Genomic DNA, 115,343 nt, shown 5'->3' on the forward strand with positions numbered 1-115,343 from the left:
CAAGCCAGCTCCCACAGTTGCTGCAACGCGCCATGGCCTGCAGGATCGGCGTTGTCAGCCTTGGCTGTTCGGCAACAAATCTCTGTCAGGCAGCGCAGATACCCGCCAAATCCCCTCCCATAACCTACCCTTCAGGTTCACCCCCTCACCCGCGCGCCCATGCTCATCGTCCAGAACCTGCACAAAGCCTTCACCACCGCCCAAGGCACCCTGCCGGTGCTGCGCGGGGTCGACCTGCACCTGCCCAACGCCAGCAGCCTGGCACTGATGGGCGAGTCCGGCAGCGGCAAGAGCACCCTGCTGCACCTGATCGCCGGCCTGGAACGCGCCGACAGCGGGCACATTCTGGTCGACGGCCAGGCGCTGCACGCCCGTAACGAGGCCGGGCTGGCACAATGGCGACGCCAGGGTATCGGCCTGGTGTTCCAGCAATACAACCTCATCAGCAGCCTCGACACCGCCGCCAATCTGGCGTTCCAGGCACGCCTGGCCGGGCGCCACGACCCGGCCTGGGTCGACTACCTGGCCCAGCGCCTGGGCCTCACACCCCTGCTGCAGCGCTACCCCGAACAGCTTTCGGGCGGGCAGCAACAACGCCTGGCCATCGGCCGCGCACTGGCCTCGCGCCCGGCCCTGGTACTGGCCGACGAACCCACCGGCAGCCTCGACGAAGCCAGCAGCGAGACAGTGCTGCAGTTGCTGCTGGAACTGGTCGAGGAATGCGCCAGCAGCCTGCTCATGGTCACCCACAGTGCGCAGTTGGCCGCCCGCCTGGAGCACCACCTGACCCTGCACCTGGGGCGCGTGCGCGGATGATCGGCCTGTGCCTGCACGCCCTGCTCAGCCATTGGCGACGCCACCCGCTGCAATGCATCAGCATCCTCACCGGCCTGTGGCTGGCCACCGCGCTGTGGACCGGCGTACAGGCGCTCAATGACCAGGCGCGCGCCGACTACGCACGGGCCAATGCACTGCTGGCCGGCGCCGCGCAGGCGCAACTGGTGCCCCGCCAGGGCGATCACCTTGACCAGCAGGCCTATGTCCAGCTACGCCGCGCAGGCTGGCCGGTGTCCCCGGTACTCGAAGGGCGGCTGCGCTTTGACGCAGCCGAACCGGTGAGTGTACGGGTGCTGGGCATCGAACCCTTGAGCCTGCCGGCGGGCACCGCGATCGCCGGGCAAGCCGATGCCGCCCCTGACCCTGCGGCGTTCATCGGCCCACCCGGCCAGGCCTGGATCGCGCCGATACCCTGCAACGCCTCGGCCTCACAGCAGGTGCCAGCCCCGCCACCGCCGATGGCCAGCGCCTGCCGCCCCTGCAGGTGCGCGAACAGCTGGCGCCCGGCGTTATCGTGGTCGACATCGGCCAGGCACAACGCCTGCTGCAAGCGCCCAACCAGCTCTCGCGCCTGCTGCTGCCGGCAGACTTCACCCCGGCGCCGCTGCCCGCGCCGCTGGCCGACAGGCTGATGCTGCAGGCAAGCAGCGGCGATGACGACCTGCAACGGCTCACCGCCAGCTTCCACCTCAACCTCAGCGCGTTGGGCCTGCTGGCCTTTCTGGTCGGCCTGTTCATCGTGCACGCGGCCATCGGCCTGGCGCTGGAGCAGCGTCGCAGCCTGCTGCGCACATTGCGTGCCTGTGGCGTCAGCGTGCGCCTGCTGATCGGCGCACTGGCGCTGGAGCTGGGGCTGCTCGCCTTGCTGGCCGGGGTGGCCGGGGTGGTCAGCGGCTATCTGCTGGCGAGCCTGTTGCTGGGCGATGTGGCCGCCAGCCTGCGCGGCCTGTACGGTGCCCAGGTGGCCGGGCACCTGAACCTGCCAGCACAGTGGTGGCTGGCGGGGCTGGCGATCAGCCTGAGTGGCGCCTTGCTGGCCGGCGCCGGCAGCCTGCTGCGGGCCGCGCGCCTGCCCTTGCTGGCACTGGCGCAACCGCAAGCCTGGCGCCTGGCGCAGGTGCGCGGGTTACGGCGCCAGGCGTTCGTCGCGCTGCTGCTGGCAGTGCTGGCCCTGAGCTGCTGGCAATGGGGCGACAGCCTGCCCAGCGCCTTCACCCTACTGGCCGCCCTGCTGCTGGGCGCTGCATTGCTGCTGCCCATGCTGCTCGAGCGTGTGCTGGCGCTGCTGCAGCGCGTGTGCCACACGCCACTGAGTGAGTGGTTCGTGGCCGACAGCCGCCAGCAACTGCCGGCGCTGGCCCTGGCCTTGATGGCGCTGCTGCTGGCGCTGGCCGCCAGTGTCGGCGTAGGCAGCATGACCGCCGGCTTTCGCCAGACCTTTCTGGGCTGGCTCGACCAGCGCCTGGCGGCCGAACTGTACGTGATGCCCCACGACAACAGGCAAGGCCTGGAAATCGCTGCCTGGCTGGCTGCCCAGACCGGCGTGACCGCGGTATTGCCGCAATGGCGCACCGAGGTGCGGGTGCACGGCGCGCCCGTGCAGGTGCAGGGTGTTGTCGATCACTCCAGCTACGCCCGGCACTGGCCGTTGCTCGAGCACCGCACCGATGCCTGGACACAGTTGGCCAGCGGGCACGCCGCCATGCTCAGCGAGCAACTGGCCCGACGCCTGAAGCTCGGCCTGGGCGAGCGCCTGGTGCTGCCCGATGGCGCGCCCCTGCAGGTGGTGGCCGTGTATGCCGACTACGGCAACCCGCGTGGCCAGGTGCTGGTGAATGCCGACTGGCTGCGGCGCACCTGGCCCGGCGCCACGCTGGCTACCCTCAATGTACGCATGGCGGCCGATCAGGTGCCGGCGTTGACGACTGCCTTGCAGCAACGCTACGGCCTGGACGCCACCCGCCTGGTCGACCAGAGCACGCTCAAGCGCTGGTCGGTGGAGGTGTTCGAACGCACCTTCGCCGCCACTGCCGCACTCAACAGTCTGACCCTGGGCGTGGCCGGCGTGGCCCTGTTCATCAGCCTGCTGACACTTGGCCAGCGCCGCCTCGGGCAATTGGCGCCGCTGTGGGCGCTGGGGGTTCGGCGCCAGCACCTGGCCTGGCTGTCGCTTGGCCAGACGCTGCTGCTGGCCAGCCTGACCGTGCTGCTGGCCATGCCTTTGGGCCTGCTGCTGGCCTGGTGCCTGGTGGCGGTGGTGAATGTGCAGGCATTCGGCTGGCGCCTGCCGCTGCATGTGTTTCCCGGCCAGTTGCTGCAACTGGGGCTGCTGGGTGTGCTGACCGCGCTGCTCGCTGCTGCCTGGCCGCTGTGGCAACTGGCGCGGCGTCAGCCAGCCGAGTTGTTGAGGCAATTTGCCGATGAAACCTGAACGTACCCTGCCTGTGCTGCTGGCACTGCTGCTCGGCGGCTGCGACCCGGCGCCCCCCGCGCCTGCCGGCTATGCCGGGCTGGGCCAGGACAACGCGGGCTTCCTGCCGGTGCAGACAGGCAGGCGATTGCAGTTCCCGGCCGACCATGGCGCGCATGACGGCTACCGTGTCGAATGGTGGTATGTGACGGCCAACCTTGCCGACAGCGAGGGGCGCGACTGGGGCGTGCAGTGGACGCTGTTTCGCTCGGCGCTGCGCGCGGGCAGCGAGCAGCCGGGTTGGGGCAGCCCCAACCTGTGGATGGGGCATGCGGCGCTGAGCGGGCCGTACGGCCATCAGTTCAGTGAAACCCTGGCCCGTGGCGGCATCGGCCAGGCGGGTGTCACGGCGCAACCGTTCTCGGCGTGGATCGATGACTGGTCACTGCAGGCCAGTGGCGGTGCCAGCATCGAGCGCCTGCGGATGCGTGCCGGCGGCAAGGCCTTCTCCTACGACCTGCAGTTGCGCAGCGATCGGCCGCTGGTGCTGCACGGCAAACAGGGCTACAGCGAAAAGTCCGGCAAGGGCCAGGCCTCGTACTACTACAGCCAGCCGTTCTACCAGGTCACCGGTGATGTGGTGCAGGCGGGCCAGCGCTACACGGTCAGCGGCCAGGCCTGGCTGGACCGCGAATGGAGCAGCCAGCCACTGGCGGCCGACCAGCATGGCTGGGACTGGTTTTCCCTGCACCTGGACGATGGCGCGCGGGTGATGCTGTTCCAGGTGCGTCAGGCCCAAGGGCAGCCGTACCGGGCGGGTACGTGGATCGAGGCAGATGGCAGCAGCGTGGCGCTGGACGGCGCAGAGGTGCTGCTGACGCCGCTCGCGAACACTCGCCTGCACGACGACCGCCAGGTGCCGACGCGCTGGCGGGTGCAGGTGCCGAGCCGCCAGCTGGATATCGAGGTGGACGCCCTGGTACCGCAGGCCTGGATGGGAACGCGTTTTGCGTACTGGGAGGGGCCGGTGAAGGTGCACGGCAGCAGCAGCGGGCGTGGGTACCTGGAAATGACCGGTTATACCCGCTGACTTCGCGCTGCGCTCTTGCCGGCGAACGAGCGCGCAGCGCTCGCAGCATCGTCCTAGAGCTTGAACTTGGCCCAGCGGCCGCACGATGCTGCGGGTGAGCAACAGTGCCAGCCCGGCAGTCAGCAGCTCAGTGTGCAGGCAAGGCCGGTTGCAGGAAGGCAGTGTTCTTTATGAGTGCTTGCTCCACCCCGGCGAGGTCACCTCGCGGGAGTGAAGCAATGATATCGCAGTGATATTACCTTGGTCTGACCGCTGAACAGGTCCTCACGACTTGAAGCGCCCCACCAGCCCGTTGAGCTCTTGCGACAGTTGCGACAGCCGACCCGAATCACTCTGCGCCGAACTGGCCAGGCTCTCGACCAGTTGCGCCTCGTCGTAGATCTGCTGGATATGCCGGTTGATCTCCTCGGCGACGCTGTGCTGCTCTTCCGCCGCAGCGGAGATCTGCAGGTTCTGGTCGCGGATTTCATTCACCGACAGTTGGATGCCCTCGAAGCTGTCCCGCGCGTTTTCGATCGACGACACACTGGCACGTGACAGGTCCAGGCAGCTTTCCATCTTCTGCGAGACCTCCTGGGTCTTGCTGCCCAGGGCATTGAGCAACTGGTCGATTTCGCCGGTGGAGTCGGAGGTGCGCTTGGCCAGCGCCCGGACCTCATCGGCCACCACGGCAAAACCTCGGCCCTGGTCCCCTGCCCTGGCGGCTTCGATGGCCGCGTTCAATGCCAGCAGGTTGGTCTGTTCGGCGATGGCGCGGATGGTGCCCAGGATCTGGTTGATGCTGCGGCTGCCCTCCTCCAGCTCGACCATCGCCTGGGACGATTCGGTCAGGCGGCTGCCCAGGCGATTGACGTTCTCGGTGGTCAACTCGATCTGCTGCTTGCCTTCGGCCACGCGGCGGTGGCCACTCTCCGCGGAGTCGGCGGCATTGCTGCACGAGCGGGCCACTTCGTTGGCGGTCGCGACCATCTCGTTGAATGCCGTCGACACCAGTTCCACCGCCTCGCGCTGACGCCCGGCGGCCTCGTTCATGTTGTTGGCCACTTCGCTGTTGACCCGCGAGGCGTCCTGCAGGTTGGTCGATGCTGCGCCGATGCGCTGGATCAACTGACGGATCGCCGCGAGGAACTTGTTGAACCAGCCGGCCAGCTCGGCGGTTTCATCCTTGCCCTGCACGTCGAGATCGTGGCGCAGGTCGCCTTCGCCCTGGGCAATCGACTGCAGGCCGGTGCTGACCTGGCCGATGGGCTTGACGATCAGCCCGGCGAAGGCCGCGCCGATCAGCGCGAAGAACACCGCCAGCACAACCACGATGATGCCGGCCAGGTAGGTCATGCGGGTGGCCGCGCCCATCACTTCGTCATACTGGATCAGGCCGACGAAACGCCAGCCCAGGCCCGGCGAGGTCCAGATATTGGCCATGTAGCGCACACCGTCGATGACCACTTCGGTGGAGCCCTGCGGGGTGGCCGCGAGTTTGGCATAGGGTTCGCCCAGCTCCTTGAGCGGCTTGAAGCTGTGCCCGGCATCCCGCGGGTCGACCAGCACCACACCGTCTTCGACCAGCATCACGTAGCCGCTTTCGCCCAGCTTGATGCTCTTGACCAGTTCGGTGAGGTTCTTGAGCGAGACGCTGACGACGAACACGCCCTTGGCCTTGCCGGCGTCGTCGAGCATGGTCCGGGCCGTGCCGACCAGTGCGACATCATCCTTGTCGTAGTAGTACGCCGGGGTGCGCACGGTCTTGCCCGGGCTGGCCATGGCAGCCTTGTACCAGGGGCGCTGGCGCGGGTCGTAATTGGCCAGTTGCGGGTCATCCGGCCATTTGGCGTAGGTACCGTCCTCCAGGCCGATCGACAGGATCGCCGCCGCCGGGTGCGTGCCGCCAAAGCGGGCGAAGGCATCGATCACCTGCTGCGCGGCCGGTGGCAGCGGCCGTGCAGCAGCGTCTGCGCCCTTGTAATCCTTGAGGCTGCTGGCGGAGGTGTATACAGGATCGGTTGCCATTTGATCGACGTTCTGCTGCATGCCGTCGAAGAACTGGCGCATGTTGCCATCGATCTGGCGTATTTCACGGGTGCTGCCGTCGATGAACTGTTCGACCGCCTGGGTCCGAAAGTTCAGCACCGAGATCACCGCGACCAGGCTTACCGGGATGAAAGCCACCAACACAAAGGCGAGTACCAGCTTGTTTTTTATTTTCATCGTGACGTACATCATCCGTGGGAATGAGGGCCCAGCCACCTGCGATACGGCGCAGCACGGCTATTTGCTATCACCCCTGTTTCGGCCGCGACGGGTAAAACCTTAAACACTTTTCGTGTACAAGAAAAAGCGTGATTGTCTCGATCGACGTCACGGTGCGGCGCTAGGCGCTGCGTAGCCTGCGCATCTGCACCAGCGCCACGCGGCGCTGGTCCGGGGCCTGGCGTTCGGCGATGGCGAACGGCACGAAGCCCAGTTGCGGGTACAGCAGCAGGCCTGCGGTATTGTCGTTGAAACACGACACCTGTACCTCCAGCGCGCTGTGCCTGTCGAAGGCCAGCGCCGTAAGCGCCTGTACCAGATAACGGGCCACCCCCAGACCCCGCGCAGCGGGGGCGACCACCACGTTGCCGAGCGCACACACCCCCTGGTGCTCGCAGCGATAGAAGTTGGCAAAGCCCACCACCCTGCCCTGGTACTCGACCACCGTGGAGTCGCTGCGCTGTTCGATCGCCGCATGAAGTTGCTCGGGGGTCAGTGGAAACTGCGCCTTGGGGAACATGTAGAACAGCTCCTGGGCGGTTTGGGCAAAGGTGCAGATCAGTGCGATGTCGTCGCTGCGTACGGGACGATGGGTCAGCTCGCTCACGGGCACTCCGGGCAGTGATGGGCAAGGTGCGTAGCTTATGCATTGCCGGCGGTCATGAACAGGCGCTGTGCACAGGCGCGGCGCCTGCGTTCGAGGCGGCCTCAAGATCGAGCGCCGCCCGGGGACTCCCCCTACACCTCTTCCAGCAGATACGTCCGCAAATCACGCGACACATCCTCGGCCAACAACCCGACAATCACCTCCACCCCCGCCTGGCGCAACATCCGAACACCTGCACCGGCATTGCGCGGGTCCGGGTCGAGCATGCCGACGAACACCCGTGTCACCCCACGCTCGACCAGCGCCTGCGCGCACGACGGGGTGCGCCCATGGAACGAACACGGCTCAAGGGTCACATACGCGGTCACGCCTTCGGCGCTCCCGCTCAACCCCGCCAACGCCATGGCCTCGGCATGCGGCTGACCCGGCGGCTGGGTATGCCCCAGGCTGATCACCTCGTGGCCTCTGACCAGTACACAGCCTACTGGCGGGTTGGGCCGGCACGCGGGCAACGCCCGGCGGCCCTCGGTCAAGGCGCGTTGCATGAAGTCGCTGTTGGAAGGAAGTATCGGCATAAGGTCCTTGCCCAGTGGGTTCCAGAGTGAGCGCAGCCGACAGACTACTCCTCCAGCACGGCGACTTCACGATTTCTCCTACACTGCCCAAACGCTGGGTGGGTGGCGTGCGCCTGCAGGCCGGGCTGGCGCAGTGGGCCCTGGATGGCGCCCTGCAACCGCTGTGGCGTGAATGACAGGCGTTGGAGGCCCGTGCCCACTACCAAGGTAGTGGCTGACTTCGCCTATCGACCAACGGCGCCACGACGCAAGAAAAACTAGCTTCACTGTTCATTTTGTCGCAACGCATAAAGGTGAAGACGATGAGCATGATGGACTGGGATGCCTACCGCAATCAGCTGATGGCCGGCATCGGCGATCTCAAGCAACTGTCGCCCGACACCGTCAACGGCTACATGACCGCCAGCGGTGCCGGGGCCAAGACCCAGCACCTGGACGCCAAGACCCGCGAACTGATCTCGCTGGCCGTGGCGGTCACCACCCGCTGTGACGGCTGCATCGCCGTGCACTCGGCACAGGCGGTCAAGCACGGGGCCACCCGCGAGGAAATCGCCGAGGCACTCGGCGTGGCGGTGGCCATGAATGCCGGTGCCGCCCTGGTGTATTCGGCACGGGTGCTGGACGCCGTGGGCAAGGCCGGGCAGTAGACCCTCTCGGCGGCCTGCGCCAGCGCACAGGCCGCTGCATCCATTCAGGTGACTGGACTCCATCTCGTTGAACAGCGGCGATTCGTCGTAGGCCATGCCCATGGCCGGCGTGCTGTGCAGCAGGTGACTCTGCTTGAAGTGCCAGTGGTCGATGATCGCGTAGGCCGCGCGGCGTTCAGTTGCATCGCGCGGGCCGCTATCACATAGAATGGCGCGCATGCCCGCACCCTTTACCCGCCAAGGATTCCCATGCTGCACATTCGCCCGATGACCCCTGCCGACTTCGACCGCTTCTGGCCCACCTTCCAGGCCGTGGTCACTGCACGGGAAACCTACGCCTATGACCCGGCCCTGAACCTTGAGCAGGCGCGCCAGCTGTGGCTGGAGCTGCCGCTGCAGACCTGGGTGGTCGAAGACGCCGGCGAACTGCTCGGCTCGTATTACCTCAAGGCCAACGCCGCCGGCCCCGGCAGCCATGTGAGCAACTGCGGCTACATGGTCAGCCCGGCCGCACGCGGGCGCGGCGTGGCACGCATGATGTGCGAGCACTCCCAGCGCGTGGCACGCAACGAAGGCTTTCTGGCCATGCAGTTCAATTCGGTGGTGTCGAGCAACGAGGTGGCCGTGGCGCTGTGGCAAAAGCTGGGGTTCGAAACCGTCGGGCGCTTGCCCGGGGCCTACCGCCATGCACAGCTGGGGCTGGTGGACTGCCTGGTGATGTACAAATGGCTGGGTGAAACGGCAGCGCCCGAACAGCCCAGGCTGATCGGGCGCAAGAACATCGAAGCGGTGGTGTCGCGCAAACGCGGGCGCTAGGGGTTGCCCAGGCCTTAGAACGCGATACCGACCTTGACGCCAAACTCGTCACGCTTGAGCTTGATGTTGTCGGCCACGTCCGAGTCTTCATCCAGCTTGTATTCGGTGCGCGTGTAGTACAGGCCGGCCAGGATCGGCATCGCGCCCTTCTGGTTCATCAGCAGGCTGACTTCGGCGTACGGGTTGGTGCGGTCCTTGAGGTCGACGGTGTCGTTGCCCACGTCGTCCACGTGCAACTTGGCCTTGCCATCCAGGGCCTGACGCGCACCGGCCTCGACACGCAGGGTCATGTCGTCGAACTGGTGGTTATAGCCCAGCGCGGCCTTGGCGAACGGGGTTTTGCCCGTCAGTTCCATGTCATAGCCGTTGGACTCCAGCGCGTAGCGCGACCAGCTGTAGCCACCGCCCACGATCAGGTCTACCGAGCTGCGCGCATCGAGCGCGGCGCGCCAGCCCAGGTCCAGGTCTACCTGGCCTTCCTTGAGCTTGGTGTCGCTATGGTCGCCGTACCTGGCTTGCACGCCCGCCTGGTAGATCAAGCCGGACTCGGCGGTGAGCTTGTTGCCGAAGTCGAAGAACAGCCCGCCTTCACCCATGCGACCGGTGTCGGACTCGCTGCCCCCTTCAAGCTTGAACTTGCTGTAGCTGCCCAATGCACCGAAGGTGGCGATCGGGTCGGTGGACGGGGCGGCCAGCGCGCTCAGGGGGGTGGCCAGTACGGCCAGCGCCGAGGTCTTGAGCAGCAGGTTGCCGAATCGCTTGCACATCACTTTCAGTCTCCATGTTTGTGAAAGGCACTCAGGGTCGAATGCGACCGTTCGAACCCCACAGGGGGCAGAAAGTTCAGGCGAGGGCGCTGGTATGAGGGGTGTGTCACAAAACCTGTGGGGCTTGCCAGCGCAGGGAGCGTCGCCGCCATCACGCCGATTGAATGTTTGCCGCCACGCGCAGTCCGACCCTTCAAGCCCCAGCCATCAGGAGTACCCCATGACTGCTCGCAAACTGTTCACTACCCTCGCCCTGCTCGGCAGCGTCGCGCTGGTTCAGCTACCGGCCCAGGCCGACGAGCCCAGCGTTACCGCACCCGAGTCGCCGACCCGCGAGCTGAACGTGCATGACAAGGCCCCCGATATCTACAAGCGCGATGAAATGGCCTTGCGCGGCTGGAAGGAAAAGGGCCTGAGCCAACCGGACGCCGAAAGCCACTGGGTCAAGATCCAGGACAAGTACGTGCTGATCGAAACCACCAATGGCACCGTCAAGCAGATCGTCCCGGCCAACCCCTAATCCGCACCCGGCAAACTGTAGCGCTCGGCAAAGTACTGGCGCAGGAACTCCACCGCCACGCGAACCTTTGCCGAGCTTGCCAGCGGTGAGGTGTACACCGCCCAGATATCCGCCGCCTGGTGATAGTCCTCCAGCACCTGCACCAGGCGGCCATCGGCCAGGCTGTCGTGCACGTCCCAGTACGAACGCAGCAAGATCCCGCGCCCGTCCAGGCACCACTGGTGCGCCACCTCGCCGTGGTTGGTCGAAAGCCCCCCGGTGACGCGCACGCTCTGCTCACCCTGCGGCCCCTGCAGTTGCCACACGCCGAACGGGTGGTCGCGCTCCTTGATCACCAGGCAATCGTGGCTGCCCAGCTCGGCCAACTGGCGCGGCGTGCCACGCCGGCGCAGGTACTCGGGCGCCGCGCACAGCACCCGGCGGTTGCGCGCCAGCGGCTTGGCGATCAGGTGGGCGGCAATCGCATTGCCCACGCGCACGTCCAGGTCGACGCCCTCCTCGATCAGGTCCACCAACCGATCATGCACGTCCAGGCGGATGTCCAGCTGCGGGTAGCGCTCGGCCAGCTCCGACAACGCCGGCGCCACGAAGCGTCGCCCAAGGCCCAGGCTGCTGGCGACGCGAAGCTGGCCCACCGGCTCGCGGTGCTGGGCGCTGATGTCGTCACCCATGCGCTGCACGGTGTCGAAGATCTGCTGGGCCCACTGGTACACCCGCTCGCCCTCTTCGCTCAGTGACACGCGCCGCGTGGTGCGGTGCAACAGGCGCACGCCCATCTGCTGCTCGAGCAGGCGAACGCGCTTGCTGATGAACGCCGCCGACATGCCCAGTTGCTCCGCCACGGCGGCAAAGCTGGCGCGCTTGGCCACCTGGACAAATATATTGAGGTCTTCAAGGTTAGGTAGACTATTCACAGTATGTGCACAAAGAATTCATGGTTGACTGGATTATCTCTGACTTGATGCCTTATAGCATGCGTTCACCTGTTCCCCAAACAACGAGTGAGCGTCATGACCAAGACCTTCAGAATTGCGGCGATCCCCGGTGACGGTATCGGTAACGAAGTGCTCCCCGAAGGCATTCGCGTGGTCGAAGCCGCTGCGCGCAAGCATGGCCTGGCGATCGAATTCGAATTCTTCGAATGGGCCAGTTGCGACTACTACCTGGCCCACGGCAAGATGATGCCCGACGACTGGTTCGAGCAGTTGAAGGGCTTCGATGCCCTGTTCTTCGGGGCGGTAGGCTGGCCCGACAAGGTGCCGGACCATATCTCGCTGTGGGGCTCGCTGCTCAAGTTTCGCCGCGACTTCGACCAGTACGTGAACATCCGCCCGGTGCGCCTGTTCCCAGGGGTGCCGTGCCCATTGGCCGGGCGCAAGCCGGGTGACATCGACTTCGTGGTGATCCGCGAGAACACCGAGGGCGAATATTCCTCGCTGGGCGGTCGCATGTTCGAAGGCACCGAAAACGAGTTCGTGCTGCAGGAATCGGTGTTCACCCGTCGTGGTGTGGACCGCATCCTCAAGTACGCCTTCGAAGTGGCGCAGACCCGCGAGCGCAAGCACGTCACCTCGGCGACCAAATCCAACGGCATGGCTGTAAGCATGCCGTACTGGGACGAACGCACCGCTGCGATGGCGGCCAACTACCCAGAGATCAGTTGGGACAAGCAGCACATCGACATCCTATGTGCGCGCTTCGTGCTGCAGCCGGACCGCTTCGATGTGGTGGTGGCCTCCAACCTGTTCGGCGACATCCTCTCCGACCTGGGCCCGGCCTGTGCTGGCACCATCGGTATCGCGCCGTCGGCCAACCTCAACCCGGAGCGCCGATTCCCTTCGTTGTTCGAACCGGTACACGGCTCGGCGCCGGATATCTTCGGGCAGAACATCGCCAACCCGATCGCGATGATCTGGTCGGGCGCGTTGATGCTGGAGTTCCTGGGCAACGAGGGCAGCGACCCGCGTTATCGGGCGGCGCATGATGACATTCTGGGGGCGATCGAGCAGGTGATTGCGGCGGGCGACACCACCCGCGACATGGGCGGCACGCAGTCGACACAGCAGGTAGGCCAGGCGATTACGGCGTTGATCGAGGCGTGATGGTCAGGGTCTGAAAAGCTTCGCTGGCAAGCCAGCTCTCACAAGGTTGTGCAATGTTCACACAACCTGTGGGAGCTGGCTTGCCAGCGAATGGCCTGCAACGCAGGCCCAGGGGCCTCAGGCCGGGCGCAGTATCAGCAGCGCCAACGGCGGCAGGTTCACCGCCAACGACACCGGCTGCCCATGGCTGGGCAGCGCCTCGCTGGCCACCCTGCCCAGGTTCCCGTAGTTGGACCCGGCATACGCCTCGGCATCGCTGTTGAGCACCTCCACCCAATGTTCGCCAAACGGCACACCAATCCGGTACCCCTCGCGCGGCACCGGGGTGAAGTTGGCCACCACCAGCAACGGCTCGCCCTCGGCGCTCCAGCGCAGCCAGGCATACACGCTGTTGCGCGCATCATCACCGATCAGCCACTGGAACCCCTGCGGCACGCAATCCTGCTCGTGCAGCGCCTTTTCGTCGCGGTACAGACGGTTCAGGTCGCTGACCAGCCGCTGCACCCCAAGGTGCTCCTTGTACTGCAGCAGGTACCAGTCCAGTTCGCTGTCATGGTTCCACTCGCGCCACTGGCCGAACTCGCAGCCCATGAACAGCAGTTTCTTGCCGGGGTGGCTCCACATGAACGCAAGGTAGGCACGCAGGTTGGCAAACTTCTGCCAGCGGTCCCCCGGCATCTTGTCGATCAGCGAATGCTTGCCATGCACCACCTCATCGTGGGAGATCGGCAGGATGAAATGCTCGGAGTAGGCATAGATCAGCCCGAAGCTCATCTCGTTGTGATGATGGGTACGGTGGATCGGGTCGTTCTGGATGTAGTGCAGCGTGTCGTGCATCCAGCCCATGTTCCACTTGTAGTCGAAGCCCAGGCCGCCCTGCTGGGTGGGCTGGCTGACGCCTGGCCAGGCGGTCGACTCTTCGGCGATCACCAGCGCCCCCGGCGCCTCGAGCGCCACCACATCGTTGAGGTGACGCAAGAAGTCGATGGCTTCGAGGTTCTCGCGTCCGCCATGGCGATTGGGCACCCATTCGCCAGCCTTGCGCGAGTAGTCGCGGTACAGCATCGAGGCCACCGCATCCACGCGCAGGCCGTCGATATGGAAGTGCTTGAGCCAGTGCAGCGCCGAGGCCAGCATGAAGCCGTGCACTTCATTGCGCCCCAGGTTGTAGATCAGCGTGTCCCAATCCTGGTGGAAGCCCTCCAGGGGGTTTGCGTACTCGTACAGCGCGGTGCCGTCGAACTGCGCCAACCCGTGCTCGTCGGTGGGGAAATGCGCCGGTACCCAGTCCAGGATCACGCCGATATGGGCCTGGTGGCAGGCGTCGATGAACGCGGCAAAATCCTCCGCCGAGCCATAGCGCGCCGTCGGGGCGAACATCGACAGCGGCTGGTAGCCCCACGAGCCGCCAAACGGGTGCTCCATGATCGGCATCAGCTCGATATGGGTGAACCCCAGGCTCTGGATATACGGCACCAGGCGTTCGGCCAGTTCGCGCCAGTTGAAGTAGCGCGCCACTTCGCCGCTCTCGTCCAGCTCGCATTGCCAGGAACCGGCATGCAGCTCGTAGATCGACAACGGTGCATTGCTGGCCTGATGTGCGCCGCGCACACGCATCCAGCCCTGGTCCTGCCAGACATGCCCCAACGGGGCTGCGACCCGGGAGGCCGTGCTCGGCGGCAGCTCGGTGGCCAGCGCCAGCGGGTCGGCCTTGAGCGGCAGGATGCCGCCCTGCCCCAGCACTTCATACTTGTAGGTTTCGCCCGCCTGCAGGCGCGGGATGAACAGCTCCCACACACCGCTGGGCACGCGCTTGCGCATGGGGTGGCGGCGGCCGTCCCAGTTGTTGAAGTGCCCCACCACCGACACCCGCCGTGCGTTCGGCGCCCACACCGCAAAGCGCACCCCGTCGATGCCATCCACCTGCACGGGCTGGGCGCCGAACACCTTGGCCAGGTCGCGGTGGTTGCCTTCGGCGAACAGGTACAGGTCCATTTCGCCCAGCAGCAGGTCGCCAAAACTGTACGGGTCTTCGGTGATCTGCTCGCCGCCGGCCCAGTTGATGTGCAGGCGGTACGCCTGCGCTTGCTGCAGTTGCCCGCTGAACAGGCCCGGCACACTGCCCTGCTGCAATTCCAGCAACGTCTCGCCGCTGTCGCGGGCCACCGCCCGTGCACTCAGGGCATCGGGCAGGTACGCCCGGATCCATTGCCCACCCGCACCATCGGAGTGCGGACCGAGGACAGCGAACGGGTCCCCGTGCCTGGCATTGACCAGGTCATCGATATCACTTCTGCCCAGCCCCGCCTGTTCTCGCTTGTGCGCGCTCATCTACTGCTCTCCCCACGTACTGACAAGCCCATGGAGGCCATGCAAGGGCACGGCCAACCAGCTCGGGCGATTCTCGGCTTCATATAAAATCTCGTAGGCCGCCTTTTCCAGGCTGAACAACGCCAGGGCCGCGCGTTCACCTTCGGCGTGTTCCCAGGCATGCGGCAGGCTTGCGGTGGCCAGGCCATAGGCCTCGACGAACGCATGCCGGGCCTGGTGCAGGTACTGGCGGGCCACGCGCTGGCGGGCCTGGCGGGCAAGCGCCGACACATCCACCCCCGATGCGCTGCGCAATACCATCGCAGCAGCATAGTCGAAGGAGCGCAACACGCCGCTGACATCCTTGTACGGGCTGTGCTTGCCGCGTCGCTCCTGCAACGGGCGAGCCGGCTCCCCTTCGAAATCGATCAGGTAGGCATCGCCCTGCACCACCAGCACCTGCCCCAGGTGCAGATCGCCATGCACGCGGATCAGCAGGCCGCCGACAGCCTGGCGGGCCAGCTCCGTGACCTGCCTGAGCAGGCCCTTGCGCTGCTTGCCCAGGTCGTCGACCAGTGCCTGGCTTTCCACGTCCAGTTCGCCCTGGTGCTGTTCGAGCAGATCGAAGGCGTGGTTCAACTGCGCACTCACCTGCTTGCCCCAGGCCTGTGCATCGCGGGCGTTGCTCACGCGCGGCTGGAAGGCCGGGGCGGGGGTCGGCGCGGCCAGCACCTGGTGCATCTCGCCCAGGCGCTGCCCCAGCAGCGCGGCGAACGCCGCGAGCTCCTGCAGCGCATCGGCGTGTGGCTCGGGCGCTTTCTGGCGCGGCTCCATCTCGTCGCGAATCGCCCGTTCCAGGGTGTTCTGGGTCCAGTCCCAGGCATCGCCCTGATTGCTCAGGTAGCCCTGGGCAATCATCAGCAGGTGCGGCTCACCGGCGTGGTCCACGCGGCTCAGCCAGCCCAGCAGCGGCGAGATGTTCGGGTAGTTGGCCGAAGTGAGGTACGCGCTCATCTCAAGCTCGGGATGAATACCGCCATTGACCCGGCGGATCAGCTTGAGCACCAGGCTGTTACCGACCACCACCGAGCTGTTCGACTGCTCGGCCGACAGGTAGCGCACTTCGGCCTCTTCGCCCAGGTTGAGCGCGGCCAGTTGTCCGGTGGACTCGAACTGCAACTCGCCTTCGCTGCAGGCCAGGCGTGTACCGTCGGTAAAACCGGCCAGCACCGCGCGAATGAAGCTCTCCAGCACGAAGCCATCGGTGATCAGCCCCACCTGGCGCCCGCGCCGCACACGGGCCAGCGCCAGTTGCTGAGGCAGTGCGCTGGTCATCTGGTCTTCGCCGATCAGGCCGAATGGCAACTGATAGCGGTGGGTCTGGCCAGCGCTATCCACTTCGATCTCGCTGAGCAGCACCGGGCTGGTGGCGGCCCCAAAGCGCACGCCATAGGCGATGCGCACCTTGTCTACGCCGGCTTCCTTGCCGGCGAACCAGCGCCGCTTGGGCAGGTACTGCGTCAGGATGGCGTCTTGCAGGATGTCGCGCGACGGCGACTCGAGCAGCTCTTCCATGCGTTTTTTCAGCACCACGGTGGTGAACTCCGGTAGCGGTTGCGCCGGCTGCACGTGCCAGCTGGGCATCTGGTCCCTGGCCGCCAGCAGGAACCAGTAGAACCCGTACGGTGGCAAGGTCAGCAGGAACGGCAACTGGCCAATCGGCGGGAACGCGCTGCCGCCGAGCATCTCCACCGGCACCTGGTCAACATACGGCGACAGGTCCAGCTCGGCCGCCTGGGCGGCGCGCGACACGTTGGCCACGCACAGGATGGTTTCGCTCTTGCCATCGGCGCCGGTGAATTCGCGCAGGTAAGCAAGGATGCGCCGGTTGCTGGGCGACAGCATCTTCAGCGTACCGCGCCCGAAAGCCTTCTGCTGCTTGCGCACCGCCAGCAGGCGACGGTTGAAATTGAGCAACGAATGCGCGTCGCTGGCCTGGGTCTCGACGTTGACCGACTGGTAGCCGTAGAGCGGGTCCATGATCGGCGGCAGCACCAGGCGCGCCGGGTCGGCGCGGGAGAAGCCGCCGTTGCGGTCGATCGACCATTGCATCGGCGTGCGTACGCCGTCGCGGTCGCCCAGGTAGATGTTGTCGCCCATGCCGATTTCATCGCCGTAGTACAACGTCGGCGTACCGGGCATCGACAGCAGCAGGCTGGTCAGCAGCTCCACCCGCCGACGGTCGCGCTGCAGCAGCGGCGCCAGGCGCCGGCGAATGCCCAGGTTGATGCGTGCCCGGCGGTCTTGCGCATAGTAGTTCCACAGGTAGTCGCGCTCGCGGTCGGTGACCATTTCCAGGGTCAGCTCATCGTGGTTGCGCAGGAAGATCGCCCATTGGCAATTGGCCGGGATCTCCGGCGTCTGGCGCAGGATGTCGGTGACGGGGAAGCGGTCTTCCTGGGCCAGGGCCATGTACATGCGCGGCATCAGCGGGAAGTGAAAGGCCATGTGGCACTCGTCGCCCTGCCCCTGGCCAAAGTACAGCTGGGTGTCTTCGGGCCACTGGTTGGCCTCGGCCAGCAACATGCGGTCGGGGTAGTTGGCATCGATCTCGGCGCGGATCTGCTTGAGCACCTGGTGCGTCTCGGGCAGGTTCTCGTTATGGGTCCCATCGCGCTCGATCAGGTAGGGGATGGCGTCCAGGCGCAGCCCATCCACGCCCAGGTCGAGCCAGTAGCGCATCACCCCGATCACCGCCTTGAGTACCTGCGGGTTGTCGAAATTGAGGTCGGGCTGGTGGGAATAGAAACGGTGCCAGAAGTACTGGCCGGCCACCGGGTCCCAGGTCCAGTTGGAGTGCTCGGTGTCGAGAAAGATGATACGCGTGCCGTCGTACCGGGTGTCGGTGTCGGACCACACGTAGAAGTCCCGCGCCCTGGAGCCGGGCTTGGCGCGGCGGGCCTTCTGGAACCACGGGTGCTGGTCGGAGGTGTGGTTGATCACCAGCTCCGTGATCACCCGCAGGTTGCGCTTGTGCGCCTCGGCGATGAAGCGCTTGACGTCGGCCAGGGTGCCGTAGTCGGCGTGTACCGCCTTGTAGGCGGCGATATCGTAGCCGTCGTCGCGCCGCGGCGAGGGGTAGAACGGCAGCAGCCACAGGGTGTTGACGCCAAGCTCGGCAATGTAGTCGAGCTTGGCGATCAGCCCGGGAAAATCACCGATGCCGTCGCCGTTGGAATCGAAGAAGGATTTGACGTGCACCTGGTAGATGATCGCGTCCTTGTACCACAGCGGGTCGTCAATGAACGCAGCTGGGCGGGCTTTCTTCGCCATGCTCGACTCCTTTGCAATGGGCTAGTGGGCTGCTTCGATACGCCAGATACCGAACGGCTGCTGCCAGGGCTCGATGCGCATCCATTGGGTCTTGCCGTACCAGCGCCAGCGGTGGCCGGTCATCAGGTCTTCACCGAAGGTCTGGGCATCATCGCCCAGCCCCAGCGCCCACAGCGGCAGCTCGAAATGCGCCTCCTGGGCGTTGTGCGGGTCAAGGCTGACTGCCACCAGGATCAGGCTGCCGCTGGCCGGGTCGCCCTTGGCGAAGTACAGGATGTTGTCGTTCCAGGCGTTGTGGAAGCGGATGCCCAGGTGAGTCTGCAAGGCCGGGTGCTGGCGGCGGATACGGTTGAGCTGGGCGATCTCGGCAATGATGTTGCCCGGCTGGGTGAAGTCGCGGGGGCGGATTTCATACTTCTCCGAGTCCAGGTATTCCTCCTTGCCCGGGATCGGCGCCGCCTCGCACAGTTCGAACCCTGAATACATGCCCCACAGCCCTGAGCCCATGGTGGCCAGCGCGGCGCGGATCAGAAAGCCCGCACGGCCGGACTCGTGCAGGAAGAACGGGTTGATGTCCGGCGTATTGACGAAAAAATTCGGCCGGTAGCAGTACGACCAGGGCGGCTGGTTGAGCTCGCTGAAGTAGGCCTGCAGCTCGGCCTTGGTGTTGCGCCAGGTGAAATAGGTGTAGCTCTGCGAATAGCCGACCTTGCCCAGGCGCGCCATCATCGCAGGCTTGGTGAAGGCTTCGGCAAGGAAGATCACCTCAGGGTGCTGGCTGCGCACATTGGCGATCAGCCATTCCCAGAACGGCAGCGGCTTGGTGTGCGGGTTGTCCACGCGAAACTGCTTCACGCCCTCTTCCACCCAGCCCAGCACCACGTCGCGCAGCGCCAGCCACAGGGCCGGCACGGCATCGGCGGCATAGAAATCGACGTTGACGATGTCCTGGTATTTTTTCGGCGGGTTCTCGGCATAGCGGATGGTGCCGTCGGGGCGCCAGCTGAACCAGCCGGGGTGTTCGGTGAGCCAGGGGTGGTCCTGGGAGCACTGGATGGCGAAGTCCAGGGCGATCTCCAGGCCATGCTCGGCGGCGGCCGCGACCAGCCGGCGAAAGTCCTCGCGGGTGCCCAGTTGCGGGTGAATGGCCTCGTGCCCGCCGTCGGCGCTGCCGATCGCGTAGGGGCTGCCGGGGTCATCGGGGCCGGCTTGCAGGGCGTTGTTGCGGCCTTTGCGGTGCTGCTGGCCGATGGGGTGGATGGGCGGGAAATACAGTACGTCAAAGCCCATGTCGCGGATCATCGGCAGGCGCTGGTGCACAGCGTCGAAGGTACCGTGGCGCGCCGGGTCATCGGTGATGGAACGCGGGAACAGCTCGTACCAGCTGGCGAAGCGGGCGCGCTCGCGCTCCACCTCCAGCGGGAACTCGGTGCTGCGGCTGAGGTAGGCGCGGTGATCGGCGCGGCTCATCAGCGCGCGGGTGTCGGCGTGCAGCAGCAACTGGACGCCGGCCGGCGGCTGCAGGTCGGCCAGTTGCGCGGCCACCGCGTGCAATTGTGCACGCAGCGGCTCGCTGCTGCGCTCGGCGCTCTGCAGCAGGTGCCGGCGGCCCTCCTCCAGCTCCAGGCCAACCGCCACGCCGGCACCGAACTTTTTCTCCAGTTCATGACAGTAGCTGGCGTACTGGTCGATCCAGGCTTGGATGATGAACAGGTGACGGCCCACTTCATTGACCGTGAAGCGGGCCTGCCAGCTGTCGTTGCCCAGCAGGGTCATCGGCACTTCATGCCAGTTGGGATGCTGCAGGCGGCGCCAGCTCAGGCGTACGGCAAGTACGTCGTGGCCATCGGCGTAGACCTTGCTGGTGACCGTGACCTGCTCGCCGACCGTGGACTTGACCGCATGGTGGCCGGCGTCGAGCACGGGCTCGGTGTCTTCGATCACGATGCGCGGCAGCAGCAGCGCATGGGACAGGGTCAGGGCATGTGCGGTTGAATCGTCGGTGCTGAAGGGCTCATCGCGGGTCATCGAACATCGCTCCGTTACGCGTGACGGTAAAGGTTCAGAGCAATGGCAAAGGTGGGGGTTCAATAAAAAATGACCGATGCGCTACGCCGGTGGTCGAAGCTTGGGTGCCCCCTTTGAACACCCCTTTGCGAGGTTCGGCCCATGAGCATTCCTATCCCGGCAGAAACGCCTGATCCGAATATCGATGACCCCACCCTGCCACCACCGGAGCCCGAGCAGGCACCTGATGAGCTGCCGGTCAAGCCGACCATGCCGCCCACCGTGGGGGACCCGCCCAGTGAAGAGCCACCGGTGAAGGCCAAAGCATAGACCCGGATCAGACAGTTGCACTGCGGTGCGCCCTTCGCTGGCAAGCCAGCTCCCACAGGTACTCCACTGCACTCGAATCCAGTGTTGTGCCTGTGGGAGGCCATCACCATCGGCCAGGCTCTCGACAACACCGTGGCGCGGTTGTTCTGGGTGCAGATCCACGCGAACCCTAACGTGGCGCAAATTAACGTTAACGTAAAGGTCATGGCGAGATTGACAGTTTCATGCACCAGGCTTACGTTAACGTAAAGGTGATGGCCGGGTTCCCACCCCTTCGCGTACGCCACAGAACCCTGTGGGAGCTGGCTTGCCAGCGAAGGGGCCCGATCAGACACCACACCACTCAAAGAACAATCAACAAAAGGTGCCAGCATGCGTTATCCGACCCTGAACTTCGCCCTGGGCGAAACCATCGACATGCTCCGTGACCAGGTGCAGTCGTTCGTCGCCGCCGAGCTGGCCCCGCGCGCCGCGCAGATCGACCAGGACAACCTGTTCCCCGCCGACATGTGGCGCAAACTCGGCGACATGGGCCTGCTGGGCGTGACCGTCAGCGAGGAATACGGCGGCGCCGGCCTGGGCTATCTGGCCCACGTGGTGGCGATGGAAGAGATCAGCCGCGGCTCGGCCTCGGTGGCCCTCTCCTACGGCGCCCACTCCAACCTGTGCGTCAACCAGATCAACCGCAACGGCACCCCCGAGCAGAAAGCCAGGTACCTGCCCAAGCTGATCAGCGGCGAACACGTCGGCGCGCTGGCCATGAGCGAGCCCAATGCCGGCTCCGACGTGGTGTCGATGAAACTGCGCGCCGAACAGCGCGGCGACCGCTTCGTGCTCAACGGCAGCAAGACCTGGATCACCAACGGCCCCGACGCCACCACCTACGTGATCTACGCCAAGACCGACCTGGACAGGGGCGCCCACGGCATCACCGCGTTCATTGTCGAACGCGACTGGCAGGGCTTCAGCCGCAGCACCAAGTTCGACAAGCTGGGCATGCGCGGCTCCAACACCTGCGAGCTGTTCTTCGACAATGTCGAGGTCCCCGAAGAAAACATTCTCGGCCAGCTCAACGGCGGCGTGAAGGTGCTGATGAGCGGCCTGGACTACGAGCGCGTGGTGCTGTCCGGCGGCCCCACCGGCATCATGCAGGCCTGCATGGACCTGGTGGTGCCCTACATCCACGACCGCAAGCAGTTCGGCCAGAGCATCGGCGAGTTCCAGCTGATCCAGGGCAAGATCGCCGACATGTATACCCAGCTCAACGCCAGCCGCGCCTACCTGTATGCCGTGGCCCAGGCGTGCGATCGCGCCGAGACCACGCGCAAGGACGCCGCCGGGGTGATCCTGTATACCGCCGAACGCGCGACCCAGATGGCGCTGGAAGCGATCCAGATCCTGGGCGGCAACGGCTACATCAACGAGTTCCCGGCCGGGCGGCTGCTGCGCGATGCCAAGCTGTACGAGATCGGCGCCGGCACCAGCGAGATCCGCCGCATGCTGATCGGTCGCGAACTGTTCAACGAAACCCGCTGAGCACAAGGAACAGCGCCATGGCTATCCTGCACACCCAGATCAACCCGCGCTCGGCGGATTTTGCGCTCAACAGCGCGGCCATGCTCGAACAGGTCGAACAGCTGCGCAGCCTGCTCGCCCGCGTGCACCAGGGCGGCGGCGCCAAGGCACAGGAGCGGCACACCTCGCGCGGCAAGTTGCTGCCACGCGAGCGCATCGACCGTCTGCTCGACCCCGGCTCGCCGTTTCTTGAGATCGGCCAGTTGGCCGCCCATGAGGTGTATGGCGAGGAGGTACCGGCCGCTGGCGTGATCGCCGGCATCGGCCGCGTCGAGGGCGTCGAATGCATGATCGTGGCCAATGACGCCACGGTCAAAGGCGGCTCCTATTACCCCCTGACCGTCAAGAAACACCTGCGCGCCCAGGCCATCGCCCAGCAGAACCGCCTGCCCTGCCTGTACCTGGTGGACTCGGGCGGCGCCAACCTGCCGCGCCAGGACGAGGTGTTCCCCGACCGCGAGCACTTTGGCCGCATCTTCTTCAACCAGGCCACCATGAGCGCCCAGGGCATCCCGCAGATCGCCGTGGTGATGGGCTCATGCACCGCCGGCGGCGCCTATGTACCGGCCATGGCCGACGAGGCGATCATGGTGCGCCAGCAAGCCACGATCTTTCTGGCCGGCCCGCCGCTGGTCAAGGCCGCCACCGGCGAGGTGGTCAGCGCCGAGGAGCTGGGCGGTGCCGACGTGCACTGCAAGACCAGCGGTGTGGCCGATCACTATGCCGACAATGACGAACATGCACTGGCCATCGCCCGGCGCTGCGTGGCCAACCTCAACTGGCGCAAGCTGGGCCAGTTGCAGCAGCGCCCCCCGATCGCTCCGCTGTACGCGGCCGATGAGCTGTACGGCGTGGTGCCGGCCGACGCCAAACAGCCCTTCGATGTGCGTGAAGTGATCGCGCGCCTGGTGGACGGCTCGGTCTTCGATGAGTTCAAGGCGCTGTTCGGCACCACGCTGGTGTGCGGTTTCGCCCACCTGCACGGCTACCCGGTGGCAATCCTGGCCAACAACGGCATCCTGTTCGCCGAAGCCGCGCAAAAAGGCGCGCACTTCATCGAGCTGGCGTGCCAGCGCGGTATACCGCTGCTGTTCCTGCAGAACATCACCGGCTTCATGGTCGGCCAGAAGTACGAGGCCGGCGGCATCGCCAAGCATGGTGCCAAGCTTGTGACCGCAGTGGCCTGCGCCCAGGTACCCAAGTTCACCGTGATCATTGGCGGCAGCTTCGGCGCGGGCAACTACGGCATGTGCGGGCGCGCCTACGACCCGCGGTTTCTGTGGATGTGGCCCAACGCACGCATCGGCGTGATGGGCGCCGAACAGGCTGCGGGCGTGCTGGCCCAAGTCAAGCGCGAGCAGAGCGAGCGCAGCGGCCAGCCGTTCAGCCCGCAGGACGAGGCACGCCTCAAGCAGCCGATCCTCGACCAGTACGAACACCAGGGTCACCCCTATTACTCCAGCGCCCGGCTGTGGGACGACGGGGTCATCGACCCTGCGCAAACCCGCGACCTACTTGGCCTGGCCCTCTCGGCCGCCCTCAGCGCGCCGATCGAACCGAGCCGCTTCGGCATTTTCCGGATGTGACCGATGAACGACTTCACCACCCTGGAACTGATCCGTGACCCGCGTGGTTTCGCCACCCTGTGGCTGAGCCGCGAGGCCAAGAACAATGCCTTCAACGCGCAGATGATCCGCGAACTGATCATCGCCATCGACCAGATCGCCAGCGATGCCAGCCTGCGCTTCGTGCTGCTGCGCGGGCGCGGCCGGCATTTCAGTGCCGGCGCAGACCTGGCCTGGATGCAGCAGTCGGCGCAACTGGACTACAACACCAACCTGGACGACGCGCGTGAGCTGGCCGAACTGATGTACAACCTGGCGCGGCTCAAGGTGCCGACGCTGGCGGTGGTCCAGGGCGCAGCGTTCGGCGGTGCACTCGGGCTGATCAGTTGCTGCGACATGGCCATCGGTGCCGACGACGCGCAGCTGTGCCTGTCCGAGGTGCGCATCGGCCTGGCGCCTGCGGTGATCAGCCCGTTCGTGGTGCAGGCCATGGGTGAACGTGCGGCGCGGCGCTACGCCTTGACCGCCGAACGCTTCAGCGGCCTGCGCGCCCGCGAACTGGGGCTGCTGGCCGAAGCCTACCCGGCTGCGCAGCTCGAAGCCCAGGTTGGCCAGTGGGTCGACAACCTGCTGCTCAACAGCCCGCACGCCATGCGCGCCAGCAAGGAGTTGCTGCGCGAGGTTGGCCACGGCGAACTGACACCAGCCCTGCGCCGCTATTGCGAGAACGCCATCGCCCGTATCCGCGTCAGTGCCGAAGGCCAGGAAGGCCTGCGTGCCTTCCTCGAAAAACGCACGCCGGGCTGGCAAGCCGCCCCCTCGGACAAGGAGCCACGCCCATGAGCCGTCCCGTGTTAACCACCCTGCTGGTCGCCAACCGTGGCGAGATCGCCTGCCGGGTCATGCGTACCGCCAAGGCCATGGGCCTGACCACCGTGGCCGTGCACAGCGCCATCGACCGTGATGCGCGGCACACACGCGAGGCCGACCTGCGCGTCGACCTGGGCGGCGCCAAGGCGGCCGAGAGTTATCTGGACATTCCCAAGCTGATCGCAGCGGCCCAGGCCAGCGGCGCCCAGGCGATCCACCCCGGCTACGGCTTTCTTTCGGAGAACGCCGGCTTTGCGCGGGCCATCGAGGCGGCCGGGCTGATTTTCCTCGGCCCGCCAGCCAGCGCCATCGACGCCATGGGCAGCAAGTCGGCGGCCAAGGCGTTGATGGAAGTCGCGGGCGTGCCCCTGGTGCCCGGCTATCACGGCGAGGCGCAAGACCTGGAAACCTTCCGCGCCGCTGCCGAGCAGATCGGCTACCCGGTACTGCTCAAGGCCACCGCCGGCGGCGGTGGCAAGGGCATGAAGGTGGTGGAGCAGGAAAGCCAGCTGGGCGACGCCCTGGCCTCGGCCCAGCGCGAAGCGCAGTCTTCGTTCGGCGATGCGCGCATGCTGGTGGAAAAATACGTGCTCAAGCCGCGCCACGTCGAGATCCAGGTGTTCGCCGACCAGCACGGCAACTGCCTGTACCTGAACGAACGCGACTGCTCCATCCAGCGCCGCCATCAAAAGGTCGTCGAGGAGGCCCCGGCGCCCGGCCTGAGCGCGGCTCAGCGGCAGGCCATGGGCGAAGCCGCCGTGCGCGCCGCCCAGGCCATCGGTTACGTGGGCGCGGGCACGGTGGAGTTCCTGCTGGATGCACGCGGTGAGTTCTTCTTCATGGAAATGAACACCCGCCTGCAGGTCGAGCACCCGGTGACCGAGGCAATTACCGGCCTGGACCTGGTGGCCTGGCAGCTCCGCGTGGCGTGCGGCGAGGCGCTGCCGCTGACCCAGGCCCAGGTGCCGCTGCACGGGCACGCCATTGAAGTGCGTCTGTACGCCGAAGACCCGGCCAACGACTTTCTGCCGGCCGCCGGGCACCTGGCGCTGTACCGCGAGTCGGCACCCGGTGAAGGGCGCCGGGTCGACAGCGGGGTCAGCGAGGGCGACAGCGTCTCGCCCTTCTACGACCCGATGCTGGGCAAGCTGATTGCGTGGGGCGAAGACCGCGAGCAGGCTCGCCTGCGCCTGCTGGCGATGCTGGATGAATTTGCCATCGGCGGCCTGAAAACCAACATCGGCTTTCTACGGCGCATCCTGGCCCACCCGGCGTTTGCCGCGGCCGAGCTGGATACCGGCTTCATCCCGCGCTACCAGGCGGACCTGTTGCCGCCACCCGGCACGTTGCCGGCAGCCTTCTGGGAGGCCGCGGCACGCGCGTTCGTCCACACCCAGGCCGTCACCTGCCGCACCGATGACGCTCATTCGCCGTGGGCCGCGCCCTCGGGGTTTCGCGCCGGCAGGCCGGCACAGGTCAACCTGCACCTGCGTTGCGGCACTGAAGACCAGGCCTTGAGCTTCGATCCCGCCACAGCTGCGCAGGAGGCGGTACGCCACCGGCACTTGGCGATTCGGCGAGGGCAAACGCTTTATCTGCAGTGGGACGGTGAGCTTCACGCTGTCAGCGCATTCGACCCGATTGCCGAAGCGGATGCCAGCCACAGCCATCAGGGCGGCCTGAGCGCCCCCATGAATGGCAGCATCGTGCGTGTGCTGGTGACGGTCGGCCAGGCGGTGGAAGCCGGGGCTCAACTGGTGGTGCTGGAGGCGATGAAAATGGAGCACAGCATCCGCGCGCCGCATGCCGGCACGGTCAAGGCACTGTATTGCCAGGAAGGCGAGATGGTCGGTGAAGGGGCGGCCCTGGTGGCGCTGGAGGCGGCAGTTCAGGACTGAAGCCGCCCTTTGCCGGCGCCTGCCTGCGGGCGCCGGCCAAGCGGGCCACCCTCACAGCCTGGTGAACGCCTGCACCACCACACCGAGCACCTCGGTGCCCTCCTCCAATGGCATTTTCGGCCAGGTCGGGTTGAGCGGCAGCAGATACCGCTGACCACCCTCCTCGACCAGTTGCCGGAACACCGCCGTCGGGTTGCCGGGCAGGCGTGCGATCACCAGGGCACCGACCTCGGCGACCCGCCCGCTGTCCACCAGCACCAGCATGCCGGCCGGCACGCTCAGGCCCATGGGCGAATTCATCGCGTCACCCTCCACTGCCAACCAGTAGCTCGGGCCATCGGCCAGGTGGTCACTGAGCAGCGTCGGCGCGCCCTCGGCGGGCTCGGCAAGACGCTCCCAGTCAGATAACGGGTAACGGAATGCACCCAACGCCTGGGTGGCATAGGCACCTGAAGGTTCGGCAACGCCCTCGCCAGGTATCACACCCATGCGGCCCATGCCCAGTACCCGCAGGATCTCGTCGATCTGTACCAGCGGCGGGGTGCTCCTTCCGCGTATCCAATGCCCCACGCCGCCTTGGGTCACTCCGAGGCGTTCGGCCAATTTTTCCTGCGTGAGGCCCAGCTCGCGCATTCTGGCTTTCGCCAGTACGTTCCATTTTTTCATCGCTGGCACGATACGGACTGACAGCAACGACTCAATACATAGATTGTAGTATTTAAAGCATGGAAACCAATACATTATGTACTTAGGATTGAAGGGTAATCTTTTCCTACTGACTACTAAGGAAGGCAGCCCCATGACAACACCTCCTTTCAGCGAGCTGGACAGCGAAGCCGCACGACGTGCGCTGGACTATTACCTCAACCCTACCCCCGCCATGGCCACTACCCCGGACGACTCGCTGGTGATCGCACGCCAGGACCTGACTGCACAGGACGCCGCCGAACACGCGGCGGACCTGTTGCGATGCGCGGCGGCCAGCGCCTATGAAGCCGCCAGCAACCTCAAAGGCAGCCAGCGCGACCTGGCCTTCTCGGTCATGCACATGATCAACATGGCCCGGGCACTGCTCAATCGCAGCCTGGCCGAATACAACAGGATCAATGACGCCGCCCAGGTCAAGGCGCCTGGCTGAGGGATGAGTGATGAGGGATACAGAGGGGCTGCCCGGCCATGAAAAACCAGCGGGCACAGGGCGACTGAATTTTTGTCGAATAACAGAAAATTCATTTGACTTGAAAATGAGAACGATTATTATTGCAAACAACTGGTCGCGAGACTGGTTGGATAACCTGAAAGCCCTTAGGTCGGACTCTCAGATTATCTCCTCATCAGGCTAATCACGGTTTTTGACCCGGCTTTTTGCCGGGTCTTTTTTTTGGCTCTTCAGGCTAATGAAGGCGGGTGGTGCTTGAATGGCAGCGATGATAGCAAATGAGTGTCTCAGAATGTAACCCCGAGACGGCTGTTTGCCGATTCAGCACTTGAGAATCAATCTCATGTAGATTAAGCTGTCGCTGCGTCAGGGAAGACGCCCCCTTTGTCTCAGTCGTTTTTTTTCTGCAAGGAGCTCGTAGCATGGCCCGTCTGTCGCTGCCCCTTGAACACCATCACCAAAGTGCCGACCTCGGTGAAGATGCCCTGCTGATGCGCTTGAAAAAGTTGCCACGTCGTGTGCAACAGGTGTTTCTGCTCAACCGTCTCGATCAACTGTCTTTCGCCAGCATTGCCCAGCGCCTGGACCTTACGGCGCATACCGTAGAGCACCACATGAGCCAGGTACTGCATGCTGCACTGCCCGCCCGAAGCATGTATTCCAGCGCGGCCGTGCAGTGGTACGTGCGCCTGCAAAGCCCGCACATCACCGCCAGCGAGCGGATAGATTTTCGCCGCTGGCTCGACGCTGCCCCTGATCACCTGCAGGCCTTCCACGCCACCGAACTGCGCTGGCGCAACCTGCTGGCTCCAGCGCGCCAGCTGGGTGAAGGGCTGTGGTATCGCCAGCCCTGGGCCGGGTTTTCGCTGGGGGGCTGCTCGGTGGCCATCGGGCTGGGACTGGCGGCGGCCCTGGCGATCGGTTTCTGGCCCTGAGCCAGGCGTGTAGAGTGGTTGGCACAACACTTCTACAGGAGCCTGGCCATGACCGTGACGCTGTCCCCCCTGCACATCGACTGCGCGTTCGATGCCGGTAACATCGAGGTCATCAACGCCAGCGACCCGTCCCATGCCCGCCTGAACATACGCCCCGACACCTGCAGCGAGCATTTTCAGTGGTTTCATTTCAAGGCCAGCGGGCTGACGCCAGGGCAGACGCATGCCTTCAGCCTGGAGAACGCCGGCCAGTCCTCCTACCACCAGGCCTGGAGCGGCTATCAGGCCGTCGCGTCCTACGATCAGCAACGCTGGTTCCGCGTGCCCACCCGGTTCGATGGCCGCACCCTGCACTTCACGTTGCAGGCGCAACAGACCGAGGCGTGGTTTGCCTATTTCGAGCCCTACCCACGTGCGCGCCACAACCAGCTGATCGAACGTGCCGTTGCCTCAGGCATCGCGCTGCTGGCTACCGGGCGCAGCGTCGAGGGCCGTGACATTGCCCTGCTGCGCGCCGGCGATGGCGCGGCGAGCAAGCGCAAGCTCTGGATCATTGCCCAGCAGCACCCCGGCGAACACATGGCCGAATGGTTCATGGAAGGCGTGATCGAGCGCCTGGAGCGCAACGATGCCAGCGTACAGGAACTGCTCAAGGTGGCTGACCTGTACCTGATCCCCAACATGAACCCCGACGGCGCCGTTCGTGGCCACTTGCGTACCAATGCCAGGGGCAAGGACCTCAACCGCGCCTGGCAGGACGCCACCTTCGAGCAGACACCCGAAGTGCTGTTTGCCCAGCAACAGATGAAACTGCATGGGGTGGACCTGTTCCTGGATGCGCACGGGGATGAGGAGATACCGCATGTGTTCACCGCAGGCTGCGAGGGCAACCCGGGCTATACGCCACGCATTGCCAAGCTGGAAGAGCAATTTCGCAGCACCCTGTGCACGCTGACCAAAGACTTCCAGACCACCCACGGCTACCCGCGCAGTGAACCCGGCAAGGCCAACATGACCTTGGCCTGCAATGCGGTGGGGCAAGCGCATGACTGCCTGTCACTGACCCTGGAGATGCCGTTCAAGGACCATGACGACGCGCCGGATGCGGTGACGGGCTGGTCGGGGCAGCGCTCCAAGGCGCTGGGCAGCACGGTGATCGACACCTTTGCGCGCATCGTTGGCGAGCTGCGCTAAGGGCTGACTATGCAGCTCGGCTCAGAACACAACGTCCAGGATCACGCTGTCGGTGTAGCTGGCCGCCGGCGGCGTGGGCTGGTCGGTATAGACCTTGGCGTTGTAGTTGAACACCTGGGCGCCGACCCCGGCCCCGCTGCCAGCACCAGGGCCGGGGTTGACGTCGGCATCGCTGCTGGCCCGGCGCGCGCCACCGTTTGAGCCCCAGCGCACGCTGCCGCCGCTCTTGTAGATGTCATAGGCCAGGTAGTTGTTGGCCGCCGACTTCATCCGGCGACGCCCGCCCGCGACGTTCAGCCCGTCATTGAGGCCAACCGTGTAACTGCTGCCCTTGGTGCACGACAGGTTGATGCTCTGGTTGACGGTGCCAAAGCCGCTGACCACAGGGGCAGTGCCGAACACGATGTTGGGCGTGGTGATCTGGCAGTCGTTGGTGACGGTGAGGTTGATGGTCAGGGTGGTGCTCAACGCCAGTTGCTGGCGGCCCAGGCAGATGTTCCCCAGACCGATGCCGTAGCAGTAGTCGATGTCCCAGGCCACGGTGAGGGTTTCCCGATACAGCCCAGCTGCCACATTGGCGCCGATCATGGTTTTCATGTAGAGGGGCAAGGTCTTGGGCGCGGTGCCCGCGAGCAAGCCCAGTGCATCGATGATGCCATTGCGGGCAAAGTCGTACGCCACCCCGCGGGTAATCGGAAAGCTGGTGCTGTTGTTGGCGTACAGGGTGTAGCTGATGACATCGCCGGTCGGGCCCACTAGCCCGTTGCTGCCCGTGACAGAGGTGAACGTGCCCTTGAAGAAGTCATTCGAGCGCAACAGGCTCAACAGTGAGCCGGTACACTCCAGGCCGCCGTTGACCGTGGAGGTCGACTGGATGTCCGTACGCACCAGGGTCGAACTGACCAGCCCGAACGTGGCCGGCGTGGTCGCCACCACGGCGCATTGCGCCGACACCTGCCCCGCCGCAAGCAGCGCCAGCAGGCCGCCGGCCCAGCGCTTCACTGGCACACCAGCGGGCCGATCAAGGCCACCTGGTCTTGCTGGGCCTGCAGGGGGAACTGCACGCGGCAACTGCCGCCGTCGGCCTTCTGCACCACCAGGCTATTGTGTTCACCGAGGTCTTCCAGGTACACCAGCCCGTCCCAGCCGACCACCGCTACCGCACCGCTCTGTTCATGCCTGACCTGGCTGCCCAGGGCCAATTCCTTCTGCGCGGTGTCGACCAGCACCAGGCTGGCCGCCAGCACCCGGCGCAACGGAAACTCCAGCAGGTAGCCGCTGCCCCGGCGCACCGCCACCCGCTGCTCGACGTTCGGGCTGCGCACGTCCGGCGGCAGTTCCAGCGGGTCGATCTCGTATTTGCCGCGGTAGTAGCCGCTGCTGTAAGGCACCAGCAGATGCCCCTTGCTGTCGGTGCGGCCCACCACCTGGTTCTCGTAACGCACCGGCACATCGGCAAAGCCGTCGGTGCTGACCAGCACGAAGGCATCGTCGATCCGATTGGCGGTGAACAGCCCGTCGTCCATCAACACCACCGAGCCACTGGCATCGGCCCAGCGTGTCATGTTGTCGCTGCTGCCATACAGCCCGGCCTGCAACTGCACCGACTGCAGGCGCCAGGTCACGTCGGCCTGGCGATAGGCTTCACGGTCGCCGCCGGCATAGCCCAGGTTGTAGCCCACGCCCCCGCCGGCAGGCACCGCACGGCTGTAGTTGACCCGGTGCAGGCTTTCGCCTTCGGTGTTGCGTTCAAGGCTCAGGGCCAGGGTGCCCTGCAGGTCGAACGGAATCACCAGTTGCGCCTGCACCGCCCACTGGCTGTCGTCCAGGTCGCGGTTGGCCGACAGGTACAGGCTGCTGTTGCCCCACAGCGGCTTGCTCCAGCTCAGGTTGACCAGTCGCGTGTGCGAATTGTCGGCGGCGCGCACATCGAAATAGCCTGCGCCCAGGCTGCCGTAGCGCTGCAGGTTGAGGCTCAGGGTGACCTGCTCGCTGCGCTGGCTGAGACGCACGTAAGGGCTGTCGAGCAACGACAGGTCGGCATAATCGCCATGGCGTTCCAGGCGCTGGTAATTGAAGCCCACCCAGCGGTTGTTGTACTGATACCCCAGGCTCAACTGCTGACCGCCACGCCCGTCGAAGCGGCTCTGGCTCAAGGCGGTGTTGAGCACCCCGAAGTTGCCCAGTTGCAGGTTGCCGCCCAGCCCGCCGAGGGCCAGCGAACCTGCGGCCTCGGCGTGGCTTTCAAGGGTGAGGTAATCGGTCAGGCCGTAACGCAAGGTGCCCGCGGCCACCCCTGGCCCGTAGGCAAAGTCGCGTAGGCCGTAGTCCCGACGCAGGCTGCCCGCCGCCACCGAGAAATCGGCCAGGCCCTGCTGCAGCAGGGTGCTGGTGACATAGAACGGCAAGGTGGTGGAGACCTGTCGACCGAGTGCATCGGTGGTCACCACCACGGCCTCGCCGGCACCGTTGATGAACGGCACGTTGGTCAACGTGTACGGGCCCGGCTGCAGCTCGGCGCTGGCGCTCTTGTAGCCGTTGATGAACAGGTCCACCGACGAGGGGACCGCCGCTTCACCGGCGAAGGCCGGCAAGGGATAGGTCACCAGGTCCGGGCGTACGGCAAAGTCACGCGACAGTTGCAGGCCGCCCAGGCGCACCGAACTGGTCCAGGGCAGGCCGCCAGTCACCACGTCGCCCGCCTCGAAGGTCAGCAGGCGCGCTTCGTCGGTGTAGCGCCAGGTGCTGTCATAGCGGCGAAAACCCTGCTGGTTGCCAGCGACATTATCGCCCGCCAGTGGCTGACGCCACTGCCCGGTGGTGGAAAAGGTGCCCCAGCTGTCGAACACCCGCAACTCGTTCCACGCTGCCAGGTAAGTGCCGCCGTCATCGGTGTCGCTGAGGTAGGCATCGTAGTTGAACAAGGCGCCGAAGCTGCTGAAGGCCGGGCTTGCGGATGAACGCGACAGATCGCCGACGCGCTGGTTCGGCAACCACGCCGGCGGCACCTCGATCAGCAGGCGCTGGCCCTGGCTGTCGTAGTCGGCGTGCAGGCCCTGGATGCTGTCCAGCGCAATTTCCGGGCCCGGCTGGCCAGGCAACTCCACACCCATCGCCTGCAGGTCGGCGCTCGCCATGTACAGGCGCCCTGCGCGCTGGTGCACCAGCACCACCTTAGCGTTGCTCATCTGGTTCACCAGCAGTTCCAGGTACAACGGCGCCTCGGCCGCCGCCTCCAGGCTTGTCGGTGGTGGCGGCAACTCGCCCGCAACAGCCTGCGCGGCCAACATCGCCGTCGCCAGGGCCAGACCACGCGCACTGGCCAGAGAACTGCTCACTCACCCTGTCCCACCATATCCGGGTCCTCCCTGGCCCCTGCTTCACCTTCGTGCGGCGGGCTCAGTGGCCCTGGTTGATGGTTTGGACCGGCTCCATGCCATTGACCCGGCCCTTGAGCACCGTGGCCGTGGACCCCGAGGCTGGCGCCGGCCAGCGCATGGTCGCGCCCGGCAGCACATAGCCCAGCAGGCCTTCGACGACCGGCCGGCTCTGGCTGCCCTGCTGCATGACCATATCGGTCAGGCGCGCGTGCACCGGCCCGACATTGCGGATTTCGACATAGGGCTTGCCGTGTACCGACACCTGCCGCCAACTCAGCAGCGGCTTGCCCACGCTGGCGGCATCACGCTTGCCGTCAGCATCCGGCTTGCTCCACAGGCCTTGGCCGTACACGAACAGAGGCACCGAATAGCGCATCTGGAAGCGGATCGCGGCCTGGGGCGGGGTATTGGCGTCTGTGGCCGGCAAGGCCGGGGGGATCTCGTCGATGATGATGCGGTAGGCCTGTTCCTGGCCGGCCGGCGACTGCCCGGTACGGGTCAGGCGGATCAGTTGCTTCTGGCCCGCGGCCAGGGTGGCCACCGGCGGGCTGCCGATGATCTCGCGCTGCGCCTGGAACTGGTCGTCGAACTCGCCCTGGCGCCAGGCGAACACCCTGACCTGCAGGCTGGCGGGTGTGTCCCCACGGTTTTCCAGCCATAACGCACCCGCCTTCTGGTCGGCTTGCAGCACCGGATCGATCGGCCAGATCAATACCGATGTCGCCGCCTGTACCACCCCTGTACCCAGCAATGCGCCCACCACGGCGACACCGCCCATTGCTCGCGAACCACGCGCGTACCACCCCATGCACCGTCTCCTCAGGCATTTTCGATACAACCCTGGCCACTACCTCACCAGGACAACACCACTTGCACCACGTCGGTGTAGCTGCCGGCCGGCAGCGTGCCGGGCAGTTGTGCCCGGGCAAACACCGGCAGCTTGATCGCCGTCGGGTCGCTGTAACTCACTGTCACGTTCTGGCTGATGCCCAGCACCTGGGACAGCCCGGCGTCGCGATACAACTGGTAGGGCACCAGTGACGTGCCACTGCTGCGTTTGAGGTTGCGGGTGCCGGCACTGCTGTTCAGTCCGCCATCCACACTTATGCTCAGGGCAACGCCCGGCGTGCACTGCAAGGTCACTGTGGTGCCGCCCAGCTGGGTCGTGGCGGGGCCGGTGGCCAGCGCCGAGTACGTGCCGAAGTTCAGGTTGCCATAGCTGCTCACCCCGCCCACCACCAGGCACCCGGCGGCGATCGTGGCGCTGACCTGAAAGGTGCTCTGCAAGGCGGCATCCAGCGGCCAGGGCAGCGCGCAGCCGAGCAGCACCAGCCCGTTGCACAGCCGGCGCATGGCTCAGAAACTCAGCTCGACCGCGACTGTGTCGGTGTACACCCCCGGCGGCAATGCCGGCTTGCCGACCGCACGGCCATACAAGGTAACGATCTGCGCCGTGCCCGTACTGGTCGCCAGCGCGACAGTGCCGTTGATCGGCAGCAAGGTTGTGTGCGAAGCATCGGTGTAGAAATCGTACGGCACATAGTTGGTGTTGAAGGCCATCGCACGGGTACCGCCACTGGTTGCCGCGTCATGCGCACCGGCGCCTACCTTGAGCACCGGAGAGGCGCCGGGCGAACACAGTACGCTGATCGCGCCGCCACCGCCCACGCCGATCACCTGGCTGTTGGCCTCGGTAAACAGGGCAATCTGCGAACCGAAATCCAGGGTACCGAAGTTGACGGCGGTGGTCGCCGTCGAGCCGTTGACCTGGCAGGCCGCGGTCAGCGTCAGGGTCGCGTTGATGTTGCCGGTGACGGTAGCCGCCTGGGCCTGGGTCGCGAGTGCCAGGCCAAGGCCTGCAATAAGGATTCGGGAAACGTGAGGATGCATGGGTCACTCCTTGTTTTTACCAGTCCAGGGTCACCATCAGGGTGTCGCGGTAGATACCGGCCGGCAGCGCCTTGGGCTGTGCCACCACGGCGCCGTAGATAGGGATGGGGATTTGTGCAGCGCTGCTGATCGAAAAATTGCGTTGCTGGCCGATGTCGTACCGCGCCGTGCCGTTGGGGTCGGCCGCCAGCTGATACGGGATCAACTCGCGGCCGTTGCTCAGGCGGCGCACGCCACCGGCATTGTTGCTGCCACCGTTGATGCTGACCGTGAAGGCGCGTACCGAAGGGTTGCAACTGACCTGCAGGGTGCCGTTGCCAGCGTTTTCATCCAGGTTGGCATTGATCGGCTGCGTCCAGGTCGGGCCCTGGCGACCAAAATCGAGCAGGCCCAGGCCGCGGCCCACCGGCTCGCCTGCCGGGGTATTGCTGATCTGGCAGGCGGCGCTGATCACCAGCCGCGCCTGGATATGCCCGCTGACCGCGGCATTGGCGGTGGGGCAGACAAGCAGTGGCCCCAGGCTGATCAACACAATGTATGAGGGTTTCATGCTGCCAGTTCCTTTAGCGTGCACAGGTTCACCAGGTCACGGTCACCTTGAGCAGATCCGAGTAATGGCCGACACGTGGCACGTCGGCCAGGCTGTCGATACGGGCATACAGCGGCAATTCGACTGTCCCCGAATCCGGCACGCGCGCATGCTGGGCAGTGTTGACTGCCAGCGGGTTGCGCCAGGCGGGGTCCTGGTACAGACGGTAGGGAATGGGGCGTGCGTCGGGTTGGTTGCTGGCCAGGTAGCGCACCTCGCCAATGCCGCCGTGCTGGCCGCCATCGACCTGCACCTGGTAAACCGTATCGGGGTTGCATTCCAGGCGCGGCGGGCGCTGGTTGAGCAGTACACTGCTGAGCGGCCCGGCAGGGCCATTCAGCCGAGCGGTCGGGCCAAAGTCGAGTACGCCCTGGGCCTGGGCGCCGGCATCGCGGGTTTGATGCACCAGCTGGCAACCGCGCTGCACATCGACCCGTACCTCGACCAGAAAATCGGCGGCGGCAACGCTGTCTACGACGATCAGCCCAAACAGCGCTGCCCAAGAGCGTCCCTTCACCGTAACCATCCTTCAATGCAGAATTCATCTGAAACTGAGGGTAGCAGCCGAAGAAAAACCTGCCAGCCAGATCAGAAATGTACGGCCCCGGTACAAGCACAGTCCTACAGCTTTTTCCGACACCGGCATCACTGGCAGGAAAACCCCCTATTCGGTACATTAGCCGCGCCACTGTGCCTGGCCCACCGACCCGCCCCCCGCAGGAGCCCGTGATTGACCGCCTTGCCGCCGTCCTGGATACGTTCACCGCTGCGTGCGTTGCGCCAGCGCCTGGCTGCGCGCCCTCACCCGCCCGGCGACGCGCAGCGCGCCGGGCAAGTGACCGAGTTCTTCCGACGAAAGGCAGCTCAACAGGGCTACACCCTCAGCCACGGCCAGCAGCGCGTGATTGCCTGCATGGCCGAGCAGGCAACGCGACTGGAGGCGGGCACGGCGTGCAGCCTGTACCTGTACGGCGCGGTAGGCCGGGGCAAAAGCTGGTTGCTCGACGGCTTTTTCCAGTCGCTTGAACACCCGCACAAGCGCCGCCTGCACTTTCATGACTTCTTCGCCCAACTGCACCAGGGCATGTTCACCCATCGCGATCAGGACGATGCACTGGGCGCCACTCTGGATGGCCTGCTGCAAGGTTGCCGGGTGCTGTGTTTCGACGAATTCCACGTGCATGACATCGGTGACGCGATGCTGATCACCGGGCTGTTCAAGGCGTTGTTCGAGCGGCGCATCTTCGTGCTGCTGACCTCCAACTACGCACCTGAAGGGCTGCTGCCCAACCCGATTTACCACCAGCGCTTCGAACCGGTGATCCGCCTGATCAAGGCCCATATGCAGGTGCTGGAAGTCGGTGGCGATCAGGACTACCGCAGCCACCCCACTGCCGGCAGCCAGCAGCGCTTCACCCAGGGCCACTACCTGTGGCCGGGCAGCCCGGCGCAGCGCCAGGCGGTGAACCTCCCGCAGGGCCGCGAGCCGGTGCAACTGGAGGTGGGCAAGCGCCACCTGCATGCCTTGTTCAGCCAGGCGCGCACCGTCGGCTTCGCCTTCGACGCGATCTGCGAACAACCTACCGCGGTGATGGATTACCTGGAGCTGGCGCGCCGCTTCGACCACTGGATCATCGAGCAACTGCCCGACCTGTCCGAATGCTCGATAGCCGCGCAGCAGCGCTTCATCAACCTGGTGGACGTGCTGTACGACCAGGACAAGCACCTGGTGCTGATCGGCCAGCAGCCATTGCCCGACAGCCTGGGTGGCAGCGCCATCGACCTGGCGCGCACGCGCAGCCGGCTGGGTCAGCTCAACGCGCTGGGCCCTGCCGGCTGTACAGGCTGAGCCTTCAGCCGGCGCGCGCCAGGTTCGCCAGCACGCTTTCTATTTCCGCCAGCACCGCCGGGTCATCCAGCGTCGAAGGCGGCGTGTAGGGCTGGTGGTCGGCGATCTTGCGCAGCACCGCCCGCAGAATCTTGCCCGAGCGCGTCTTGGGCAGGCGCTTGACCACCCGCACCTGGTTGAAGCACGCCAGCGCACCGATCTGCTCACGCACGGTGGCGACCAGTTCGGCCTGCAATTGCTGCTCGGTCAGGTTCATGCCGTCCTTGAGCACCACCAGCGCCAGGGGCACCTGTCCCTTGATATCGTCGTGCACACCGACCACTGCGCATTCGGCAACCGCGCGATGGCTGGCCACCAGGTCTTCCATTTCGCCGGTCGACAGGCGATGCCCCGAGACGTTGATCACGTCGTCGGTGCGCCCCATGATGTAGACGAACCCGTCCTCGTCCAGGTAGCCGCCGTCGCCGGTGTGGTAGTAGCCCGGATGGCTGTGCAGGTAGGCCTGCAGGTAGCGCGGATGATCGCCCCACAGCGTCTGGCTGCAACCCGGTGGCAGCGGCAGCGCGATCAGGATGGCGCCCTGCTCGTTGGGCCCCAGCAGGTGCCCGTCATCATCCACCACCTGCACGTGATAACCCGGCACTGCGCGGTTGCTCGAGCCTGGACGCACACCGCTGCCCTCCAGCCCCACGCACGGGGCCGTCACCGGCCAGCCGGTCTCGGTCTGCCACCAGTGGTCATGCACCGGCTTGCCACTGGCCGCTTCCAGCCAGTGGTGGGTACTGGAGTCGAGCTTTTCACCGGCCAGGAAAATCTGGCGCAGCGAACTCAGGTCGTAGCGGCGCAGCAACTCGCCCTCGGGGTCTTCCTTGCGAATCGCGCGCATGGCAGTCGGGGCGCAGAACAATGCGTTGACCCGGTACTGCTCCACCACCCGCCAGTACGCCCCGGCGTCCGGCGTACGGATCGGCTTGCCTTCGTAGAACACCGTGGTGCAGCCGTTCATCAGCGGCCCGTACACGATCAGCGAATGCCCGACCACCCACCCCACATCGGAGATGCCCCACCACACATCACCCGGCTGCATGCCATAGATGTACTTGAGGGCGAACGACAGTGCCACGGCATTGCCGCCGTTTTCGCGCACGATGCCCTTGGGTTTGCCGGTGGTGCCGGAGGTGTACATGATGTTAGGGGGCGTTTGAATCGTTAGCTGATGTCTCTGACTTGATCTACGCTTCCCTCAGATGATCAAGCCCAGCTCCAAGCTTTCCATCAAGGGACATCCATGCACCTGATCCTTTCCACCCGAGAGTTCAAGCTCGCAGGCCTGTCTCTCGAAGGCTTCCCCATCCTTCTGCACGACAGCATGGAGAGCTGCGTCCCAGCGAATGATTTTCTGAGGAGCTACCTCCGGCGTGGAGCCATTCGCTCACCCAAAACATGGGCAGCCGCCGGAGAAGCTCTTTATGACTATTTTTCATTTCTTCAAGCTCATAACTTGCACTGGCGCGATGTGGATCGGGGAGAGTCGAAAACGCTCTTACATGCTTACCGCGACTACTGCTTTAACATCCATAACTTGGCCACGAGAACAGTTCGCCTTCGCTTGTTTTTCATCTTGAGATTTTATAAATACGCACTGAAGACCGGCTTGGTTTCAAAGCTACCAACCGACCTAGAAATCCGAGCAGTATTTAAAGACCCATCTTACCTCGCTCACATTAGTGGATCTAGCACTACAGCAGAGGCAAGCGATGTGATGCCGCGCCTCGCAAAAACACTACCAAAATATCTAACAATGAAGCAAACCAAACTAATTATAAAATCAACGAAAAACGTGCATCATCGAGCGCTTATAAAATTTGCCCTCAGAACTGGACTGCGTAGAGAAGAGCTTGCCACGTTCCCGCTTAATTACATCAAGAAAGCACTGGCCACGCCCGGCAAAACAGCAAATGTCAAAATTCTTCTGGATCCAGAAGATGGATCCGGGATAAAAACTAAGCGCAAAAAATCTCGCTCCATCTGGGTCAGCCGCTCGCTTATAAATGAAGTTAACTTGTACATCAAGCACTACAGGGGTGAAAGGATCGGCCTGGGCAGGACGGACAATGAAAGGCTTTTCGTGAACCAAGATGGACGGGGTTATTCAAATGGCGGAAAAGCCCTTGAGAAGATAGTTAAAAACATAGGTCGCTCTATAGGACTGGAGGTCACGCCGCATATGCTCCGGCACACCTATGCCACCCATACGCTTGTTCAACTCCAGCGTACCCGTAGCGTAGTTGATCCTATCGCGTTCCTGAGAGATCAATTAGGTCACTCATCAATTAATACGACAATGATCTACGCCCACCTTGTCGATGACTACGTAGACGATGCTGTGCTGGAGTATGACCGCGAGCTAAGCGAGTTGGAGGACTGACATGGCTAAAAAGAAGGTATTTCAGTCCTCAGACCTATCCACCCCTGAAATAACGCCCGACATCAACTCTTCAGAACCGTCAATACACGATTTGAAGATTAATCATACTGTAGTGTTTCCCGCCAACCCTACGGGCAGGGTCGGATTCTCCTTCAAAAAGTGGTATGGAAAGAAAATCGATGCGATCACCTACATATTCCACGTACAAATTCTTCGCTTCGTAGCCAAACAAGACGCACAGCTTGAAACCGCCACCGTAGCGTCAATCTGCGGAGCCGTTGGAACTTTCCTTACTTATCTGGTGCTTCATGCCAGGACTCTAAATAAGATGCTAGTCCCTGCGGACATCAACAGCGAAATGATAAACGGCTTTTTGCATCACACCTCTCAACTTGGGCTAGCCATATCTGCTCAACGGGGAAGATTTTCACTAATAAAAACCGCACTACTGGCATTAGGTCAGCGCGGTATTTTCAAATTGGTAACTCACGGCCCGGATAAGACATTCCCCTTAAACCCGTTTCCCAACTCGAATCGATCCATGAAAAAGGCAGAGGGACTCACAAACTCGGAAAAGAAATCACTATTATCAGCACTGCGATCAGCTATCCAGCCAATCTGGGATAACACACAGCCGCTGACAAGTGAGGTTCTCTCCTACTGCCTTCTTATTGTTGCTCTCCATACCGGTAGAAATACCCACCCCCTGCTTGAAATGCCCCCGGACTGCCTGAAGCCACATCCGAAGGATGATACTTTTTTCCTAGTTCTATGGAAGCGTAGAGGGCATAACACGTATAAGGTAGCTTTACGCGAAGAGAGCGAGACTGAAAAAAACTTGGACTCAATGCCTGGAGTTCGATCAAACGTGGCGCGCATGATCAGGCAGGTCATCTCGCGCACCCAACCGCTCCGAGAGCAAGCAACCTATAATAGAGTCTGGCTTTACCGATCGCGCGAATCCGGAAAGCACGACAAGATCTGTTACCTTTCATCATCAATGTTGCAGTCTGCAACCGCGAAGTTGGTAGCCGACTATAACCTTAGAGACAACCAAGGTAATCCGCTGAAAATCACGGTATCAAGATTACGGAAGACCTTCGCCAATCGAATTTATGAGATTCTTGATGGTGATATTGCCAGTACTGCCAGAGCACTGGGCAACAGCCCAAGAATCACAAGTGATAACTATCTAGCTCCTACAACGGAAAGCAAGCAGAATTGGCGCTTTATGGGTGAGATCCTTGTTAAAGAGCTACTTTCTAATACCATAGGCAACACCTATCACAAAACACCAGTTGCCAACTGCAACAACAGTACTCGCAGCCGCTTCATGAATCGAAGTGATCCAATCTGCACGAGCTTTTTGAACTGTGTACGCTGTGAGCATTTCGCAGTGACCTCAGATGACCTGTATAAGCTTTTCAGCTTTTACTTCAGAATATTCAAAGAGCGCAATAACATGCCTAAACACAGGTGGAATCGGGAGCTTGCCCATATCCCGAGACTCATCGACAAATACATTGTCGCAGAGGGCGTTAGCCGTGGAATTTTCAAACAATCCGCAGTAGACGAAGCCAAAGCTCAAGCTCAGAAAAATCCGCATCCATTTTGGAGTTCCGACTGCATTCCTGGCATTGAGGTGATTTCATAATGGATACATCATACAGACCTAATACTGAACGTGAGCTCAGCCCTGTCGATTTAAAAAAAAATCCCGACATCTGAACGCGACCTTCTGCCCATTGCGGTTATTAATATAAACAAGCAATGGATAATTGTGAGCCGCTTTGGCGACGACAAATGGCAGGTAAGTGGACATCCTAAAAACCGCGCTAGAAGTCATACCATCGTAGACTTTTCCCGATACCCAGCCGAGTACAGAGATGCAATCAAGGAGATTGCCTACCGGTACTTAATCTGGGGAAGAGAAGGCACCAGAAAGCCAAAAGGCTCGACGCTACGCAACATGCTTAATGACTTGCTGCACTTCATTCGCTATCTAAAAAAACTGGGCGTAACGAACCTCAAGGACATCCCCAAAATTATTTTCCACAATTTCGCCCAAGAAACAAGTACATTAATAACCGCTAGAGGCAAACCGATTGCAAAACTTACCATTTCCAGACGTTTCCTTGCCATTGAGGCACTATTTGAACTAAGCCAACACACCAACCACCCTCTGAAAGCGCATCCATGGCCTGAGACCTCTGCGTTAGGGTTAGCGCGACTCACAGGCAGCAACGCCCAGCATAAAACCACGAGCTCTACGCCTCTCATGCCTGACTTGATTTTTAGCTCGCTATTTGCCAAGTCTCATGAGCTCATTAAAAATGGAAGCCGCCTACTGGATATTCGTGACGACCTAGACGAAGTCAAGATAAAATTTGGCGCAAGAGGACAGAGCAAATATACTGCCGAAAGGAAAAAAGTATTAGAAAATCACAATTACGAGAATGGCGCCAGCGTATTGAGAGAGGAAATCATACACCTCAGAACCGCCTGTTACATCGTAATTTCAAGCACATCAGGCTGTAGAAATCACGAACTTGCCAATCTCAAAGCTGGCGGGTATCACGACACAATTGACGATGATGGCGAAACTTACTATTGGATCAGCGCCGAATCTGAAAAAACTTACGCCGGCATCTGCAACTGGATGATTCCTTCTATCGGAATCGATGCAGTGAAAATCATGGAGCGTTTTGCGTTACCGTACCAGGCCATGATCGCTGATGAAATTGCAAGGCGTGAAAAAACTGACCCATTCGACCCAGAAATCGCTATCGCCAAGGCACACCAAGAGTCCTTATTCCTTGGTGTGGCCACTAGTAAGAATGCAGAGGCGCGCACACTTTCAGTGGGCAGCTGGAATAAACAACTCAAAAAGTTTGTCGAGCTTACTGGCTTAGACTGGAATATTTCAAGCCATCAGTTTCGGAAGAAGTTTGCAAACTATGTTGCACACAGCAAATTTGGTGACCTGCGATACTTGAAAGAGCATTTCAAACACTGGTCAATGGATATGACGCTTGGCTACGCTCTGGATGACTCGTGGGCCCAGAGTTTCGATTTGGAGCTATATGATGAAATCGAAACCGAGCTTGCCGCAATCAAAAAGGAGACAGTGGAAAGCTGGTTGGACGAGAGCGTATTAGCCGGAGGGTATGGCGCCAGCCTCAAGGAGTGGCAACGTGACCCTGACAACTTAGCGCTCTTCAAAAATCATGCCTCTATGATCAAGTCAATTTCTGAAAGCACGGCTATACGTAGCAATGGGCATGCCTGGTGCACCGCTGATAATAATGCATGCATCGGGAATTCAATGGATCGAGGGCGCTGCTCGGACTGCAGTAACGCCGCAATCGGGCAAACTCATGTACGAATTTATGAGGAATTGTACGCTAACCTTAAGAATCTTCTCGACGTTAAGGATATTGGAGAAGCAGGTATTGTCCGAATCACTCGTGACATTGAGAGATACGCCGCAGTTCTAACCAAACTTGGCCACAGCCCTGAGAAAAACAATGAACAACTCTAGAAAGCCTGCTGAAGATCGGGAAAAACTAATTCTTTTAGCCCTAGCACGGATAAGAAACAATCGCTCTAACAATGACGAAACCAAGGTGTCTATTTCAGCGGTAGCAAGGGAAGCTGGAGTTTCGGCATCGCTGATCCATAACCATTACCCAAAAGTCGCGGAGATAATTAGAACCGAGCAAGACAAATCAAGTAGAACCCAGCGAGACTTGAAACACAGCGAACTAAAATCCGAAAAAACAAAAAACACCGAGCTCAGGACAGAAAACAAGGAACTAAAGCTCCAGATAGCCAAGCTTGCATCCATTAACGAAATGCTGATTATAGAGAATCGGGAGCTTCGAGCAATCATAACATCTGAAAACGTATCGCACATACCAAAGACTTGACGTTAATTACGATGGCCAACCGATGGATTTTGGAGGAGCAAAGCTCTCATTTCTTCGCCCCACCTCCTTGGTTAACCTCTGGCGCTCAACCCCACCTTTAACAGGTCACCCAAGATGAACAACAAACAACGCCGGAGCCTCAAAAAAGCTCGTTTGAAAGCAAAGATCAGCGTGCCTCTCGCCGCCAGAATGGCTTTGGTCGATCCGCGAACCTGGCGGCAACGGGAAGCAGAGGGACGCAGCGAAATGACGGGTGCACTTGGATGACCTGGGCCTTGGACGGGCTCGTACGAGAGCTTCGTTGGAGTAGGAGTCTCAGTCGGCAAGGGCGTTCGCGCTCGTTATAAGTACGCGACCACAATCGCTCCATATGCTGTAGTTTGATAGGTGGCTTCGACGGGTGCCTAGTTAACGGCGAAGCACACGGAGAGGTAGTCGAACCATCAGCACCTCATGGCAAACCGCTGAGCTTCGGCAAGCCCAGCAGCTCTACGTCATTCAAGCCTCTGTTTCTGGGAGCTCTTGCGCAAAGCCAGTTAGCCACTCCCTATCCTCCCCTTTCCCTGCCTGGTCAAGGTACCGACGGCCTAGATCCGTAATCGCTATTTGCTCGACGCCATGCTCCAGAACATCAGCCTGCACTATCAGGTCAAAGATCTCTCCATTTTCAGCCTGGCTTACTGTCCCCTCCTCAGGCTTTGAAAATGTCTCGGCGATAGCTGCTTTCGCCTGGCTCTTGGTGTCGAACAGTTCGAGGATGCGTACATCCTCAGATTGATGCCGAGCGCAGACAAGCTCAGGCATACCGGGCACGCCGATGAAGAATACAGAGCGCTTCTTCAACCCGAGCACCTGGGGGTGTTTAGGCCCGCGCCGAATGAGCAGATGCCATTCGGGCCTCGTGCAGTGCGGTGAGGGATGAGCATCAACTGGCGAGTCTTCATGCTCTCAAAGCAACGGAGTGACAACGTCGGCGTCCCGACATGAATCAAAGTGCTCCCGCAGCGAAACGTTGCACGCTCGGCGACTGCCTCACTCCATGTCCCGTTGGGCTCAGTCAGATTTGCGACGCGCCAGATGGCGGGCACCAGATCACGGGTTTTTTGGGTCATGTCACTCGCGATAGTGATCAGCCTGGAATCTCTTCGAGATAAACCTGAGCCCGGGATGGGGCTCATCAGCTCATCGTTGAGAGGGAAGTAATCCCATTCAAGAAAACCTTCCTGGTAAAGCTTTGCAGCACGGATGAAATCATCACCGTGGGTGCGCAACTGCTCCGAACGCAACGGGATGCAGTCAGTATCGCGTGGAGCCCTTCCCGCATCTGCATCGGGCACGATCGAGTCGATTCTCGCCCTCCACACGTTTTCATCGTCACTGCCATCCCAAATGAGCACCGCGCCGGATAGCTCAGCACCGGAGCTATTCTCCTGCGGATCCCCATCGTAGAACCTTACGCCTGGGCATAAGCCGAAGAACGCACGTGTGTAGACCTTTGGCATTGGCTTGCCGCCCAACGCCTTCGTGTATTTGACGACAATATCCAAATCCCCGCACGTCAGAGCTCCGCGTGCGTATGAGCCGAATACCCAAAGCTGGTTGACTGTCATACGACAGACGCGCGGCTCATCGAACAGCATGTACTCAAATTCACGGGTCGATACCTTGTCCAGCGCTTCACAAATCCGAATCAGTTGCTTTGTGAACCGCTCCCTCGCGTACCGCTTTTCCTCAGCGCCCACTGCAACGCCTCCAAGCAAATAGGAATCAGGGTGCCCGTCGATGGGCGATGTGGCAATAGCGATGAGCCACTACTTCGTGTCTGCCCCGGGAACTCGTGTGCACTGTCCCCACCGTCTTGATAGCGTTGCGCCACTGTCGTATAACCATCACGCTCAAAGGCCAGTCACATTTGGTTTCACCGCATGCGGACGAAGGTCGCCGGGCAGGAAGGCCTCAGGTTAAACAGGGCCGCAAACCTCGCAGCTACAACCGACTTAAACATAGGGAAATACGATGCGCACAAAAGTGGCTGCCATTTTGATGGCTGGTTTATTGATGGCTGGTTGCAGCGATCCAAAGCAGGCGATGCTTCCAGCGGACATGGCCAAATGGTCAGAAGACCAGGGGCTCAAGGATGCTGTGTCCAAGCTGTCCGATGACGAAAAGAAGCTCTTCATTGGGTATGCAACACGCCTCGCGGTAGCAAGTGCGTTTGGGGGCAATAAAACCGTGACCGAGATGACGGTCAATGATGCTCTGAAGTCCCAGCAAGCCTGGTTGGACGAGAAGGCAGCTGAGCAAGAAAAGCAGAGGCTCCTGGCCGAGCAGATCAAGCAACAGCAGCTCGCGGCCCTCAAGGAAATGAACGCCACCCTCACTGCCTCCTTGGTTGAGCTAAAGCTCAATCCCAAGGACTACGAGCGAAGCAAATACTCGGAGTATTTCAGCATCAGTGTGGCCTTCAAGAACAATACAGCTGAGGCCCTGGCTGGCGTGAAGGGCACGGTTGTGCTGAAGGACATGTTCGGCGATGTCATCAAACGCATCCGGCTGGCTGACGACGCCCAGATCGACGCGGGCCAGAACTACATCTATCAAGGCACCATGGACTTCAACCAATTCGAAGCCTCGGACACCAAGCTCGCCTCGTCGAACACAGCAAAACTGCAGTTTGAATGGGAACCAGACACCTACATTTTCGTGAACGGTAAGAAGCAGGTTATGCCCAACTAAGACCCTGAGCCTGTCGCTTGGAAAGCCAGAGGTAACAGGGCGATGGAAATGACCCTATCGCCCAGTGTGCATCAACCCCACAAGCCGCTTTTCGGCCCAGTCGACTCGTTACAGACACTCACCGCCAGTATTGTGCTGCCGCCAGCGTCTGAGATTCTCCCCCTTTTCTTCGCAGATCCTGCGCAGCTCAGCAGCCTCAAGGTGAGTGTCAGAAGCGAAGGCGAAGTGATGTGCCGCTCGGTCATATTGATCCTTGGCCATGAACAGGTGGCCCAGTTTTAAGTGGGCCAGAACTGCCTGGGCGGGCGAAGCATTTTCAGAGTCATACACCCACTCATACCACCATAACGCCTCTTCAAGATCCGGTTTTATTTCCATCTCCCAGGCCCCCTCGCCCGCCAGCAAGCTCGCGAGCTTGAGCTGCGCTTCGATATCGCCTCCGACCGCTGCACACCGATAGAGCGACATCACCATACGCTTCGTGTCAGAGGAATGGTCGTGAGCCAAATAGATCTCAGCCAAGGCCGTTGCAGCCCCCTCGCACCTCATTTCGACACACTCCTTCAACATCCCAACAAGATGCTCAGGTCTCGGCATCTCTCCAGGATTGCGCAACCAAAGCCGAGCCATCGCAACCCATGCAGGTGGGTAATTTCCCGTTGTGGCTTCTGCATAAAGATCGAATGCGGCTCGAACGCTTTTCAACTGCCCTCCAACACCACGCTCCGCAAACTGAGCCAACTGGTACTTACTGACACTACATCCTTTGTACGCTCCTGATTCATAGGCCTCGGCAGCTTCATAAGCCCGCCCCTCCCCCAGGTGGTAATCCCCCAGGAAGCTGTACACCGACACATACCCGAGCTCTGCAGCCATCACTGCAGCTTTGAGGCCTCCGCCAGGTGTAGCCAGCGGGGGGAACTGGGCCCCCACAAGATAGAGCTTTGAGATCATTACCAACGCTCCCAACGAGCCATCCGCGTATACCATCTCAAGTTGCTCATAGATGTCGTCATACGCTGTGAGAAGGCTCTCGGGAGGCTGCCCTTGCTTTAACAAGGTTTCTAGCGTCTTGATCCGTACGCTGATTGCGCCGAGGCGAGCTTCAAGGTGTTCAATACACTCGGCCCTTATGGAAAACCAGCTCCTTCCAAATCTGCTCTGGCAATGTATGTCAAAACAGTCGGGATCTCTGTAGCCCTCTTTCACCATGCTCCCATCCGGCAGCTTGAGACGGCTTTCAAGGGGCTGATCGAGGTTCAGCGGAGGGAATTTAAGGGGAGAAACGGGTGGTAGGTCTGGCTTCATCGCGATCTCCAGACAATAGAAAACGAACTCCCCGCCGAACGGGGCAATGGTTTCTCATATTGTCTGGCCGCTTCCAGCTCACGGCGGAACGCCTGTAGAAGGCGTCTGGCATCAGATTAGAAGACACGCGAGACGTGTCAAGACGCTCGGATTTTACTGGGCAACCAATTGATTTCGCCGGGGCAAAGCTCTCATTTCTTCGCACCTCCCCTTGGGAAACCTCTGACCCTCAAAACCACGCCAAGGCGGGGTCGGTAAGACCCCCATCACACTCAACGTGGCAGCTTGCCTGGGGGAGACGGGAGCGGGATGAGCATTTTGGCCGGTTGGCCGCGAAGCCGAGAGACGATATGAGCGATCACCTCGACGTATTGGTTGTAGCAGCTCTCTTTCCCTCGCCGGCTAGCCGATGAGCCTTGTAACTAATTTCGCTAGATTCACCCTCCTACCCCACTTCCGGCGCCATAGCACCGATGTCATTATGCCAATACTGCGTTGCCCACAGGTTTCATCACGCGCACTCGATTGGCCCATAGCACGCCATCGGGATACGCCCCCTCAAGGATCGTGTTGATGTCCAACGAAAACGCCCCGCCAGCCCCAGCCCTTTCTGTAGAAGCCGTAGCCCCCCCGCCCCCTGCTGACAAACCTGTGGAGCTTGATGCCAACCGTAAGGGCCTTCAAGCCTACCTAGCACCAGGGGCTTCTGATTGGGCGCCTTTGAATGAAGAAGCCTACATAGTCCTCAAGGGCGTACCACCACCTGATCCAACAAGGATCGTTTCAAACCGCACAGCACTGTCGGACATGCTCGCTGCGGCACTGCAAGTTCCCAATCTTGGCTTTTTGGCTGGAAGTGGGACTTCGCTTGGTGCACCAGGTGGGCCGAGCATGTGGGATCTGTGGAAGCGCTCCATGTGCACACCCGGCTCAGGGGATCCCACTGAGGCGGCAGGGCGCGTGATGGATGTGGTGCGCTACAAAGAAACCATAAATCCAAATATCGAGCATTTCCTTTCTCAATGCGACGCCTATCTCGCCTTCAATAAAGACGCCACCGTCGAAGGGTTTGTCAGCGGGGTCAAAGCAGTCATCCTAGATGCATGCTCAGCATTCCTGCGAGCCCCAAGCGCCGATATCTCTGCATACAGGCAGTTGCTGCAGAAGCTGGCGAGACGACGAGTCCGAGACCCTCGCCTGAAGGTCTTCACCACAAACTATGATATGTGCTTCGAGACAGCAGCCTCTGACCTCGGGATGATGGCCATTGATGGATTCTCCTACACCCGCAGGCGGCGGTTCGATGGGAAACATTTCAGCTACGACATCGTCAGGCGAGAGGTGGAAGGTCATGAGTTCGCCGAAGGTGTGTTCCAGCTACTGAAGTTGCATGGATCGGTGAGCTGGAGCAGAGAGGGAAAGGACATCTACGAGGACACAGCGCCTACACCTGCGAACGCGTGCCTCATCTACCCAGCCAAAGGCAAGTACCAGCAGGCATTCCTGCAGCCTCACCTAGAGCTTCTGTCGCGCTACCTGGAGTTTCTGCGTCAGCCCAACAGTTGTCTCATCGTGGGGGGATTCGGCTTCAACGATGATCACCTCTCTGAGCCAATCTTCTCAGCGATCCAATCTAACCCGAGCCTGAAACTCATACTCTGCGACTTCCAGTGCATCACGCACCTGCATAACCGGGGACACCATGGCTCAAGCGACTATTGGGGCAGATTCCATGACCTCGCCAAGCGTGGCCTGGACATCCACTTCGTCAGTGGCTCGTTCAGCGATCTTGTCAGCCACATTCCGCACCTGAGAACAGCTTCTCCAGCAGAGCAGTTGGCGAATGCCGTCAGACGCCTGGGGAGCCAAAACGCATGAGTGCTCTCGACGGGATTCTGGCCAGCAATCTCAAAATTGGTGTGGTTTCGAGTGTGAGTGCCCAGCTGGTAAAGACGAACCTGGCGCATGCCGGCAATGTGAGCGGCCAATACTTGGGCCACAACCGTTACGGCAAAGGTGAGGTCGGCGAGCTTGTGCTCATTGAAGGCCAGCAAGCAGTGCTGCTCGGGCGCATAACCGAAGTGACGCTGCCTGACAGGGATCGCTCGGAGATTTCACAGGACTTTGCAGGTAGCCGCCAAATCGACGCAATAGGCTTCATACGCCTTCTGGGCTCCGTAAACCCGCAATCGCTGCGAGTCACAGCAGGAGTTAGCTCATATCCACGGCTTGGCGATCGGGTCTACTCCGCCCCTGGAGAATTCATTTCCCAGATCCCTTTGTTGACCTCAACGGGTGTGGACGGTGCGCCACCTGAGGTAGCGTTGAACCTTGGTCACGTTGCCGGGGATGGCGGATTTCCTATTGCCGTCACTCCCGAAAAGATATTCGGACGGCACTGCGCAATCCTGGGCTCCACAGGCGGAGGCAAGAGCTGGACGACATCCAAGCTGATCGAGGAGTGTCGCCGCTTCTCAGCCAAAGTAGTGCTGATTGATGCCACGGGCGAATACCGCTCGCTCGTTGGCGATGACACGGTTCATTGCCACCTTGGCAGCCCCCTCCACCGGGCTGAAGGCTCTGTAGAGGTCGCGATTCCCCCGACTAGCTTCACCGAATCCGACTTCATTGCCCTCTTCCAGCCATCAGGGAAGACACAAGGGCCGAAGCTGAGGGAAGCGATCAAAAGCCTCCGACTCGTACATCTCGCACCTGACCTGTTCCCGAGGCACATCGTCTTGAAGGTAGACCAATCGAAAGACGTCTATCGCGAGGCCATGAAGAGAGGCAACAACGCAAGCCTGGTAGGAAATCCAACAACGCCATTCAACCCTCGCAAACTGGTATCTCAGCTGGTGCAGGAGTGCTGCTTCCCGACCGCTTACAACGACTCTGAGCGTTTCGGGGGAGCCAGTAATGAAATCTCTCACTGCACATCTCTGATGACCCGCATCCTCGGCGTGATGGAGTCGCCGTCGCTGGGCTGCGTCTTCAGTCCCGCTGCCGGCCTTTCCAGTTTCGTAGATCAACTGGACAGCTTCATTCGTAGCGACAAGAGGCTGTTCAGGGTCTGCTTGAGCTCAATTGGATACGAGTTCAACGCCCGTGAGGTAGTGGCCAACGTTATCGGCAGACTACTGCTGCAGCGAGCCCGGGCTGAGGTTTTCAGGATGAGACCACTAATCACCATCCTCGACGAGGCCCATAATTTCCTGGGCAAAACCGTTGGTAACGAGGATGACCTACAGAATCTGGATGCCTTCGAACTGATCGCGAAAGAGGGTCGAAAATACGGGCTGAACATTTGCTTGGCGACCCAACGACCACGCGACATAACTGAAGGCGTGCTCAGTCAGATGGGTACCCTGCTCGTCCACCGGCTTACGAACGACCGTGACCGCGAAGTCGTTGAACGAGCCTGCGGTGAGATCGATCGCTCCGCTGCAGCATTCCTGCCAAACCTAAAGCAGGGTGAGGTAGCGATGGTGGGTGTGGATTTCCCGATCCCGGTTACGATTCAAATCAGTCGACCAACCCAACCTCCCATGTCGGATGGGCCGAGCTTCCAGAGCAGTTGGGGATCACTGGGGCATTGATCTGACGCGCATAGGCATGCATGGCAGTGACGATTTCCGCGCCAAGAGACGGAGTGTCAATCCGCATGGAAATCTTCATTGCCCAATTTGATGGCAAATTGATAGCCTACCAGCTCGCCTGCCTGGTAGTGCTTCACCCCAGTTCCGAGGACGCTCCAGGATGGATAGGCACACCTCGAAGGAACATCTGCAACTCGGTTGAGCTGCAAGGAGCGCGTCCATGGATAGAAACGTCGCTGTCATCAACGCCACGCAACTGGCACTGGTCAACCCGAGCCTCCGGGATCCTGTCGAGTACCGTAAAAGTGGCCTCAGCCTGAACCATATCGTCGGCTGCCCCCTGGACTGCAGCTACTGCGTGAGGCACCTGTTCGGTAACTTCGAGCAGCGCACTCCCCAGGCTGTGATGACCGACGAAGAAGCCTTCAGGCAGTTCGTTTCGCATCGCTTCTTCCAGCCTCATATCACGCCGATTCAGCTTTTCAACCGAGCAACCGATCCGATGCTTCCGGACGTGAAAGGCCATACCCATAACCTGCTGCGACTGCTCGATGAGGCAGGGTTTACCAACAACGTGCTTGTGATCACTCGCTGGCGTGTGACGCCCGAGGACTGCGAACGCTTCAATGCCCTGACGAACATCAAGCTGACGGTGCTGGTGACTTACTCAGGCATCGAAGACCCGAAGATCGAGCCCATCAAATCGTCGATCGCAGCCAATAGCCTGCGAACCCTGTTCAAACATGCGCAGCGTTACCGGACGTTGCTCTACTGGCGACCAATTGTCCCTGGGCTTAACGATTCCGAGGAACACATCGCTCGCGCCGCGCAGCTCGCAAAACACGCCCACGCAACGGTGTTCAGCGGGCTGTTTTATCGACAAGAGATTGCCCGGTACTACCAAAGCCAGGGTATTCCCGAGCCCTACACCTCAACCGCCAGACGTAAGCTGCTGCCGCTGGAGGAGGAGCAACGGTTGCTGAGCATCTATCAAGCGCACGCTCCAAGCACTCCGATATTCCGCAAGACCTCATGTGGGGTTGCCTATGCCCACCAGCAGCCCGATTACAACGGCCATTTCGGGATCACCGAGCTGTGTGACACATGCCCTTCCGCTCAATACGCCACATGCCAGGCCGCTTGGAAGAAGCCCGATGAGGCGCTTCTCAGCAGCCTATGCCAGCGGCTGGGCGCTGAGGGTGAACCGGTGGTAACAGAACGCTCCATCATTGTTCGCGGCCTCGATGAACAGCGCCGGTACTTCATGCAGCACACGCTTGGGTACCAGGTGCACGATGCCGACAAGCCACATCACTATGATCGCCATGGACGCGCGGAAGCGCAGAGGAATATCTGATGACTGATACGGAGTTTCAGTGGCCCTCCGAGCCCATCGTAATTGTCGACGTTGAGGGTAATGGCCACACACCGCCTGACCTCGTGGAGCTGGCTATCGCCTCGTTCCCTGTCGTCGAGGGTGATGAGCCTTCAAGCTGGCTCATCAAACCGCCAAACCCCATCACCTGGCAAGCCAAGCGTGTGCACGGCATCGGCAACACAAAAGTGCAGAGCTCACCTGTTTGGGAAGAGCTGCGGGACGATGTCGAACAACACCTTCAGGGCAAATGGTTCGTCGCGCACAACGCGTCAGTCGACTACGGAGTGATGAAGCGCCATCTGCCCGACTGGGCCCCGCTTGGTGTGATAGACACGCTGAAACTTGCACGCCATGTGTACCCAGATGCTCAAAGCCATAGCCTCTCCGCGCTGCTGGCTCTGACTGGCCTGGACGCTGAAGTTTCGGGCGAGTTGCATCGCGCCGGGGAGGACGCCCGAGTAACCGCCCTCCTCCTGGGCCGTTTGATTGAGGACTCCCTCCTCAATAGCTGGCCAGAAGTCTGCAAGATCGCTCAGCTCAAGATTCAGACCGTGGACAAAACACCCACACCTGAACAGGGAAGCTTGTGGTGAGTTCGGTCGTAATCGGGGTTGCCGGCACGCACTCAACCGGCAAATCCACCTTCTGTGCCGACTTGAGGAAGGTACTTGAGGTGAAGGGGATCCGCGTCGAAGTCATCCCCTCCTTCGGGGCACTTGCTGTTGAGCGAGGCATTCCTCTGCTCACCCAGCACACATACGACTCAACAATGTGGTTCATCGACCGGACGCTTGAAGCGGAGCACGCTGCCCGCGTCAACGCTGATGTTGTGTTGGTTGATCGCCCTGTCATGGATGCAGTGGCGTACTGGAACGCTGCCGTTGAGTACCGAGGCTGCGATTTGGCTGCGCATGAAGTAGAGGCCATTGGGGCCGTAATCATGAATCACAGCCCCAACTACACGACCGTTCTTGCCACGAAGCTGGATCCCTCCATCGCTCTCGGCCCGGGGCGAGACACGGACAGTCGCTACAGAGCATCAGTGGACACCCACCTGCATGCGCTACTTGAGCGGCACTCAATCCATCACCAGGTGCTGACTCCTGCGGCGCGCGAGGCGCGTCTAGCTCAAATCACCGCCGATGTATTCCTGCGCATGGGGTTGGCATGAAGTTCACGACACACGGGATGCTGGCCGGAAAGAAGATACGTCGCCTAGGTTTTGGCACCATGCGGCTGACAGGGCCAGGCATCTGGGGGCCGCCTGCTGACGAGAAAAACGCGATCGAGGTCTTGCGCTCGGCGGTGGCATTGGGTGTCCAACACATCGACACCGCCGACGCTTACGGCCCGCACGACGCCGAAAGGTTGATCCGCAAAGCTCTATATCCCTACGCAGAGGATTTGATCATTGCCACGAAAGGCGGGTTTACCCGCCAGGGCCCAGGGCAATGGACACCGTGCGGTGTGCCGGCCTATCTACGCCAGTGTGTCGAGATGAGCTTGCGAAAGCTCGGAGTCGAAGCAATCGATCTTTACTACCTGCACAGAGTTGATCCCAACGTACCGCTCGCAGATCAGGTCGGGGAGCTGGAGCAGTTGCGCGCAGAGGGCAAGATCAAGGCACTGGGATTGTCCAAAGTGACCGTTGCTCAAACCATCGAGGCAGCAGCGATCGCTCCGATTGCGGCAGTTCAGAATGCCTTCAGCCTTCTGAACGCCGAGTGCAAAGACGTGGTGCAGTGGTGTAAGGAAAACAGCATCGCTTTCGTCCCGTATGCCCCTTTGGGGGCTGGAAAATACCTTAAGTCCGAAGATGCCTCGGCGACGTCCCGCAGTGCTCTGCGCTGGCTGCTTGAGTACTCCCCTGTCACGTTCCCCATCCCAGGCACCTCTAGGATCGAGCACCTGGCAGAAAACATGAGAGCCGACTGTGAGCCGACGGCTTAGTGGTTAATCGGATGCAACTCCCCCATACGAACAGTTGGCCTCTCCAACTCACGAGGATTGTGTATGACCGCTGCTGCTCCTGATCCAACAGCTCAAATCGCCTTTTCCATGTTTGAGAACAAAAGCGTCTATGCCGTGCTTTTTGGCTCGGGCGTATCCCGCTCAGCTGGTATTCAGACCGGCTGGGAAATCACCCTGGAGTTGGTGAAACGTTGGGGCATCGCGATGGGTGCGGGAGAGCAGGATGACTGGGTGGCGTGGTACGCAGGTCAGACAGGAGAGCAACCCAATTACTCCACCCTACTCGAACGCCTGGCGACCACCCAGACCGAGCGGCGAGCCATCATCCAGGGTTTTCTGGAGCCTAGCGATGAGGAATTGGAGGACGGCCTGAAGCTGCCTACCCGTGCCCATCGGGCGATCGCAGCCATGGTCAAAACGGGTCATGTGCGCGTGATTATCACCACCAACTTCGACCGGCTGATGGAAAATGCGCTGCGCGATGTCGGCGTTGAGCCAACAGTCGTCAGCTCGGAAGATGCCCTCGCAGGGGCTGAACCGCTCACCCATGCTTCTTGCTACATCTTGAAAATTCATGGCGATTACAAGGATGCAAGGATCCTCAATACCAATGTGGAACTGGGCGAGTACCCGGCGGCGTTCAATACGCTGCTTGATCGCATCATCGATGAGTTCGGGCTCATCGTCGCAGGATGGTCAGGTGAGTGGCATCATGCGCTGAGGGCGGCGTTTTTGAGAGCACCGTCACGTCGGTATCCGACCTACTGGCTATCCCGGGGTCGATTGAGTGAGCGTGGTCAGGAGCTCATCACCCAGCGTCGTGCCACTACCGTAACCGGGATGGATGCTGACACGTTCTTCGACGGGCTGAACCTCAAGCTTGAGACTATCCAGCAGTCCCGTCTGCCGAATCCAGCTGGCATCGAGCTGACTCTCGCTATGGCCAAACGCTTTATGGCCAGACCCGAGCACCGGATTCAGCTCGATGACCTATTAACCAGCCAGGCTCATCAAGCGATCAGTCATTTGACTCCTCTATTTGCCGCAGAACCCGGGGACGTAACCTTGGAGCATCTGGCCGCACAAGCCATGACCTATGAGGCGGCCATTGAACCCTTGGCTCGTCTCGCTGGAGTCTTGGGACGCTGGGGGTCTGGAAGTGAGCGCGCATTGGTGACGGATGCCATCAAAGGTCTGCATGCCGCATCCCAGGCTCAACAGACTAGCTGGGTACCTTGGAGTGCTCTGAAGAACTACCCGGCAGCCCTGGTGCCGTCAGTGCGAAACACTAATCCAGGCGCCGGTACCGGCGCAGGTTATAGACAAAGGTATCCCGACCGCAGGCTTGCTGGCTCACGTGATGGTGGCCAAATTTGCCGATCACCTGCCGCTGTATCGGCAGGAGAAAATCTTTGGCCGCGCCGGGCTGGCAATCGCCCGCTCGACCTTGGCCCAGTGGGTCGGGCAAACCGGCGTGCGACTCCACCCGCTGGTCGATGCGTTGCGTGAAGCAGTGCTGAGCCAGGGCGTGATCCACGCCGATGAAACACCCGTGCAAATGCTTGCGCCGGGCGAGAAGAAAACCCACCGGGCCTACGTCTGGGCCTACAGCACTACGCCGTTTTCGGCGCTCAAAGCGGTGGTTTACGACTTCAGCCCAAGCCGTGCTGGCGAGCATGCACGCAACTTCCTGGGTGATTGGAAGGGCAAGCTGGTCTGCGACGACTTCGCTGGATACAAGGCCGGTTTTGAGCAAGGCATCACTGAAATCGGCTGTATGGCTCACCAACGCACTCTTCCCCTCCTCAGCCGAGGATCCCATTCTCAGGGCACTCATGGGGCTGCCATGGGCTGAAATCAAGCTAGACGACGGGCTCAGAGGCACTCCTGCGTTCAGGCGAACCCTCGATCTTCCTGAGTACCATCCGAGCTACGTGAAAATTGCTCCGACCCACACCGCCTTCTATCGCGGCACGAACATCCTTGACGTGCAGGATTCGATTGATGGCGCAGCCGAGAGCGGGATTGTGGTGAAGATCCCTGACTTAGTGCTGTATGGCTCGGCAAGCAAGAGCGCGCCTCTTCACTTTCCCCACATAAACAACCTGCTCGACGAGAATGGCACTGTTGCCTTCGAAGCTGACACACTCATCAAACTCGCTCAACAGGGTGAGTTTCCGCTTTACCAGAAAGGCATCGGGGTTCTACGACGCGAGCCCGACCTGTTCGAAGTCTGTGAACTGACTGTCAAACATCCGGGGCTGGAGATGACAGGCGCTGGCTACACGAAGGGATGGTGCTATCGAAGACAGCAGGAAGGAACATGGCTTAGAGAGGCGAACGAGGGGGAGTGCGACTGCGGTAGCGAGATAACTCACGGCGAGCACATTTCCGCGCTCCACATTGCCGAGGACTTTCTCAATGGCACTAACGCCGACTAGATCAGAGCCGCACTGTGCCCCCCCGAAGGCTTTCGAGTGAAAGAACAGAACAACCCTGGGCCACCCTGAAAGCATGTAGTCCAACTCCGGAAACTCCACCTTGACTGCAAACTGGCATAGCAAAACCCCTACTGCCGAAGGCGCAGAAGTTCCTTTTCGACCTGGCCTTCAAAATCCCATATATCCCTATCCCATAAAAAAGGGCCCCGCAGGGCCCTGATTTGTACTCAAACAGTGTTACTTAGCCAACCAGGATTCGACCTCTTCGGCACCGTGCTCAGCCTTCCACTCTTTGAGCTGCTTGTGATTGCCACCTTTAGTTTCGATGACTTCACCAGTATGCGGGTTTTTGTAATGCTTGACCTGGCGCGGCTTGCGATTGCCTTTTTCAGCAACTGCGGCAGGAGCTGCGCGGCGAGAAGCGGCTTGAGGATCGAGGATGGCAACAACGTTACGCAAGCTATAATTGTACTCGCCCAATAAGTTGCGAAGCTTTTTCTCAAATTCGATCTCGCGTTTGAGACCATCATCGTTTTTCAAGCTTTCCAGCTCAGCCAACTGTGCAGCGAGCTGTTGTTCAAGGGCGCGGAATTCAGCGAGCCTAGACATATCGGTTCCTTTTAGATTATTGGTTAGGCTCGTTTTGAGCCTCAGGCAGAGCCTGGTGAGACTGCACGAATAGTACGATGGCCGAAGCTGCCGTGTGAAGGGTGTAGGCCACCATGTGGCAGTCAATTTCTTTGGCAACAACCCCTTGGCCAGACCGGCCTCAGCATTGCGAATGACAAGATTGGTCTGACGCTGTCCGTGAAGTTCGGCATTTAACCGGGCGCTCCAATAGTAACGTATAAAACACGCTCTGGTGATCAGTCACCCCCCCTCAGTGCTTAGCACCGTGCAGCCCTGTGCCAGTTCGCCCCCCTCTAAAAATCGAGGCTGTCAATCACGATTGCAAGCACACCTACTAGATGGTAGGCTTCGATCTATTCGAGTTCGACCCTCAATTCCCTACCACCTTTGCGACAATTCACACACGCAAAACTCTCAGCAAGCCTACTCCAAGACCAATGCTTCCTACGGAGCTAAACATGACCAAACAGAAAATTACGTTTCCAAATTCCCAGGGCATGAACCTTTCAGGTCTGCTTGAGGCGCCTCAGTCACCTAAAGCTTACGCATTGTTCGCGCACTGTTTCACGTGTGGAAAAGATATAAAAGCAGCCGCCCGAATTGCCAAAGCGTTGGTAGACAATAATATCTCTGTGCTTCGATTTGACTTCACAGGTCTTGGTGGCAGTGATGGAGATTTCTCCAACAGTAATTTCTCTTCTAATGTTGCCGACTTAGTAGCTGCAACAGAATATTTGCGTAATTTCCACCAGGCACCATCCCTTTTGATTGGACACAGTTTAGGCGGCGCCGCAGTTATAGCAGCGGCCAAGCACATTCCAGAGGCAAAGGGGGTAGTTACAATCGGCGCTCCCGCCGATGCGTCCCATGTCATGAAACAGTTCAAAGGTCAGGTGGAAACCATCAGAGACATTGGTGAGTACAGCGTAACGCTTGCAGATAGACAATTCACAATAAAAAAGCAGTTTCTTGACGACATTGAGAGCCACCAGCAGGATAACAGTGCTGCGAACTTGAAACGTGCGCTTCTTGTCTTTCACTCCCCCACGGACAACATCGTATCGATAGAACAAGCGCAGAAGATTTACCAAGCAGCTAAACACCCTAAAAGCTTCATTTCACTGGATTCCGCCGACCATCTATTAACTAACAGTCGAGATGCGGAGTATGTTGCCTCATGCATTGCCGCCTGGAGCTCTAGATATCTATAACAGTGTTACTGCCTCGATCTAAAGGAATTGTCTTATGCGATACTGCTCAATTTTGGCCCTAAAGAAGGCTAGGGAACAAGGGAAAGAAACTCCCCTCTGCTGCGATAGTGAATCGGCACAGCGACAAGGGAAAGAGAGTGCCAGTAGCAGTTCTTGGTCTATGATATTTCTCATCATATTAGTGGCGTTTTTTGCGTTAGCTCTAATGCAATCGTCCTAATCCCAGCGTTAGCGTAGGTGCGAGAATTCTGCATAGGGCTGGCACCCTACTCTTCAGCGGTCGCAAGGCTGTGTTGTTGCCGCCACCAATGACGAGCTCAATCGTGAAGCCATCCTAGACACCTAACGAATGGCCGTAGCTCCCCTTCAGACCAATTCCGCCAGTCGAGTCGATCACGTACAGCATCGGCTCACTCATATCCACTGCGGGAAACGGCTAAGCGGCAGGGGTGAGGAAAGCACAGGTAGCTCAGCATCCACAGCGCTCCGTGACCGCCGGAAGCTTCTGAAAGCCAGATATCAAGCCAAGTCCAGCCGACCAGACACAGAGGCTCGGCGCAAGTGATTGCGCCTGTTGGCTGGGAAATCCTAATAAATGAAACAGAATTGCTATTCCTACCTACTAGGTGGTAGGCTTGTTTTCCTTTCCCGCAACCATACTAAATGTTTAATTTCTACGCCTTGGCGTAGCTGAGAGGATCACATGCAAGATTGGAAACAGGCCCGACAAGACATCAACGCCCGCGTTATGCAGCTTGGCTCGCTTTCGCCAGAAACCATTAAAGGTGTAATGGCACTAGGTGGGGCTGGCGCAAAAACCAATCACCTAGACGCGAAAACCCGCGAGCTGATTTCTCTTGCGGTAGCGGTGACCACTCGCTGCGACGGCTGCATTGCTTTCCATGTAGCCGAAGCTAAGAAGCTTGGTGTTACGGTTGAGGAGGTCTCAGAAGCTCTGGGAGTCGCAATCAACATGAACGCAGGCGCAGCTCTGGTTTATAGCACCCATGTGCTAGACGCCTTCGACAAAGAATGACCTAAAGGGGCTGTTTTCCTAATGAGCAGCCATCCTTTTCCCGTCCGCGCCCAGACTAATAACTGGGCTGCTGAATCTTTCAGGTGATACAAAATGAGCGCAGAATCCAAATTGATCACGATTGACGTTTGGTCGGACTTCGTCTGCCCTTGGTGCTGGATTGCGAAGCGCCGGTTCGAGATTGCCCTCGCCGATTTCGAGCACAAGGACTTGGTTCAAGTTAACTACAAGGCATTTCGACTCGCTGCTGGCCAAAAAGCTGCACCGATAAAACAGGTTCTTGCGCAGAAGTTTGGCAACGAGCAGTCTGCCAAGGGGATGATCCAGGCTGTTGTTGCGAACGCCACAGAAACAGGCCTCGTTTACAACTTTGACACTATGCTTTTTGGAGACACCACAAAAGCACATGCTCTCGTCAAAGCAGTCGACGATAACGACATCAAAAAGGCTCTCAGCGAACGCCTTTATAAGGCCTGCACCACAGATGGACGCTCGATCTTCGAAGTGAACTCATTAGCGGAAATTGCGGGAGAAGTCGGCCTTTCAGAAAGTTTCGTCCAGAATGCCTGGAATGATGAGACGCTGCCTTACCTAGTCGCCAAGGATGAGAAAGAGGCTCGTGAGGTCGCAAACGGCGTTCCTCTGTTTGTCTTCAACAACGGCTTCTACATTTCGGGAGCCCAAACCGTTGACGCATTCAAACTGGCGCTACAACGAATGCATTCGGATGCCACCGAAGATGAATCTTTTCAAGGGCAGACCTGCGGCCTAAACGGATGTGACAGCTGATGAACATGCTCGCACATTAACGATAAATATTAATTTCTGTAGGCCGTCAGTATGAACAACATTGTGAATGGTATCGACGTTACTAATCTAGAGAACTTCGCTCGCGAAGTAGCGGCGGATGACACAAAAGCTGAAGTCCGCTTCAATGTCCAGACTAAGTGGATGGGCCAAACCAAAAGCGTTACGAATGTTACTCAATGCAGGCTTGCCGGTCGGCAAATAGCGCGAGACTTCCAGATCGTCTCGGACGAGCCTGTTGAGCTGCTGGGTGAGAATACAGCTCCCGGCCCAATGGAGCTGCTGCTTGCCGCCCTGAATGCTTGTATGTCGGTGGGTTACGCAACAGGCGCTGCGGCGAGGGGCATCAAAATCAAGAGTCTTGAAATTGAAACGGACACTAATCTAGATCTACGTGGATTCTTGGGTCTTGATGAAAGCCTCAACCCTGGCATAAATGAAATTAACTACAAAGTAAAAATTTGCGCAGACGCGCCTCAGGATCAAATTGAGGAGCTTCATGCACACGTCATTAAAACCTCGCCAAACTTCCATAATATGGCGAGAGAAATCAAAGTATCGCCTAAACTAGAGATCATATAATATCTGGCAGCATCATCGCTGAAGGGACGCCAAAGTACTACCTGGCGGCCCTACGCAGCACTTTAAGAACAAGCTTGGATATGTTTCTATGAATGACACTCATGACTTAGATGCAGACGGGCTGTATAGAGAACTTAGCGTACCCCATAGACTTTTTGTGGTCTACTTCTCTGCTCCTTGGTGCGGCCCGTGCACCGGAATGAAGCCAGTCTTCCAAAAGCTCGCTGACGCCTACTCTCAGCTCGCGTCATTCAGACACGTTGATGTCGCCCTGTCCCCCACGGTTGCGAAAGCATTAAATATTCACGGCGTTCCTTCAATCGCAGTATTTAGAGAGGGGATTCTCTCTAAGTTGATCATGGGTGCGAATTCATACAGGGAGTTGCAGAAAGCTCTGGAAATTGAATTCAAATACATGGACTGAAGCGACCTTTAAGGTTGACACTCTATAACAGATTCTCGGTTGGAAATCTGACCCTACCCAGTGGAAGACTTCTCTTGAATACACGTCTATCTGCCGCTCTCACCACCAAAAAAACACAACGCGTTGTCATTCTCACCGCTATCGCTTTGACCGCCTTTGCTGCGAACTCAGTGCTGTGCCGCGTCGCACTGCGCCACAGCGCTATCGATCCGATCAGCTTCAGTGTCATACGTTTGGTGAGTGGTGCACTGATCCTATGGGTGATTCTTAAGTTTCAGCGGCCAGTAAAAAAGGCGACAGGTTCCTGGGGGGGAGCTGTATCACTCTATGTTTATGCCTTTGCGTTTTCCTACGCGTACCTGAAACTAGACACCGGTACCGGCGCACTTGTTCTGTTCGGCGCAGTGCAGCTAACCATGCTCGGGTACGGAGTTCTGCAGGGAGAGCGTATGGGCGTCTTGGCACTGCTAGGCCTAGTGTTGGCGGTTACTGGCCTTGTCGTGCTGCTTCTTCCTGGATCCAGCGCTCCGCCGCTGACAAGCGTAGTAATAATGCTAGCATCAGGGGTGGCATGGGGGGTCTACTCAATACTCGGTAAAGGCTTAACTGATCCGTTGGCGGCTACAGCTGGCAACTTCATGATGTCTGTGCCGCTAATCATGCTTACCTCCCTGCCCTTCATATCCTCTTTCCATGCAGACGTTGTCGGTATTACCTCTGCCGTCGTATCAGGCACAATCGCATCAGGCGCGGGATACGCTATCTGGTACGCGGCGGTTCGACATCTCTCATCTTTTCGCGCAGCTACGGTACAACTGACCGTGCCAGTGATTGCCTCCATCGCCGGAGTTCTACTGCTAGGGGAAACCTTTACTACTCGACTTGGCCTAAGCTCCCTCACAGTACTAGGTGGCATTGCCCTGGTACTGTCAGCTAAGCAAACAGCTTCATTAAAGCCGAGAGACTGAAAAGCATCGACACGTGCAGCACAGTCGATCTTAGGCTGCACGCACTGCATCAATCGCTGAGGCAAGTTCCACATCGCGCGTAACCTTGGCACTCACAAAGGAAGAGTCGGGCACCTTTTGATCTCTTTGAGAGAAAAGCCCGTATACATCTCCTTAATATTTCCCAAGCGGCGGATCTTATACATAGCCAGCTGATGGAAATCGTCCATGTCTTTAACCACCACCTGAAGTAAATAGTCATACTTCCCAGATATGTTATGACAGGAAATCACACTTGGAAGTGAATTGATTCCCTTCTCAAAGTTGTCCATCGCCTCCTCAGAATGCGTATCCAACGTAATACTGATGAAAGCAAAAACATTCAAACCAATAGCTTTTCGGTTAAGGGAAGCGTGATACCCCTCGATCACCTCTTCTTCAAGCCGCTTCAATCGCTTCCAGCTTGCAGGGGCCGAAAGCGAGACGCGAGCTGCAATCTCAGCGTTGGTGAGACGACCGTTCAACTGAACGATCTCAAGGATCATTCGATCCACCTTATCCAGCTCAATCATGGGCGCATCTCGGGCAATGGCAGAAAAATCTAAATTAATCGGATACGGAATTTTCCTAGACAGCCCTAATAATATTAACTAGAAAACCGCCATGCAAGAAATATACGAAAGAAAATTTCTCTAGGAAATAAATATAATTAACTGGTCTAGCCACGCATCGATCAGAGAGAAAAGCCTTGAATAACAATAAGTTAACCACCTCAAGCGCGACGGTGATTGCTCACGCAGGTAGCCATCCCGAAGACCACTACGGTTTCGTCAACCCTCCTATCTACCGAGGTTCGACAGTCGTTTTCCCAAGCGTCGACTGTATGCAGAATGGCGACCAGCGCTATCAGTACGGTCGATGGAACAATCCATCGACCGAGGCCCTGTGCGAAGCTATATCAACGCTGGAAGGCGCCACTGGGGCCGTTCTGTGCCCTTCCGGCCTATCCGCGTGCGTTACCGCGATATTGTCCGTTGTAGGCTCAGGCGACCATATTCTGGTACCGGACAGTGTTTATGCCCCGACACGCCATTTTTTGGATACTGCAGGAAAACGGCTGGGTATTCAGACAACCTACTACGACCCTCAAATTGGAGCGGGCATCTCCGAACTTTTCCAATCTAATACTGAGGCGGTGTTTACTGAGTCCCCAGGCTCTCACACCTTTGAAATTCAAGACATCCCGGCAATCGCCAAGGCCGCACACGCCCATGGCGCACTGGTTCTGCTCGATAACACCTGGGCGACGCCGCTTTACTTCAAAGCGATCGATCATGGCGTTGATCTCTCGATTATGGCTGCCACCAAGTATATCGTTGGTCACTCTGATGCCCTTATCGGCACCATCGCCGCATCATCACGCGCATGGCCGCAACTGAAAGCCTACCATTTCCAATCGGGCACATATGTGAGCCCGGACGACGCGAATCTGGCACTGCGAGGACTTCGGACATTAGACGTTCGTCTGGAGCGACATCAACGCAGCGCCCTGTGCGTGGCAAAATGGTTGGAAGAGCAAGACCAAGTTTCTCGTGTCATTTACCCTGGGCTACCATCCCACAAAAATCACTCCCTATGGCGCCGGGATTTTACAGGCGCAACCGGCCTCCTATCGTTTGTTACCAAATCCGCCCCCATTGAAGCAGTCAAAGCCCTTCTTGATGATCTAAGTCTTTTCGGACTCGGCTATTCCTGGGGTGGTTTTGAGAGCCTAGCGATGACAGTAGATCCACGAAAAATGCGTACCACAACCACCTGGGAGGAAAAGGGTCACCTGATTAGACTTCATATCGGCTTGGAAAATGCAGAAGACCTGATCGCCGACCTCAAACTGGGCTTTGATAGATTCGATCTGATTTGCCATCAGGCTTAACATTGATCGAGCGTTAATTAACCGATTAAATAAATAAAGCCTTGCGCACGCTAAGACAGGGGGATCCGATAGGTTACCCCCCTTCTTCACGTACTGCCGAGAATAATAAAACCGGAGGCAATTGTGAGCATTTTTAGAACAAAAAGCTTAGACGAAATAAGCAAACTACAATCTTCAAAAATATCTCTAAAAAGGGTGCTCGGGCCCGTCGACCTTATATTTATCGGGGTGGGCGCCATTGTAGGAACAGGTATTTTTGTTTTAACGGGCACGGGCGCTCTAACAGCTGGGCCTGCACTGACAGTTTCGTTCATCATCGCTGCTTTAGCGTGTGGCTTTGCAGCACTCTGCTATTCAGAGTTTGCATCAAGCATTCCGGTAGCAGGCTCCGTCTACACCTACAGCTACTTCACACTCGGTGAGATTGTTGCATGGATGATCGGCTGGGATCTTATGCTTGAGTACGGGTTGGCTAGCGCCGCAGTATCTGTTGGGTGGTCTGGTTACTTCCAGTCTCTTCTAAGTGGGTTCGGACTTTCGTTACCCACCGTGTTGACTGCAGCACCCGGGGCGCTACCAGGCGTTAGTACCTTCTTCAACCTTCCTGCGTTTGTCATCATGATGGTAATCACGTGGCTGCTTTCTGTTGGAATACGTGAATCTGTAAAAATCAACAACATCATGGTGGCACTCAAAATTGCAGTCGTACTTTTGTTCATTATTGTCGGCGCCCGACACGTAAAGCCCGAAAACTGGCAGCCCTTTGCGCCTTTTGGATTCAATGGAATAATGAGCGCAGCAGCATTGGTCTTCTTTGCGTTCATTGGTTTTGACGCAGTATCTTCTGCAGCCGAGGAAGTCAAAAGACCCGAGCGTGATTTGCCTATCGGGATTATTGGTTCACTTGGTATATGCGCGATATTGTACGTCGTGGTGTCCATGATCATGACAGGTATCGTTCCATTCGGTGAGTTCCTCGGCGTCGACCATCCCGTCTCGCTAGCCCTCCAACATGCAGGTGAAAACTGGGTAGCAGGCTTTGTCGACTTGGGTGCTATCTTGGGGATGACCACGGTCGTGCTTGTAATGCTCTATGGGCAATCCAGAATTATTTTCGCTATGTCTCGCGATGGATTGGTGCCCTCTAAGTTTTCCGAAATTCACCCTAAATATGGAACACCATTCTTCACTACTTGGGTGATCGGCATAATTTTCGGCCTTATCGCAGCAGTAGTGCCATTAAATGTACTTGCTGAACTTATGAACATAGGCACGCTAGCCGCATTCTGCCTTATTTCATTTGCAGTAATCGTACTTAGGAAAAAGCGGCCCGATCTGCCACGTGCCTTCAAATGCCCTCTCGTACCGCTCGTACCAGCACTCGCGATTATTTTCTGCATTACGCTCATGTCGTATCTAAAACTGCACACATGGATTGCATTCGGAGCATGGCTGCTCATTGGTGCCGCAATCTACTTTCTATACGCCAAAAAACACTCAAAACTCAATACCTCTACGGATGGCGCACTGAACACAGGCATTCCCCCGGCCTAATCCGCTAGAGCCTCATTGTGGCCAGCCTCGCTCACAGCACGACTGGCCTTCGTTTAGCTAAAACTATGGAGAGCACATGTCCCATCGGATAATTATTGTCGGCGGCGGCATTGGCGGCACAATGACTGCCAATCACCTTGCCACCAAACTCTACCCTGAAATACGCAGTGGTAAAGTAGAAATCTTGATGTTGTCAAACTCCCCCTGGCACTACTACAAACCAGCCTTCATGTACATCGCCTTTGACAGCTTCTTCAAGAATGAACTCAGGCGGCCTCAGCGCAGCCTACTCCGCCCTGAGATTGACTTTCTTATTGAAGAGGTCGAGGAATTCCAATTCAATATAAACCGCGTGAAATGTAAGAGCGGAAAAGCATACGGATACGACCAACTCATTATCTCCACAGGGTGCATACCAAGCCCTGAACGAATCGACGGCCTAAAAGAAGGCGGTGATCACTTCTATCAGCATGAGCCTGCGCGGCAGCTTGCAGATAAGTTAAAGTCGATCGAAAAAGGTCGCATCCTAGTCACGGTAACATTCCCCAAGACGCCCAATGTACCTCATCAATGTGGTATTGCGCCCATTGAAACTACACTAATGCTTGACGACCTGCTACGTAAACGCGGCGTTAGAAACAAGGTGGAAATTGTCTACACGTACCCCACCGTAGCTCAACTGTTAAGAAACTGTCTTTTTTTGCAAAAGGACACCTGCGAAGTACTACCAAGCATATTTGAGCAAAGGGGCATCAAGCATCAAAGAAGCTTTACTCTCAACAGAGTTGATCCAGAAAGCAATATCGCCTTTTCAGAAGAGGGTGGGGCTGAAGATTTCGATATCCTTATGGCAACCCCACCTATCCGCGCCGTAGAGGCGGTCAGAAACTCCGGACTATCGCAAGCTGCAGACGATGAAGGGTGGCTCCCTACAAATTATCAAACCATGAAAGTCTATGGCTTAGAAAACGTCTATGTTTTGGGCGATACCGTTGATCTCCCCGTGAGCAAGGCCGGAGGCGCATGCCATAGCCAGTCCCCCGTTGTAGTAAATAACATAGCCTCCGAGCTTCGTTTCGGGCGGACTTGCGACAGTTACGAGGGCAAGGTTGCTGCAATTGCTCAGATGGGACTGGAGGCAGGAATGCCGCTCTGGTACGACTATGAAAGTGATGTAAAGCCTACGCCCCCCACTAAGGTTGGCGGACTTATGAGGAAAAGCTTCAATAGAGGCATATATTGGGCGGTCGCGCGCGGCCTGGTGTAACACGATCAATAATTTTACAGGACACCTCAGATGAGCTTACTCTCTGAACAAGGAAGCGCCTCGGAAAATCAACCGGGAGCGCCCTCGATTTTGGAATCGTTGGAACTTAGCGAGGCGGCGCTCGAAGGGCTCAGGCTGCTTGTCGTAAAGCTTGAGCCACTCTTGGCCGGAGATCGACTCTCAAGGCTGGTCGACCTAATGTCAGTTGCGACCGACATCGTCGACATGAGCGATTCTTACATGGTCGAAAAGCTAGCAAATGTCTTCGAAGAAGGCACGTCTGCTGCATGGTTAGCGGGTAACGCAGCTCGCGTCGCAAGCGCGCAAGTGAGCAAGCTTTCGGAACCCCCCTCTTTAATCCGTTTGCTTCGGATGACCTCTGATTCGGATGTCAGACGGGGACTAGCATTTGCGTTGGAATTTTCGGGAGCACTCGGAAAGCAACTAAACCATGGCGTTACCAACCATTTAGAAGACTGACACCGTTTTCGCAGACCAAGACGCAAAGCGCCCGATGCATTGCATCGGGCGCGATTGACTACGCAGATAAATACCTCAAGGTGCTAACAGCAACGTGGCTGACCGTTGCCGCCGCCATATCGAGCTTCCTGTCTCTCCCGAAAGAATTCCTCATATGACATCAGAGGTTTGTCAGGGTGCTTGTTCTGCATGTGCTCGACGTAGGTGTCGTAGTCAGGCATGCCCACCATCAGACGCGCTGCCTGACCCAGGTATTTACCGAGGCGACTCAGGTCATTGAACACGCTACCACCCTCCTTTATGCATCAGGCAGTGCTTGGTAAGGCGACTCTTTATCCGTCCGCTCCTTGCTACCCCACGCCGCAATCCCAACCTTGAGCGCGTAGAACAAAATGCTAAACATAACAAGCAAGAACAGGGCTGTGAGCGTAGCGTTCGTATAGGCGTTGAAGATCACATGCTGCATCTGCGAAATGTCCTTCGCCGGCGCCAAAATCTGACCATTGGCCTGCGCATCACTGTACTTACGGGCCAACGCCAGGAAGCCCATAGCAGGGTTAGCATCGAACAGTTTGATGAATCCCGCAGTTGTAGTGCAAATCAGCAGCCAAATCGCTGGTAGCAGGGTCACCCAAACATACCGATGACGCTTCATTTTGATAAGCACGACGGTACTTAGCATCAAAGCGATACCTGCCAACATCTGGTTGGAAATGCCGAACAGCGGCCAAAGCGTATTGATACCACCCAACGGATCGATCACGCCCTGGTAGAGCAGGTAGCCCCACAGTGCCACACAGCCAGCGGTGGCAATAAGGTTCGCCGTCCAGGACTCTGTGCGGCGTAGGGAAGGAACAAACGAACCTAACAAATCCTGCAGCATGAAGCGTCCTGCCCTGGTGCCAGCATCGACTGCGGTCAAGATAAACAGCGCTTCGAAGAGGATTGCAAAGTGGTACCAGAACGCCATGGTATTTTCACCCGGCAAGAGGTGGTGCAGGATTTGGGCAATACCTACAGCTAACGTCGGTGCACCTCCTGCCCGGGCAAGAATTGTGGTTTCACCGATATCTCGGGCAACAGCCTCAAGCTGATCAGGTGAAATTGTGAACCCCCAACTGCTAACCGTCTGCGCTACGGACACTGCATCACCACCAACGATAGCCGCAGGGCTGTTCATGGCGAAGTACACACCAGGCTCAATTACCGACGCAGCCACCATAGCCATGATCGCTACGAAGGACTCCATCAACATGCCACCGTAGCCGATGTAGCGGGCGTGGCCTTCGCTTGCGAGCAACTTAGGTGTTGTGCCAGAGGCTATCAGCGCGTGGAATCCCGAGACTGCACCGCAGGCAATGGTAATAAAGAGGAACGGGAACAAGCCGCCTTTCCACACCGGCCCCGTGCCATCGGTGAACTGAGTCAACGCCGGCATTTTCAGCTCGGGCATAGTGACGAGAATACCGACGGCAAGCGCGAGAATCGTGCCAATTTTGAGGAACGTGGACAGGTAGTCACGTGGTGCCAAGATCAGCCAGACGGGCAGCACCGCAGCGACGAAGCCGTAGCCAATCAGCATCCAGGTGATTTGAATACCGGTGAAGGTAAAAGCCTTGGCCCAAACTGGGTCAGCAGCAATCTGCCCCCCCAACCAAATTGAGCCCAACAGCAACAACACACCAATTACCGAGATCTCTCCGATGCGCCCGGGACGAACATAGCGCATGTAGACGCCCATAAACATGGCGATCGGAATGGTGGCCATGACGGTGAAGATACCCCAGGGGCTCTCAGCCAGCGCTTTGACCACAATCAGCGCTAATACGGCAAGGATGATGATCATGATCAGGAAGCAGCCAAACAGCGCGATCGTTCCTGGGACTCTGCCCATCTCCTCTCGCACTATGTCCCCCAAAGAGCGACCGTTGCGGCGGGTAGACAGGAATAGCACCATGAAGTCTTGTACCGCGCCGGCAAGCACCACGCCGGCTATCAGCCAAAGCGTTCCAGGCAAATAGCCCATCTGGGCAGCGAGTACTGGCCCAACCAAAGGCCCCGCACCAGCGATTGCAGCGAAGTGATGCCCGAAGAGCACGTGTTTGTTGGTCGGCACATAATCCAGGCCGTCGTTGTTGACAACGGCGGGAGTGGCCCGACGAGGGTCTAGCTGCATCACTTTCTCGGCGATGAACAGACTGTAGTATCGGTATGCAACGAGATAGATGGCGACTGCTGCGACTACGATCCAGAGAGCATTGATAGCTTCGCCACGGCGCAAGGCCACGACGCTCAGCGCGAATGCTCCCAGAACAGCCACGGCAAACCAGGCAATGTGTTTAGCCATATGGGTCATTACGTGTCTCCTGTCGACAGCCTGTAGGTCGTCGACCGTGATTTTTATATTTGTGTCCGCTTCGCGGCAGCGGCCAATATCCGCGTATACCCACCACAAATAAATCCGCAGAACTACGCCCACAAGCCTACGTAGTTCTACTGAGCTGCCGGCTATGCAATCGGGTCTTTCGACCGCTAGCCGCTTTCGGCTACTCGGTGCATCGGGGATTGACATAAGATGCTGGAGCCTCAGTGGTCTCCAACCGCAGCCCCCAAGACCGCTGGTCGAGTACAAGGTCTGGACAGGAGTAGGAATGCAGCTCAAACACAAAATTGTCGCCCTGGGGATCTTGCCACTTGTATTGGCTATTGCCGCTATCTGCGCGCTTGTCATCTCCCTGAACAACCAGCTGGGTGACCAGCAAGCACAACTGATCGAAGACAGTATTTTGGTCAGTAAGCGTGCAGAGCTGGAGAACTACGTAGCGATGGCAAGGAGCTTGATCGCCCCCCTCTATAACGATGGCCATGGTGACGAACATGCCAAGCAAAAAGTCCTAGACGAGCTGAGGAAGCTTAGCTTTGGTATAAATGGTTATTTTTTCGTCTACGATCGCCAAGGCCGCAGCCTGATGCATGCACGGCAGGCAGAGCTTGTCGGCAAAGACCTCATGGATATGAGAGATCCACACGGTCTGCTAGTGATTCAAGCGTTGCTGAAAAGTGCCAGGTCTGGAGAGGGCTTTCAACGCTATGCGTGGAATAAGCCTTCATCCGGAAGAGTGACCGAAAAGCTAGCGTACGTCGTAATGTTAAAACAATGGGGGTGGATGATCGGTACGGGCATCTACCTTGAAGACGTTGAGAAAGCCACTCGGCAAGCGCGCGATGAAGTGGCTCATGGCATCCGCAAGACGATGGTTTCAATTGCTGTCGTCGCCCTTGTGGCAGTCCTGTTCGTATTTGCAAGCGGGATGACGCTGAACCTGAGTGAGCATCGACTGGCCGACACCAAGCTACAACGCTTGAACCAGCGAATTGTCAGCCTTCAGGAAGAGGAGCGTTCGCGCGTTTCTCGCGAGCTTCACGATGGCATTAGCCAAGTTCTCGTGTCCATAAAATACAAACTTGAGCTAGCAGGCTTTCTGCTCGAAAACGAAGAAAGCCCAGGTGCAGTTATCTTGAAAGAGGCTACCGAGCGACTTGGAGAGGCCATCGGGGAGGTTCGGAGCATCTCACACGACCTTCGTTCTTCGCTCTTGGACACCCTGGGGCTTCCCGCCGCAATCGGACAATTATCTGATGAGTTCGAGCAGCGCAGTGGACTGCGGGTAACGTTCGAAACCAATGAGTTTGAATGCCTGCTGGACGATGGGGTACCCGTCTCGCTTTTTCGAATTGTTCAGGAAGCATTATCTAACATCGAGCGACACGCTCAAGCTCACCATGTAGCGATTACTTTGTTTGGAACCGAGAAATCTGTTCGCTTAAGAGTCATCGACGATGGAGTTGGCTTTAACGTCGATGAAGTTGAGCGTCGCCATGCCGGGATCGGACTAAGAAACATACGCGAACGCGTCGAACACATGGGTGGTCGATTTCATCTGGTATCTTCACCTGGCCGGAGTGAGGTCGACATTGAGATCCCAATGAGCATCCCTTGTAGAAAAGTTTGAACCACTTATTTCGATAACAATGGACACCCCCCTATGAGCCTATCAACAAAAATTCGTTTAGCCTTAGTCGATGACCACTCGCTTGTCCGCGACGGGATCAGGGCATTGCTTTCGGTAGTACCCAATGTGGCTGTTGTTGGTGAGGCCGAAAACGGCGCACGCGCCATGGAAATGGTTGAACAGTGCAAGCCAGACCTACTTCTAGTAGACATCAATCTACCAGACATAAACGGTCTTGTACTCACACGAAAAATACGCGAAAAGCATCCTTCATTGCGGGTTCTGGTGCTCAGCATGCACGACAGTAAAGAATACGTCAGCGAATCACTGCGTGCAGGCGCGAGCGGCTACGTGTTAAAAAACTCCCCTTCGAGAGAAATAGTTGCGGCGATTGAAGCGATCGCAACTGGAGGTACTTTTTACAGTGCCGAAATAGCACAAAAACTTCTCCTTGAAGACGGCGAGTCCAGCGAACTAACGCCCAGGGAGAGCCAAGTTCTTTATAAAATGGCTCAAGGACTGAACAACAAAGAAATGGCCCGTGAACTTAATATAAGCGTCAGAACAGTAGAGACGCACCGCCTGAGCATTCGACGAAAATTAAAAATCGACAAACCTGCAGCGCTAGTAAAATATGCAATCGATCATGGAATAATTTCCAGCCAACCACATTGAAAATGTGACGATAACCTAAACAACTATCTGGCTCGCCAAATTGTAATGAAATCGTACCATTTCTCGTGCGTTATTATACACCAGCCAGCCAACCAGCCAGCCGCGCACCAGCAGGACTGGCACAGCCACACTCCAGCTCACAAGGATGCAGCAGTGCCCCATTCCGTGTACCTCTGAATCCAAATTCCTTAGTACTGCCCCGCGACATAAGTGATGTCAGATGGCACCACCCATTGCAAGCCTACCTACTGGATGGTATCCTGCCTTCACAAGTCGGAGGAATTTACACGTGGACACAAACGATAAACCACCCACCCGAGCTACCTTTCGGTTCGGCATCAATCGATCGTCGGCTAATAAGCGAATGCGTTACATTGAAGGAACGCAAATCGATCCAAACGAATGCATTTTTTGCGTGCCCGACCTCAATGATGACGTCGTCGAATTAGGCAAGCGGGTGCCAGACGCAGAATCACCCCAGAAAACTCAGTGATCAAGCAAGGCGGCAAACGGCATGCCCCCCGTACTCCCGCTCTTGGTAAGCTTTTTCCCGCCCTGCCCTCCAAAAAATAGATAGCCTGGCTGGGAAGCCTCATTGCTCACGTATGGATTTTTATCTGCGCATTCGCAACCAATCCCAACAAAATTCGTTGATCCCGAACCAGTTTGCGTCTTAGCGTTTCTGGCTCATTTCGAAATGGCCTCAGATCAGCCGCCGCCTGGTGGATCGGTAGTCCTAAGCAGGCTCCTAGGCTCGCCAATCCCGCATGGAGCCTATTCGAGATGGGCGCTAAGGGTTAGGAAGCCCAGTGCGCGCATGGCGAGCGCTGTCTTATGAGGGGTGACTAATTTATGATGTCTGGATGACAAATTTGGATGCCGCATCATGAGTACACGTTCAGACCTTTTGACCAGCGCTGAAATTCTGTTGCGCACGAAGGGCTACGCAGCCTTCAGCTATGCCGACTTGGCAGAGGAAATTGGCATCAAGAAGGCGAGTATTCATCATCATTTCCCGACCAAGGAAGGCATGGCAATTGCCATCGTCGAAAGCTATCTGTTTCGTTTCAAGAAGCAGTTGAATGCCATCAATGATGAAAATATTGGCGTTGTTGACCGGTTGAACGCCTTTGCTCTTATGTTCGCGCACAGTAGTGAAAATGGAATGCTTCCACTCTGCGGGGCGTTGGCTGCAGAGCTGCTGGCCTTACCTGAAAGCCTCAAGGCGATAACAAAGGATTTTTTCGAAATCCATCTCACTTGGCTTCAAGATAACATCAAGCATGGCCAGGTTCTGGGTGAGCTTAAGGCCGACCTAGACGTTACGAAGGTTTCAAGATTTATATTGAATGCCCTGGAGGGTGCCAGCTTTGTGTCTTGGGCCATGAACGATGATTACCAGAAGTCTTCTGGGTTTGATTTGATTCTGGCTGGGCTTTTGAATTCTGAAACTAAACATTGATAGTAACCGTCCGGCCAACACATCTTCCCGCCCCACCCGCTGCAAGCCATGGTGTCCACCTAATCGAGTGGACACCATCGCCCTCAATACTGGAGTTTTGAAGGTGCGTTCTTCGACCTCTTACGTGACTCGAACAGGGCCATCTTTCCCTAGCATACGCCTGTATCCGTCCAGCAATTCGCTGAGGGCGTTCGCGACGCCCTCGCCATAGCAACCCGAGGCGCGCCCCAGACGTCACTGACGATTATGCTTTCCATTCCACTCGCTCTAACGCTCAAAGACCGAAAAGGCATCGCCAGGGCAATAGGCCATCAATGCACAGGAACAACTCGAAGCTCAATCTAAAGCAGACGGGGGTTATCCATTGCTGGCCCACAATCAAGAAATCCCGCTACGGTACTCGCCTCAACGGGCAGCCGGAGCCAAGCTCCACCTCGCAAAAACTACCTCATGGCGGGGTGTCACAGGTAGGAGATGAACCGTCGGGCTCCGCAACAGAAATAGAAACGCCCCGCCTGGGCGGGGCGTGGTTACCAGCACCGAACTCAGCGCTCTTTGTTCGCCTGCGAAAGCACGGAGCCTGCCAGGCTCAACACCGTCTGGCTGTGGCCCAACTCACCCAGAATTTTGCTGGCTAGCTCCTCCATCCGAGCACTGGTTTGCTTGGTAGATGAGGCCTGAGAAAGCGCCGAGCCAGCTAGCTCCTTGGCCAAAGCGGAGGATTTAGAGTCAAGCAGTACAGCCGAGGCCAGGCTGGCGATCGAACTGCTGGTTTGTTTCGCATTAAAGCTCATAGTCTTACCTTTTGATCAGAGATTAAGTGCCCCGACCGAGCGCTAGCGCATCGAACCACGCGTCACCTTTCATTTGACGCGGCAGTGCGCAATTCGATGTAATGCGTTCACTCAAGTCAGGTTGTCCAACCGTATGGCTTTGAGAGCGAGTGGATCACGGAACGTTTGGCGACCTAACGTGACCGCTCGCTGAACTCGCCCCCCGTCTAGGGACACGGCACTGCAAACACCATATCTAGGGTGTCTTTGTCGCAGCAACCACAAGATGAGCGATTTCCGCTTAGTTATCAAGCGTTGAAGACACATATGCCCTGTGGATAATGTGTGCATATCCTGTTGGGCGTACAGCCCAAGCTGCATACCGCTTGGCTTGCAGCGCGCCCCAAAAATTTCGAACTTTTTTTTGACGCTGGCCATTACGTGATTCGTCGTGAGGATCTGAAGCGCTCACGCATGCTGAATTGGCCTGCACCTGGTGGCGGAGACGCTCGGGAGATAGGGCGAAAATGATGCAGGCCAGCCTCGTCCCGCTTGGCCTTCAAGCTAAGGCTGCGCAGGCGGCGGCACTGTCGACGGGCCAACTCATTTTGATGAGCGTGCGCGGATATTGGATTTCAAGGCAAATGTAGGCGGGTTGGCCTTGTGATCTGGTCGGGAGCATCTGGGTATGCAGAGGGATGAACGCTGGCTGCAACGCGGTGGATTTCTGCGTGTGCAGGCGTATCCATTTATGCACGAGGTTGGCGTTGAGGCTGGGGCCCAATCCGATGTTGGCGATGGAGGCGCCGGGCTCTGAACACTCTTGAATGACCTGGGCTTTGAAGGATTTGCTGTAGGTACGGCGCTGAAGGCGCATGAAGAGTCCGCCTGATGGGTCAGAAATGGCGTCCACTTAAATTAGGTGGATACCATGGCCTCCGGCGTTTGCATCGGGAAGGTGTGTTCGCCGGCCCCTTACCATTAATTAGGCGTTTTGGGGCTCAGAAAAGCTTGTTCTTCATGCGCTGATTATTGAGAAACCAGGGCAACGCCCTGGTTACATTCTTCACGGACGCACGTCCCCCAACTAATGCAGGCGCACCAGCCACAGATTTGAGAGCGCAAACAACTTGATCAGTCTCGCCGTGCTCTGCAAACACGCCACAAGCGTTTCCTGGCTGAGATGAAACAGGTCGTGCCGTGGCATGCACTGGTTGCATTGCGAACCGCTTAATCCAAAAGCTGACAGCGGTAGGAAGCCCTATCCACTGGAAACCATGCTGCGCATCCACCTCTGCAATACTGGTCTCACTAGCGATCCAGCCATGGAAGAAGCGCTGTAAGAGATCACCTCGATGCGCCAGTCTGCACAGCTGACACTCAGCGCCCCGACCCCTGAGGGCACCACGATGGTGAGTTACCGGCATCTGCTGGAAGAGCATCTGCTTGCGAGGGGCATTCTGGAGATCATCGACGACTTCTTCTCGACAAAGGCCTCTCATTGCGCAAGTGGTCGATGGTCGATGCCATCATCGCCACCCTCCCTGTTCGACCAAAAACATGCATGAAAAACGTGCCCCTAAGGTGCATCAGCCGAAGACAACTGCTGCCAGCCTAAAACCCCTCTTGTCTGGTTTATGTTTTCATTAATTATATTAAAAACAACGTCTTGGAGTATTTCACTCTGAGCCGCTACCACCTCTTCGCAGTGGAGCTCCGCACTGTCCGCTGCCAGTTCTTAACGGAGCTGGCCTCTTCCCCTCTGTGTAAATCTAAAACCTCCGAGAGCCTGGCATTTCAGTCGCCTAACCTGCTGAAATAGCAGGTATTTCACCAAGCTTAAGATACGAGCCTCTTCGGATCGAAAGGTCGCCGCATGCGTGCGCACACTTCACGGGAAAAGAATTTCTTGCACGCCAACCTACCAGTTGGTAGAGTTGTTTCTCAGCGAACAACCTACCCCCGTAAATGCGTGCACCGAGGATCTATCAAATGACTACCAATCTGAACGGTATTGACGTAGCTGCCCTGCAACAATTTGCCCAAGCCGTTGCTGAGGATGCGAGCAAGCGCCACGCCAGTTTCAACGTTAAGACCGCGTGGAAAGGCCAGACCCGCTCTGTAGCCAAAGTCAGCCGTTATAGCCTGGCCGGTGAAACCTACTCGCGTGATTTCGAAATCGCCGCCGATGAACCCAATGAACTGCTGGGCGAAAACACTGCGCCTAACCCTCAGGAACTGCTGATGGCTGCTCTCAACGCCTGCATGTCGGTCGGCTATGCCGCCAATGCCGCGATGATGGGCATCAAGATCCACAGCCTGGAAATTGAGACCGACGGCACTCTCGACCTGCGTGGCTTCCTGGGTATCGATGAAAGCGTTAACCCAGGCTACGACGAGGTAAGCGTCGTAATCCGCCTGCACACCGACGCCTCCCGTGAGCGCGTGGAAGAGCTGCACAAGGTGGTGCTTAAGACTTCGGTCAACTACGCAAACTTCTCTAAAGCCATCCGCATGCTCCCTAAGCTCGAAGTCATCGAAGGCTAACTGTCATGGCCGCAGGTGTGTACGGCACCTGGCGGCCAGCGACCTTTCGGTTATCTGGTACTGGAGTCTGTAATGAACGATTTTTTTAAAGGCAAAAAACTGTTGGTCGTGGGCGGCACAAGCGGCATGGGCCTGGAAACAGCACGCCTGTTTTTGAAGGCTGGTGGCAGCGTGGTTCTCACCGGCAGTAAACAGGATAAAGCCGACGCTGTTCGCGCTGAGCTGAGTTCGTTGGGGAACGTATCGGTGATCGTTGCCAACCTCATGACCGAAGAAGGGATGAATTTCGTACGCAACGAAATCAATGCCAATCACAGTGACATTGGCTTCATGGTGAACTCCGCAGGCATATTCATTCCGAAGCCTTTCATCGAGCACGATGAGGCTGATTACGACATGTATCTGGATTTGAACCGCGCCACGTTCTTTATCACGCAGGCCGTGGTCAAGAATATGCTCGCCGCCAAGCGCGAAGGTTCCATTGTCAACGTCGGTTCGATTGGCGCCCAAGCTGCACTGGCAGGCTCTCCAGCGACTGCTTATTCGATGGCTAAGGCGGGTCTGCACGCAGTCACCCGAAACCTGGCAATTGAGCTGGCGCACTCCGGTATCCGAGTTAATGCCGTGTCTCCTGGCATCGTTCACACCTCGATCTATGAAGGTTTCATGGACAAGGACGCGATTCCGGATGCGATGAAGTCGCTCAACGATTTCCACCCGCTGGGGCGTGTCGGTGTTCCCGAGGACGTCGCCAACACCATCCTCTTCCTGCTCTCGGATAAAACTTCCTGGGTGACAGGTGCTATCTGGGACGTTGATGCAGGGGTGATGGCAGTACGGGCCTAATACCGTAGCAAGCGCTGCATATAGCGCCTCTCAGTGAGGCGCTTTCCCAGTGCACTGCCTCCGGTGGAAAAAGGTGCTGGCTGTAGGAGTTCCAAATGCCTATCACGACAAAAGCTGCGCTCATGAGTTACGCGGAAACCCAGATGCGTTCAAAGGGTTACTCAGCATTCAGTTACGCTGATCTCGCTGCGAAGATCGGTATCAGAAAAGCCAGCATTCACCATCATTTTCCTACGAAGGAGTGCTTGGGCGCAGAGCTGATCAACGATTACATCTCCCGGTTCAATGAAACGCTGGCCTCAATCGAAGCCATGTATCCCGAGCCACTGCAGCGTCTGCAGGCCTTTTCTCGACTTTTCGTGATCAGCGCGAATGATGGGCTGCTGCCTTTATGCGGCGCCTTGGCTGCGGAAATGGCTGCGTTGCCGTTGTCGCTCCAAGGGCTCACGCGGGACTTCTTCAACTCTCAGCTCGCCTGGCTCCAAAGCACCCTGAATGACGCAGTCCGCCAGCACAACTGGTCGCTGGGAACAACGGCTGAAAACTTCGCCTTCATGCTGTTGAGTATGTTGGAGGGAGCAAGCCTCATTGATTGGACACTCGGTCGATCAACCGACCCTTTGGCTGGTTTTAACCATTTGCTTGAAATGGCGGCAATTCGGTCTTCATTTCTTCGTGCAGGATAGATTATGAAAACTCCTTCGAAAAAATACGTTGTCGATATCTGGTCTGATTATGTGTGTCCTTGGTGCTGGATTGCCAAGCGCCGCTTTGAGAAAGCACTTGAATGCTTCCCAGAGAAGGACGACGTACAGGTCAACGTTCGGGCCTATCGGCTGGCTGCCAACCATGCTCCGGAGCCGATGATTCCTGCCTTGAAGCGTAAGCTTGGTAACGCAAACTCCGCTTTATCGATGATGAGTACCGTCAGTAAATATGGCGAGGTCGACGGGCTTGATTACCGCTTTGACACCATGATGTTTGGCGATACTGCGGATGCTCATGTGCTGGTAAAAGCTGTTGAAGACTCGGAGGTAAAGAAGCGTCTTGTGGAAGCGCTGTACGAGCAGAGTACCAGCCACGGTAAGTCCCTTTTTGATCGCGCCAGCTTGGCGGCGATTGCTAAAGGCGCAGGTGTGTCGGACGAGTCCATCCAGCTGGCTTGGTCATCTGCAGAGTTGCGCGCTGAGATGAAGGCGGATGAACAGTTTGCCGCCCAATTGGGTTCCGGCGTACCGCTCTTCGTCTTCAATAATGCGTTCTCGGTATCAGGCGCACAGACAGACGCATCCTTTCTTCAGGCGTTGAATCAGATGGCAGCTGAGGCGAAATCCCTGGATAGCTCATCAATGGGCCAAGTCTGCGGGATCGATGGCTGCAAAATTTGACTGGCAATGGATGGCGGCATTCTCAAGGTGCCGCCTTTCCTCAATACAGAACGAGAAATCCAGATGAGTCGTATCGTTGAGTTGAGCGCTCCCCAATTTGCTCGCTTCGTAGCCAAAGGGAGCAGTGTCGTAATGTTCTCAGCCTCCTGGTGCAAACCTTGTAAAGAGATGAAGCCGATCTTCTTGGAACTGGAGGGAAAACTCCATTCTCTAGCGGTCTTTGGAAAGATTGATATTGCGGTGTCTCCGACAATTGCGCCGATGTATGGCATCCGCTCTGTGCCGTCCTTGGCGGTGTTTCACGAAGGCCGCTTATTGAAAGTCTTCGCTGGGTCTAAGTCAGTTTCAGCCTTGAAGAAAGCAATTATCACTGAGCTGGAAGACGCTAGCTAACGGAGCGTTCTCCATAACTCGCAGTCTGGCCGGCTATTCACCTCTCGGTGCTGAAGACTCATTTTTTCCTGGGCCTGCGTCAATTGGATGAGCACGATCTTCGTTGAATATTTCCGTCAGTAAAGCGTTGGCTCGTTTGTAAGCGTCGTACTTGAATTCGGTGTCATCAGCGGGCTGAGCGGCCATTTCTTCCAGCATTTCCAAATTCAGGCGACGGAACCGATCCGCACGCTCACGAGCCTCGTAGCGCCCTACACCCAGTTGCTCCAAGGCTCTACGCCCAAGGGATAACGCGCTTTCAAAAGTTTCCCGCTCGACGGCCTCTATGCCCATCTGGCGCAGGGTAATGCTATGCCCCATATCACGAGCACGCACCACCAGTTTCAGGGATGGAAAATGCTCTTGAGCCAGCTCGGTCAGTGCCAGGTTATCGTCCTGGTTGTCGATGGCGTTGATCAGCACCACGGCTTTCGCGGCACCCGCAGCGTGAAGTAAATCGAGACGTGTGGCATCCCCATAAAACACCTTCACTCCGAATTTTCGCAGTGTCTCGATGTGGTCGGGATCATGATCCAAGACCACTACCTCAAAGCCACAGGACATCAGTAGACGCCCAGCGATTTGACCGAACCGACCGAAGCCAGCAATGATGACTCGAGGATTGCTCTGATCAATGATGTCCGATTCCTTGCTACCCTGTTTGCCCGACGAGTCCAAGTGATTGAGCAAGAGGATCAGCAGAGGCGTTATACACATGGACAGCGCCACCGCCAACGTCAGGCTTTTACCCCAAGGGTCGATCAGGATGCCGGCGACAGTCGCTGCGCCAAATACCACAAAGGCAAACTCACTGCCTTGGCCGAGGAACACCGCCTGCCACGAGCGCTGATCACTTGGGACACTCAAGAAACGCCCCAGAAGCTTTATCACGAGCAGCTTGATCAGGATAAAGCCCAACGTCAGAGTGATGACTTTCAAAGGGGCGTCGATCAGCGTTCCGAAGTCAATCGACATGCCTACGCCGATGAAGAACAGACCCAGCAATAATCCCTTGAAAGGCTCGATATCGCTCTCTAGGGCATGACGATATTCCGAGCTAGCCAATAGAACGCCCGCTAAGAAAGCACCCATGGCCATCGATAAGCCTGCCTCTTCCAATAAGAGGCCGAATCCGAATACCAGGAACAGCGCGACAGCACTAAAGATCTCTCTCAGGCCAGAGCGCGCTACAAAGCGAAGGACGGGTCTGGATACGTACTGACCCAAAAGAACAACTGCGACAACTGCACCTACGATTTTCGCGATAGACAGGGCCAGTTCCGCACCCGAGGGCGTGCCACCGTTTGCGGCCAGCAGTGGAATCATAGCCACCAGGGGAATCGCCGCGATGTCTTGGAAAAGCAACACGGCAAAGCTGCTTCGACCCACGGCGGTCGAGGTCATGTTCCGCTCATTCATGGCCTGCATCGCGATAGCTGTCGACGAGAGGCTCAGCGTTAGCCCTACCAGCAGCGCAGCTGTCCAGTTCAAGCCTAGTGCAGCGCAAAATATTGCGATGGCTGCACCACATGCCAGCATCTGCATCGCACCACCACCGAACACCATCCGGCGCATAGCCCAAAGACGCCTGGGGTCGAGTTCGAGACCAATGATGAACAGCATCAACACCACGCCAATTTCAGCGAAGTGCAGTATGGACTCGACGTCGGTCACAAGCTTCAAGCCCCACGGGCCGATTAAGCAGCCGGCTATCAGATACCCCAGAACCGGGCCTAAACCTAACCGAACGGCAATTGGGACTATCAAGGCAGCTGAGCCCAAGTAAATGAGCATTTCAATCAGGCTATGAGTGTCCATTCAATCTTCCTTCCACGAGGCCAGGCGCTCGCCGTAATGGCGGATCTGCTTGAGCAGTCCGTCTTGGTCTGCTCTATATGCACCATGAACTGCGACTGGGCTTAACCAACGCATTCCACAGTAATTCGCGGTTGCTTGAAGAGGCTGGGACAGCACCGCGAAACCCGGATGGTCACCGCCTTCAAAATGATCATGCTCTCCGCCCGTGGTCACGGCCCACAGGAGATTTTTATTTTTCAAAGCAGTAGCACCCGCCCCGTAGGCCCAGCCCTGCGTGAAGACCTTATCGATCCACAGCTTCAAAAGTGGGGGGTAGCTATACCAATACAAAGGATGCTGCAGAACCAGCAGGTCTGCTTGCTCCACGGCCTTCTGTTCAGCTTCAACGTTGATGTTGAAATCGGGGTATAGGTCGTACAGGGAACGGACTACAACATCGGATTTGTTAGCTGCGAACCTGAGCATCAACGTGTTTACGTTGGATTTCTCAGGGTAAGGATGGGCGTAAATGATCAGAATCATGACGTGATTCCCCACAAACCTGGCGTTCTTCAAGAACGGAAAAAGCCCCCTGATCGTTGAGCGTAAATACACTCAGCGATCAGGGAGCTAATGGTTTGGCGATGAAGCCTTATTGGCCTGCTTGCAACTTCAGCACGTCCTGTGCAGTGACTGGATTGCCAGCGATACCCCAGTCTCCGCTCTTAACCTCTTCGAAAATGACCCAGGTCAGGGCACGCATGTTTTCGCCTTCCACCGACACCATGGCGTCAGTCACTTTGCGAATGACCTCGGCTTTTTGCTCGTCAGAAAAAACCCCTTCAATACCTTTAATAGTTACGAGTGGCATGGTGTTCTCCTAAATGTTTGGGATGGAATTTCAGGCTTTTGCTGCTGCGTATTCAGGGTAGTCGGTGTAACCCTTATCAATCGAATCGCTTACGCCGTAGTAGGTAGCGCGATCACCCTCGGCCAGCGGCCAATCGTTTTGCATGCGCTCGACCAGATCCGGGTTGGCGATGTAAGCGGTGCCGAAAGCGATCAGGTCGAGTTCGCCTTTGGCCAGCTCAGACTCTGCGATCTCTTTGGTGAAGCCGCCAGCAGCCATCAAGGTGCCTTTGTAAGCGTCGCGGAACGCAGCACCGAAGCCTGGGGGCGTTTGCGCGGCCAAGATGGTCGGTTGGTAGTTCAGGTGAACAAATGCCAGCTCTCGTTCGTTGAGGGCAGCCGCCATGCTCATCCAGGTTTCTTCTTCGCCTTCGTACACCCCGAAGTCGTACAGGCGACCAAACGGCGAGAAGCGAACGCCAATCTTCGAACCACCAATTTCAGCAGCAATCGCGTCAATTGTTTCCAGCAGGAAGCGCTGACGGTTGGCAATAGAGCCACCGTACTGATCAGTGCGAGTGTTCAGGGCGCTGCTCAGGAATTGATCGAACAGGAAGCCGTTGGCTGCCATGATTTCGATACCGTCAAAACCTGCGTCCATCGCCATCCGCGCGGATTTAACGAAATCCGCAATGACCCGTTTCACTTCTTCAGTTTCCAGGGCGCGAGGTTCGCTTGGTTGAACAGGCCCAGATTTGCCCGGTTCGATCCAGGCATACACCGTGGTGTCTACGGCAGGCACTTTGCCCGAGGAGACCGGTACCAAACCATGCACCGAGACATGGGACATACGCCCTACGTGCCAGAGCTGCGCAAAAATCTTCCCGCCTTTGGCATGCACAGCGTCAGTGACATTGCGCCAGCCTGGCAGGTGCTCATCTTCGTAAATGCCGGGGGTGTACAGATACCCCCGAGCCTCGTCGGAGATAGGCAGGCCTTCGGTGATCAGCAAGCCGGCAGAAGCACGTTGCGCGTAGTACAGCGCGTTGGATTCATTTGGAATGTTGTTCAAGGTTCGGGTGCGAGTCATGGGGGCCATGACGACGCGGTTTTTGAGCGCAATACCGGACAGGTCGTACGGAGTGAACAGCTTATTCATGATTAATCTCGACGTCGTTGGAAGGTTGAAAGTCAGCGTCTGATTCAGGACTTATCAAACGCGTCGAGCACGTGGGTGCTGTAGACCAGCGCAGCACCGGCGTTCATGTTGATGGCTACACCCAGGGCTTCAGCTACTTCTTCACTGGTAACGCCGAGCTTCTTGGCCTCAGCTGCGTGGAAAGCGATGCATCCGTCGCAGCGAGTGGTCACAGCTACAGCCAAAGAAATCAGCTCGCGGGTTTTGGCGTCCAGATGGTTCGTCTTGCCGCCAGCGGCGCCTAGCGCAGCCATGCCTTTCATGGTTTCAGGGGACAGGCCATTGAGCTCAACGAGGCGAGTGTTGATGTCTTTGCGGGTTTGCTTCCAATCTTGCATGAGGCTCTCACGTGGGCGTTAACGCCCGGCAGGTTCACGGGTTGGTTTCGACTATGAGCATACGCTACCATCTAGTTGGTAGGCTTGCAACGCCTCATGCTAAATTCACGTCATTACGCAGGATCGAGGTGACAGTATCGATACGTGGCCAATGATATTTTGGTCGAAGGCGCCTGGCCATGACTGCGCACCTACCTATAGGTAGCCATCTTCAAAAAGAAGATTCGAATGAGCGTAGGCAGTGCAAAGGCTCAAGTGGAGCGATCCATATTCGCGAAATGTGGTTGAGGCTCGGTCAGAGTCAAGCCTGGCCTTATCAGGGTTGAAGGCACTGAATAGGCTCTGGGCTGAGCCCTGCGAGGGTGCGCCGGCAATAGGCTCTGTACCGCATGGAACAAGCCAGTGAGACTATGGCGGCATAGCCTCTGGCAAGCTTATCGAAGCCCGGAGGTTCTCTTCAGCCAGCCAAACATGCGCTTGGTGATGTTGCGCTGTCGATACTTGGGCTGATCGAACACTCTGGGTAATCTAGGCTTGGGCTTGCATTTCTTCGAGCGCAGGGAGATGGCGGGCTGCATTCGCTATTGGTCGCATTAGCGGCGTAGCGCTTCGACGTTGTAGCCCTTGTAGGTAAGCAACCATTTACGGCGCTTACGCGGGCGGCTAGGTTGGCTCGATGGAATGCTGACCTCGTCCAACAGTGGCTGGACGTAGTTCATTCAAAACGGGGCCCGGTCAGCATCAGATTGATTCTGATCGACGCCGTTATTCATACACCAAGATCTCCCGCAAAAAAGGCATCTCTCAGAGCAGGCGTGCCCTCATGCTCAAAGACGAGCTTACGCAGTAAATACTGCGCGAGGTATGACCGAAGACGGGATCGGAGCTGAACATAAGGTTCTGCATGCCCCACATCGCTATCAGGCCAGCGAAGCTTCAAGGCGTGTCTCAAACTCATCAGTGTCTCGCCGCCGAGTGTGTCCTCGTAGAGCCGGGTCAAATCGTCGAAGCCAGCGGTGCGCTTGTAGCCGACCAGTGCCTCACTCAGAATCAAGCTAAGCGAATCCGCGTAGACCTGCCACGCCCTTTCCCACACCAGCTTTTCCACATCACTGTCCAAGCACAAACCTCGCTGCTACAGCACAACTACACCGTGCCCACTAGAACACGGCACGACATTTAACAGCCCTGGAATTGAGCCTGAGCATGCACATCGAATTTGACCTGAATCAGAACGACCTGGAAGCCCTCTTGCGCCATTGCCAGGCCTACAGACCAACAAGCAGTGATCCTCGTGAGAATCAACGCCTGCAGGATGCGCTGGAGGCGTTGGAGCAGGCCTTGGTGGAGGCAAATGCTACTCGGTAATCCGAGGACATCATTATGCAGATCAATATGCTGATAACCAGAGGCAAGGGCACCCGTATGCACTAGGGAAAATACGGCGGCGCAACTCCAGCGTCGCCGTAGGTTGTCTGACATGGGTGCATTTTGAGACGGAGCTACTCCGCTCAAAAAAATTGGGTTCAGTTTGTTTTTTGAAGTCAAAAGCAAAAGCAGCGGCCTTACGGCCAAAAAGACGATCTCCCCTACCGGCCCTCGCCTCGCCTATCGGCAAGGCAATTGAGGCCTGAAAAGCGCTCAGATCAAAAGCGAAAAGATCGGCCATCACACCGTGTCTTATCCAAGCATCATCGGTGGCGCCGGCACCGTAGAAAATCTTTTTGCTCTCAAATATAAGAACTCCGTCTCGCTTAAAAATTTTCAAGAGGGGGGGGGTGAAAAAACGGCGTGAATAAACAAAAAGCGGCGCGAATAGGTAAATTTGTCTGAGCCTGTCCCGGCTATTTAGCTCCTACCTACGAAGCAACTGAATACAGATGGGGTGAGGTTGATACCCCCTCACCAAAAATCGAAGGTACTCTCAGCTGGCAAATCCGTGCTCGATACGCATCAGTTCTTCCAACACCTCCTTGTAGCCCTCGCGGTCGCTAGAAAGCTCAAGGGCAGACCTATTTCCGAACGCAGCACGCGGCATAGACATCCATGCGGCAGACTTTTCTTTGTCGCCAAACACTCTCTCGGCCTCAATCAACATTGCAGATCGGTAATCCATGTGCGCCCCCAGTTTTAAATGGCATAGCAATCATCGCTCAGCTCGACTGCGATGCGTTAGCAGCGCTTGCCTCCAGTGCGAGTTGCCCACACCTGGCGGTACCAGGGCTGCGGGCCTATCAGTGCCTCAGCTCCACCCTTCAAGCCTCATGGTAGCCCTAACCAGCCGCTGCTCTTCCTGCTCAATTTCTCGCAGGTTGTCGCGGATACTGGTGATGTGCTCCTTCGCAGCCCTTTGAGCTTGCTCAGGCAACTGCTCCATTACCGCGTGATAAAGCCGGGAGTGCTGCCGGTCAATCTGCCGCTTCAGCCCCAGCCGCTAACTCCAGATGGGGGGTATAAGCGGCACAGCACGAGCCAAGGATTCTTGACGGTGCTCCGCCAGCAAGTCGCGCTTATCAATGAAGATCCAAACCGCCCTCTTGAGCTATTCACTCAAGCCCACTTCAACGAGAAGGACACAAGCTACATCCGTAGCTCACTGAATATCGGTATGACTGTGCTCGGCCCGTTTGACAGCCGTCCGACCGATCAACTGGGAGTGGCTGTTGGTCGAGTGGAAGTCAGCCCGCAGTTCAAAAAGCGTCAGCAGATGCTGAGCGCCATGTCTGGCATCACCAATTTTGATGATCCCGATTTCATACCGGTGCTAGGAAAGGAATACAGCGCTGAGACCTTCTACGGAATACAGGCCACGAAATGGCTGATGATCAGGCCAAATATCCAGTATGTAAGGCATCCTGGAGGGGTTAGTGAAGTTGAAGACGCGGTGATCGTAGGACTAAAAATTCAGTCTCGATTCTGATCCTAGCTGCCTACTGTTAGAGTCCTCGTAACACTGAAGGTATGGGCATCCCTGGGTGCCCAATGCCCTAGATGGAGCATCGTGGAGCATGGGTAGCCATTATGAAAACAGGGCCACAGCTCGTTGTGAACTTGATTCTCCCTCCCCAGTACGATCCACCTCGTTCAGCACCTCAAGGCACGAGTAACGTCTGCCATCACGCGCGGCGATACGAGAGCTCAAGCTCTCGGAAAACGGGAACTCGACAGAACTTCGTTACCTCTCAGGCTTGTCTGCCGAACGGCATCCGCGACCGATATTCTGATCAGCAGTATGAGTGGATATAATGAGCTATCCAGGCCTCATACCTTTACTCAAAGCAAGCGTCCACCCTCAGTCGCAGTATTGTCGACAGGCTCGCCCGATGAGCCTAGCATCTCGAATTATTGCGAATGGCAGCCCCTCGTTAGACCATCTACACCAGGCTGGGAGGTGAGTCAACGATGGCCATGAGACTACCATCCATCATTGAATTCGACTCAAAGCCTTTCAGATAGTGTGATTTTCCAACCAATCGCTAACCTCTGCATCCCAGCCTGCATGACAGAAATCTAAATTAGGCCAGTAATTTTGATAGATTTCATAGTTTAGATTGCGTGCAGCGTCTCGCCCTTCTCGCCCCACTGCAGACCAAGCCAGGTACATGCGATTCTGCCAGCCCACCGCCAACAGGAGGCTATTTACGACCCGCTCGCCCCATCCTTCCTTCAACAGTATTGATTTGAATGCTCTCTCAGCGTGCTGTGTCGCTCCCACCCCAAACTGACCAACCTTATCGAGCATGTGATATAACAAGCCCAAGGCTTGGAAGGTGGACAGATCCTCAGAGTCGACACTCTGAATGACATGTTCAAATATCACCTCAAAGCCGCCTGCAGAGGGAACCATTTCAATGCGAAATTCAGGAGCGGACATACTGAAACCCTTATTTTTATTATTATTTCAGAAAGCATAGCAGGGAGCGTGGATCCAAACAACACCAAGAACCTAAAAACCAAAACAAGTCAAGCACAGCTTGGCCGCGAAGCTGGATGACCGAATCCACACATCGTCTCTGAAAATAATGCACTCTCTACCTCATGGGCAATAGCCGTAAGCATGGAGGCAATTAATGAAAAAATTTGTTGTACTTGATAAATCCTTTCTGCAAGGCGCACCAAAATCTCGAATTGAATCGCTGGGAGAACTATATGGTCTTCTCATGCCGGAAGAAATGCTCTACGAGATGGTGAAAGCCCACCCTGCTGACAGAGCAAAATTTTTTATGAAATTTCCGTCAACCGCGAGGCCGTTTGAGCTATCCAAAAATCTTGGCTCACTACTTCGTTACGAAAAGGAAAACTTACGTAGTTGTGGATTACCGAGCCAGCACATTCGAAACATTGATCACGCTCCCACCAAAGACTACCAAAATCCCGGATACGTGCTTCCAGATGAGCTCACAACCCAACGGGAAAGCAGAAAAAGTCAGGTCGATGAGGATGTGGAAAGGCTTGTCTGGATGACTGAAAACATTGGATATATATTCCCGGAGACACGCGAAACAGCACCAAAAGACAGAGAGATCCAGCGAAACTCACTGCAAATAAAAACATTCACCGACAGCACTTTCTTAAAGCAGAAATTAAACGAAATTCTCCCTCTCCCAGAGTCTAGTAGCACCATCGATCACACTTGGATCAGCTATCGCTGGCTTCAAGTCAATATCTTATTTGCGCTTGATTACTGGGTTCGCTACCCCCAAGGAATCGATTTAAGCACCGAGTCGAAACTGAAAGAGCGTATCAGGCATGATGTTCTAGATGCCGGTATTCTGATAGTAGGGCTCCAAGAAGGTGCGCTGGCAACAAAAGAAAAGAAGCTGATCAACTGGTGGGAAGGCATTTACCCCGAAGGCTTGCTCCTCGAAGCTTGATCAGAGCTACTTCGCCCTAATCTGCCGCACCTGGCCTTAAAAACATGCAAGGCTGCGGCATTCCTTCATACCTAGGCCGAGCCAACTAGACTGCCAGCCAACTCCACACTGGGTCAGCCAGATCATCAGTCCTCTAACACAAAAGCATCTTGCCAAGCTTCGATTAGCTCCGGACGCCCTACCCATCTTGCAGCTTCTGCATAAGCTGCCAAGAAAATAGGTTGCTCCATCCAATCCTCCGTCCGCCCTTCAGTGCTTCTACCATAGACCTTCAAGATGATGATCTGAGAGTCAATTTCATCGTCCAGATAAGGTATCTCTCCCCTACCGGTCTCTATTATCAGGGTCTTCAGCATTTCAACCATACTGGTCTCTTCAGCTTCGCCCAACTTCACCAGCATGCTCATCATGCTCTGCGCTATAGAATCCAGTGATTCTGAGTTGTCATCGCTCATCACATGTCGCGCGCCCCGGGCTTCCTTTGCCTTGAGTTTGGCACGTTTGGCCCGCTTGGCTTTCTTCCGATCTGATGCCATTGACTTCATCCTTCAGTGATTGAATCGTTGATAAAAGCGTGCTCGTATCAAATGTCCAAAATTGACCAGCCGGCCTTCTCTAGCGCCGCCCGCCTCTTCGTCTCAGCTTTTCCTTCACCTAACGAACTCTTACGCACGGCTAGGCACAGCATATGCGACGGCCTAGTCATCCCTACGTACATGAGCATCATGCTCTTCTTTGCGCCTTCATTAGGACGCTTCGCAGCAGACGCTTTACCTTCGAGCCATGGCATGAGTTTTTTGACGAAATGAGTTCGGTTAAACGTCTCTAGGATCAGCGTCGCAGAGTGGGTTTTACCCTTCTCGGAGTGGATCGAAGACAGTCGAATGTTGACACTTTCAGACTCGCCTTCAAACTTGTACGTATTGAGCAGAGCACTACCATTTTCGCCAGGATCTTCCACAAGCGGCGCAGCTGCCCACTCAAGGTAGGAATCAGCATCGGTCGATGCCAGCAGTTGGTCTGAGGAGACCAACTCCGCCGCAAGATCCAGCAAGCCCGAAGCAACCGTCGCATCCCAATCCGTCTGGGTGATTTCCCCCTGACTGAACAGCAACCGTTCGAGCCATTTACGATAAGCAGCGACCACACCTGGCCGACCGGCGAGATGTTGCTCCACGCCTTGATGGCTGCGAGACCTTGTCGCAATCGTGTCACTGGGAAATGCAAGACGCACCAAGGCCAACAGGCAGGACGCTATCAGCTCCACACCTAAGGCCGCAGTAGCATCCCGAGTAACATAACGCCGGGCGATGTGTACACCCTCTGCAAACGTACGCGGTTTGAACGAGGGTTTGTTCACCTCTGACTGATACGGCGCCCAGTAATGCTCTACCGCTTTGGGATACTGTTTGGGCTGGAAATTTTCCAGACGATGTACAGCCCCAAGTGCGTAGACACCTGAATTACGCAGATCTGCGGGTAGATGCCGTATCAAAAGCCGCCCATAGGTATCCAAGACATTCCCGACATCGTCATCAGGGAAGACGATGATGGTATTGGGAGCTGACTGGCTAGCACCACCCTCCCGCAACCCTATCAGGCCGCCAGTGATCGGCAGGTAGGCAAAGGGGTTGGCGATCGACGCGATCGACTGGTTGAACCGGAAACTACTGGAGATTTCCATCGAACTCGCCTGGTCAGGAAACGGCTCCGGAAGCTCCACCTTTTCCTCAAAAATTTCCTGATTGGGATCCCCTACCCTGATGACACAAACACCTGGATTCTGACGCGGAAAAACCTTGCTCAAAATGTCGGCTTGCTCGTGACGCGTATCTTGCATCTCATCGACCAGAACCCAGGGGAAGCGCGCTCGCAAATTGCTCGCCACCTCAGGCTCCTCAACCAGCAGAGCATTAGCCAGAACGAACACTTCATCGAAGCAAAAATGCCCTGTCTTCGCTGCCTGAGTCATCGCTTTGCAGGCATTCTTGTACGTGTCCGTGTGCGCCCCAAATTTAAAGCTCCACCCGGTTAGCGGGTTGTCGAAATCGACAGTCCGCAAGCGCAAATCTTCGACCTTCAAGAACGAGGATTCGAAGGTTTTCTTCATGCCCGCGTACTCCCAGCGCTTCAAAGCTTTCCGACGGGCTGCATGAGTAAGTTCATCGTCAAAAGCAGTGAGGGGAATGCCTTTCGAGCGCAGCCATGGGGAAGCAAGGAATCGCCCGGTAAAACCATGGATGGTATCGATGTAATGCGGGTAGCGAAGGAGGCGGTGCCCGATCTCCGTTCCACCAAGACGATGCTCAATTTCCTCTCGTGCCGCATTGGTATGCGAAAGCACGCATATCCCCTGAGTTCGACTTTTCCAATGGCGCGCGAGAATCGCCAGCTTGGCCACCACCAACGTGGTCTTGCCTGAGCCAGGGCATGCCGCAACATCCAGAGTGTTCATTGACTTGAGGAAATCGCGACGGGGCTCGTCCAGAGCCTCCAGCTTCATGAGCTTGGTGACCCACTCAATATCTTCATCAGTAATCGGATCGATGACCTGGATCAGATTCATTCCTCACTCTCCCCAATAGGAGCTGACGAAGAGGAGTCGGCTACTTTTCCTGCCACGAGCGACCCAATCGTGGCTCCTGTCGCAGGCACTGCTGCGCCACTGGTGGCGTATTCAATCGCCTGAATAACAGACTTGGAGAGAGAGCCACGCAAGCCGGCTACGTCCAGCGTTTTGACCTTAAAACGCTCCTCAATCAGGTCGATCAGGTGCTGGACGGTGATGGTCTTGGAGGCTTTTTTTACAAGTTTGTAGACTGCAGAACACCGAGCTTCTTTGGTTGCGTAGGTAGTTTCAATCAGCTTGAAAGCGGCTTCAGCCTCATCCAGAAGCGTTGCTCTCGTGACCGTCTTCTGATCAACCTTTTCCTCGTTGAGTGCAAGGTACGCTGCCGCGTGTACCTCCCGTGCAAGACCGGAGAAAGCCAAGTCATATTCGAGCGTCCAGTTGTCAGCTACGAATGTTCGGACGCACTGCCCATCGCTTGCCATGCGCTTCTTGCGATGCTCAGCCATTCCAGCTTCTTGCTCTGCGGCAGTCGTTCCGAAATCACACGCAGCTTTCCAGCGTCGGGTAGTGCTTTTCCATTTGGGATCCGTTGGCCCATCCACCAAACCGAGAATTTCAGGGGCGCAATCAGGCATCACATCCATATCGGTAATGCACGCCGTGGGAATGGAAATCTCGCCCTTGCTCGTGTCACGACGTTGCATAATCTTGGAGTAACGGCGCAGCCCTACTCCGCCCACATTGATTACCGACACACCATGCTTGGTCAGATCTCTCCCAAGCCTGCGAGCAAGCGCCGGCAGCAGGATCGCTTCTGCATCGCCCTCCACTACCAACAGCCCTTTGGCGAAGAACAAGCCTGCTTTAGTGACATCCAGGAAGCGACTCAGGAATCGATAGTCATCGGCACCTAGGCATGTCTGATCTTCAGCCAGAGAGAACGCATGCCCTCGATGCATGAGTACAAGGTTCTGGATCGGAATCTTCGAACTCAAATTCGGGCTATGGGTTGTCAGGATCACTTGCACCGGCCTGAACCCATCTCCAGGTTTCGCGGCCTTCTCAAGAAACTCCATGAGCTGCAGTTGCCGCTGCGGGTGCAGGTGAGCCTCTGGCTCTTCCACCAACAACAGCGGCAGGCCATCGGGCTCCTTACCAAGCAGAAGCAGTTCGCAGGCCATGAAAAGTACGTTGTTCGAGCCCAAGCCATACACACCCCGAGACTCACCGGATGCGTGATCAAGCAAGCCGAGTTCCAAGCGTTCCAAAATCTGTTTGAGCCTGGCCTCTTCGGTACCACCCTCTCCGAAGCTGATACGGCTCGATAGCGGTTGGCCGGCCAGAGAAAGCGGGGCCAGATAGTTATGGTTGATGGCATTCTCAGCACTGACAATAGCGCTGTGTTTATTCACAAGATACCGCATGTAGTCACCCATGCCCGCGATGCTCAGCGCTTCCGCATCAAGCGGACTGGAAGGCAGAGTTGCGATGTCGAACGCATTTCCGAGATCGATGCTTGGGAAACTGCTCAAGACCTGCGACAACCGAGAATTGCGACCAGACGACATTTCGCGCTCGGCATCACGCAGCGGCTTCAAGTACGCAGCCGCGAGTAACAGACGCGCCCCAGCATCCAGCGAAGGCCCCTCACCGTTCTCTCCTGACCGGACAGAAATATCCACCCATCTCCGAGTAAGCTTTGAGCCTTGGATGCGGGTGGCCGACCAGTGAATATGTAGGCGACCTACGTTGTTTTTGTAGGTAACGTATTCCGCAAACGCTCCCAGCTCCGCCTTGCTCAGACCGTCTAATGTGCACCTCAGGGTGATGGTATTGGCCTGGGCACCGCTGTCATCGATATAAAAATCTTCAAGCTGCAGCTTCAGGTACTCGGCGTCACGCGTCTGCAGCACATAGCGGATCGCATCAATGACGGCTGTCTTGCCCGCATCGTTCTCCCCAACCAGCGCGGTAACGCCAGGGTTAAAACAGATTTCTAAGCCATGGGAAGCCTGACCAAACTGACGGAAATTTTCGAGCTTTAGGACGGATAGATGCACGGCGACGCTCCCTGTTACTCATTGCGATACAGGGATGCCTGTCTGGCCGCTTCTGCCGACGCATAGCCCATCCCTGAAGACTGGTAGCTATATGACATGATCCTGATAGCGAATCCAATACCCCTAGCCACTAAACTAACCAGCCGTGACGGGAGTTTTTGGTTGAGGATTGGGTGGAGCGAGCAGAGGCTGGCCGAGTTTCTCGAGTTGGGATCTATCAAGAAACGAATGACCAGTACCGATTTACTGGGTTAAGCAAGATAGGCTGGTGCGATCAATAGTCATCAATCGGCGCTCTCTACGACAAGCATCCTTTAAGCTGTCCATGCCGCCGAGGTTGCTTTAGCCTGGTATCTGTTGACTTTTAATAATTGACTAAGTCCGAGAACAGAACTCACTACCCTCTGCAACAATGGAATTCGCAAAAGAGAGCAAATCCTGGAACCGCCCTCCCCCCGAGCGATCCAAGTGATGCCCTGAAATCCCGAAAGATCGCGGGCCGGATTCGTCACACCGCTTGGAATCCCCAATCATTAAGACCCGATCAGGATTAGTTCTTGATAGCTCATTAGGCCGAACGCCTAGCATCTCGCAGACGCTTTGGTACATTTCGTAATCTGGTTTAAGCAGGCCTAATTCAGCACTCAACGCATATCCATCAAGCTCTGGAAACAAGCGCCTGGCAATAGAACAATAAGGCCCGGCCAAATTTGAACACACAGCAACCTTTATCTCATGCTTTCGCAATAGTTCAAGAGCAGGGACTGCGTCAGTAAAAGGCTTGATTGAGTCGAATTCAAGATCAAGCAAGTCTTGAAGCTCGATCAATTGGTGAGAGGAAAGCCAAATCTCCAATGCCTCAGCTGCCTCTCTCAGCCCACCGTTGAGGGCCATGATGAAGCGCAGATCGTTCGGAGACGCCGCTCGCCCCTGCTGATTTCCTATAAGAAGGAGCCTTCGATAGGGATTCTGACGATTTTGAATTTCGACGAGCGTACCGAACAGGTCAAAGACTACCGCCGCTATCATTTTGCATCCTCTTCGGTACGTAGAACCCTATGAAATTTTAGCCAGCCTTGCGCAGTAAAGCTATCGTACAACAACTCCATGAGCTTCTAGCTCGCTTACCAGCCGTTTGCGACGCAGCATCCCCGGAATTTTGAAGAGACTACGATACCCGTAGTAGAAACCGACCGGAATGAACAGCAAGCCGAGACCGTACGTCGCAGTTGCAATGGTTAGACCCGCTGGAATTGCCGCCAATGAAAATACAATCCCTTTCATAATACTAGACCTAGCAACAAGCTTCAAATGATCCAAATCATATTCGACTTTCCCGTTACTTTTTTCGAAAGCCACGAGAACAATCGATTTTTTGTTCAAGTGCTTGTAATACCAAATCCTTGGACTATCAGTCATCAGAGCACCGTGCCTCTTGAGATAATCAAGCATGACGACCTCCTTGAAATGAAAGGTTTTTCCCTCACTATCCTCGCACCGAACTTGACCATACAAGGCATCAAGATCGCCACTACTTTGATGATTGTAATTCTTGATAGTAAGTTGCATTTTCTTGAGATCAGACATAACTTCCCTTAGTGCTGGATGCACTATTAGTATTTGCTAAGCAGAGACTGAGCAACCCGATGAGCAGGCTCGGGCGCTCACCAAATGGAGTTACTGATTCAAAATCGCCATTGCCTTAAATGTCGCCGACGACTGGACAGCTAGAGTTTTCCTACGGCTCGGTAAGCATCCTCAGGATTCTCCTATCGCGCGCTCCAATAACTTTGAGACAATCACGTAATGATCTCGGCCCGTCACGCTGCGTACCAGCGTGTAGCCATTGACTTGGCGAACATCGCGAACTGGCGGGGTCACTACTGTCATGCCGTCGGCACTCACACCTGAGAGATCGCAGTAGACCAAGCCCGTGAGACGACCACCTACCCGCGCCGAATCCACCAGGTACGCGTCAATCGTAACCCCCCAACCAATTCGGGCTGCCTTGACGACTTCCATTGGAAGTTCGATCGATTCACAAGCACTCACGTTCAGCATTCCTCACTCAATCTCAATAATCTTTTCGGGGTCAAACCCGCAATTTTCGCCAGGATATCCGCGCTGATTCGAGAGCAAGCGACATCCGCCCAGCATCGTATCTACTGAATGATGAGTGTGACCAAACGCCCAGAAGTCAGCCTGCTCGACTAAGCCATGCCAGCGGTTGTAGTAAGCCGCACTGATATGCCCACCCTCCTCATCGCCTGAAACGTCAGGCAGCGGTGAATGGTGGGTTATCACGAATGTCTTTCCGTCGAATTGCTGGCTCAGTTCATGGCTAAGGAACGCCCTGGTAGTCAGATTCTTGAAAACCAAATCTCCTGGCCGTAAACGACGATAATTCGCGTCCGCACGGATCATCCGAAAATCATTCATCCCGCGGACGCATGTCCTGGATGCCGCAGCCACATCTCCCGTGCTCGAAAAATCCGTCCACGCGGTAGCTGCCAAGAACCTCACGCCTCCGATCGTCATCGACTCGTTTTCCAGTATATGGACGTGCGGGGCTGCTGCAGCTCGCATCTTCTCGACCGTCCTGTCGAGGTGGCCTTTGTAGTGCTCATGATTTCCAGCGCAGTAGATCACTTGGCATTGGAAAGCCTGATTTGCCCACAAAACCCCTTTTGCCTGGATGCCAATATCGCCGGCGAGCACGACTAGGTCTGCCTCGACATCAGGGGGGTCAAAAGGCTTGAACTCGATGTGGAGGTCGGAGTAAATCAGTACTTTCATGGGCTGGTGATTTTGGCCTGGCCGCTGGAATGCGCCTACTGGGTCGAGACCCGATACGTTGCACGCCGGAGCTGAAATTCGGTTTAAGCGTATATTGATAGAACCCGCTTGGCAGAGGGGCTCGGTCGCGAAGAGCGCCTCAATGCCAATACCGCTGACTATAGTCATTTGCATATGACAAGGCAAATTCAGCATATCGTTGCGTTTGCCGGAAACGCCCATGTCGCTTCGCACAGCCTTTGCCGCAGCCTTGCAATTGCTCCGTACCCGCCGCGAGTCATCGCAGCAGGATTTGGCAGAGGCCGTCGACCCTAGCTACATCAGTCGTCTCGAAGCGGGTGCTCGATCTGTGACGCTAGACGTTAGTCAAGACATCGCGAAAGCACTGGGGGTGGATCCATTGACCTTGTTGACGCTCGCTTACGCTGCAGAGCGTGGACAGACGCCACAACAGATTTTGGATCACCTTGCAAAAGATCTTGAGTCCACAGGCTTGCTCTGCAGTGAGATACCGGCCCTCCCGTCGAAAAAGCCACACCCAATCGTCGCGGCGTCCCTTGAGTTGAGAGAGCAAATCAAGGAGCTCGTCGATCTAGGCTATAGCCAGGCCGAGGTTGCGAGACAGCTGGGGATTTCTCGGCAAACCGTCAGTAATCGCATGAAGAAGTCGTGAAGCCCAGCGTACAGGCGTCATGACCCATAGCCCTGCGGTGTAGCTGCCCTTCATACCCTGATTGTGGTTGGGTAACCGTGGTGATCTACCATGCAGGATTACCCGTAAACGCTCTCAGGTCGGCTTTACAGGCCAGCCTGACGAGGCCGCGACCGCCCAGTGCTTGATCCATCGACTCGAAACAGTGACCTTAAGGATGAGCAATGAACTCAAATATCCCACAGGGCTCAAGATCCACTTCGGGTGAACCAGGTAAAGAACTGAGCCCATCGGAGGGTGGCGAGATACAGGACTCCCAACTGAAGCTGGCCACAGCTGAGGACTTCTCTCAGACTAAAATCGGCAGCCTGCTGGAAACCCTCGACACGCTAGAGTTCTACTCGATCGACTCGCAGTTCAGCGCCCTCTCCCGGAAGGCTCTTGCCGAAGGCAATCTTGGGGCGCATCGCGCATACAGGGTCTTGATGGTTGTCTGCTCCTACCATTTCTCGGTTGATCGCCAGGATGCGTTCGGGCCACGGCTAGTCAGGGATGGAATGCGTACCCCTATCCCATCAGACATCGCGGGCGAGCAGAGCCAAGTGCTCGCGGCCATCTGCAGCGATATCGATCACCCGCTGCTACGGGCTCGTGTGGCGGATGTGGCCTGGTACAACCATAGAAACCTACATCAGAGTGCCGGCGTGGCAATCGAGTCGTACTGCCAGGCGATCGAATTCTATCTCGACGACAAACTCTCATACCGCTACGAGCCTCCTTCTGGCCTTTCCTCGAAGATCATTGATCTGATTGAGCGGGTCTTTCAAATCGTGTCGAACACTGGCAAGCGAAATACCCCCCCAGACATTGCAATCGCCATGTGGAAGCGGTTGTACCTCCAAGCCGAGGTACTTCGGTGCTATCCGTCGTTTGACCGCCTTGCACGCCTAGGCCAAGCGTTCAAAATCATCGACTGGACGCAGGTCGCGCACGACGCTGAGCAATCAGCGAACAAGGCTGAGGCTAACCATTACGCAATGGCCGTGAAGATGGTTTGGGAGCTGGCGGCCTTCGCCCATCGACGGTCGAATGATCAAGAGGCCTACAAGCGCTGCAAGCTAAAATCTGTAGAGCAGATTCTCAAGATGCGCGAAGGGGTAGACAGCGATCTGTCCAAGGCAAGTTGGACGAGGGATGCCATACAACAGCTTCGCTCAATACCTGGAATGCAGAAAGAGTTGGCGGCCCTGAAAGCCGAGTTGCTGGAACTGCAGGCGCAGGCAGCCCATGAGCTATCGGTATTCCAAATTCCGATGGAATTGGACGAGGAGCGCCAAGGGACGATCGACTTTTTCAGACGTTTGACGCTCCCTGATTTCTTTTACAGGCTTGCTCAGATCTGCCAGGTACCACAGAAAATTGCATTACACACCGAGATCATCGGTGATCGGAGTGATTCACTCCTGACCGATCTGCTGAATGGGCGGATCTACACTGACGCGTTGGGCCGGGTTATAACCCAAGCACCGTACATCAATCTCAATGAGACACCGCCGCCAGAATGGTATGATCACGAAAGCCTGCGATATCTGGATATCCATTATCAGATGCAGGTCGAGAGTCTGATCAAACCCGCTGCGCAAACGCTGCTGGGCAAGTTTCCTGTCGATGACCGACATCTGATGGTGCTAGCGACTGCGAGCCCGTTTGTGCCCCCTGGGTTCGAAAACATCTATGCCTTGGGCCTTGCTCGCTTCCTTCAGGGCGACATGATGTCAGCCTGTCATCTGCTCTTCCCTCAGCTGGAAAACTCGCTACGCCACGTGCTAAGCGACGCAGGAATCGAGACGTCGAAGTTGGATGAGGAGATGCTGCAAGAAGACAGGTCTATCAGCGGGCTGTTCACGAAACGGCGAGATGAACTGGAGTCGATTTTTGGCGTCGACCTGATCTACCAGATCGATCTCCTGTTCAACCTCAAAGGCGGCCCATGCTTGCGCCACGAATTGGCGCACGGGAAGCTAGCGTCAGGCAATTGCTACCTGCATTCCAGCATCTATGCGAGCTGGCTTATGTATCACTTGGTGTGCTTACCGCTACTGCCCCATTGGAAAACCCATATTGCTCCACAGCTGGAGCTGATAGCTTTGTAGAAGCTCCCGCCCGAGGCCAGCCAGGGGACAGCCCAGTACACGTTCAGTTGAATCCATGAATGGGTCATTGGGTTGACCCCGGTGCTAATGGCAAGATCGATTGGAAGCGATGGGGGGCGCCCCCCTCCCGCCCCCCACGACAAACAAGCGAGAACGCCACCATAGTCAAAGCATCCTGAGCACTTTCGAAGGTTTGCATAGTGCCTGGTTTGAAAATCGTCTTCCCATCCGGATCGAGCACATCACCGGACTCACCCCGCTGAAGCTTCCAGTCCAAAATAAGGTCGTCAGACCTCAAATCCTCCATGGTTCGACGCTCAGGTCGGCTTAGCTTGTAGTCAGCAGCTGTATCCGCTGCACGGCTTCGGCAGTTGGTGAGATGTAGGCTCTCGAATTCAGCAACAGCCAGAGAGACGGGCTTTTGAGCGTTCAAAATGGGAGGCGAGGATGGCGTTTGCAAGGAGTCAGCAAGTGCCTTCCGAGCGGCAAGTTGGTACAAAATATTGTCTCCGCCGCAAGTGCTGCCAACATAATTTTTCCTTTGAAATTCGACCCGCCTGCTGGAAAACTTTAGTTACCCCCAAAGCTGCCCATGGCAATTTACTAGCCTAATAAGCTCTACTAGCAAGATACGCCCCTACTGGCGCCTTACCATTCGCCACATAGGCTCCAAATAAACTTTAAACCACCTTTCTTATACAGCTATATATTCGCTCAACATCACACAGAAATATCCAACCAGCCAAAGTTACGATCGACGACTTAATAATATATTGAAAACCGCACCTCCCGCCTTAACTTTTCCACAGGAAGCACAATCAAAAACCCATGCTACCCTGAGTTCATCCACGGACATCTAGCCCACCTCAACGTGAACACGAGGTACCACTCAGAATGATCACTCTCACGCAAATCAAGCTTCATGACAGGGGCACTCTTCGTCGCTTAGGCGTGCTGAATGAAGAGGCCGTCAAGCATAAGGTCGATGCCGCCTGTGCCCAAGTGGATATATGGGGAAGCCTGTATGCCTTCAATGCCTTCCTCTCGATCACCAAAGAGCCCATCACAGCCTTCACGAGCTGGAAAGATCTGAAGGCTTTCCGGGGCTTCTTGAGCGTCGAGATAAATCTGGAAGACAACGAGGCCTGGCATTTCGTCCGAGCGATCGCTGCGGCTCTTTTCCCATCCCTTGACGAGGCGGGTAAGGCCACCGATCAGATCTTTCATGAGCCGCTAGCAGGGTGTAACGAAGCATATTTAGCGCTTTCACCCTCCAAGGAGACGATTGAAGAGTACCAGTCAATGTTTGAATGCCAAGATCCCAGCATTGGCATCCACGTTGATTTTGGGCAGCTTCGCGCCTTGCTTGGTGAGGCGGACATAAGCTACTTCAGTGAACTGCTAGCGAAGCATCTGAAAACCACACCCCACTTTTACGCCCAAGGATTTGGAAATTGCATTTGCGGCATTATGCAAGGGCTCGTGTACGAGAATTCTGGGAAGCCACTACCGGAGCTGCGTCTTGACAAGGAAAGAACTAAGGCCTTCGTAAGTCAGGTGGAATATCAGGCCGTTGATCAGATAATGAAGGCAGGGTACTCGATCAAGCAGGCGTTTGAGAATCGTGAGGTCATCAGAGATTTGATTTCAAAATTCTTTGTTCGCAACGGATTCCTGACAATCTAGGAGGCCAGGTATTCAGCGAATTGAGGTTGGCTCGGAATCTTTCAGGCTGCACCACCTCGATGCTTCAGCACAGTCGAAATTTCTGAGCATTAGCATTTATAGGCAGTGGATCGTCATTAACCGTCTCATACCATTTTGACATTCGCAATTTTTCGAACACTGAGAAGAGCTGATCATGTCAAACAGAAAAATCCTTACGCAAGCGCGACAAGTCATAGGCGCATGTTTAAATCCGGGAGTGCAGCTCGTGCACATATGGACGGGGCACCCTAACTTTTCTCATTGCATAAACTCTCAGATGGCGTCCTATTACACAGAGCCCTCTCCAATCGTAAAGCATCTAACAGATCCGTCGCTCCGGTTCGATCTGCAAGCCACCAGGTCAATTCTTCATGCGGCTGTATCCCTGAAAACCCCAGTCGTCATCTCTGATGAAATCAAAAACTGCGCATCTGCGCCGGATTATATTTATCGTCCAACCCCCTCGACCCAACTTTCCGACCATCAAGGGCGCACAGTAATAGAACGTCTTATCATGCGTTTGCTGCGACGTTCACTAAAGCGCGGTAGTACAGTATTCGGAAATTGGAATTTGCGCAGAGTGGTTCGGATCCCTGAATCGGTATGGGAAGCTTTTCTTCTGGCTGCGCTTCAATGGTGGATTGATGACGGAACTGCCCCTCCACAGTTGGCCGAGATTATCTTCGGGAGGGATCTTGGCTTGTAGTAATGCAGGGCTTTGAAGGCTGGGGGGCTCGAAGGGGCTCATCCGGTGTTCCGTCAGAACATCATGCCTAGCCCCTCGACTGCTAGCTCCTCACCCGCACTCCCCCCGGGAATCGTCGACTAACTCGCCATGCCATCCCTGAAGCATTAGCGATCACCGAAACCAAGCCGGGATTTAGGTAACGACCTTAAGCTTGCTGATGGCGAGGGTGGTAGGAACAACGATGCATGGGACGCGGTGAATTGGCTTCCTAACGACTGCTCTCCAATAACGACCGTTCGTCGAACAGCCCCGAATCTGAAAAAACTGTTAGGAGCTGTAAGCACCTGAAATTGTGGAACTATTTATAAGCTAACAGTTAACAGCTACCCCTAAATGATGTACAGCGCATCACCCGCCGCCACCTGCACCGGCGGCACCGGGGTGGCCGTGGCCAGCGCGGCCTGCCAGTCCAGGTCGCGGCCTTCGATCAGTTCGGCTCGCACCTGCTGGCGCTGCAGCACCAGCACCTTGCGCGGCTGATGGCTGGCCAGTTGCAGGGCCTTGTCCACCAGCGGTTTGTACTCGATGACCCGGTCGAACTCCAGCCCGCAAGACGCGGTGAGCAGCAACGTGGGCCGGGCGTCATCGATGCGCAGGGCCAGTTCGTTGGCGGCAAAGCCGCCGAACACCACCGAATGCACGGCGCCTATGCGCGCGCAGGCGAGCATCGCCATGGCCGCCTGCGGCACCATCGGCATGTAGATGATCACCCCGTCGCCCTGCTGCACCCCCAGTTCGCGCAGCAGGCCGGCCAGCCGCGCCACCTCGTCGCGCAGTTGCACGAAGGTGAAGGTCTGCTGGGTGCCGGTCACCGGTGAGTCGTAGATCAGTGCAGCCTGCTCGCCTCGGCCTTGCTCGATCTGATGGTCCAGGGCCAGGTAACAGCTGTTGAGGCGCCCGTCAGCGAACCACTGGTGGGTGCCATCGGCATTCTGCGTGAGGGTGCGTGCAGGCTTGCGGTACCAGGCCAGGTGGTCAGCCTGTTCGGCCCAGAAGGCGGCGGGATCGGCAATGGAACGCGCGTAACTGTGCTGATAAGTCATCGACGGAGAACCCTGAACTTTGTTGTTATTAAAAGGGCGAATATCGAGTATGGACGCCAATCGCCAGCCTGCCATGGGACTTAAGTCGGGTATCATGGCGGCCGTCCTTCTTGCCCATGCGCCCCTGCCTTCATGCACACCCTTGACGATCTGAAAGCCGGCCGCCTGGCCGGTGTGACGCGCCTCGACCTGAGCTGCGCACTTGAGCATTTCCCGCCTGAAATCTTCGAGCTGGCCGACAGCCTCGAAGTGCTCAACCTGAGCGGCAACGCCCTGCACAGCCTGCCGCCTGACCTGGGGCGGCTGCATCGGCTGAAGATCCTGTTCTGCTCCAACAATCGGTTCACCGAGGTGCCGGCCAGTGTCGGCCAGTGTGCCCGACTGGAGATGCTGGGGTTCAAGAGCAACCGTATCGAGCACCTGCCTGCCCAAGCACTGGGCCCTCGCTTGCGCGCCCTGGTACTGACCGACAACTGCCTGCAGGCGTTGCCCTATGCGCTGGGCGACTGCAGCCGCCTGCAGAAGCTGATGCTGGCCGGCAATCAACTGCGTGCCCTGCCCGCCAGCCTTGCGCGCTGCGAGCGGCTGGAGCTGTTGCGGGTCTCGGCCAATCAACTGCGCGAGCTGCCGGGCTGGTTGCTGACGATGCCGAACATGGCGTGGCTGGCCTATGCCGGCAATCCACTACCGGCCGGCTACTGTGCCCCTCCTTCGCCTGGCGACTGTGCGCGTATCGACTGGCCTGCGGTGGCGCTGGGCGAAGTGCTGGGCCAGGGCGCCTCTGGCGTGATTCACCGGGCGCAGGTCGCCGGGCGGGAGGTGGCAGTCAAGCTGTACAAGGGCCGGATGACCAGCGACGGCTCGCCGCTCAACGAAATGCACGCGTGCGTGGCGGCGGGCGTGCACCCGCACCTGGTCGGGCTGCTGGGGCAACTGGACAACCATCCGCAGCAGTTGCCGGGGCTGGTGATGGCGTTGATCGACCCACACTGGTTCAACCTGGCCGGGCCGCCCAGCCTGCAGTCCTGCACCCGCGACAGCTACCCGGCCGAGCGCCGGCTGGGTAGCGCGCAGGTCGAGCGTCTGGTGGCGGCAATCGCCTCGGTAGCGGCGCACCTGCACCAGCGCGGGATTGCCCATGGCGACCTGTATGCGCACAACATCCTGTGCGATGAACAGGGCAACGGTTTGCTTGGGGATTTCGGCGCGGCATCGTTTTATCCGCAGGATGGCAGTGAGTCGGCTGCGGCGTTGCAGCGTATCGAGGTGCGCGCGTTCGGCGTGTTGCTGGGGGAATTGCTGGAGCGCTGCGAGGAACGACCGGAGAGGTTGGTAGCGTTGCAGGCGCGCTGTGTCGAGCCGCAGGTGCTGGGCAGGCCTGACTTTGCGCAGATCGAACAGGCGTTGGCCGGGTAATCGGCGGCGCCTGCTTCGCTGGCAAGCCAGCTCCCACAGGTTTTGTACACACCGCAAAACCTGTGGGAGCTGGCTTGCCGGCGAAGGGGCCCTCAGGGGCCCCAGGCCGCCTGGATCAGCCCGCCAACCCGACGTACACGTTCTGCACGTCGTCGTTGTCGTCGATGGCTTCCAGGAACGCCTCGACTTCGGCCATCTGCTCGTCGCTGAGCCCGCTGACCGGGTTCTTGGGCGTATAGCCGATCTTGGCCGAGACCACCTTGAAGCCCTGCTTGGGCAATGCCTTCTGCACCGCGTCCAGGTCGGTGGTATCGGTAATGAACAGGGTCGCGCCCTCTTCTTCACCTTCTTCGAAGTCCTGTGCACCGGCTTCGATGGCCGCCATTTCCGGGTCGGCATCCGCAGTGTCCGGGGTGGCTTCGATCAAACCTACGTGGTTGAAGTCCCAGGCCACCGAACCCGAGGCGCCCAACTGGCCCTTGCGAAACAGCACGCGGATCTGCGCCACGGTACGGTTGACGTTGTCGGTCAGGCACTCGACGATCAGCGGCACCTGATGCGGTGCAAAACCTTCGTAGGTGACATGCTGGTACTGCACCGCGTCGCCATCCAGGCCCGCGCCCTTGCGGATCGCGCGCTCCAGGGTCTCTTTGGTCATCGAGGCCTTCTTGGCCTGTTCCACGGCCAGGCGCAGGCGCGGGTTCATGTCCGGGTCGGCACCGGCCTTTGCCGCGATCTGGATCTCCTTGGACAGCTTGCCCATGATCTTGCCTTTGGCGTTGGCTGCTACTTCTCTATGCTTGGCTTTCCACTGTGCGCCCATCTCGACTCTCTTGTTTCAGCTGCCGGTTCAGGTAGCGACCAGCAAAGTGGCGTGCAGTTTATACGCCCTCCGGCACGCAATCGACAAAAAAAACGCGGCGTGCGGCTGAACAGATTCACCCCCTCACCAACAACACCGGCCCAGCAGGAACCGGCCCTGTTGGCGAGAAGGACTGCAGACACAGCCTGGAAACACCATTAGGTTCTGATTTTTAATTATTGAAAATCAGTAACTTGCAAGGTAAATACAATCCTCTTTATCACCTAGGCCGCCTCCCTCTGTGCCACCGCCTGCGCCGCCGCCAGCATGGCTCGCAACAGCACAGCGCACCCCGCCGCCAGGTCCCTGGGGTCGGCATTCTCGATCTCGTTATGGCTGATGCCACCCTCGCACGGCACAAAAATCATCCCCGCCGGGCCCAGCTCGGCGAGGAAGATCGCGTCGTGCCCTGCACCACTGACGATATCCATATGCGACAACCCCAGCCCCTGAGCAGCGCCCCGCACCGCCTCCACACAGCCCTTGTCGAAGTACAGCGGCGGGAAATCCGCGGTGGGCGTCAACGTGTAGGTCAACCCGTGCTGCTGCGTGGTCGAGGCAATCACGTCCTTCACATTCGCGATCATCGAGTCCAGCCGCGCCGGCTCCAGGTGCCGCAAGTCCAGGGTCATGCGCACCTCGCCCGGGATCACATTGCGCGAGCCTGGATATGCCTGCAGGCAGCCCACCGTGCCGCATGCATGCGGTTGGTGCTCCAACGCCACGCGGTTGACCGCGGCCACCACTGCACTGGCGCCGACCAGGGCGTCCTTGCGCAAGTGCATGGGCGTGGGCCCGGCGTGCGCCTCGACGCCGCGCAGGGTCAGGTCGAACCATTTCTGCCCCAGCGCCCCCAGCACTACGCCGATGGTCTTGCGCTGGTCTTCCAGGATCGGGCCCTGTTCGATATGTGCCTCGAAATACGCGCCCACCGGGTGCCCGCTGACCGCGCGCTCACCGGCGTAGCCGATCGCATCCAGCGCCTCGCGCACACTTACGCCTTGGGCGTCGACCTTGGCCAGGGTTTCTTCAAGGGTGAATTTTTCGGCAAAAACCCCCGAGCCCATCATGCACGGCGCAAACCGCGAGCCCTCCTCGTTGGTCCACACTACAACCTCAAGTGGAGCCTCAGTTTCTATCTGCAAGTCATTGATAGTACGCAAAACTTCTAAACCAGCCAGCACACCAAAACACCCATCGAACTTGCCCCCGGTGGGCTGGGTATCGATATGGCTGCCGGTCATCACAGGCGCCAACGCGGGGTTGCGACCAGCACGGCGGGCGAAGATATTGCCCACGCCATCCACGCTCACGGTGCAACCGGCCTGCTCGGCCCAGGTCACAAACAGGTCGCGGGCCTGGCGGTCGAGGTCGGTCAGGGCCAGCCGGCACACGCCGCCCTTGGGCGTGGCACCGAGCTGCGCCAGTTCCATCAGCGACTGCCAGAGGCGCTCGCCATTGATATGTGCCTGGGTACTTTGCAGAACGTCCTGGGTTTGCATGAGCATCTCCTGCATGGCCGGCCTCTGCGGGCCGTGGGTTTACACGGTGGGTTTGAGGCTGGTGGCACGGGCGCCCCTCAGGCTGCCCAGGGCGTAATAGATCACCCCGCCCAGCGCAGAGCCGGTGAACCAGCCAAAGTCGTAGAACCAGCTGAAGGCCGGGCTGTGCAGCGACAACAGGGTCAGCAGCACCGGCACCCCGAAGGCAATGAAGCCGGCCAGGTTCCAGGCCGGGTACACGTCGTCGCGGTACAGCCCGGCGAGGTCCAGGGTCTGTTTGCGCAGCAGGAAGTAGTCCACCACCATGATCCCGGCAATCGGCCCGAGCAGGCTCGAGTAACCCAGCAACCAGTTGGAGTACACCGACTCCAGGCTTACGTCAGACACGATCACGCCCAGTTTCTTGAGCAGTTCATGCCCCATCAGCAGCAGGCCGACCAGCCCGGTGAGCAGCACCGCGGTGGTGCGCCCGATCCATTTGGGCGCCAGGTTCTGGAGGTCGTTGGTGGGCGACACGATGTTGGCTGCGGTATTGGTCGACAGCGTAGCGATGATGATCAGCGCCATGGCCAGGGCCACCCACACCGGGCTCTGGATATGCCCGATCAGGCTCACCGGGTCGGAGACTGTCTGGCCCACCAGCGAGGCCGACGCGGCCGTCAGCACCACGCCCAGTGCAGCGAACAGGAACATGGTCAGCGGCAGGCCGAAGATCTGCCCCAGGATCTGGTCCTTCTGGCTTTTGGCGTAGCGGCTGAAGTCGGGGATGTTCAGCGACAAGGTGGCCCAGAAGCCCACCATGGCGGTCAGCCCGGCAAAGAAGTAGCCCGTGACGCTGGCGCCTTCAGGGCGCTTGGGCGGTTGCGCCATCAGTTCGCTGATCGACACGTTGGGCAAGGCCCACACCAGCAGCCCCGCGCCCACCAGCACCAGCAAGGGTGCCGAGAGTGTTTCGAGCCACTTGATCGACTCGGCGCCGCGCAGCACCACCCACAGGTTCAAGCACCAGAACAGCATGAAGCCGATGACCTCGCCGGTGCCGCCCAGGGCCTTCCACTCCGGCCAGATCGAGCCGAGGAACAGGTGGATGGCCAGCCCGCCGAACATCGTCTGGATACCGAACCAGCCGCACGCCACCAGCGCGCGGATCAGGCACGGTACGTTGGAGCCGATGATGCCGAACGAGGAGCGCAGCAGCACAGGGAAGGGAATGCCGTACTTGGTGCCAGGGAAGGCATTGAGGGTCAGCGGGATCAGCACGATGGTGTTGGCCAGCAGAATCGCCAGCAGCGCCTCGCCCACCGTCAGGCCGAAATACGCCGTGAGTACGCCGCCCAGGGTGTAGGTGGGCACGCAGATCGACATGCCGACCCACAGCGCAGTGATGTGCCATTTGTTCCAGGTGCGCTGCCCCACCTTGGTCGGGGCGATGTCGTGGTTATAGCGGGGGCTGTCGAGGACGTCGGTGCCGGCGTCGAGCTCGAACAAGCCGTCACGCTCGCTCACTTGCGATCGGGTCTGGTGCATGGCCGCTCCACTTTTCTGGTTATGTGCACCTCGTACGCGAGGTGCGGGAGTCTTGCATCTGCAGCAAGGCAATCACGGTCAGGTGATCTGAGAAATCTTGACCATTTACGCTTGCTGTCAAGCAAGGCAGGTACTCAGGAGAGTTCCCCGAAGGCCGAGCCAGGTATCTTTATCCATAAAAAACAACGATTTAATTAAGGAATATGCTTATAAAAAATAATCTTGCCCAATCCCGGATCGCCAACTAGATTCAAATCTTGACGGCACTGCCAGGATTACTCCGATGCCGATCAATACAAAAATCTAGAGCCGGTAAAAACCGGTCAAGCCTGCGAGGAGCTTCGTGATGACGCTTTTGATTCGTGGCGCCACCCTGATTACCCATGATGAAAGCTACAAAGCCGATGTGTACTGCGCCGAGGGCCTGATCCGGGCCATCGGCGACAACCTTGAGGTACCGGCCGGCTGTACGGTGCTCGATGGCAGCGGGCAATACCTGATGCCCGGCGGCATCGACCCGCACACCCACATGCAGTTGCCCTTCATGGGCACGGTGGCCAGCGAGGACTTCTACACCGGCACCGCTGCGGGCCTGGCCGGCGGCACCACCTCGATCATCGACTTCGTGATTCCCAACCCTCAGCAATCGCTGCTTGAAGCCTTTCACCAGTGGCGTGGCTGGGCCGAGAAGTCGGCGGCCGACTATGGCTTCCACGTGGCCATTACCTGGTGGAGCGAGCAGGTGCGTGAAGAGATGGCCGAGCTGGTCAGCCAGCACGGGGTCAACAGCTTCAAGCACTTCATGGCCTACAAGAACGCGATCATGGCCGCCGACGACACCCTGGTGGCCAGCTTCGAGCGCTGCCTGGAGCTGGGCGCAGTGCCCACGGTGCATGCCGAAAACGGCGAACTGGTCTACCACCTGCAGCGCAAGCTGCTGGCCCAGGGCATCACCGGGCCCGAGGCGCACCCGCTGTCGCGCCCCTCGCAGGTGGAGGGCGAAGCCGCCAGCCGCGCCATCCGCATTGCCGAAACCCTCGGCACGCCGCTGTACCTGGTGCACGTGTCGACCCGTGAAGCGCTGGACGAGATCACCTACGCCCGGGCCAAGGGCCAGCCGGTGTACGGCGAGGTGCTGGCCGGGCACCTGCTGCTGGACGACAGCGTATACCGCCATCCCGACTGGCAGACCGCTGCCGGTTACGTGATGAGCCCGCCGTTTCGCCCGCGCGGGCACCAGGAGGCGCTGTGGCAGGGGTTGCAGTCCGGCAACCTGCACACCACCGCCACCGACCACTGCTGCTTCTGCGCAGAGCAGAAAGCGGCCGGGCGGGATGACTTCAGCCGTATCCCCAACGGCACGGCCGGTATCGAAGACCGCATGGCGGTGCTGTGGGATGAGGGCGTTAACACGGGTCGGCTGTCGATGCAGGACTTTGTCGCCCTCACCTCCACCAACACCGCCAGGATCTTCAACCTGTACCCGCGCAAGGGTGCGCTGAAGGTGGGCGCCGATGCCGACCTGGTGCTGTGGGACCCGCAAGGCACGCGCACGATTTCGGCCAGGACGCACCACCAGAACGTCGACTTCAATATCTTTGAAGGCAAGACGGTGCGTGGGGTGCCCAGCCACACCATCAGCCAGGGCAAGCTGGTGTGGGCCGACGGCGACTTGCGCGCCGAGCGCGGTGCGGGGCGCTATGTCGAGCGGCCGGCATATCCGGCGGTGTTCGACCTGCTGAGCAAGCGCGCCGAGCAGTGCAGGCCGTCTGCAGTCAAGCGCTGACATCAAGAGCTTCGCTGGCAGCCAGCTCCCACAGGGTTTCACAGTGCTCGAAAAACCTGTGGGAGCTGGCTTGCCAGCGAAAGGCGCACCCGCGCCCATCTAACGAGAAAGACAAAGAGGCCACTACCGTGATCAACGCCTTGACCCACCTCCCGCATCCGCAGGAAGACAACGCCACGCTGGCCACGCACTTCAGCGACCTGGCCCCACCCCTCACCGCACGCCAGGCCGCCGCCGAAAGCGCACGCTGCCTGTATTGCTACGACGCACCGTGCGTCAACGCCTGCCCCAGCGATATCGACATCCCCTCCTTTATCCGCAATATCCAGCAGGACAACGTGCAGGGCGCCGCGGTGAAGATCCTCTCGGCCAACATCCTGGGCGGCAGCTGCGCGCGCGTCTGCCCCACCGAGATCCTGTGCCAGCAGGCCTGCGTGCGCAACAGCGCGCAGGAATGCGCGCCGGTACTGATCGGCCTGCTGCAACGCTACGCGGTCGACCATGCCGAATTCACCGAGCACCCCTTCCAGCGCGCCGCCAGCACCGGCAAGCGCATTGCCGTGGTCGGCGCCGGCCCAGCCGGGTTGTCGTGCGCGCACCGGCTGGCCTGGCACGGGCATGACGTGGTGATCTTCGAGGCGCGGGAAAAAGCCGGCGGCCTCAACGAATACGGCATCGCCAAGTACAAGCTGGTGGATGACTTCGCCCAGCAGGAGCTGGACTTCGTGCTGCAGATCGGTGGCATCGAGATCCGCCACGGCCAGGCACTGGGCGACACCCTCAGCCTGGGCGAACTGCAACAGCAGTTCGACGCCGTGTTCCTGGGCCTTGGCCTGAATGCCAGCCGCCAGCTGGGCATGCCCAACGAAGCCGCGCCCGGCCTGCTCAGCGCCACCGAGTACATCCGCGAGCTGCGCCAGGCCGACGACCTGAGCACCCTGCCCCTGGCCGACCGCTGCATCGTGCTGGGCGCCGGCAACACCGCCATCGACATGGCGGTGCAGATGGCCCGCCTGGGCGCGCATGACGTCAACCTGGTGTACCGCCGCGGCCTGGAGGACATGGGCGCGACCGTGCACGAGCAGGATATCGCCAAGGCCAATCAGGTGCGCCTGTTGACCTGGGCCCAGCCCGAGCAGGTGCTGCTGGATGACCAGGGCCGGGTGCGCGGCATGCGCTTTGCCCGCACCCACCTTGTGGACGGGCGCCTGCAGACCACCGGGCAGACTTTCGAGCTGGCTGCCGACGCCATTTTCAAGGCCATCGGCCAGTCGTTCGACGACCAGGCCCTGAGCGACCCGCAGGCCGCCCAGCTGGCGCGCGACGGCGAACGCATCCGGGTGGACGAGCAATTGCGTACCAGCCTGCCGGGCGTGTACGCCGGCGGCGACTGCACCCACCTGGGCCAGGACCTCACCGTGCAGGCCGTGCAGCATGGCAAGCGCGCCGCCGAGGCGATCCATGCCCAACTGACCCTGACTGTGGAGGCCGCATAAATGGCAGACCTGTCGATCGAATTTGCTGGTATCAAGGCGCCCAACCCGTTCTGGCTGGCCTCCGCACCGCCCACCGACAAGGCCTACAACGTGGTTCGCGCGTTCGAGGCCGGCTGGGGCGGCGTAGTCTGGAAAACCCTGGGGGAGGACCCCGCCGCGGTCAACGTGTCATCGCGCTATTCGGCGCACTACGGGCCCAACCGCGAAGTGCTGGGGATCAACAACATCGAACTGATCACCGACCGCTCGCTGGAGATCAACCTGCGGGAAATCACCCAGGTGAAGAAGGACTGGCCCGACCGCGCACTGATCGTGTCGCTGATGGTGCCGTGCGTCGAGCAATCGTGGAAGGCCATCCTGCCACTGGTGGAGGCCACCGGAGCGGACGGTATCGAGCTGAACTTCGGCTGCCCGCACGGCATGCCCGAGCGCGGCATGGGCGCGGCGGTCGGCCAGGTGCCGGAGTACGTCGAGCAGGTGACGCGCTGGTGCAAGACCTACTGCTCGCTGCCGGTGATCGTCAAGCTCACGCCCAATATCACCGATATCCGCCAGTCAGCCCGGGCTGCGCATCGGGGTGGCGCCGACGCGGTGTCGCTGATCAACACCATCAACTCCATCACCAGCGTGGACCTGGAGCGCATGATCGCCCTGCCCATCGTCGGCGAAGCCAGTACCCATGGCGGCTACTGCGGTTCGGCGGTCAAGCCGATCGCGCTGAACATGGTCGCCGAGATCGCCCGCGACCCGGCAACCCGCGGCCTGCCCATCAGCGGCATCGGCGGCATCGGCAGCTGGCGCGATGCCGCCGAATTCATCGCGCTGGGGTGCGGCGCGGTACAGGTGTGCACCGCCGCCATGCTGCACGGGTTTCGTATCGTCGAGGAGATGAAGGATGGCCTGTCACGCTGGATGGACAGCCAGGGCTACCGCACCCTGCAGGACTTCAGCGGACGCGCGGTGGGCCATACCACCGACTGGAAGTACCTGGACATCAACTACCAGGTGATCGCCAGGATCGACCAGCAGGCGTGCATCGGTTGCGGGCGCTGCCATATCGCCTGCGAAGACACCTCGCACCAGGCCATTGCCAGCCTCGGCAAACCAGGCGGCGGTCACCTGTACGAGGTGATCGACGCCGAGTGCGTGGGCTGCAACCTGTGCCAGATCACCTGCCCGGTGCAGGACTGCATCGAGATGGTCCCCCAGGACACCGGCAAGCCGTTCCTGGACTGGCTGCACGACCCGCGCAACCCCTACCGCGAGGCGTCCTGAGGCTGTGCCACGCGCAGGTCCTCGAAGAACGCCTTCTTCCCGTCCACCTGAACAGACGCCCGGGGCAGGTTCGCCGCCTCCCCGGTCGGCGTCTCCACGTGCCAGTAGCAGTGCTTGACCGCACGCGTGATCGCCACATAGGCCAGGCGCAGGATTTCGTCCTTCTGCGCGTTGTCGTAGCCTTCGGGGTCACCGGCGCGGCCCAGCCCGGCCTGGCGGTAGACCTGGTTCTTGTACGGTGAGCGGGTCAGGTGCTGGCAATCGCCGAGCATGAACACCGCGTCGGCCTGCAACCCCTTGGCACTGTGGTAGGTCAACTGGCGAAAACGCCGTTGCGCCGCCGGCAGGCTGGCTTCATGGTTCAGCAGCGGCTGCAGGTGCTCGGCAATCACCGACTTGTCGACGCTCTTGCGGTACAGCAGCATCACTGTTTCACCGTCGCGGTAATGGTCCATCAGTTGCTGGGCCAGCGCGGCTTCGTCGCGCTCCATGACCCTCACCGGCACCGGCTGCTCGGCCGCTGGGCCGCAGGCGCGGGCCTTCTTGCCGGTGATCGCAGGGGCGGACCGGACGACGTGCTCGGCGGCATCGATGATGTGCTGGTGGCTGCGGTAGTTGTCGACCAGCATCACACGCGTGCTGCTGGGGGCGACGAACTGCTTGGCGAACTCCATGAAATACTTGGGCGAACTGCCGCGCCAGCCATAGATCGACTGCCAGTCATCGCCCACGCACAGCAACGAGGAGTGTTGCGCCACCTGCCCCACGTGCATGGCCGGGCCACGCCGGCGAATCTCGCGCAGGCAGGCGCGCAGCCACGACACGATCTGCGGCGACACGTCCTGGAACTCGTCGATCATCAGGTGCGCCAGCGGGCGCAGCATCGGGTCGGGCAGCAGGCACAGGTTTTCCGGGTTGTTCTCGCCGAACAGCGCGAACATGCGGTTGTAGCTCATCACCGGCGGCGACTGCTTGAGCAGGTGGCCTTCCAGCGCCTTCCAGTACAGGCTCAGGGCCTCGAAGAACTGCGCGTCGGTATCGCCCTGAGCGAAGCTCATGCCGCCCACCGCCACGCTCACGTCCAGGCCCAGGTTCTCGATGAACGCCGCAGCACTGACGAACGCATCCAGCAGCGGCGCCGCGCCCAGCTCGCCCTTCACCTTGTAGTCGAAGCCAGGGCCCGCCACCGCATCACCGGCCAGGGACGCGGTCAGGCGCCTGGCCGCCGCGTAGTTCTCCAGCCAGATCACCGGCTTGTCGCAGAAGGCCTGGAACAGCGTGCGCTTGATCACCCACTCGGCCCACACCGGCAGCTTGGCGCCTGGGCGCTTGTACTGCTGGTTCTCCTTGGGGTCCAAGCCCAGTACCACCCAGGCGTCGAGCTCGGCGATATGGCCATGGAAGTGGAAGCGGCTGCCGTTGATCTCGACGGTTTCGCGGCTGGGCTCGATGCCCTTGATCGGCCAGGCACCGGCCTGGAACCACAGGTCCTCGATCACATCGCACAGTTCTTCATCGCGGCTGGCCGACAACTGGGTCACCGCCACGCGTTTCTGCACGTCGGGGTGGTCACGGTCCAGCGCCTTGAGCTGCAAGGCTTCGCGGCGCAGACCGCTGATGAGTTCGGCAAAGCGCGGGCTGCTGCCCAGCAGGTCGCGGTAGCACAGGTTCAGTTGCTGGCGCTGGGCATCGTTGATGCGCAGGTCGAACGGGTTGCTGTCGACGCTGGCCTCTGTGCCGCCCGCCTGCTCGTTGCCCAGGGTCTCGAACGCACGCACCTGGCTGAACCCGGGCAGGCTGCGTACCAGCGGCAGAATGCGCGAATGGAAGGTACGCACCAGCTCGCGCGCCTGCACCGGGCTCAGGCTCAGTTGCCACAGGCCGAACACCTGCACCAGGCGCGCGATGAAGTCCTTGCGTGACTCGCGGGTGAAGGTGACCACGGTCATCGCCTCCAGCTCGAAACCGAGGTAGTGGCACAGCAACAGGATGCGCAGCACCAGCGAGGTCGACTTGCCGGCACCGGCGCCGGCGATCACGCAGGTGGACGGGGTGTCGCTGAAGATCATCTTCCACTGCGCCGCGCTCGGTTGTGCGTGGGCCGGCAGGCGCTGGGCCACGTCGGCCTTGAAGCGCTTCTTGAGTTCGGCGGTCAGGGGCAGGCGCCAGTCATCGAACAGGGCGTCATCCACCCCCGGCACCGCATGCGCGTCGGGGCGCGTATCGCGGATCACCAGCACCTGGCGACCGGCTTCGTAACCGTCCACGCGCCCTTCTTCGTAGCCTTCGCGCAGGCCATCGGCGTGCCCGGTGCGCTGGCCGTTGGCATGGCCCTGGAACCAGGAGTCGCGGTGCTGCGCCTGCAGACGGCTCAAGCCACGGCCGAGCAGGCGCGC

Annotated in this window: 101 protein-coding genes and 9 pseudogenes (1 of these 110 running past the window's edge); 61 read left to right on the forward strand and 49 right to left on the reverse strand. The window is 58.4% G+C overall.

The genetic code is table 11. The annotated features are described in order from the left end of the window. The first annotated feature begins 159 nt into the window (after window positions 1-159). From KUO17_RS08275 to KUO17_RS08285, 3 genes and pseudogenes are all read left to right on the forward strand, one after another. On the forward strand, window positions 160-816 hold the full coding sequence (locus KUO17_RS08275; protein ID WP_217974962.1) for an ABC transporter ATP-binding protein: 657 nt from the start codon (window positions 160-162) through the stop codon (window positions 814-816). Further along, window positions 813-3,268 (forward strand): annotated as a pseudogene (locus KUO17_RS08280) (FtsX-like permease family protein). The gene KUO17_RS08275 and the pseudogene KUO17_RS08280 overlap by 4 nt, the downstream one beginning before the upstream one ends. Next, window positions 3,258-4,337 carry a lipocalin-like domain-containing protein gene (locus KUO17_RS08285; protein WP_217974963.1) on the forward strand — a complete coding sequence of 360 codons (1,080 nt, stop codon included), beginning with the start codon at window positions 3,258-3,260 and terminating at the stop codon, window positions 4,335-4,337. The pseudogene KUO17_RS08280 and the gene KUO17_RS08285 overlap by 11 nt, the downstream one beginning before the upstream one ends. 264 nt (window positions 4,338-4,601) lie before the next feature. Here KUO17_RS08285 and KUO17_RS27100 read toward each other — a convergent pair whose 3' ends face one another. From KUO17_RS27100 to ribD, 4 genes and pseudogenes are all read right to left on the reverse strand, one after another. Next, window positions 4,602-5,369 carry a methyl-accepting chemotaxis protein gene (locus KUO17_RS27100; protein ID WP_425274841.1) on the reverse strand — a complete coding sequence of 256 codons (768 nt, stop codon included), beginning with the start codon at window positions 5,367-5,369 and terminating at the stop codon, window positions 4,602-4,604. A gap of 87 nt (window positions 5,370-5,456) precedes the next feature. Next, window positions 5,457-6,557, reverse strand: a pseudogene (locus KUO17_RS27105) (cache domain-containing protein); the annotation flags it as partial. 148 nt (window positions 6,558-6,705) lie between these two features. Further along, window positions 6,706-7,191 (reverse strand): GNAT family N-acetyltransferase, encoded by a 486-nt coding sequence (locus tag KUO17_RS08295; RefSeq protein ID WP_217974965.1) that lies wholly within the window; start codon window positions 7,189-7,191, stop codon window positions 6,706-6,708. A gap of 131 nt (window positions 7,192-7,322) precedes the next feature. Continuing rightward, complete coding sequence (gene ribD, locus KUO17_RS08300; RefSeq protein WP_217974967.1) at window positions 7,323-7,766, reverse strand: bifunctional diaminohydroxyphosphoribosylaminopyrimidine deaminase/5-amino-6-(5-phosphoribosylamino)uracil reductase RibD; 444 nt, start codon at window positions 7,764-7,766, stop codon at window positions 7,323-7,325. A gap of 26 nt (window positions 7,767-7,792) precedes the next feature. On the opposite strand from ribD, the gene KUO17_RS08305 reads away from it, so the two are divergent. The 3 genes from KUO17_RS08305 (at window position 7,793) to KUO17_RS08315 (ending at window position 9,229) form a co-directional block, all read left to right on the forward strand. After that, the gene (locus KUO17_RS08305) at window positions 7,793-7,942 is read left to right on the forward strand and encodes a hypothetical protein (RefSeq protein WP_217974968.1); all 150 of its coding nucleotides are present in this window, start codon (window positions 7,793-7,795) and stop codon (window positions 7,940-7,942) included. Window positions 7,943-8,068: 126 nt separating this feature from the next. Next, window positions 8,069-8,413 (forward strand): carboxymuconolactone decarboxylase family protein, encoded by a 345-nt coding sequence (locus KUO17_RS08310; RefSeq protein WP_217974969.1) that lies wholly within the window; start codon window positions 8,069-8,071, stop codon window positions 8,411-8,413. 249 nt (window positions 8,414-8,662) lie between these two features. Then, the gene (locus tag KUO17_RS08315) at window positions 8,663-9,229 is read left to right on the forward strand and encodes a GNAT family N-acetyltransferase (protein ID WP_217974970.1); all 567 of its coding nucleotides are present in this window, start codon (window positions 8,663-8,665) and stop codon (window positions 9,227-9,229) included. Between the two features lie 14 nt (window positions 9,230-9,243). On the opposite strand, the gene KUO17_RS08320 is transcribed toward KUO17_RS08315, so the two are convergent. Continuing rightward, entirely contained in the window at window positions 9,244-9,996 is a 753-nt protein-coding gene (locus KUO17_RS08320) for a porin family protein (RefSeq protein WP_217974971.1), read from the reverse strand. 220 nt (window positions 9,997-10,216) lie between these two features. On the opposite strand from KUO17_RS08320, the gene KUO17_RS08325 reads away from it, so the two are divergent. After that, window positions 10,217-10,516: an RcnB family protein gene (locus tag KUO17_RS08325; RefSeq protein WP_217974972.1), complete on the forward strand. Its 300-nt coding sequence runs from the start codon at window positions 10,217-10,219 to the stop codon at window positions 10,514-10,516. Here KUO17_RS08325 and KUO17_RS08330 read toward each other — a convergent pair. Continuing rightward, a complete protein-coding gene (locus tag KUO17_RS08330) occupies window positions 10,513-11,430 on the reverse strand; it encodes a LysR substrate-binding domain-containing protein (protein WP_217974973.1) in 918 nt (305 codons plus the stop codon). The two genes, KUO17_RS08325 and KUO17_RS08330, sit on opposite strands and share 4 nt — an antisense overlap. Window positions 11,431-11,526: 96 nt before the next feature. On the opposite strand from KUO17_RS08330, the gene KUO17_RS08335 reads away from it, so the two are divergent. After that, complete coding sequence (locus tag KUO17_RS08335; protein ID WP_217974974.1) at window positions 11,527-12,618, forward strand: tartrate dehydrogenase; 1,092 nt, start codon at window positions 11,527-11,529, stop codon at window positions 12,616-12,618. A gap of 117 nt (window positions 12,619-12,735) precedes the next feature. Here KUO17_RS08335 and glgB read toward each other — a convergent pair whose 3' ends face one another. From glgB to KUO17_RS08350, 3 genes are read right to left on the reverse strand one after another with little or no spacing between them, the layout of a single operon-like run. After that, window positions 12,736-14,949: a 1,4-alpha-glucan branching protein GlgB gene (gene glgB / locus KUO17_RS08340; RefSeq protein WP_217974975.1), complete on the reverse strand. Its 2,214-nt coding sequence runs from the start codon at window positions 14,947-14,949 to the stop codon at window positions 12,736-12,738. Continuing rightward, complete coding sequence (treS, locus tag KUO17_RS08345; protein WP_217974978.1) at window positions 14,950-18,261, reverse strand: maltose alpha-D-glucosyltransferase; 3,312 nt, start codon at window positions 18,259-18,261, stop codon at window positions 14,950-14,952. Window positions 18,262-18,282: 21 nt separating this feature from the next. Then, window positions 18,283-20,289 carry an alpha-1,4-glucan--maltose-1-phosphate maltosyltransferase gene (locus tag KUO17_RS08350; RefSeq protein WP_217974980.1) on the reverse strand — a complete coding sequence of 669 codons (2,007 nt, stop codon included), beginning with the start codon at window positions 20,287-20,289 and terminating at the stop codon, window positions 18,283-18,285. A 141-nt stretch (window positions 20,290-20,430) separates the two neighbouring features. On the opposite strand from KUO17_RS08350, the gene KUO17_RS08355 reads away from it, so the two are divergent. The 5 genes from KUO17_RS08355 (at window position 20,431) to KUO17_RS08375 (ending at window position 26,506) form a co-directional block, all read left to right on the forward strand. Further along, window positions 20,431-20,598 carry a hypothetical protein gene (locus KUO17_RS08355; protein WP_217974982.1) on the forward strand — a complete coding sequence of 56 codons (168 nt, stop codon included), beginning with the start codon at window positions 20,431-20,433 and terminating at the stop codon, window positions 20,596-20,598. 372 nt (window positions 20,599-20,970) lie between these two features. Beyond that, a complete protein-coding gene (locus KUO17_RS08360; RefSeq protein ID WP_217974984.1) occupies window positions 20,971-22,134 on the forward strand; it encodes an isovaleryl-CoA dehydrogenase in 1,164 nt (387 codons plus the stop codon). 17 nt (window positions 22,135-22,151) lie between these two features. Continuing rightward, window positions 22,152-23,759 carry a carboxyl transferase domain-containing protein gene (locus KUO17_RS08365; RefSeq protein WP_217974986.1) on the forward strand — a complete coding sequence of 536 codons (1,608 nt, stop codon included), beginning with the start codon at window positions 22,152-22,154 and terminating at the stop codon, window positions 23,757-23,759. Window positions 23,760-23,762: 3 nt separating this feature from the next. Continuing rightward, window positions 23,763-24,581: a gamma-carboxygeranoyl-CoA hydratase gene (locus tag KUO17_RS08370; RefSeq protein WP_217974988.1), complete on the forward strand. Its 819-nt coding sequence runs from the start codon at window positions 23,763-23,765 to the stop codon at window positions 24,579-24,581. After that, window positions 24,578-26,506, forward strand: a complete 1,929-nt coding sequence (locus KUO17_RS08375; protein ID WP_217974991.1) for an acetyl/propionyl/methylcrotonyl-CoA carboxylase subunit alpha — start codon at window positions 24,578-24,580, stop codon at window positions 26,504-26,506. Before KUO17_RS08370 ends, KUO17_RS08375 begins: the two co-directional genes overlap by 4 nt. 51 nt (window positions 26,507-26,557) lie before the next feature. Here KUO17_RS08375 and KUO17_RS08380 read toward each other — a convergent pair whose 3' ends face one another. Beyond that, window positions 26,558-27,172 carry a LexA family protein gene (locus tag KUO17_RS08380; protein ID WP_217974993.1) on the reverse strand — a complete coding sequence of 205 codons (615 nt, stop codon included), beginning with the start codon at window positions 27,170-27,172 and terminating at the stop codon, window positions 26,558-26,560. A gap of 133 nt (window positions 27,173-27,305) precedes the next feature. Here KUO17_RS08380 and KUO17_RS08385 point away from each other — a divergent pair, with 133 nt between their 5' ends. The 3 genes from KUO17_RS08385 (at window position 27,306) to KUO17_RS08395 (ending at window position 29,794) form a co-directional block, all read left to right on the forward strand. Continuing rightward, a complete protein-coding gene (locus tag KUO17_RS08385; protein WP_217974995.1) occupies window positions 27,306-27,644 on the forward strand; it encodes a DUF6124 family protein in 339 nt (112 codons plus the stop codon). A 443-nt stretch (window positions 27,645-28,087) separates the two neighbouring features. After that, window positions 28,088-28,600 carry a DUF4880 domain-containing protein gene (locus tag KUO17_RS08390; protein WP_217974997.1) on the forward strand — a complete coding sequence of 171 codons (513 nt, stop codon included), beginning with the start codon at window positions 28,088-28,090 and terminating at the stop codon, window positions 28,598-28,600. 48 nt (window positions 28,601-28,648) lie between these two features. Then, a complete protein-coding gene (locus KUO17_RS08395; RefSeq protein WP_217974999.1) occupies window positions 28,649-29,794 on the forward strand; it encodes a M14 family metallopeptidase in 1,146 nt (381 codons plus the stop codon). Between the two features lie 21 nt (window positions 29,795-29,815). Here KUO17_RS08395 and KUO17_RS08400 read toward each other — a convergent pair whose 3' ends face one another. The 7 genes from KUO17_RS08400 to KUO17_RS08430 form a co-directional block, all read right to left on the reverse strand. Next, on the reverse strand, window positions 29,816-30,796 hold the full coding sequence (locus tag KUO17_RS08400) for a Csu type fimbrial protein (RefSeq protein WP_217975001.1): 981 nt from the start codon (window positions 30,794-30,796) through the stop codon (window positions 29,816-29,818). Beyond that, on the reverse strand, window positions 30,793-33,084 hold the full coding sequence (locus KUO17_RS08405) for a fimbria/pilus outer membrane usher protein (RefSeq protein ID WP_217975041.1): 2,292 nt from the start codon (window positions 33,082-33,084) through the stop codon (window positions 30,793-30,795). Before KUO17_RS08405 ends, KUO17_RS08400 begins: the two co-directional genes overlap by 4 nt. 109 nt (window positions 33,085-33,193) lie before the next feature. Then, on the reverse strand, window positions 33,194-33,982 hold the full coding sequence (locus KUO17_RS08410; protein ID WP_217975003.1) for a fimbrial biogenesis chaperone: 789 nt from the start codon (window positions 33,980-33,982) through the stop codon (window positions 33,194-33,196). Between the two features lie 44 nt (window positions 33,983-34,026). Next, window positions 34,027-34,527, reverse strand: coding sequence for a Csu type fimbrial protein (locus tag KUO17_RS08415; RefSeq protein WP_217975005.1), 501 nt, complete (start codon window positions 34,525-34,527; stop codon window positions 34,027-34,029). A 3-nt stretch (window positions 34,528-34,530) separates the two neighbouring features. Beyond that, complete coding sequence (locus tag KUO17_RS08420; RefSeq protein ID WP_217975007.1) at window positions 34,531-35,064, reverse strand: Csu type fimbrial protein; 534 nt, start codon at window positions 35,062-35,064, stop codon at window positions 34,531-34,533. 16 nt (window positions 35,065-35,080) lie between these two features. Beyond that, the gene (locus tag KUO17_RS08425) at window positions 35,081-35,614 is read right to left on the reverse strand and encodes a Csu type fimbrial protein (protein ID WP_217975009.1); all 534 of its coding nucleotides are present in this window, start codon (window positions 35,612-35,614) and stop codon (window positions 35,081-35,083) included. A gap of 28 nt (window positions 35,615-35,642) precedes the next feature. Continuing rightward, window positions 35,643-36,170 (reverse strand): Csu type fimbrial protein, encoded by a 528-nt coding sequence (locus tag KUO17_RS08430; protein ID WP_341869598.1) that lies wholly within the window; start codon window positions 36,168-36,170, stop codon window positions 35,643-35,645. Window positions 36,171-36,383: 213 nt separating this feature from the next. On the opposite strand from KUO17_RS08430, the gene zapE reads away from it, so the two are divergent. Beyond that, window positions 36,384-37,502, forward strand: a complete 1,119-nt coding sequence (zapE, locus tag KUO17_RS08435) for a cell division protein ZapE (protein ID WP_425274839.1) — start codon at window positions 36,384-36,386, stop codon at window positions 37,500-37,502. A 4-nt stretch (window positions 37,503-37,506) separates the two neighbouring features. Here the strand turns inward: zapE and KUO17_RS08440 are convergent. Beyond that, a pseudogene (locus tag KUO17_RS08440) lies at window positions 37,507-38,700 on the reverse strand (AMP-binding protein); the annotation flags it as partial. A 90-nt stretch (window positions 38,701-38,790) separates the two neighbouring features. On the opposite strand from KUO17_RS08440, the gene KUO17_RS08445 reads away from it, so the two are divergent. From KUO17_RS08445 to KUO17_RS08465, 5 genes are all read left to right on the forward strand, one after another. Then, the gene (locus KUO17_RS08445) at window positions 38,791-39,930 is read left to right on the forward strand and encodes a tyrosine-type recombinase/integrase (RefSeq protein ID WP_186517056.1); all 1,140 of its coding nucleotides are present in this window, start codon (window positions 38,791-38,793) and stop codon (window positions 39,928-39,930) included. A 1-nt stretch (window position 39,931) separates the two neighbouring features. Next, window positions 39,932-41,584: a hypothetical protein gene (locus tag KUO17_RS08450; RefSeq protein ID WP_217975013.1), complete on the forward strand. Its 1,653-nt coding sequence runs from the start codon at window positions 39,932-39,934 to the stop codon at window positions 41,582-41,584. 126 nt (window positions 41,585-41,710) lie between these two features. After that, window positions 41,711-43,471 (forward strand): site-specific integrase, encoded by a 1,761-nt coding sequence (locus KUO17_RS08455; protein ID WP_217975015.1) that lies wholly within the window; start codon window positions 41,711-41,713, stop codon window positions 43,469-43,471. Next, window positions 43,458-43,859 carry a TetR family transcriptional regulator gene (locus tag KUO17_RS08460; protein WP_186517052.1) on the forward strand — a complete coding sequence of 134 codons (402 nt, stop codon included), beginning with the start codon at window positions 43,458-43,460 and terminating at the stop codon, window positions 43,857-43,859. The genes KUO17_RS08455 and KUO17_RS08460 overlap by 14 nt, the downstream gene beginning before the upstream one ends. A 114-nt stretch (window positions 43,860-43,973) precedes the next feature. Then, complete coding sequence (locus KUO17_RS08465; protein ID WP_186517051.1) at window positions 43,974-44,126, forward strand: hypothetical protein; 153 nt, start codon at window positions 43,974-43,976, stop codon at window positions 44,124-44,126. A 231-nt stretch (window positions 44,127-44,357) separates the two neighbouring features. On the opposite strand, the gene KUO17_RS08470 is transcribed toward KUO17_RS08465, so the two are convergent. Beyond that, entirely contained in the window at window positions 44,358-44,702 is a 345-nt protein-coding gene (locus tag KUO17_RS08470) for a hypothetical protein (protein WP_217975017.1), read from the reverse strand. Next, entirely contained in the window at window positions 44,699-45,601 is a 903-nt protein-coding gene (locus tag KUO17_RS08475; RefSeq protein WP_217975019.1) for a nucleotidyltransferase family protein, read from the reverse strand. The genes KUO17_RS08470 and KUO17_RS08475 overlap by 4 nt, the downstream gene beginning before the upstream one ends. 274 nt (window positions 45,602-45,875) lie before the next feature. On the opposite strand from KUO17_RS08475, the gene KUO17_RS08480 reads away from it, so the two are divergent. Then, the gene (locus KUO17_RS08480; protein WP_186517049.1) at window positions 45,876-46,595 is read left to right on the forward strand and encodes a hypothetical protein; all 720 of its coding nucleotides are present in this window, start codon (window positions 45,876-45,878) and stop codon (window positions 46,593-46,595) included. Window positions 46,596-46,703: 108 nt separating this feature from the next. Here the strand turns inward: KUO17_RS08480 and KUO17_RS08485 are convergent, their stop codons facing one another. Next, a complete protein-coding gene (locus tag KUO17_RS08485) occupies window positions 46,704-47,903 on the reverse strand; it encodes a sel1 repeat family protein (protein WP_186517048.1) in 1,200 nt (399 codons plus the stop codon). Window positions 47,904-48,476: 573 nt separating this feature from the next. Here KUO17_RS08485 and KUO17_RS08490 point away from each other — a divergent pair. The 9 genes and pseudogenes from KUO17_RS08490 (at window position 48,477) to KUO17_RS08530 (ending at window position 57,289) form a co-directional block, all read left to right on the forward strand. After that, the gene (locus KUO17_RS08490; RefSeq protein WP_186517044.1) at window positions 48,477-49,781 is read left to right on the forward strand and encodes an SIR2 family protein; all 1,305 of its coding nucleotides are present in this window, start codon (window positions 48,477-48,479) and stop codon (window positions 49,779-49,781) included. Continuing rightward, on the forward strand, window positions 49,778-51,499 hold the full coding sequence (locus tag KUO17_RS08495; RefSeq protein ID WP_186517043.1) for an ATP-binding protein: 1,722 nt from the start codon (window positions 49,778-49,780) through the stop codon (window positions 51,497-51,499). The genes KUO17_RS08490 and KUO17_RS08495 overlap by 4 nt, the downstream gene beginning before the upstream one ends. A gap of 220 nt (window positions 51,500-51,719) precedes the next feature. Continuing rightward, window positions 51,720-52,856 (forward strand): radical SAM protein, encoded by a 1,137-nt coding sequence (locus KUO17_RS08500; protein ID WP_186517042.1) that lies wholly within the window; start codon window positions 51,720-51,722, stop codon window positions 52,854-52,856. Then, a complete protein-coding gene (locus KUO17_RS08505; protein ID WP_186517041.1) occupies window positions 52,856-53,470 on the forward strand; it encodes a 3'-5' exonuclease in 615 nt (204 codons plus the stop codon). Before KUO17_RS08500 ends, KUO17_RS08505 begins: the two co-directional genes overlap by 1 nt. Beyond that, complete coding sequence (locus tag KUO17_RS08510) at window positions 53,467-54,048, forward strand: AAA family ATPase (RefSeq protein WP_186517040.1); 582 nt, start codon at window positions 53,467-53,469, stop codon at window positions 54,046-54,048. The genes KUO17_RS08505 and KUO17_RS08510 overlap by 4 nt, the downstream gene beginning before the upstream one ends. Beyond that, entirely contained in the window at window positions 54,045-54,827 is a 783-nt protein-coding gene (locus tag KUO17_RS08515; protein WP_186517039.1) for an aldo/keto reductase, read from the forward strand. The genes KUO17_RS08510 and KUO17_RS08515 overlap by 4 nt, the downstream gene beginning before the upstream one ends. Window positions 54,828-55,310: 483 nt before the next feature. Beyond that, window positions 55,311-55,490 (forward strand): annotated as a pseudogene (locus KUO17_RS27110) (SIR2 family protein); the annotation flags it as partial. A 616-nt stretch (window positions 55,491-56,106) separates the two neighbouring features. Then, window positions 56,107-56,640 (forward strand): annotated as a pseudogene (tnpC, locus tag KUO17_RS08525) (IS66 family transposase); the annotation flags it as partial. A 43-nt stretch (window positions 56,641-56,683) separates the two neighbouring features. Further along, a complete protein-coding gene (locus tag KUO17_RS08530; RefSeq protein WP_186517037.1) occupies window positions 56,684-57,289 on the forward strand; it encodes a hypothetical protein in 606 nt (201 codons plus the stop codon). Window positions 57,290-57,526: 237 nt separating this feature from the next. Here KUO17_RS08530 and KUO17_RS08535 read toward each other — a convergent pair whose 3' ends face one another. Then, a complete protein-coding gene (locus KUO17_RS08535; RefSeq protein ID WP_186517035.1) occupies window positions 57,527-57,898 on the reverse strand; it encodes a histone-like nucleoid-structuring protein, MvaT/MvaU family in 372 nt (123 codons plus the stop codon). A 479-nt stretch (window positions 57,899-58,377) separates the two neighbouring features. Between KUO17_RS08535 and KUO17_RS08540 the strand changes: the two genes are divergently transcribed. The 6 genes from KUO17_RS08540 (at window position 58,378) to KUO17_RS08565 (ending at window position 62,947) form a co-directional block, all read left to right on the forward strand. Next, on the forward strand, window positions 58,378-59,130 hold the full coding sequence (locus tag KUO17_RS08540) for an alpha/beta hydrolase family protein (RefSeq protein WP_186517034.1): 753 nt from the start codon (window positions 58,378-58,380) through the stop codon (window positions 59,128-59,130). 703 nt (window positions 59,131-59,833) lie between these two features. Next, the gene (locus KUO17_RS08545; protein WP_122388558.1) at window positions 59,834-60,166 is read left to right on the forward strand and encodes a carboxymuconolactone decarboxylase family protein; all 333 of its coding nucleotides are present in this window, start codon (window positions 59,834-59,836) and stop codon (window positions 60,164-60,166) included. A 93-nt stretch (window positions 60,167-60,259) separates the two neighbouring features. After that, window positions 60,260-60,955 carry a DsbA family oxidoreductase gene (locus KUO17_RS08550; protein WP_217975021.1) on the forward strand — a complete coding sequence of 232 codons (696 nt, stop codon included), beginning with the start codon at window positions 60,260-60,262 and terminating at the stop codon, window positions 60,953-60,955. A 51-nt stretch (window positions 60,956-61,006) separates the two neighbouring features. Beyond that, entirely contained in the window at window positions 61,007-61,555 is a 549-nt protein-coding gene (locus KUO17_RS08555) for an OsmC family protein (RefSeq protein ID WP_186517032.1), read from the forward strand. Window positions 61,556-61,643: 88 nt separating this feature from the next. Further along, the gene (locus KUO17_RS08560) at window positions 61,644-61,979 is read left to right on the forward strand and encodes a thioredoxin family protein (protein ID WP_186517031.1); all 336 of its coding nucleotides are present in this window, start codon (window positions 61,644-61,646) and stop codon (window positions 61,977-61,979) included. A gap of 74 nt (window positions 61,980-62,053) precedes the next feature. Further along, a complete protein-coding gene (locus KUO17_RS08565; protein ID WP_186517030.1) occupies window positions 62,054-62,947 on the forward strand; it encodes a DMT family transporter in 894 nt (297 codons plus the stop codon). Between the two features lie 92 nt (window positions 62,948-63,039). Here the strand turns inward: KUO17_RS08565 and KUO17_RS08570 are convergent, their stop codons facing one another. Continuing rightward, window positions 63,040-63,498, reverse strand: a complete 459-nt coding sequence (locus tag KUO17_RS08570; RefSeq protein ID WP_100633724.1) for an Lrp/AsnC family transcriptional regulator — start codon at window positions 63,496-63,498, stop codon at window positions 63,040-63,042. 176 nt (window positions 63,499-63,674) lie between these two features. Between KUO17_RS08570 and metC the strand changes: the two genes are divergently transcribed. The 4 genes from metC to KUO17_RS08590 all read left to right on the forward strand — a co-directional run bounded on the left by metC (window position 63,675) and on the right by KUO17_RS08590 (window position 68,160). Next, window positions 63,675-64,859, forward strand: a complete 1,185-nt coding sequence (metC, locus tag KUO17_RS08575) for a cystathionine beta-lyase (protein WP_186517029.1) — start codon at window positions 63,675-63,677, stop codon at window positions 64,857-64,859. Between the two features lie 123 nt (window positions 64,860-64,982). Next, window positions 64,983-66,413 carry a branched-chain amino acid transporter BcaP gene (gene bcaP, locus KUO17_RS08580; protein WP_186517027.1) on the forward strand — a complete coding sequence of 477 codons (1,431 nt, stop codon included), beginning with the start codon at window positions 64,983-64,985 and terminating at the stop codon, window positions 66,411-66,413. Between the two features lie 76 nt (window positions 66,414-66,489). Then, a complete protein-coding gene (locus tag KUO17_RS08585) occupies window positions 66,490-67,680 on the forward strand; it encodes an NAD(P)/FAD-dependent oxidoreductase (RefSeq protein ID WP_186517025.1) in 1,191 nt (396 codons plus the stop codon). A gap of 30 nt (window positions 67,681-67,710) precedes the next feature. Beyond that, window positions 67,711-68,160, forward strand: a complete 450-nt coding sequence (locus tag KUO17_RS08590; RefSeq protein ID WP_186517023.1) for a DUF1641 domain-containing protein — start codon at window positions 67,711-67,713, stop codon at window positions 68,158-68,160. 83 nt (window positions 68,161-68,243) lie between these two features. Here the strand turns inward: KUO17_RS08590 and KUO17_RS08595 are convergent, their stop codons facing one another. Both KUO17_RS08595 and KUO17_RS08600 read right to left on the reverse strand, forming a co-directional pair. Continuing rightward, complete coding sequence (locus KUO17_RS08595; protein ID WP_014860748.1) at window positions 68,244-68,444, reverse strand: YbdD/YjiX family protein; 201 nt, start codon at window positions 68,442-68,444, stop codon at window positions 68,244-68,246. 14 nt (window positions 68,445-68,458) lie between these two features. Beyond that, window positions 68,459-70,516 (reverse strand): carbon starvation CstA family protein, encoded by a 2,058-nt coding sequence (locus tag KUO17_RS08600; RefSeq protein WP_100633715.1) that lies wholly within the window; start codon window positions 70,514-70,516, stop codon window positions 68,459-68,461. 295 nt (window positions 70,517-70,811) lie between these two features. Here KUO17_RS08600 and KUO17_RS08605 point away from each other — a divergent pair, with 295 nt between their 5' ends. From KUO17_RS08605 to KUO17_RS08615, 3 genes are all read left to right on the forward strand, one after another. Beyond that, window positions 70,812-72,173, forward strand: coding sequence for a cache domain-containing protein (locus tag KUO17_RS08605; RefSeq protein WP_122388547.1), 1,362 nt, complete (start codon window positions 70,812-70,814; stop codon window positions 72,171-72,173). A 33-nt stretch (window positions 72,174-72,206) separates the two neighbouring features. Then, a complete protein-coding gene (locus tag KUO17_RS08610) occupies window positions 72,207-72,848 on the forward strand; it encodes a response regulator (RefSeq protein ID WP_186517021.1) in 642 nt (213 codons plus the stop codon). A gap of 886 nt (window positions 72,849-73,734) precedes the next feature. Beyond that, window positions 73,735-74,310, forward strand: a complete 576-nt coding sequence (locus KUO17_RS08615; protein WP_100633709.1) for a TetR/AcrR family transcriptional regulator — start codon at window positions 73,735-73,737, stop codon at window positions 74,308-74,310. A 545-nt stretch (window positions 74,311-74,855) separates the two neighbouring features. Here the strand turns inward: KUO17_RS08615 and KUO17_RS08620 are convergent. Continuing rightward, window positions 74,856-75,104 (reverse strand): hypothetical protein, encoded by a 249-nt coding sequence (locus tag KUO17_RS08620; protein ID WP_100633707.1) that lies wholly within the window; start codon window positions 75,102-75,104, stop codon window positions 74,856-74,858. A gap of 538 nt (window positions 75,105-75,642) precedes the next feature. After that, complete coding sequence (locus KUO17_RS08625; RefSeq protein WP_100633705.1) at window positions 75,643-75,960, reverse strand: transposase; 318 nt, start codon at window positions 75,958-75,960, stop codon at window positions 75,643-75,645. Between the two features lie 273 nt (window positions 75,961-76,233). Between KUO17_RS08625 and KUO17_RS26595 the strand changes: the two are divergent. The 6 genes and pseudogenes from KUO17_RS26595 to KUO17_RS08655 form a co-directional block, all read left to right on the forward strand. Further along, window positions 76,234-76,682, forward strand: a pseudogene (locus KUO17_RS26595) (transposase); the annotation flags it as partial. Window positions 76,683-77,075: 393 nt separating this feature from the next. After that, window positions 77,076-77,630, forward strand: a complete 555-nt coding sequence (locus tag KUO17_RS08635; protein WP_100633703.1) for an OsmC family protein — start codon at window positions 77,076-77,078, stop codon at window positions 77,628-77,630. A gap of 72 nt (window positions 77,631-77,702) precedes the next feature. Continuing rightward, on the forward strand, window positions 77,703-78,476 hold the full coding sequence (locus KUO17_RS08640) for an SDR family NAD(P)-dependent oxidoreductase (protein WP_100633701.1): 774 nt from the start codon (window positions 77,703-77,705) through the stop codon (window positions 78,474-78,476). Window positions 78,477-78,571: 95 nt separating this feature from the next. After that, window positions 78,572-79,162, forward strand: coding sequence for a TetR/AcrR family transcriptional regulator (locus KUO17_RS08645; protein WP_100633699.1), 591 nt, complete (start codon window positions 78,572-78,574; stop codon window positions 79,160-79,162). A gap of 3 nt (window positions 79,163-79,165) precedes the next feature. Continuing rightward, complete coding sequence (locus KUO17_RS08650; RefSeq protein ID WP_100633697.1) at window positions 79,166-79,864, forward strand: DsbA family oxidoreductase; 699 nt, start codon at window positions 79,166-79,168, stop codon at window positions 79,862-79,864. A 63-nt stretch (window positions 79,865-79,927) separates the two neighbouring features. Next, window positions 79,928-80,257, forward strand: a complete 330-nt coding sequence (locus tag KUO17_RS08655; RefSeq protein WP_100634008.1) for a thioredoxin family protein — start codon at window positions 79,928-79,930, stop codon at window positions 80,255-80,257. Window positions 80,258-80,290: 33 nt separating this feature from the next. On the opposite strand, the gene kefC is transcribed toward KUO17_RS08655, so the two are convergent. The 7 genes and pseudogenes from kefC to KUO17_RS08685 all read right to left on the reverse strand — a co-directional run bounded on the left by kefC (window position 80,291) and on the right by KUO17_RS08685 (window position 85,598). After that, window positions 80,291-82,114, reverse strand: coding sequence for a glutathione-regulated potassium-efflux system protein KefC (gene kefC / locus KUO17_RS08660; RefSeq protein ID WP_186517019.1), 1,824 nt, complete (start codon window positions 82,112-82,114; stop codon window positions 80,291-80,293). Then, window positions 82,115-82,636: a glutathione-regulated potassium-efflux system oxidoreductase KefF gene (gene kefF / locus KUO17_RS08665; RefSeq protein WP_100633693.1), complete on the reverse strand. Its 522-nt coding sequence runs from the start codon at window positions 82,634-82,636 to the stop codon at window positions 82,115-82,117. It abuts the gene before it with no gap. A 109-nt stretch (window positions 82,637-82,745) separates the two neighbouring features. After that, entirely contained in the window at window positions 82,746-82,964 is a 219-nt protein-coding gene (locus tag KUO17_RS08670) for a tautomerase family protein (RefSeq protein WP_014860756.1), read from the reverse strand. Window positions 82,965-82,994: 30 nt separating this feature from the next. Next, window positions 82,995-84,101, reverse strand: coding sequence for an alkene reductase (locus KUO17_RS08675; protein ID WP_186517017.1), 1,107 nt, complete (start codon window positions 84,099-84,101; stop codon window positions 82,995-82,997). A 44-nt stretch (window positions 84,102-84,145) separates the two neighbouring features. Then, the gene (locus KUO17_RS08680) at window positions 84,146-84,478 is read right to left on the reverse strand and encodes a carboxymuconolactone decarboxylase family protein (protein WP_014860758.1); all 333 of its coding nucleotides are present in this window, start codon (window positions 84,476-84,478) and stop codon (window positions 84,146-84,148) included. Between the two features lie 316 nt (window positions 84,479-84,794). Beyond that, a pseudogene (locus KUO17_RS26600) lies at window positions 84,795-85,185 on the reverse strand (transposase family protein); the annotation flags it as partial. Between the two features lie 62 nt (window positions 85,186-85,247). Further along, on the reverse strand, window positions 85,248-85,598 hold the full coding sequence (locus KUO17_RS08685; RefSeq protein WP_146095018.1) for a hypothetical protein: 351 nt from the start codon (window positions 85,596-85,598) through the stop codon (window positions 85,248-85,250). A gap of 86 nt (window positions 85,599-85,684) precedes the next feature. Between KUO17_RS08685 and KUO17_RS08690 the strand changes: the two genes are divergently transcribed. Beyond that, complete coding sequence (locus KUO17_RS08690) at window positions 85,685-85,846, forward strand: hypothetical protein (protein ID WP_167400214.1); 162 nt, start codon at window positions 85,685-85,687, stop codon at window positions 85,844-85,846. Between the two features lie 556 nt (window positions 85,847-86,402). Here the strand turns inward: KUO17_RS08690 and KUO17_RS08695 are convergent. Together KUO17_RS08695 and KUO17_RS08700 are read right to left on the reverse strand one after the other, a co-directional pair. After that, window positions 86,403-86,594, reverse strand: coding sequence for an MbcA/ParS/Xre antitoxin family protein (locus KUO17_RS08695; RefSeq protein ID WP_186517015.1), 192 nt, complete (start codon window positions 86,592-86,594; stop codon window positions 86,403-86,405). 126 nt (window positions 86,595-86,720) lie between these two features. Beyond that, window positions 86,721-86,900 (reverse strand): annotated as a pseudogene (locus KUO17_RS08700) (transcriptional regulator GlcC); the annotation flags it as partial. Here KUO17_RS08700 and KUO17_RS08705 point away from each other — a divergent pair. Then, entirely contained in the window at window positions 86,877-87,398 is a 522-nt protein-coding gene (locus KUO17_RS08705; RefSeq protein ID WP_274119326.1) for a carbohydrate porin, read from the forward strand. The pseudogene KUO17_RS08700 and the gene KUO17_RS08705 overlap by 24 nt on opposite strands. A 528-nt stretch (window positions 87,399-87,926) precedes the next feature. On the opposite strand, the gene KUO17_RS08710 is transcribed toward KUO17_RS08705, so the two are convergent. Continuing rightward, complete coding sequence (locus KUO17_RS08710) at window positions 87,927-88,352, reverse strand: hypothetical protein (RefSeq protein ID WP_186517012.1); 426 nt, start codon at window positions 88,350-88,352, stop codon at window positions 87,927-87,929. A gap of 196 nt (window positions 88,353-88,548) precedes the next feature. On the opposite strand from KUO17_RS08710, the gene KUO17_RS08715 reads away from it, so the two are divergent. Next, window positions 88,549-89,352 carry a hypothetical protein gene (locus tag KUO17_RS08715; protein WP_186517011.1) on the forward strand — a complete coding sequence of 268 codons (804 nt, stop codon included), beginning with the start codon at window positions 88,549-88,551 and terminating at the stop codon, window positions 89,350-89,352. Window positions 89,353-89,477: 125 nt separating this feature from the next. Here KUO17_RS08715 and KUO17_RS08720 read toward each other — a convergent pair whose 3' ends face one another. The 7 genes from KUO17_RS08720 to KUO17_RS08750 form a co-directional block, all read right to left on the reverse strand. Further along, complete coding sequence (locus KUO17_RS08720) at window positions 89,478-89,888, reverse strand: hypothetical protein (protein ID WP_186517010.1); 411 nt, start codon at window positions 89,886-89,888, stop codon at window positions 89,478-89,480. A gap of 47 nt (window positions 89,889-89,935) precedes the next feature. Then, window positions 89,936-91,918 carry a UvrD-helicase domain-containing protein gene (locus KUO17_RS08725; protein WP_186517009.1) on the reverse strand — a complete coding sequence of 661 codons (1,983 nt, stop codon included), beginning with the start codon at window positions 91,916-91,918 and terminating at the stop codon, window positions 89,936-89,938. Then, on the reverse strand, window positions 91,915-93,984 hold the full coding sequence (locus KUO17_RS26945; protein ID WP_186517008.1) for an ATP-dependent nuclease: 2,070 nt from the start codon (window positions 93,982-93,984) through the stop codon (window positions 91,915-91,917). Before KUO17_RS26945 ends, KUO17_RS08725 begins: the two co-directional genes overlap by 4 nt. A gap of 375 nt (window positions 93,985-94,359) precedes the next feature. Beyond that, window positions 94,360-95,013, reverse strand: coding sequence for an HAD family hydrolase (locus KUO17_RS08735; RefSeq protein WP_186517006.1), 654 nt, complete (start codon window positions 95,011-95,013; stop codon window positions 94,360-94,362). Between the two features lie 60 nt (window positions 95,014-95,073). Then, window positions 95,074-95,571, reverse strand: a complete 498-nt coding sequence (locus tag KUO17_RS08740) for a hypothetical protein (RefSeq protein WP_186517005.1) — start codon at window positions 95,569-95,571, stop codon at window positions 95,074-95,076. A gap of 171 nt (window positions 95,572-95,742) precedes the next feature. Then, window positions 95,743-96,045, reverse strand: a complete 303-nt coding sequence (locus KUO17_RS08745; protein ID WP_186517004.1) for a hypothetical protein — start codon at window positions 96,043-96,045, stop codon at window positions 95,743-95,745. A gap of 3 nt (window positions 96,046-96,048) precedes the next feature. Then, window positions 96,049-96,780 (reverse strand): metallophosphoesterase, encoded by a 732-nt coding sequence (locus KUO17_RS08750; RefSeq protein WP_186517003.1) that lies wholly within the window; start codon window positions 96,778-96,780, stop codon window positions 96,049-96,051. Window positions 96,781-97,000: 220 nt separating this feature from the next. Between KUO17_RS08750 and KUO17_RS08755 the strand changes: the two genes are divergently transcribed. The 3 genes from KUO17_RS08755 to KUO17_RS08765 all read left to right on the forward strand — a co-directional run bounded on the left by KUO17_RS08755 (window position 97,001) and on the right by KUO17_RS08765 (window position 101,271). After that, window positions 97,001-97,453: a helix-turn-helix domain-containing protein gene (locus tag KUO17_RS08755; RefSeq protein ID WP_186517002.1), complete on the forward strand. Its 453-nt coding sequence runs from the start codon at window positions 97,001-97,003 to the stop codon at window positions 97,451-97,453. Window positions 97,454-97,656: 203 nt separating this feature from the next. Further along, window positions 97,657-99,585 carry a DUF7380 domain-containing protein gene (locus tag KUO17_RS08760; RefSeq protein ID WP_238337597.1) on the forward strand — a complete coding sequence of 643 codons (1,929 nt, stop codon included), beginning with the start codon at window positions 97,657-97,659 and terminating at the stop codon, window positions 99,583-99,585. A gap of 894 nt (window positions 99,586-100,479) precedes the next feature. Further along, the gene (locus KUO17_RS08765; RefSeq protein WP_186517001.1) at window positions 100,480-101,271 is read left to right on the forward strand and encodes a hypothetical protein; all 792 of its coding nucleotides are present in this window, start codon (window positions 100,480-100,482) and stop codon (window positions 101,269-101,271) included. Window positions 101,272-102,372: 1,101 nt separating this feature from the next. Here KUO17_RS08765 and KUO17_RS08770 read toward each other — a convergent pair. Next, window positions 102,373-103,083 (reverse strand): annotated as a pseudogene (locus KUO17_RS08770) (AMP-binding protein); the annotation flags it as partial. A gap of 132 nt (window positions 103,084-103,215) precedes the next feature. Here KUO17_RS08770 and KUO17_RS08775 point away from each other — a divergent pair. Beyond that, window positions 103,216-104,499, forward strand: coding sequence for a leucine-rich repeat-containing protein kinase family protein (locus tag KUO17_RS08775; protein WP_217975025.1), 1,284 nt, complete (start codon window positions 103,216-103,218; stop codon window positions 104,497-104,499). Between the two features lie 115 nt (window positions 104,500-104,614). Here the strand turns inward: KUO17_RS08775 and KUO17_RS08780 are convergent, their stop codons facing one another. From KUO17_RS08780 to KUO17_RS08790, 3 genes are all read right to left on the reverse strand, one after another. Then, complete coding sequence (locus KUO17_RS08780) at window positions 104,615-105,322, reverse strand: YebC/PmpR family DNA-binding transcriptional regulator (RefSeq protein ID WP_217975027.1); 708 nt, start codon at window positions 105,320-105,322, stop codon at window positions 104,615-104,617. Window positions 105,323-105,585: 263 nt separating this feature from the next. Further along, window positions 105,586-106,863 carry a Zn-dependent hydrolase gene (locus KUO17_RS08785; RefSeq protein ID WP_425274840.1) on the reverse strand — a complete coding sequence of 426 codons (1,278 nt, stop codon included), beginning with the start codon at window positions 106,861-106,863 and terminating at the stop codon, window positions 105,586-105,588. A 39-nt stretch (window positions 106,864-106,902) separates the two neighbouring features. Then, a complete protein-coding gene (locus KUO17_RS08790) occupies window positions 106,903-108,390 on the reverse strand; it encodes an NCS1 family nucleobase:cation symporter-1 (RefSeq protein WP_217975029.1) in 1,488 nt (495 codons plus the stop codon). 346 nt (window positions 108,391-108,736) lie between these two features. Here KUO17_RS08790 and hydA point away from each other — a divergent pair, with 346 nt between their 5' ends. The 3 genes from hydA (at window position 108,737) to preA (ending at window position 112,947) form a co-directional block, all read left to right on the forward strand. Beyond that, on the forward strand, window positions 108,737-110,176 hold the full coding sequence (gene hydA / locus KUO17_RS08795; RefSeq protein WP_217975031.1) for a dihydropyrimidinase: 1,440 nt from the start codon (window positions 108,737-108,739) through the stop codon (window positions 110,174-110,176). 128 nt (window positions 110,177-110,304) lie between these two features. Next, on the forward strand, window positions 110,305-111,672 hold the full coding sequence (locus KUO17_RS08800) for an NAD(P)-dependent oxidoreductase (protein WP_217975033.1): 1,368 nt from the start codon (window positions 110,305-110,307) through the stop codon (window positions 111,670-111,672). Continuing rightward, a complete protein-coding gene (preA, locus tag KUO17_RS08805) occupies window positions 111,673-112,947 on the forward strand; it encodes an NAD-dependent dihydropyrimidine dehydrogenase subunit PreA (protein WP_217975035.1) in 1,275 nt (424 codons plus the stop codon). Here the strand turns inward: preA and KUO17_RS08810 are convergent. Continuing rightward, on the reverse strand, window positions 112,929-115,343 hold the 3' portion of the coding sequence (locus KUO17_RS08810; protein ID WP_217975037.1) for a UvrD-helicase domain-containing protein. The gene runs 120 nt beyond the window's last position; only the last 2,415 of its 2,535 coding nucleotides appear in the window; the start codon falls outside the window, past its right edge; the stop codon is at window positions 112,929-112,931. The two genes, preA and KUO17_RS08810, sit on opposite strands and share 19 nt — an antisense overlap.

The organism is Pseudomonas aegrilactucae (assembly GCF_019168305.1).
Classification (GTDB): domain Bacteria; phylum Pseudomonadota; class Gammaproteobacteria; order Pseudomonadales; family Pseudomonadaceae; genus Aquipseudomonas; species Aquipseudomonas aegrilactucae.

Coding starts and splice junctions, on each gene's coding strand:
- KUO17_RS08275 (WP_217974962.1), top strand. CDS start 160: ATGCTCATCGTCCAGAACCTGCACAAAGCCTTCACCACCGCCCAAGGC.
- KUO17_RS08285 (WP_217974963.1), top strand. CDS start 3,258: ATGAAACCTGAACGTACCCTGCCTGTGCTGCTGGCACTGCTGCTCGGC.
- KUO17_RS27100 (WP_425274841.1), bottom strand. CDS start 5,369: ATGAACGAGGCCGCCGGGCGTCAGCGCGAGGCGGTGGAACTGGTGTCG.
- ribD (WP_217974967.1), bottom strand. CDS start 7,766: ATGCCGATACTTCCTTCCAACAGCGACTTCATGCAACGCGCCTTGACC.
- KUO17_RS08310 (WP_217974969.1), top strand. CDS start 8,069: ATGAGCATGATGGACTGGGATGCCTACCGCAATCAGCTGATGGCCGGC.
- KUO17_RS08315 (WP_217974970.1), top strand. CDS start 8,663: ATGCTGCACATTCGCCCGATGACCCCTGCCGACTTCGACCGCTTCTGG.
- KUO17_RS08320 (WP_217974971.1), bottom strand. CDS start 9,996: ATGTGCAAGCGATTCGGCAACCTGCTGCTCAAGACCTCGGCGCTGGCC.
- KUO17_RS08325 (WP_217974972.1), top strand. CDS start 10,217: ATGACTGCTCGCAAACTGTTCACTACCCTCGCCCTGCTCGGCAGCGTC.
- KUO17_RS08335 (WP_217974974.1), top strand. CDS start 11,527: ATGACCAAGACCTTCAGAATTGCGGCGATCCCCGGTGACGGTATCGGT.
- glgB (WP_217974975.1), bottom strand. CDS start 14,949: ATGAGCGCGCACAAGCGAGAACAGGCGGGGCTGGGCAGAAGTGATATC.
- treS (WP_217974978.1), bottom strand. CDS start 18,261: ATGGCGAAGAAAGCCCGCCCAGCTGCGTTCATTGACGACCCGCTGTGG.
- KUO17_RS08350 (WP_217974980.1), bottom strand. CDS start 20,289: ATGACCCGCGATGAGCCCTTCAGCACCGACGATTCAACCGCACATGCC.
- KUO17_RS08355 (WP_217974982.1), top strand. CDS start 20,431: ATGAGCATTCCTATCCCGGCAGAAACGCCTGATCCGAATATCGATGAC.
- KUO17_RS08360 (WP_217974984.1), top strand. CDS start 20,971: ATGCGTTATCCGACCCTGAACTTCGCCCTGGGCGAAACCATCGACATG.
- KUO17_RS08365 (WP_217974986.1), top strand. CDS start 22,152: ATGGCTATCCTGCACACCCAGATCAACCCGCGCTCGGCGGATTTTGCG.
- KUO17_RS08370 (WP_217974988.1), top strand. CDS start 23,763: ATGAACGACTTCACCACCCTGGAACTGATCCGTGACCCGCGTGGTTTC.
- KUO17_RS08375 (WP_217974991.1), top strand. CDS start 24,578: ATGAGCCGTCCCGTGTTAACCACCCTGCTGGTCGCCAACCGTGGCGAG.
- KUO17_RS08380 (WP_217974993.1), bottom strand. CDS start 27,172: ATGAAAAAATGGAACGTACTGGCGAAAGCCAGAATGCGCGAGCTGGGC.
- KUO17_RS08385 (WP_217974995.1), top strand. CDS start 27,306: ATGACAACACCTCCTTTCAGCGAGCTGGACAGCGAAGCCGCACGACGT.
- KUO17_RS08390 (WP_217974997.1), top strand. CDS start 28,088: ATGGCCCGTCTGTCGCTGCCCCTTGAACACCATCACCAAAGTGCCGAC.
- KUO17_RS08395 (WP_217974999.1), top strand. CDS start 28,649: ATGACCGTGACGCTGTCCCCCCTGCACATCGACTGCGCGTTCGATGCC.
- KUO17_RS08405 (WP_217975041.1), bottom strand. CDS start 33,084: ATGTTGGCCGCGCAGGCTGTTGCGGGCGAGTTGCCGCCACCACCGACA.
- KUO17_RS08410 (WP_217975003.1), bottom strand. CDS start 33,982: ATGGGGTGGTACGCGCGTGGTTCGCGAGCAATGGGCGGTGTCGCCGTG.
- KUO17_RS08415 (WP_217975005.1), bottom strand. CDS start 34,527: ATGCGCCGGCTGTGCAACGGGCTGGTGCTGCTCGGCTGCGCGCTGCCC.
- KUO17_RS08420 (WP_217975007.1), bottom strand. CDS start 35,064: ATGCATCCTCACGTTTCCCGAATCCTTATTGCAGGCCTTGGCCTGGCA.
- KUO17_RS08425 (WP_217975009.1), bottom strand. CDS start 35,614: ATGAAACCCTCATACATTGTGTTGATCAGCCTGGGGCCACTGCTTGTC.
- KUO17_RS08445 (WP_186517056.1), top strand. CDS start 38,791: ATGCACCTGATCCTTTCCACCCGAGAGTTCAAGCTCGCAGGCCTGTCT.
- KUO17_RS08450 (WP_217975013.1), top strand. CDS start 39,932: ATGGCTAAAAAGAAGGTATTTCAGTCCTCAGACCTATCCACCCCTGAA.
- KUO17_RS08460 (WP_186517052.1), top strand. CDS start 43,458: ATGAACAACTCTAGAAAGCCTGCTGAAGATCGGGAAAAACTAATTCTT.
- KUO17_RS08465 (WP_186517051.1), top strand. CDS start 43,974: ATGAACAACAAACAACGCCGGAGCCTCAAAAAAGCTCGTTTGAAAGCA.
- KUO17_RS08480 (WP_186517049.1), top strand. CDS start 45,876: ATGCGCACAAAAGTGGCTGCCATTTTGATGGCTGGTTTATTGATGGCT.
- KUO17_RS08485 (WP_186517048.1), bottom strand. CDS start 47,903: ATGAAGCCAGACCTACCACCCGTTTCTCCCCTTAAATTCCCTCCGCTG.
- KUO17_RS08490 (WP_186517044.1), top strand. CDS start 48,477: ATGTCCAACGAAAACGCCCCGCCAGCCCCAGCCCTTTCTGTAGAAGCC.
- KUO17_RS08495 (WP_186517043.1), top strand. CDS start 49,778: ATGAGTGCTCTCGACGGGATTCTGGCCAGCAATCTCAAAATTGGTGTG.
- KUO17_RS08500 (WP_186517042.1), top strand. CDS start 51,720: ATGGATAGAAACGTCGCTGTCATCAACGCCACGCAACTGGCACTGGTC.
- KUO17_RS08505 (WP_186517041.1), top strand. CDS start 52,856: ATGACTGATACGGAGTTTCAGTGGCCCTCCGAGCCCATCGTAATTGTC.
- KUO17_RS08515 (WP_186517039.1), top strand. CDS start 54,045: ATGAAGTTCACGACACACGGGATGCTGGCCGGAAAGAAGATACGTCGC.
- KUO17_RS08530 (WP_186517037.1), top strand. CDS start 56,684: ATGGGGCTGCCATGGGCTGAAATCAAGCTAGACGACGGGCTCAGAGGC.
- KUO17_RS08535 (WP_186517035.1), bottom strand. CDS start 57,898: ATGTCTAGGCTCGCTGAATTCCGCGCCCTTGAACAACAGCTCGCTGCA.
- KUO17_RS08540 (WP_186517034.1), top strand. CDS start 58,378: ATGACCAAACAGAAAATTACGTTTCCAAATTCCCAGGGCATGAACCTT.
- KUO17_RS08545 (WP_122388558.1), top strand. CDS start 59,834: ATGCAAGATTGGAAACAGGCCCGACAAGACATCAACGCCCGCGTTATG.
- KUO17_RS08550 (WP_217975021.1), top strand. CDS start 60,260: ATGAGCGCAGAATCCAAATTGATCACGATTGACGTTTGGTCGGACTTC.
- KUO17_RS08555 (WP_186517032.1), top strand. CDS start 61,007: ATGAACAACATTGTGAATGGTATCGACGTTACTAATCTAGAGAACTTC.
- KUO17_RS08560 (WP_186517031.1), top strand. CDS start 61,644: ATGAATGACACTCATGACTTAGATGCAGACGGGCTGTATAGAGAACTT.
- KUO17_RS08570 (WP_100633724.1), bottom strand. CDS start 63,498: ATGATTGAGCTGGATAAGGTGGATCGAATGATCCTTGAGATCGTTCAG.
- KUO17_RS08585 (WP_186517025.1), top strand. CDS start 66,490: ATGTCCCATCGGATAATTATTGTCGGCGGCGGCATTGGCGGCACAATG.
- KUO17_RS08590 (WP_186517023.1), top strand. CDS start 67,711: ATGAGCTTACTCTCTGAACAAGGAAGCGCCTCGGAAAATCAACCGGGA.
- KUO17_RS08600 (WP_100633715.1), bottom strand. CDS start 70,516: ATGACCCATATGGCTAAACACATTGCCTGGTTTGCCGTGGCTGTTCTG.
- KUO17_RS08605 (WP_122388547.1), top strand. CDS start 70,812: ATGCAGCTCAAACACAAAATTGTCGCCCTGGGGATCTTGCCACTTGTA.
- KUO17_RS08610 (WP_186517021.1), top strand. CDS start 72,207: ATGAGCCTATCAACAAAAATTCGTTTAGCCTTAGTCGATGACCACTCG.
- KUO17_RS08615 (WP_100633709.1), top strand. CDS start 73,735: ATGAGTACACGTTCAGACCTTTTGACCAGCGCTGAAATTCTGTTGCGC.
- KUO17_RS08620 (WP_100633707.1), bottom strand. CDS start 75,104: ATGAGCTTTAATGCGAAACAAACCAGCAGTTCGATCGCCAGCCTGGCC.
- KUO17_RS08625 (WP_100633705.1), bottom strand. CDS start 75,960: ATGCGCCTTCAGCGCCGTACCTACAGCAAATCCTTCAAAGCCCAGGTC.
- KUO17_RS08635 (WP_100633703.1), top strand. CDS start 77,076: ATGACTACCAATCTGAACGGTATTGACGTAGCTGCCCTGCAACAATTT.
- KUO17_RS08640 (WP_100633701.1), top strand. CDS start 77,703: ATGAACGATTTTTTTAAAGGCAAAAAACTGTTGGTCGTGGGCGGCACA.
- KUO17_RS08645 (WP_100633699.1), top strand. CDS start 78,572: ATGCCTATCACGACAAAAGCTGCGCTCATGAGTTACGCGGAAACCCAG.
- KUO17_RS08650 (WP_100633697.1), top strand. CDS start 79,166: ATGAAAACTCCTTCGAAAAAATACGTTGTCGATATCTGGTCTGATTAT.
- KUO17_RS08655 (WP_100634008.1), top strand. CDS start 79,928: ATGAGTCGTATCGTTGAGTTGAGCGCTCCCCAATTTGCTCGCTTCGTA.
- kefC (WP_186517019.1), bottom strand. CDS start 82,114: ATGGACACTCATAGCCTGATTGAAATGCTCATTTACTTGGGCTCAGCT.
- kefF (WP_100633693.1), bottom strand. CDS start 82,636: ATGATTCTGATCATTTACGCCCATCCTTACCCTGAGAAATCCAACGTA.
- KUO17_RS08670 (WP_014860756.1), bottom strand. CDS start 82,964: ATGCCACTCGTAACTATTAAAGGTATTGAAGGGGTTTTTTCTGACGAG.
- KUO17_RS08675 (WP_186517017.1), bottom strand. CDS start 84,101: ATGAATAAGCTGTTCACTCCGTACGACCTGTCCGGTATTGCGCTCAAA.
- KUO17_RS08680 (WP_014860758.1), bottom strand. CDS start 84,478: ATGCAAGATTGGAAGCAAACCCGCAAAGACATCAACACTCGCCTCGTT.
- KUO17_RS08690 (WP_167400214.1), top strand. CDS start 85,685: ATGCACATCGAATTTGACCTGAATCAGAACGACCTGGAAGCCCTCTTG.
- KUO17_RS08695 (WP_186517015.1), bottom strand. CDS start 86,594: ATGGATTACCGATCTGCAATGTTGATTGAGGCCGAGAGAGTGTTTGGC.
- KUO17_RS08710 (WP_186517012.1), bottom strand. CDS start 88,352: ATGTCCGCTCCTGAATTTCGCATTGAAATGGTTCCCTCTGCAGGCGGC.
- KUO17_RS08715 (WP_186517011.1), top strand. CDS start 88,549: ATGAAAAAATTTGTTGTACTTGATAAATCCTTTCTGCAAGGCGCACCA.
- KUO17_RS08720 (WP_186517010.1), bottom strand. CDS start 89,888: ATGGCATCAGATCGGAAGAAAGCCAAGCGGGCCAAACGTGCCAAACTC.
- KUO17_RS08725 (WP_186517009.1), bottom strand. CDS start 91,918: ATGAATCTGATCCAGGTCATCGATCCGATTACTGATGAAGATATTGAG.
- KUO17_RS08735 (WP_186517006.1), bottom strand. CDS start 95,013: ATGATAGCGGCGGTAGTCTTTGACCTGTTCGGTACGCTCGTCGAAATT.
- KUO17_RS08740 (WP_186517005.1), bottom strand. CDS start 95,571: ATGTCTGATCTCAAGAAAATGCAACTTACTATCAAGAATTACAATCAT.
- KUO17_RS08745 (WP_186517004.1), bottom strand. CDS start 96,045: ATGCTGAACGTGAGTGCTTGTGAATCGATCGAACTTCCAATGGAAGTC.
- KUO17_RS08750 (WP_186517003.1), bottom strand. CDS start 96,780: ATGAAAGTACTGATTTACTCCGACCTCCACATCGAGTTCAAGCCTTTT.
- KUO17_RS08755 (WP_186517002.1), top strand. CDS start 97,001: ATGTCGCTTCGCACAGCCTTTGCCGCAGCCTTGCAATTGCTCCGTACC.
- KUO17_RS08760 (WP_238337597.1), top strand. CDS start 97,657: ATGAACTCAAATATCCCACAGGGCTCAAGATCCACTTCGGGTGAACCA.
- KUO17_RS08765 (WP_186517001.1), top strand. CDS start 100,480: ATGATCACTCTCACGCAAATCAAGCTTCATGACAGGGGCACTCTTCGT.
- KUO17_RS08775 (WP_217975025.1), top strand. CDS start 103,216: ATGCACACCCTTGACGATCTGAAAGCCGGCCGCCTGGCCGGTGTGACG.
- KUO17_RS08780 (WP_217975027.1), bottom strand. CDS start 105,322: ATGGGCGCACAGTGGAAAGCCAAGCATAGAGAAGTAGCAGCCAACGCC.
- KUO17_RS08785 (WP_425274840.1), bottom strand. CDS start 106,863: ATGCAAACCCAGGACGTTCTGCAAAGTACCCAGGCACATATCAATGGC.
- KUO17_RS08790 (WP_217975029.1), bottom strand. CDS start 108,390: ATGCACCAGACCCGATCGCAAGTGAGCGAGCGTGACGGCTTGTTCGAG.
- hydA (WP_217975031.1), top strand. CDS start 108,737: ATGACGCTTTTGATTCGTGGCGCCACCCTGATTACCCATGATGAAAGC.
- preA (WP_217975035.1), top strand. CDS start 111,673: ATGGCAGACCTGTCGATCGAATTTGCTGGTATCAAGGCGCCCAACCCG.